Below are 101,187 nucleotides of genomic sequence, written 5' to 3' on the forward strand. Positions count from 1 at the left end.
CAGAACTCCTACTTACCCGATAGGTTTAATTCACCACACGCAGCGGGGACAGCGCGTTGGACCAGGCGACCACCTGGTCCAGCGTGGTGCCCAAGGCGTCGAACTGATGCGGGCCCGGGCGCAGCGTCGTGAAGTTCTCGAAGTCCGTGGAGAACGACAGCGCGACCTGCGAGCGGACCGTCGCGAGCTGCAGCTCGGCGGCGACCAGCCGCAGGTGCTCGACCGCGCGGGCGGCACCCACCACGCCGTAGCCGACGAACCCGGCGGCCTTGTTGTTCCACTCGGCGTAGAGGTAGTCGATCGCGTTCTTCAGCACGCCGGTGGTCGAGTGGTTGTACTCCGGTGTCACGAACACGAACCCGTCGAAGCCGCCGACGACGCCCGCCCACGCCCGCGTGTGCTCGTTGGCGTAGCTGCCCCCGGAGGCGGGCACGGGCTCGTCGAGGTGCGGCAGCGGGTGGTCGGCGAGGTCGACGATCGCGAACTCCGCGTCGCCCCGCTTGACCGCCTCGTCGTACACCCAGTCGGCCACGACCCGCCCGAACCGGCCCGGCCGCACGCTGCCCACGATGATGGCAATCCTGGTCACGTCGCATACTCCTTCACTCATGCGGTTGTCCGAACGGTGTGAGCGGCCCGGAGGCTGTCTTGATTCCCGATCGGAAAAGGGCACTATGGAGTGCGTCGGGCACCTCCGGGTGCGTCTTGGAACGGAGCAGCGATGACGACCCAGAGCCTCGAGCCGGCCTCGTCCACATGCCGGGACGACGATCTGCGTGCGGTGCTGCGCGGCCTGCTGAGCACCATCGGCGACAAGTGGACGCTCGCCGTCGTCGCCGCGCTCGTCGACGAGCGGCGGCGGTTCACCGACCTCCAGCGGCGGGTCGACGGCATCTCGCACCGGCTGCTCACCAAGACGCTGCGCGACCTCGAGCGCGACGGCCTGGTGACCCGCAGCGTGCACGCCGAGGTGCCGCCGCGGGTGGAGTACGCGCTGACGCCGCTCGGGCGCACGCTGCTCGGCCCGGTGGAGGGCCTGGCCCGCTGGGTCGAGGAGCACGGGCGTGCGGTGCTGGCCAACCGGACCCGGCCGTAACGTGGTGCGCGTGACCGAGACTTTCGAGTTCGCCTACATCGACGTGTTCGCCGCGACGCCGCTGACCGGGGCGCCGCTCACGCTGGTGCCCGACGCCGACGGCCTGACCGACGCGCAGATGCGCGCCGTCGCGCGCGAGTTCAACCAGTCCGAGACGACGTTCGTGCTGCGCTCACCGCGCCCGGACGCGACGTGGCGGCTGCGCTCGTTCACGCCCACCGGCGAGGAGGTCTTCGGCGCCGGGCACAACGCGCTGGGCGCCTGGCTGTGGCTGGCCGCTTCCGGGCGGCTCGGCCTCGACGGCGGCGAGGGCGCCTTCACGCAGCTCATCGGCGAGGACATTCTGCCGGTACACGTCCGCCTCCCCGACCCCGCCGCGCCCGTCGTCACGATGGACCAGTCCGCGCCCGTCTTCGGCGCCGAGGCCGCCGACCGGGCCGGGCTCGCCGCCGCGCTCGGGCTGGCCGAGGACGACCTGGTGCCCGACCGGCCCGCCCGCGTGGTGTCCACCGGCGCCGGCCACCTGCTCGTCCCGATCCGCGACCGCGCCGCCGTCGACCGGGCCGCGCCGGACACCGCCCGGCTCATCGCGGCGCTGCGCGACGTCGGCGAGGGCTGCTACCTGTACACGCACGACACCGTCGACCCCGCCGCCACCGCCTACGCGCGCTTCTTCAACCCGGCGATGGGCATCCCCGAGGACCCGGCCACCGGCACCGCGGCCGGCCCCCTCGCCGCCGTGCTGACCGCCGGGGACGGCACCGTCGTCGTCGAACAGGGGCACGCGATGGGCCGGCCGAGCACGATCACGGTGACCGTGTCCGGGCCGCGGGTGCGCATCAGCGGGTCCGGCCTCGTCGTCGCCCAGGGCACCATGATGCTGCCGGCCGCCGGGTAGGCGGCGGCGCTCAGGGCTGCGGGTGACCGGCCACCAGGGTCGCCGAGCCGTCAGCGGGCGTGCGGGAGTTCGCCGGGCCGGTCACGTTGCGGACCGTGCGCTGCACCTGGTCGAGGGTCGGGTTGGCGCGCACGTCGCGCAGGCCCTCGACCAGCTGCACGTACTTCTCGCGGCCCGCACGGGTGCCGAGGACATAGCCGACCGCCACACCGGCGGCCACAGGGATCCATCGCATCATGCGAATCGGCTACCCGCGAACGGTCACCCGGAAACGCCCGGGTGCTTGCGGTCCTCACCCGACTCGGCGCCCGCGACGACGGTGGCCAGCGCGGCGCCGTCCTGCACCGGGGGCACTCCGGCGGCGTCGGACAGGCCGGGCTCGGCCGCCGCGTCCAGGGGCGCGGGGCCGACGGCGGCGGCGAGCAGGGCCGAGTTCGGGATGTTGAGCGGGCCGTCCGCGGTTTCCAGCACGGTGTACAGCAGGCCGGCCGAGACGATCACGCCCACGTGCGGGCCGTTGATGGCGCCGGACATGACCCGCACCTGCTGGCCGGGCACGTAGGGGCGGGCGAAGAGCAGGACCAGGCCGGCGAAGAGGTTGCCCAGCACCGGCTGGGCGGCCAGGCCCACGACGATGCCGGTGATCGCGCCGCCGACGAGGACCTGGCGCAGCTGGACGCCGAGCAGGTCGCAGACGGCGAGCGCGGCGATGAGGTACCCGCCGAGGAGCACGAACAGCCGAAGCGGCGTCCCGGCCGCGTCACCCGCCCGGGCCACGGCGATGCGCCGCACCTCGCGCGCGGCCGTGCGGCTGGCCGCCACGCCGAAGATCGCGGTCATCAGCGCGCAGCCGTAGGCGATGAGCCGGACCCGCAGCGACTCGGCGTGCACACCGCCGATGTCGTGGCCGGCGACCAGGGCGATGAATGCGATGGCGCCGAAGACGACGGTCTTGCGGAAGTCGGGCCGCACGCGCAGCTCCATGACCCGCAGCGCGCCGAGGGAGGGTGCGTGGTGTGCCGTCGCAGCATCGTCGCCGTTGCGTCGTCCGCGCAGCCAGACCATGCCCTGAACCTCCTCCGCCGAATGAGCACCGACGGCGACGATACCTCGCGGAGGCATCGGTGATCATGGCGGCCGCGGCCGGCACCGGCGTGGCCGGTGACACAGATCACGGGTGGGTCAGGCGGCGAGAACGGCGTCGGCGGCCTTGCGGTCGCGGCCGACGCGCACGAGCGCCGCCGTCAGCTCGGGCAGCCGTCGCCGCTCGGCGAGCCGGGCGATGGCCTCGGGCGTCGAGGGCAGGTGCAGCCGTTCCGCGCCGGCGGTGACCCTCCGGTCGACGAACGGCGCGACGTCGGCCCAGACCGCCTGTACCTCGCGCACGAAGATGTCGGCGCCGGTGGGGCCGATCCCGGGGAAGTCGGTGAGCCGGTCCCGCACGCCGGCCGCGCCGGCGCCGGCGTCCGCGTGCAGGCGGCGCAGGTCCCCGCCCCAGCGGCTCAGGCACAGCTCCGCGCCGTCGGCCAGGATCGTCGCGGTCCGCTCGTCGTAGCGGCGGTAGTGCCCGCGGCCGAGCGCGTCGACCCGGTCCTGCCAGGTCGCCTGCAGCATGGCGCGAGGCGTGCGGTAGCCGGTGGCGAACAGCTCGCGCGCGGCGCCGATCCCGACGACGGACGTGATGGGCGCGCTGAGCAGCGTCGAGAGCACGAGCAGCTGGTACAGCGGCGCCGGCTTGTCGGCGAGCCGGATGCCGGCTTCCTCGGCGAAGGTGCGGCCCTGCTGCTCGAGCAGGACCGCGACCGTGTGCCGGTCCCTCGTACTCATGTTCAACAAGTACCCATTTTCAAACGGCACCGTGCACGTCGTCGAAGACGGGCCGGCTGGAGCGGATGCGGGGCAGGCGGGTGAAGTTGTGCCGCGGCGGCGGGCACGTGGTCGCCCACTCCAGCGAGTTGGTGTACCCCCAGGGGTCGTTGCCCTCGACGCGACGGCCGAAGCGGTAGGAGGACCACAGGTTGTACAGCAGCGGCACCATCGCGACGCCGAGGATGAGCGATCCGATGCTCGAGATGGTGTTGTACACCGTGAAGCCGTCGGTCGGCAGGTAGTCCGCATAGCGGCGCGGCATGCCCTTCGTGCCGAGCCAGTGCTGGACGAGGAACGTGGTGTGGAAGCCCACGAACGTGAGCCAGAAGTGCAGCTTGCCCAGGCGCTCGTCGAGCATCCGGCCGGTGATCTTCGGGAACCAGAAGTAGAGCCCGGCGAACGCGGCGAACACGATCGTGCCGAACAGGACGTAGTGCATGTGCGCGACGACGAAGTACGTGTCGCTGACGTGGAAGTCCATCGGCGGCGAGGCGAGCAGCACGCCCGACAGGCCACCGAACAGGAACGTGACGAGGAAGCCGATCGACCACAGCATCGGCGTCGGGAACGTCAGCTGGCCGCGCCACATCGTGCCGATCCAGTTGAAGAACTTGATGCCGGTTGGCACGGCGATGAGGTACGACAGGAACGAAAAGAAGGGCAGCAGCACGTTGCCGGTGACGAACATGTGGTGCGCCCACACGCTCATGGACAACACGGCGATGGCGATGGTGGCGCCGACGAGGCCCTTGTAGCCAAAGACCGGGCGGCGGGAGAAGACCGGCAGGATCTCGGTGACGATGCCGAAGAACGGCAGCGCCACGATGTACACCTCGGGATGGCCGAAGAACCAGAACAGGTGCTGCCACAGCAGCGCCCCGCCGTAGTCCGCGTCGAAGACGTGCGCGCCGAGCTTGCGGTCGGCCTCCAGCACCAGCAGCGCCGCGGTGAGCACCGGGAACGCCAGGAGCACCATCAGCGCGGTGACGAAGGTGTTCCAGGTCAGGATCGGCATCCGGAACATCGTCATCCCGGGCGCGCGCAGCGTGATCACCGTCGTGATCATGTTGACGGCGCCGATCACGGTGCCGGCGCCGGAGACGGCCAGGCCCATGATCCACAGGTCGGCGCCCACGCCCGGCGAGTTGATCTGGGCGTTGAGCGGCGCATACGCGAACCAGCCGAAGTCGGCCGCGCCGCCCGGGCTCGCGAAGCCTCCGATGGTGACGAGGCCGCCGGTGAGGTACAGCCAGTAGGCCAGCGCATTCAGCCGCGGGAACGCGACGTCGGCGGCGCCGATCTGCAGCGGCACCAGGTAGTTGCCGAAGCCGAAGACCAGCGGCGTGGCGAACAGCAGCAGCATGATCGTGCCGTGCATGGTGAACAGCTGGTTGTATTGCTCGGTGGAGAGGAACTGCAGCCCGGGCCGGGCGAGCTCCGCGCGCATCAGCAGCGCCATGAGGCCGCCGGCGATGAAGAAGCCGAAGGACGTCACCAGGTACAGCACGCCGATCTGCTTGGCGTCGGTGGTGCCCAGCAGGCTCACGATCCGGCTGCCGGGCGGGGTGCGCCGCAGCGGCCCGGCCAGCTGCGGAGTGTGGACCGTGTCTACGTCCGCGTCCGCGCGCGCCCGTGTCATCGGGACTCCGGCGTTCCGGCGTAGAACTCGAAGAGCAGCCCGGCCGTGGTGAACAGCGCAGCGATGGTGGCGACGACGAGCAGCCACCACTGCCCCACCGCGATGCCGACAGCGCCGACGGCGACCGATACCGCGATGCCGACCGGCCAGTACCCGCCCGGCGCGAAGAACCCCACCGTCCCGGCGCCGTCGGCGACCTGCGCGTCGGGCCGGTCCTCGGGCCGCGGCGGCATTCGGCGCGCGACCAGCCAGCAGTAACCCGCGCACAGCAGGCTCATCACGCCCGACAGCCCGAGCGTCAGCGTGCCCGAATACTCCGGATGCGCGGCCGCCCCGGCGCCGGTCCACCAAAAGTAGACGCCCGTCGCGGACAGCAGGAACAGCGATATGACTCCGAATACCTTGGCCTCGGTCCGCACCTCCCACCTCCCTGGCGGCCATTAACCCGCCCGGAGCCCCTCAAACAACCTGGCCGCGGATGGCACGCGACCTCTTCGGCTACGAGCAGCGGCACGCTCAGCGACAGGGGCCAAACGCTCAGGGGATGAGTGCCACCTTGCCGCCCGGGTGACCGCCGCGGACGAGGTCGATCGCGGCGAGGGCCTGTGCGAGCGGGAAGGTGCGGGTGACCGGCACGACGAGCCGGCCGTCCGCCGCCAGCTCGAGCAGGTGAGCGCGGACGCCGTCGCGGTACGCGGCGCTGGCCGGCATGTTGCCGCCGATCGCGGTGATGCCGGCCGCCCGCGAGCGGTCGGAGGCGACGATCGTGACGGCGCGGGAGGCGTCGGGGAGCAGCTCGCGCACGGAGTCGACGGCCTCGGCGGTGCCGACAGTGTCGATGACCGCGGCGACGCCCTCGGGCGCCGCGGCGCGGACCCGGTCGAGCAGCCCGGGGCCGTAGGCGATCGGCTCGGCGCCGAAGCGGCGCAGGACGTCGAAGTTGTGCTCGCTCGCCGTGCCCACGACGACGGCGCCGAGCTCGCGGGCCTGCTGCAGCACGCTGACGCCGACGGCGCCGGACGCGCCGTGCACGAGCACCGTCTCGCCCTTCGCCACCCCGGTCACGTGCAGGGCCTCGGCGGCGGTGGTGCCGGCCAGCAGGAGATTTGCCGCGGCGGGGTAGTCCAGCGCGGCGGGCTTGGCGAAGACGTCCTTCGCCGGCACGGTGACCGCGGAGGCGTATCCGCCGCTGATGCGGAACGCCACGACCGGGTCGCCGGCCGCGCCACCGCCGGAGGCGATCTCGGTGCCCGGTCCGATCGCGCTGAGCACGCCGGCGACCTCATAGCCGATCGGCAGCGGCAGCTCGCGGTCGGTGCCGCGCGAGGCGGCGATGTGCTTGTAGTCGGCCGGGTTGACGCCGGCGGCCCGCACGTCGATCGTCACCTCGCCCGGGCCGGGCGGCGGGACGTCGGTGTTGACGAGGGTGAGGACCTCGGGGCCGCCGAAGCGCGGCGCAATCCATCGCACTGCCATGTCAGGGACCTCCTCGAGGCGCGGCTGACCAGAGCGGACGAAACGGTCGATACGCCCCTCATGCTACCCGCGGCCGCAGCCGGCGACGGCACCCGGCGCGGGCCGGGAGCCGTCGCCCAAGCTGGACCGGAACGATCGGTCAACCGGCAGCGGGAGTAAGGGTGGTGGTGGGGGTGGAAGTGGGGTCCGGGTCCTCGGACGCGGGGGCCGGGGCGTGGTCGTCGAGCATGGTGCGCTCGTCGAACGGTGCGTTGCCGGCCAGGACCTCCGCGCAACGCTCGCGGTCGAACCCGCCGGTCCACTTGCCGACCAGGACGGTGGCGACGGCGTTGCCGGCGAAGTTCGTCAGCGCCCGCGCCTCCGACATGAACCGGTCGATGCCGACGATCAGGCCGACGCCGTCGACGAGCTCGGGCCGGTGCGCCTGCAGGCCGCCGGCGAGGGTGGACAGGCCGGCGCCGGTGACGCCGGCCGCGCCCTTCGAGGCGATGATCATGAAGAGCAGCAGCGAGACCTGCTGGCCCACGCTCAGCGGGTTGCCCAGCGCGTCGGCGATGAACAGCGACGCCATCGTGAGGTAGATCGCGGTGCCGTCGAGGTTGAACGAGTACCCGGTCGGCACGGTCAGGCCCACCACCGTGCGCGAGACGCCCAGGTGCTCCATCTTGGCGACCAGGCGCGGCAGGGCCGACTCCGATGACGAGGTGCCCAGGATGAGCAGGAACTCTCTCGCGAGGTACCGCAGCAGCAACAGGATGTTGACCCCGGCAACCGTGCGCAGCAGCGCGCCGAGCACGACGAACACGAAGATCGCGCACGTCAGGTAGAAGCCGAGCATGATCTGCAGCAGGCTCTCGATCGCCTTCCAGCCGCCGGCGCCGACGACCGCGGCGATGGCGCCGAACGCGCCGATCGGCGCCAGCCACATGATCATCGCGAGGATGCGGAACACGAGCCGCTGCAGGTGCTCCACGCCGGTCAGGATCGCCCGGCCGGAGGGGCCGATCGCGTGCAGGGCGAAGCCGACGAGCAGCGCGACCAGCAGGGTCTGCAGCACGGCGCCGGCGGTCAGCGACGAGAACAGGCTGGTCGGGATGACGCCGAGCAGGAAGTCGACGGTCGAGGCGGGCGCGTTCGCGGCCTGCTTCGCGCCGGCGGCCTTGGCGGCGGCGGTGAGGTGCAGCCCGGCGCCGGGGTGCAGCAGGTTGCCGATGACGAGGCCGATCGCCAGCGCCACGGTCGACATGACCAGGAAGTAGCCCAGCGCCAGGCCGCCGACCCGCCCGACGCTGGCGGCCCGGCGCACCGAGCCGACGCCGAGCACGATCGTGCAGAAGATGATCGGGCTGATCATCATCTTGATCAGGTTGACGAAGCCGGTGCCCAGCGGCTTGGCCTCCAGCGCCGCCTTCGGGGCGAGCAGCCCGAAGACCGCGCCGGCGATCACCGCCAGGACGACGGCGAGGTACAGGTAGGTGGTGCGGTCGCGCCGACGCGGCGGCGCTGGGGTGGGGGTGGCGGCGGTTGACATGGCCAGAGCATGGGAGCCGGAGTGACCCCGGTCACTATTGCGTTCATTGCGTACACGTGACGGCCGCAACGCCGGCGTGTCAGCATCCCCTATGTCCCGCTCGCCGATGCGCTCGCTCGTGCCGCGGCGCTGGAGCCTGGCCACCCGGCTGCTCGCGCTGCAGCTCACGATCATCACCGTGGTCGTCTCCGGCAGCCTGCTCGGCGCGTACGTGCAGGCCGACCACGCCACCCTCGACGCCGCCCGGCAGAAGGTGCTCGGCGTCGCGTGGAGCGTGGCCGACTCCCCCGCCGTGCGGGCCGGGCTCGCCGCGCCCGACCCGACCGCGGTGCTGCTGCCGGTCGCCGACGCGGTCGCCCACGACACCGCCACCGACTTCGTGGTCGTGATGACGCGCGACGGCATCCGGTACACGCACCCGGACCGCCGCCAGATCGGCGGGCACTTCCTGGGCACCATCGACCAGGCGCAGCGGGGCCGGGCGCTCACGGAGACGTTCACCGGCACGCTCGGCCCGTCGATGCGGGCCGTGGTGCCGGTCCTCGACGGCGGCCGGGTCGTCGGCCTCGTCTCCGTCGGCATCAAGCTGCAGTCGGTGGCCCGCACCCTGCGCGGCCAGCTGCCGACCCTGCTCGTCACGGGCGCGCTCGCGCTGCTGGTCGCCGCGGCCGGCTCGTGGCTGGTGAGCCGCTGGCTGCGGCGGGAGACGCACGACCTCGGCCCGGCGGAGCTGGCCCGGCTGTTCGAGTTCTACGACGCGGTCCTGCACGCCGTGCGCGAGGGCCTGCTGCTGCTCGACCGGGAGGGCCGGCTGCTGCTGGCCAACGACGAGGCGAACCGCCTGCTCGACCTCGACGACGCGGCACTGGGCCGCCCGGTCGGCGCGGCCGGGCTGCCCACCGCGCTCGGGCAGGCGCTGGCCACGGGGCAGCCCCGCACGGACGAGATCCACCTCGCCGGCGACCGCGTCCTCGTCATCAACCAGGCACCCGCCGGCGCCCGACCGGACGGCGCCCCGCTCGGCACGGTGGTGACCCTGCGCGACCACACCGACCTGCAGGCCCTCGCCGGCGAGCTGGACTCGGTGCGCGGCTTCGCCGAGTCGCTGCGCGCGCAGGCGCACGAGGCCGCGAACCGGCTGCACACCGTGCTGTCGCTCATCGAGCTCGGCCGGCCCGAGCAGGCCCTCGACTTCGCCGCGCAGGAGCTGGCGGTGGCGCAGGGGCTCACCGACCGCGTCGTCGGCGCCGTGCGCGAGCCGGTGCTGGCCGCGCTGCTGCTGGGCAAGGCGAGCGAGGCGAGCGAGCGGGGCGTGGACCTCGCCGTGTCGCCCGACGCCGACGTACCGGAGGCGCTGCTGCCCGCCCGGGATCTCGTCACCATCGTCGGCAACCTGCTGGACAACGCCATCGACGCCGCGCTGGCCGCGCCTCCGCCGCGCCGCGTGGAGTTCGCCGCCGCGATGCGCGGCGACGAGCTGGTACTGCGGGTCGCTGACTCCGGCCCGGGCCTCGACCCGGCCGACGTGGCGCGCGCCTTCGAGCGCGGCTGGTCGACGAAGCCGGCCGCCGGCCCGGCCGGGCGCGGCCTGGGCCTGGCCCTCGTCGGTCAGGCGGTGCGCCGCCACGGCGGTGACATCGACATCGAGGGCTCGGCGTTCACCGTCCGGGTGCGCCGCACCGCCGCGATCGGCGCGGTCACATGATCGAGGTCCTGGTGGTCACATGATCGAGGTCCTGGTGGTGGAGGACGAGCCGATCGCCGCCGACGCGCATGAGCTGTACGTGCGGCGGGTGCCCGGCTTCGCGGTCGCCGGCCGCGCGCTGAGCGCCGCCGAGGCGCTGCGGTCCCTGGAGCGCACCCGGGTCGACCTGGTGCTGCTGGACATGAACCTGCCGGACATGCACGGCCTCGAAGTGGTGCGCAAGATGCGCGCCGCCGGGCACCCCGCCGACGTCATGGCCGTCACCTCCGCCCGCGACCTGGAGATCGTCCGGGCGGCGGTGTCGCAGGGCATCGTGCACTACCTGCTCAAGCCGTTCGCGTTCGCGGCGCTGCGGGACAAGCTGGAGCGCTACCGGGAGTACCGCGAGCAGGCCGCGGCCGTCGACGCGGTCGCCGGCCAGCAGGAGGTGGACGGCCTGCTCGCGACGCTGCGCGGGCCGGACCCGGCCCGCCTGCCGAAGGGCATGAGCCCGGAGTCGCTGACCGCGGTCGCGGGCCTGGTGCGCGGCGCCGCCGGCACGGGCATGTCGGCCGGCGAGGTCGCGCAGGCGCTGCAGGCGTCGCGGATCACGGCGCGCCGCTACCTCGAGCACCTGGCCGAGGCCGGCGCCGTGGTCCGTCACCTGCGCTATCGCGGCGCCGGGCGGCCCGAGGTGGAGTACCGCTGGATCCCCGGGCGGGCGGGCACCTAGAGCTTGCCGGCCCAGAAGCGGTCGAGCTGGTCGCAGATGAACTCCGGGCGCTCCTGGAACACCCAGTGGCCGCACTCCTCGATGACGCCGCCGTGCGCCTCCGTGGCGATCGCGCGGGCGCTGTCGATGCAGTGCGTGCCGAACGACGCTCGACCGCCCCACGCCATCATCGGCGCCTCGAGCTTCCTGCGCGTCAGGCGGCGGGTCTGCTCGGCCATCTGCGGGATGTACCCGTACAGGTTCAGGCTGCCCCGCAGGTTGCCCGGCTGGCGCATCTGCGCGACGTAGGCCTGCACCTCGGCCTCCGGCACCGCGTCGGGGTTGTAGGCGAAGTCGCGGAAGAAGTGCCGCAGGTACTGCTCCTCCTTGCCCTCGATCAGCATCCGCGTGATGTCCATGTTCATGTGCATGCCGAGGTGCCAGTAGGGCACGCGCGGGTCGACGTAGCCGGGGTAGTCCAGGCCGAAGAACGGCGTCTCGATCGTGGCGAGGGACAGCACCCGCTCCCCCGCCAGGTAGGCCAGCGCGACGGCCGGCGGCCCGCCGAGGTCGTGGCTGACGATGTGGAAGCGCTCCACCCCCTCGGCGTCGAGCACTCCCAGCAGATCGGCGGCGATCGTCTCCGGCTCGTAGCCGGCGAACGGCTTGTCGCTGTCGGCGCAGCCGCGCAGGTCCGGCGCGACGAAGCGGTACCGGTCGCCCATACGCTCGATCAGGCGCAGGTACTGCCGGTGCGACTCCGGCCAGCCGTGCAGCCCCAGCACGACCGGTCCGTGCCCACCGGTCACGTAGTGCAGCCTGATCCCGTTGGTTTCGGCGCGATGATGCTGTACGTCCATTCGTGCGCTGTACCCCGTCGTGCAGCGTCAAACAGCCCCGGCGGCGTGGCCCTGCGTCCCCACCTGCGGGGCCGCCCCTCGCCAAGATCAACCCGCCGCGCGAGCCCGAGCAGGAGCGGCGGCTTCCGCCGCCTCCTGGAAGTCGACGATGGCCCCGCCGTAGTCCCTCGCCCAGTTCGTCAGGACCTCGATGGGCTCGACGAGGGTCCGGCCGAGGTCGGTGAGGCTGTACTCGACCCGCCGTGGCGCTTCGGCACGGCGTTCGACCAGACCGTACTGCTGGAGCCGGCGCAGCGTCTGGGTGAGGACCTTGCGCGAGATGCCGCCGATGAGGTCGACGAGCTCACCGTGCCTGCGAGGTTGATGGCTGAGCCCGAAGAGCACGAGCACGGCCCATTTGTCGGAGATGATCTCGACCGCCAGGCGCGTGGGGCAGTCGGCGAGGAAGGCTGGTCCAGCCCCGTTCTGCATGAAAGTCGAAGGTACCAGGAGGTAACTCACGGCTCCGTAACGTCTTCCGCGAGCAACGAAACCAGCACCAGATGCGGAGGAGCCAACATGCCACGAGTGGTCGTGTTCGACGAGTTCGGCGGGCCGGATGTCATGCACGTCGTCGAGGAGCCGGTCGTCGAGCCGGCAGCCGGCGAGGTACGGGTCAGGATCGAAGCGTTCGCCGTCAACCCGCTCGACCAGATGATGCGTTCCGGCACCTCGCCCGCAACCGTCCCCTTGCCACACGCTCGCCTCGGCGTCGAAGGAACCGGCGTCGTCGACGCGCTGGGCCCCGAGGTCATTGGGCTGGAGATCGGCGATCCGGTCATCCTCACGGCCATTCCGGACGCGAGCGTCAGGGGCAGCTACGCCGAGTACACCACGATCCCCGCGAGCCGGGTCGTCGCCCGGCCGGCGGGGCTCGCAATCACGGAGGCGGCGGCGATCTGGGTCGCGTACTCCACCGCCTACGGCGCGCTCGTCGAGAAGGCGAGGATGCGGCCCGGCGACCACGTCCTCATCACTGCCGCGTCCGGCAGCGTCGGCCGGGCGGCGATCCAGATCGCCAATCAGATCGGCGCCGTGCCCATCGCCATCACTCGGCACACTGCGAAGAAGGACGACCTGCTCGCCGCCGGCGCCACCGCGGTCATCGCCACCGATCACGAGGACGTCGTCGAAGCCGTCCGCCACCACACCGGCGGGACCGGCGCCGACATCGTCCTCGACGTTGTCATGGGCCCCGGCCAGCAGGATCTCCTCAAGGCGGCCCGCCCGGGCGGAACACTGGTCGCCGCGGGCTTCCTGGACCCTCGGCCCACGTCGTTCCCGCGAAGCGCGCCGCTCACGATCTTCAGCTACCGGAGCTTCGAGCACACGCTCGACGCCGTCGTGGTGAGGCGCATGGCGGCCTTCCTGAACGCTGGTGTACGCCTCGGTGCACTGCGGCCCGCCATCGACAAGGTGTTCGCCCTCGACGACGTCGTCGAGGCACACGGCCACCTCGAGAAGGGGCTCCACGCCGGGAGGAAGATCGTCGTCACGGTCTAGGAACGGTGCGCCTGCCGCTAACAGGTCCGTGCCCATCAGTCGGGCCTATGCGTCAAGGGTTGCGGCAGAAGTAGCCGCGTCGTCTGCGGATCGGTGACCCGTAGTCGCGGTCGCGTCACCCCCAAAACCCTGCGCCGCGCGACCGTGCGCGCCACTACGCTGGCAGGCCGGCCTCGTACGCACGGCGCTCCGGCCGCGCCGTCGCACGGGAAACGCACCATCTCGGGAAGGCGAGTCCATCACATGAGCACTGACGTCATCGTGCTGAACGGCGGATCGAGCTCCGGAAAGTCGGGCATCGTCCGCTGTCTCAAGGCAATCCTCCCGCAGCCGTGGATCAACATGGGCGTCGACGACCTGATCGAGCGGCTGCCGCCCGCGCTGCTCGACTCCGGCGCAGGCATCTCGTTCGGGCAGGGCGGCGAGGTCGTCCTCGGCGACGACTGGCGCGCGATCGAGACAGCCTGGACCAAGGGCGTTGCCGCCATGGCCCGAGCGGGCGCACGGATCATCATCGACGACAACTTCCTTGACGGCCGGGTCAGTCAGGAGCGCCTCCGCGGCCACCTCGAAGGCCTGCAGGTGCTGTGGGTCGGCGTGCGGTGCTCGCCGGAGGCCGCCGAGGCCCGGGAGTTCGCCCGGGGCAACCGGGCACCCGGGATGGCTGCGCTGCAGGCCGAGACGGTTCACAAGGGCGTCGTGTACGACCTGGAGGTCGACACCACCAACACCGAGTCACTCGACTGCGCCCGCGCCATCGCCCAACACGTGAGCGGACGCCAATCGGGCTCGCCAGAGTAGGGTGGGTCGCCCAGTTGGAGCGGCGGCTCATCGCCGACCGCATCACGGAGAATCGTCTTCGGGCCGGTGCGGATGCCCTTGGCCGCAGCGACCGCCAGGCGGCGGCCGGTGACGCATGAGCCGGCTGCGCGCCGCACGGATCGTCAGGCGCGGGTGCTGGCCCTGCGTACCACGGACCACGACGCGGCACCGGAGTCGGGCGGTTGCCCAAGCGCGGCTCGTGCGCATGTCGCGCCTTGTTCGCGCAGCGACTGCGCCACCGTGGTCAGCCCGAGCCGCGCCGCCACCGCTGCGTCGTCCCATCCGGTCACCGCCACGTCGTGCGGCACGGCAAGGCGGGCGGCACGCACCGCCCGTACGACACCGGCGGCCTGCTCGTCGCTCATCGCGGCGATCGCATCGGGCGGCTCGGTCGAGGACAGCAGCGTGGCCGCGATCCGCTCGGCCTCCGTCGCATCGTTGTGCGCGCACACCGCGACGACCACGTCGTGCCACGCAACGCCGGTCGCCTCGGCCGCCTGCCGGTAGCCCTCCAGTCGCTCCCGCGTCACCGGGAACAGCACGCCCGAGGTGTCCGGGCCGCCGGTGATGGCGCTGATCCGGGCCCGCGACAGCGGGAAGCTGACCACGGCCGGACGTTTGGCACCCGCGAAGGCGACGGCTCCGATCGCGCGCGCCGCCGCCCGGTTGTCGATGCTCACCAGCTCCAGGCCGTCGACCGCTGGACCACCGTGCACCACCGCGGGACGGCGCATCGCCCGCACGGCCCCCAGGATCGGGTCGTCGTCCGACGTTGTCCACACGATGAACCCGTCGACGGCTGCGGCCCGGATCCGCTCGGTGTCGTCGGCGGCGCCGGTGATCGGCAGGATCGTCATGCCGTAGCCGCGGTCGGCGCAGACGTCGGCGATGCCGGCGAGGAAGGACGCGGCCTGCGGGTCCTCGAACGCGTAGGTCAGGTGCTCGCCGAGCACGACGCCGAGCGTGCGGGTGGTGCCGCGGCGCAGCGACCGGGCGCTCGGGTCGGGTCCGGAGTAGCCGAGTTCGGCCGCCGCCGCGAGCACCTTGGACCTGGCGTCGTCAGAGACCCGTCCCGGCCGGTTGTAGGTGTAGGAGGCGGTCATTACCGACACGCCCGCCAGCTCCGCGACCTGCGCGAGCGTCACCCGCTTCGCGGCGACCGGCGATTCCATGGGTTCCAGCCTACCGGCTCGATGTGTATCGTTACACCGATGGCACCGGCACCCCGCGCAACGATCGCATCGGCCTTCATGGCCTTCGCTGCCTTTGGCTCCTTCTGGGGCGTTTGGGGCGCATCGGTACCGCGCGTGCAGTACCAGACAGGCATCAATGAAACTCGGCTCGGCGTCGCGCTGCTGTTCGTCGGTGCCGGCGCGCTCCCGGCGATGCTGCTGGCGGGCCGGGCGTTGGATCGGTGGGGGTTGTCGGTCGCGGCGCTCGTCATCGGCGCGCTCGGCTGCGCGGGTGCCGGGCTGGCGGTGACCGCGGTCAACCTGCCGAGCCTGTGCGCCGGGCTCGCGCTCGTCGGCGCCACCAGCGGCGCGGCCGATGTGGCCATCAACGCGGTCGCCGGACGCGCCGAGGCGCTCGCCGGCCGGCCCGTCATCACCCGCGCGCACGGTGTCTTCTCCAGCGCGGTCGTCCTCGCCAGTCTGGCGACCGGGCTGGCGTCCGCCGCGTCTTTGCCGCTCGCTGTCCCGTTCGCCGCTGTCGCCGCGTTGTCGCTGATCGCGGGCGCCGCGATGCTCCGGACACTGCCTGCCCGCCACACGGTGCCGAATCCGCAGACGCACTTCAACAATGCACCGGAGCGCCGGCCACCGAGCGCCCCGTTGTTGCTCATCGGGGTGCTCGGCGCGCTGGCATTCGCCAGCGAGAACGCGCACCAGAGCTGGAGTGCGGTCTTCGCGCAGCACGAACTGCACGCGGGTGGCGGGTTGAGCGCCGTCGCACCCGCCGTGTTCGCGGCAACGGTCGCCGTCACGCGCTTCTCCGCCGGCGGCCTCAAGCCGGCCCACGCGCGGACCGTGCTGCTGGCCGGCGCGGCCGGGGCCGCGGCCGGCGCGGTCATCGTCGCCACCGCACCGACGCTGGCCATCGCGGCAGTGGGCCTGGCGGTCGCCGCCGCCGGGACCGCTGTGCTGTTCCCGACCCTCATCGGCATCGCGCAGCGCAACGTCGACGAGTCCCGCCGGGGTCGCGCGACGTCGCTGGTCACGACCGTGTCGTACCTCGGGTTTCTCCTCGGCCCGGTCTACGTCGGGCTGTGGGCCGACGGCGCCGGGCTGCGCGGGGCGATGGTCGCCGTGGGCGGTCTCGCCGCCTGGTTGTTCGTCCTCACGCCGGTGCTGCGAGCGCAATGACCGTGCGGTACGTGCCGCCGGGACCCTGACCGATCACGGTCCTGTGAGGCAGCTCACACAACTCCGGCTACGGAGAGTGGCAGACTCTATACGAAAGTACTGCTGGTCTCGCTTGCCCTGCGGGGACACGGGACGACGATCAGAAGGCGCCGGCAGGGTAGAGCATGAGCTGCTCAGGGACGCCAGGCGCCTCAGAAGACGGGATCTTCGCGCGGTGATCGGTGCAGACTCTTCCTGGCTGGTCGATCAGGGCCTTTTTGACAAACATCACCAGACCGGGCATCCGGTAAGCTCACGGCCTGTAGTCGATCTGCTTGGCCGCGCAGACGAGCTGGAGTTGATCGACTCGTTGCTCGCCGGGCGCGGCCACGTCGGCCCAGGCCTACTTTTGCGCGGCGACCCCGGGGTAGGTAAGAGCGCGCTGCTGGATGTAGCCGCGGCGCGGGCGGAGGCGGCCGGGATGCGGGTGCTGCGCGCCTCCGGAGTGGAGTTCGAGACCGATATCAGCTTCTCTGCGTTGCACCAGCTGATCTACCCGCTGAGCGACGGTGTCGATCGGCTCGCCGGCCATCATCGCGACGTCCTTCACCAGGTCCTCGGTCTCGCGGCGGGATCGTCGCAGGATCCGCTGGCCATCTCGACGGCCGTGCACGCCTTACTGCGCGAAGCGGCCGCCGAGCGCCCGCTACTGGTGCTGATCGACGACGTGCCGTGGATCGACCGCACCAGCGCCACGGTCCTGGGGTTCAGCGTCCGCCGCATCGGCGATGATCCGATCAAGTTTCTCGCCGCCGCACGCACCGATGCCGAGTGCATTTTCGACCAGGTCGGGCTGCCTGAGCGGGAGATCGGGCCGCTGGCGGAGCAGCAGGCGGCCATGTTGTTGGACGCGCAGTATCCGGAGCTAGCGCCTCTGGTACGCCGTCGATTGCTGGCCGAGGCGGCCGGCCTCCCGCTTGCGTTGCGGGAACTGCCCGCATCGCTGACCGACCGGCTGCGCCGCGGCCAAGACCCGCTACCTGCGTTGCTGCCCCTGAACAGACGGCTGACGGCAATCTTTGCCGCCGAGATGCGGGCACTGCCCGCACCGACCCGAAAGCTCCTGCTACTGGCCGCGCTGGAAGCCGACGTCAGCCTGGCCACCATCCGAACCGCCTTACAAGGCCGCATGGACGTCGACGACCTCGCGCCGGCGCATCGGGCGGGCCTGCTCCGCGTGGATATGGACGCCGGCGTCATGTCGTTTCGCTATCCGCTGATCCGCTCGGCGATTGTGCAACTGTCGTCGCAGCGTGAGCGCCGAGCGGCGCACCGGGCCCTAGCCGCGGCCTTGGCCGACGACCCGTCTCGTCGGGCGTGGCATCTGGCGGCGGCCGCGACCGGACCGGACGAGGTCGTGGCCCGCGCGCTGGACGAGGCTGCCCTGGCCGCTTGGCAGAGCGGCGCCCTGTCCAGCGCGGCGACTCGATCGTTGGACGATGCGACCGTTTCCGACCGGAGGCACGGTGCGTCCGCCGCGGTGGCCGCGCTGATACGCGCCGGTGAACTCAGCCCGCATCCGGCCGATCGGTGCCGCCGGCTGGTCGAGGCCGCTTTCCTCGCCAACATGACCGGTCAATTCGACCAGGTGCCCCGGTTGTTGGCAGACGCCGGGCAGGCACCGGACACGCCGACCGGGCTGGCCTTCGCCGTCACGGCCTACCTCCTTACGGCTGTTGAGGGCGATGTTGATGCTGCTCACCGGCTGCTGGCCCGGGCGCTCGATGATGTCGGCGACGCCCCCAGAGCCAACGACTGGGACTCGAACGGGATCCTGTTCACGCTGCTGCTCGTCGGCATCTACGGCGCCCGACCCGAGCCGTGGGAACTGCTCAACTCCGCGCTGGCACGGTTCGCCCCGCAGACCGTAACCCCGTTTCGGCTGTGCTACGACGCGTTCGTGGACCCCGCCCGGACCGCCGACACGGTCCGGGAGGGACTCGCCCACGCCTTCGCGGCTCTGCCCGCCGACGCGGCGCCCTGGCAGGTCATGCCTCTGGCCTACGCGGCCGTCGGGGTGGATGCCCTGTCCGACTACCGGTACCTGGTCCGGCGCATGGTCGAACAGGAACGCGACGGCGGTGCGATTACCATGGTCATTGCCGGGTTGCTGCTGCTCTGCATCGACTCGTATCACCACGGGCAGTGGGACGAGGCCGAGGACCTGGCGCGGGAGGGGCTGGACCTGGCAGCGGCTCATGGCTACCACCTTCTTGAGGGTCAGCATCGAGTTCACTTGGCATACATCGCAGCCGGCCGCGGGAACGTGGGACTCGCCCAGACCCTCGACGAGATCACGACTTGGGCGGCGCCGCGCCGCGTTGGGATGACGCAAGCGTCCGCCGGGCACACCCGCACCCTCATGGCGTTGGGCCAGGGTGACTACGAAGGGGCTCACGCGCATGCGTCGCGGGTCAACCCGGCCGGCGGGCCCAACTCCGGCGTCCCCGGCCGCTGGACACTGCTGGATCTGGTTGAGGCGGCCGTCCGCACCGGGCGGATGGACGAGGCCCGGGCGCACGTTGCCGCCTCCCAACAGGCCGGCATTGACCGCATCTCCACCCGCACAGCGTTGATCACCGCCGGGGCCGCGGCCCTGGCCGCCGACGACGACCAGGCCGGCCCGCTGTTCGAGGCCGCACTGTCCCTGCCCGAGGCCGACCGGTGGCCCTTCGAACAGGCCCGCATCCAACTCGCCTACGGACAACGGCTACGCCGCACCCGGGACACCACCCGCGCCCGCCTGCACCTACGCGCCGCCCTGGGCACCCTCGACCGACTGGGTGCCCGGCCCTGGGCAACGCGGGCCAACAACGAACTGCGCGCCACCGGGATCGCCACCATCACCGGACCGAACACCAGCGCCGCACTCACCGCGCAGGAACGACAGATCGCCACGTTGGCCGCCACCGGCCTGACCAACAAACAAATCGGCCAACAGATGCACCTGTCCCACCGCACCGTCGGCGCTCACCTGCACCGGATCTTCCCGAAGCTCGGCATCACCTCACGCGCCGCCCTACGCGACGCGCTGGAGACGATCACTCCAGGCTCGACGTCCTGAACGCCTGCCATACCTGCCGCGATCAGCTCGCACAGGCCGCCCGGCGGCGTCACCGACCCGATCACGGTGACCCGAGAGATGGACGAGGCACTCGACCGGGTCCGTCACGGGCGGCCCGGCTCCACGCGGTGCTCGACTGCGGATCTCGGCCCGTTTCACGGCGACAACCGGCCGGCCCGGCGACCTCCGGGCACAGCCGGTTCGCCCGTAGCTATTCGATGTCCGAGAACAGCCCCGTGATCGTCACCTGCGTCGCCGTGAGCCCGCCGAAGACGGCACCGGCAACGGGCGTCGCGACTGCGGCGGAGGCGTCCTCGTAACTGTCGAAGTACAGGTCGAGCGTCCGGTACGCGGGGGTGGCGGAGCCGTCCTCCTTCGGCCACACCTTGGCCGATTCAACCCGCCGCAGCTTCGGGAACGTATCCGCGGCCTGCCGCACGTCAGCGTAGGCCTTCTCGAACTCGTCCGGGTTCGCGGGATTGCCGATGATCAACGTGATCTTGGTGGGCATGGCTCGTCTCCTTGCATGATTTCAGGGTGATGACGCAAGCGGGGAACCGCGCTGCGCCCGGTGTGGAGGAATCGGACAGTCTTGTCAATCTCGCCGTCAGCGGCCGTATGCCTCCAGCAGGCGCAGCCAAACCTCGCTGACGGTCGGGAACGCAGGAACGGCGTGCCACAAGCGATCCAGCGGGACCTCGCCGACGACCGCGATCGTCGCGGCGTGCAGCAGTTCCGCGACGTCCGGGCCGACCAACGTGAAGCCGACGATCACCTTGCGGTCCTCGTCGACGACCATCCGGGCGTGCCCCTGGTATCCCTCGGCGTGCAGGGCGGATCCCGCGACGGCGGCCAGGTCGTAGTCGACGACCCGGATCCGCAGCCCGGTGGCCTCGGCGGCGGCTGCGGTCAGCCCCACCGACGCGACCTCGGGGTCGGTGAAGACGACCTGCGGCACGGCACGCTCGTCGGCCGCGGCGACGTGCCTGCCCCACCGGCCGTCCTCGACCGCTTCGCCCTTGGCGCGCGCCACGATGACGTCGCCCACCGCGCGAGCCTGGTACTTGCCCTGGTGGGTCAGCAGCACGCGATGGTTGACGTCACCGGCGGCGTACAGCCACCCGTCGCCGACCAGCGCCCCGTCCTCACCGACGACGCGCAACGTGTCGTCGACCGTGAGCCAGGCACCGGGCTTCAGGCCGATCCTGTCGAGGCCGATGTCCTGCGTGTTCGGCGTACGGCCGATCGCGACCAGGAGTTCGTCGGCTTCGACCTGCTCCCCGTCGGTGAGCATGACGCGCACCGTGCCGTCGTCGTCCCGGTTCACCGACGCGGCCTCGGCACCGAGGCGGACCGACACGCCGGCTTCCTGCAACGACTTCGTGACCCGCTCGCCGGCGAACGGCTCCGCCAGTGGGAGCATTCCGTCGCGCGCGAGCACCGTCACCACGGATCCGAGGCTTGCGAACGCGGTCGCCATCTCCGAGGCCACCACGCCACCACCGATGACGGCGAGCCGACCGGGAACCTTGCTCGCAGCAGCCGCCTCCCGGCTGGTCCACGGTGCCGCCTCGCGCAGACCGGTGACGTCCGGGATCAGTGCGCTGCTTCCGGTCGCGACGACGACCGCATGCCGGGCGGTGAGCGAGGTCGTGGCGCCGTCCTCGCCGGTCACCTCGACGACCCGGTCGGCGCTGATCCGCCCCTGGCCCCGGTACAGCGCGATCCCGGCCGAGTCGAGCCAGGACACCTGCCCGTCGTCCGTCCAGTTCGAGGCGAAGGCGTCGCGGCGGCGCAGCACGGCGGCCGCGTCCAGGGCGCCCGTCACCGCCTCACGAGCGCCGGGCATCTGGCGAGCCGCCCGGAGCGCGGTCGCGCTGCGCAGCAACGCCTTGGTCGGCATGCAGGCCCAGTAGGAGCACTCACCACCGACCAGCTCCCGCTCGACGATGGCGGCGGTCAGGCCGCCCTGCACGACCCGGTCGGCGATGTTCTCCCCGACCGGCCCCGCGCCGATGACGACGACGTCGTACGTGGTGTCCTGCATGTCAGCGTCCCTTCGCCGCGCGGCCGAGACGGATGGCGGCGATGAGGAAGAAGATGGCGCCGGGGATGGCGTAGCCGACCGCGTTGGTCAGCGCTGGGTTGTCCGCGGACGCAGCCGCGATGAACGACCCCCCGGCGAGTACGGAGATGCCGCCGCTGATGATCATCGGCCACTGGCCGCCCATCTTGCGGCGGGTGACACCCACGATCAGCTGGATCAGCCCGGCCACGATCGCCCAGGCACCCCACACACGCAGGACCTCCGGGATGCCGGACGCGCCGGCGAAGGCCAGGCCGACCGCGGCGAGCAGGCTGATCGCGACGTTCACGTAGAGCAGGGTGGGCGATCCGGTGGCCCGCGACGCGCGGGCATCGATGATGGCGGCGGCCACGTCGAACAGCGGGTAGAGCACGAGCAGCGTGGCGGTGAGCGGATTGAGGTCTTTGGCGAGCGGAATCATCACGAGGGCCCAGACGATCGCGAACGCGAAGCGGACGAAGTACAACCGCCGCAGGGCGGACGCCGTCGTCGAGAAGCCGGGTGCAGCAACGGTGGTCATGGAGATCCTTTCGGTGGCTACTGACGGAAACTGCGGCCCGCGGTGCCGCGTTCGGGTAACTCCACTCCAGCAGAACGAACGTTCTGTCTCGACCGACGATGCCAGCCCAGGTTCGCGCTGTCAAGACGGAACGTTCTATCTCACGCGATGCGCGCATGGAGCCCACCATGGCGCGAGCAACTTGCTCAGGCTGGTCGCGCTGACTCGGTCACCCGTCTCTTTTCGGGATCGCCATCGTCACGTCGAGCAGCCCGTCATCAGTCCGGGCGTGGCCGCCGGCTCGACCGTTGCCGGTCGAGACAGCAGTGGCGGTGTACAGATCGTCGGCCATGCCGGCTCCTCGAGCCGCTCGAGGACACGGGCGGTGACCTGGTCAGCCGTGCCCGTACCGTCAACGCTGACCAGGATGCCCCGCTCGGCGTAGCCCTCCACGACCGGCCGGGTCACCTCGTGGTAGAGCTTCAGGCGCCGGCGGATTACCGACTCGGTGTCGTCGGGGCGGTGCTCGGCGGCGGCCCGGGCGAGCATCCGGCGTACCGCTTCCTCGTCATCGACGCGCAGGTGCAGCGCGACGTGCGGGGTCATGCCGATCCCGGCCGCGGTGCGGTGCACGGCGCGCGCCTGTGCCCGCGTGCGCGGGTAACCGTCCAGTACGTACCCGACGCCGGCGGCCTTCGCGTGGGCCATCGCCTCGCCCACCATGTCCCGCACGATCCGGTCCGGCACCAGCGCCCCCGCGTCCATGCTGGCGCGCGCGGCCCGCCCGAGCGGCGTGCCCTGCCGGACGTGGCCGCGCAGCAGGTCGCCGGTGGCGATGTGCGGTACGCCGAAACGCGCGGCGATCCGGGCGGCCTGGGTGCCCTTCCCGGCCCCAGGTGGAGCGATCAACACCAGCCGCATGGTCGGTCCCCCTCCTCAGTGACGCGCACCGGATGCGGTGCCTCTTGAAGCCTGCTGCGGCCCGCGCCACCCCACATAGGTCAGATGACTGCTTCGACGCGGATCACACCCGCGGCGCCCGGCACCCCGCGACGCCGGCCGGTAAATCGCCGCCACCCCTGCGGCGGAGGGCCACAACCGGAGGCAAGACCGAACGTTCTGTCGCTACCATGGGTCCATGGCGCGCAGTGAAACCGACACCCGGCCATCTGAGGCACGACTCCGGCTGCTTACCACGGCGACCCGGATCTTCTACGCGGAGGGAATCCACTCGGTCCCCGTCGATCGGATCATCGCCGAGGCGAAAGTCACCCGGGCCACGTTCTATCGGCACTTCCCCGGCAAGGAAGATCTCATCCTCGCCTATCTGCAGGGGGCCGACCAAGCAATCCGCAGCCAGGTGGACACGGCCATCGCAGCCCTACCGGCGAGTGACGCCGTCCGGGCCGTTGCAGCGTCGATCGCTCAGGGCATCCGGTCCGCCGGCTTTCGCGGATGCGCCTTCCTGAACGCTGCAGCCGAGTATCCCGATCCCGACCACCCCGTGCACCAAGCCGTCCTCGCCCATCGGCAATGGTTCCTCGACACGATCAACACCCTGATGGCGCATATCGAGGAAACCGAGGCCGAGCCGGCCGCGCATCACTTCGTCATGCTTCGCGACGGCGCCATGGCGGCCGGCTGCCTCTTCGACCCGGTACTGATCGGCAAGACCTTCCTCCGCGGTGTCGACGGACTCGTCCAGATTCATGCCACACGCCAGCCATCCTGATTCGTGGCGACGTCAGCGGACGCACCATGCTGCGCGCATCACGGCGATCCTCTTCGACTACCTACGGTTCGGCGCGCCCAACGCAGGCTGAGTCGACGCACACCGTAGGACGAGGTGAGCATCCGTTCGTCGGCTCGCTCAGCCCCTGATCGGATGTCCGCTTCTCGCCGAAGCCGCATAACCCCTGTCCGTGCTGGGCAACTTGGTCAGTAGGTCGTCGGTGGAGAGCACCCTCTCGGCGTACAGGGGGCCGGTGAGTTCGGTTGCGGCGTGTTGCAGCTGCATGGTGAAGGCGGCCGTAGCGTCCTTGACGAGTGTTACCGAGTAGCCGAGTTCCATGGCGTACCGGCCGGTGCCTTCGACGCAGCCGGGAGCGGTCATGCCGGCCAGGATGACGTTGTCGATGCCGTGTTGGCGCAACTGCTGGTCGAGATCGGTGTGGGCGAAACCGTTCATACCCCAGTGTTCGCTGCTGACGACGTCGCCGTCGCGGGGGCCGAACTCGGGATGCCAGTCGCCGCCGATGGCGCCGATCTCGAACAGGCGGGCGTCGCGCAGGTTGGCGTGGGCGCGCTGAATCCTGGTCCAGCCGTCGAGGTCGCCGGGACGCCACCGTCGGTGCGGGGCGACGAAGACTTGGATGCCCGCAGCCCTTACACCGGCCAGCAGGGTCTGCAGATGGTGGTGCAGTCCGATCGTCTCGGCCACATCTTTGATCCGGGGCCAGATCTTGCCGTCCTCGCCGAGGAAGTCGTTGTACGGGTCGACCAGCACCAGTCCGGTGCTGTCCGCTGGATAGTCCGTCATGTCCATGCACTTCACTCTGTCCAGGACAGACACGATCCGACAGTGGCACAGATGCCTACGACCGAAGGTTCCGTGCCATCATGAGGCCGTGGCTTTCCACCGTGTCGCGGCATACATCCCGGTCGGCGCGGCCGCGCTTGGTCTCGGCATGGCCAGCGCCGCCTTCCGGCCACGGCCGGGCGGTCCGCGGTTCGACTTCGCCGTCTGCGCCGATCGCCGCGGGCCGGTGACCACCGATCTGGGCGTGCCGGTCGTGGCGGATCACGACATCGCGCTGCTGACGCGAGCCGATCTCGTGCTGGTGTTGCCAGGAGCACAAGACACCGACGAGCCGGCACCCGGTGTGCTGGCCGCCCTGCGCCGCGCCCAGGCAAGAGGCGCCACCGTGGCAGCGCACTGCCTCGGCGTGTTCACGGTGGCGGCGACCGGCTTGCTCGACGGCTACGCAGCCACCACACACTGGCAGCATGCCGACGAGCTCGCCACTCGGTATCCCAGGATCGCCGTTCACGCCGAGCACCTTTACATCGACCAGGACAAGATTGTCACCGGCGCCGGCGCGGCAGCCGGGATGGACATGTACCTGCACCTGATACGCCGCGACCACGGCGCCGCGCACGCCAACGCGATCGCCCGGCTTTTGGTGGTACCGCCACACCGCGACGGCGGCCAGCAGCAGTACGTCGATGCGCCGGTTGCCACCGGGGAGGATGCCGAACGGCTCGCCGCCGTCCTCACGTGGGCACGCGCACACCTCCACGAGAGCCCGGCCATCGACACGCTGGCCACACGTGCATTGATGAGCCGCCGCTCGTTTATCCGCCACTTCAAGGCCGCCACCGGCGCCACCCCGCACGCCTGGCTCCGCGCGCAACGACTCAACCTGGCCGAAGAACTGCTGGAGACCACCAACCTGACCACGCAACAGATCGCCCAGCGGACGGGATACAGCAGCGCAGCAGCTCTGCGCCAACAGTTCACCCAACGCCGCGGTGTTGCGCCTCGCGACTATCGCCGCGCCTTCACCCACGCCTGAACCGCCACCCAAGCGTGAAGATCCCCCGGGCCGCGCCGCGGGGCCCGTGGGTCAGCGGCGACCGTGGTGGTGGTGGTGCGTGTAGCGGTCAGGTCGCCGGCGTCGGCCGCGTTGCGGTCGGACCGAGCCGCACGGGGCGTGCGTGCACCGGGACCCGGATGATTTGGTACGGCGGGACACGGTCGTCGACGCCGTTGTTGAACAGCGGCGTGCGGGGAAGCTGGTTGACGCTCACGTACAGGTAGCCGTCCGCGGCGAGCGACAGCGTGTCCGGCCACAGCAGGGCGGGCGCGTGCAGGATCGTGGTCCAGGTGCCGTCGGCGGCCAGTTTCAGCACCGCGCTGTGCTCGTACGCGGTGGCATAGACCGCACCATCCGTGTCTGACTCAAGACCGTCGGACGAACCCTTGTCGCCGTGGTCGACCACCCGAGCGGCGACCTCGGCCTCGGGAAGTTCCCGGTCACGCAGGGCCGCGGTGTCGATGCTGTACAGGCGCCGGCTCGACAGCGGGCAGAAATACAGTCGCTCGCCGTCGGCGCTCAACGCGATACCGTCCGCGCCGACGGCGTATCCCTCGCGGACGACCCCCTGCACCACGGCCCGGAAGCCGTCCTCCGCATGGGTACTTCGGTGTCCACGCAGCCGCGACCAGCTCTCGCCGGAGGCCAGGTCCACGACGACCAGGGCGCCCTCGGGCTGCGAATCGGTGAGGTACGCGTACCCCGCCTCGCCCCGCGAGAGGTCGAAGCGAACGTCGTTGAGGTACGCCGTCGGTGTCATGGCCTCGGCAGAGGGATGGACGACCCGTACCACCTGCCCGGTTTCGAGGTCGACCTGGACCAGCTTCGGCCCGGCCTCGACGGACGGCGCGAACGCCAGGCTGCCGGTGTCGAGCAGCCACAAGGAACCGGCCGGATCAACGATCACGCTCTGCACCGACACCAGCGTGTCGGCGGCCCGCTGCGGGCTCCACCGGTTGATCTCCACGTCCGGGAATGCGACCAGCTTGCCGTCGACGACCTCAGCGACCGTGTAGGGCACGTCGTCGCCCCACCGCGGAATCGAGACGAACACCCGCCCGGAGTCGGCGACCGTGACGCCCGTCGGCATCAGATCGGGGATCTCGGCGACGACCTCGTACTCCCGGGCGACCCAAGCACCGAGCGGACCAGCAACCATAGCGGCCGCCTACCCCCGTCCCGCTGCACAAACCGGGGTTCGTTCCCACGCCCGCGGGCACGTTACCGGCCATCGTCGGCTTCGACAGGGACGGAGTTGCCGGATGAGGGTAGTGAGCCTGGACCGGTTCGGCGGCCCGAGGTGCTGCAACTCGGCGAGGTGCCGGCACCGCGACCGATCAACACCGAGGTGCTGGTGCGGGTCCACGCGGCCGGCATCAACCCGGCGAATCTCAGGCAGAGGGGACGGGCCGGGGGGTCCACCCCCCGACGATGCGACTACGGCCGGAGGCGGCGCGAATTCCGCGCCGCCGGCGGCCGTCAGAGGCTACTTTCCGTGCGGGTCGGCCGCGTTGAGGGTGGCGACGACCTGGTCGTAGTCGCCGCGCGCCTCCCCGTAGCGGAGGAACTTCACCCGCTCGACCTGAATCTCCTTCGCGTCGGGCTGCGACTCGAGCAGCTCGACGACCTCGGTCACGAACGCGTCGAGTGGCATCGCGAACTCGCTGCTCTCCTGACCGGGCAGCAGCGAGGTACGAACGGATGGGGGCTCCAGCTCCACAACCTTCACGGTTGTGTCGGCCAGCTGCAGCCGGATCGACTCGCTGAGCATGTGGATCGCGGCCTTCGACGCGTTGTAGCTCGGGGTGATCTTGAGTGGTGTGAACGCGAGGCCCGAGGAGACCGTCATGATCGTGGCGTCCGGCTGCCCCCGCAGGTGCTCGATGAACGCGGCGATGAGACGGATCGGGCCGAGCACGTTGGTCGTGATGACCGACTCGGCCGACGCGAGGAACGACTCGGGCTGGTGCCAGTCCTCGATGCGCATGATGCCGGCCATCGTGACGAGGACGTTGAGGTCCGGGTACTTCGCCAGCACCTCCTTCGCGGCGGCGTCGATGCTCGCGGGATCCGCCGTGTCGATCTGGACGGTGTCGATGGCGGGGTGCTCCGTGGCGATCTGCTCGAGCAGGTCGGCGCGCCGGCCGCCGACGATGACCTTGTTGCCCTTGGCCTGCAGTTCGAGGGCGAGGGCGAGGCCGATACCGCTCGTGGAGCCCGGGATGAAGATGGTGTTTCCGGAGATGTTCACGCTCTGAGCCTGGCCGGCCTTCCGGGGCGGATGAAGAGACCGGTTACCGGGGGATCGGCAATCCCTGGTTCGCCCTCGCCGCCGGCGGATACTGGGATCATGGACCGTGCAGCACTGGCCGAATTCCTGCGCCGCCGCCGGGAGGCGCTGCAGCCCGGGGACGTCGGGCTGGCGGCGGGTGCGCGCCGGCGTGCACCGGGCCTGCGGCGGGAGGAGGTGGCGGCCCTCGCCGCCATGTCGACCGACTACTACACCCGGCTCGAGCAACAGCGCGGCCCGCAGCCGAGTCCGCAGATGCTTGCGTCGGTCGCCCGGGCGCTGCGGCTCACGACCGGCGAACGCGATTACCTGTTCCGGGTGGCGGGGCACAACGCCCCGGTCTCCGTGTCCACGGCGACGCACGTCGCCCCGGCGCTGCTGCGCGTGCTGGACCGGCTCGACGACACCCCGGCGCTGATCCTGTCCAACGTCGGCGAGATTCTCGTGCAGAACCGGATGGCCGAAGCCCTGTTCGGCGACAATTCGGGCCACACGGGGCTCGCCCGCAGCGAGATCTACCGGTGGTTCACGGACCCCACGCAGCGGCGGCACTACCCCGAGGAGGACCGCGACCGGCAGAGCCGCGGCCAGGTCGCCAACCTGCGCGCCGCGTACGGGTCGATGGGCCCGCAGTCCCGCGCGGGCGAGATCGTCCGGGCGCTGCAGAAGGCGAGCCCGGAGTTCGCCGAGCTGTGGGAACGCCACGAGGTCGCCCAGCGCTATGCCGACCACAAGACGCTCATCCATCCCGAACTCGGCCCGATCGAGCTGGACTGCCAGGTGCTGTTCACCGAGGACCAGTCCCAGCACTTGCTCGTGCTCACCGCGCCACCGCGCAGCGAGGGCTACGAGAAGCTGCAGCTGCTCGCCGTGCTGGGGCACGAGCGGTTCCCGGCCGACGCGACGCCCAGTTAGCTCCTGCTCCGCAAACCCAGAGCGTGAACTGAGGAGCCAGGCCACGTTACGAGATCCAGTTGCGGGCGCTGTACCGACCGTGACCCGGATGCGCAGCCCGCCCGGCAGTCCCCGCTTCGCCGATGCGAGCAATTGTCCAGCGTCAGGCAGCCCGCGGGCGGTCGATGTCGGTCGGTAGCGTGACGAACAGTGACGTCCCGCGACCTGCCGGACTTGAGAGCTGCAGGTGTCCGCCGAGAGCCTCGACGCGGTCGGTGAGACCGATGAGCCCTGAGCCGCGTGCCGGGTCGGCTCCCCCGACACCGTTGTCGCAGATCGTGAGCGCGAGGGACTCCCGCTGGCTTGGGCCGTTGGCGGTGACGTCGACGTCGACGTTCACCGCGGAGGCGTGGGCGTGCTTGGCAGCATTCGTCAGCGCTTCGCACACCACGTAGTACGCGGCCACCTCGACGCAGCTGGGCAGCCGCAGTTTCGGGCCTGGGTTGATGGTGACCGGGACGGGGCTGCGGCGGGCGAGCGTCTTCAGCGCGGGCATGAGGCCACTCTGGGAGAGGATGGCCGGGTGGAGGCCCCGCGAGATCCCCTGCAGGTCCGTGAACGCCTTTCCCAGACCTTCGGTCGTCCGGCAGAGCCGCGCCTTGAGCTCCTCGAGCTCGCACGGCACCAACTCCTCGGCCGCGCGGAGTTCGAGGCCGAGTGACACGAGGCGACCGTGATCGGTGCGGCGACCGACGAGTGGAACCCCAATTTTCGCGCCGCATCGGCGAGAGCGCCGCGGCGGCCGTCGTAGCTGTCCACGCGGGCCGGGCGGGAGGTGCACAGCACCTGCTGCGTGACGCCGCCATCGACGGCAAACACTCGCCCCAGCAGCGGCTCAATGCCGGGTTTGTTGTAGTCGGCGATGACGCTGACCGTGCCACGTACCTCGTGGCGCACCAGCCTCGCGGCGTCGGCCGCCAGCAGCGACGCTGTTTCGGCGGCGACCGCGGCGACGACGTCGGCCTGGGGCGCGCCGTGGGCGACGAGCTCCGCCACCCGCCGTAGGCTGGCCTGTGTCGTCGCGAGCTCGCGCAGGGATCTGCCCGTGGCCTCGCGCTCGGTCGCGACCCTCAGCAGTATCTCCAGCCGGGGCAGCACCCGTTCACGCACCCGCCGCAGCACCGGCTCGGGCAGGTCGGCGGGGACCAGAAGCGCACCGGTCCGGGAGCCGTACCGCAGTGGCAGTGCCGCTCGCCGCTCGGGGTCCGGGACGCTGTCGAGTTCGATCGCCGCGAACGGCAGCCGCAGCGTCTGGGCAAGGCGGCGCGAAGCCTCCGGCAGTACCGGGCGCAGATCGTCCGCGGACAGCATGAGGCGGGCCAGCCGGGCGAAGAGATCGGCCTCCTGACGGCGCTCGACCGACTCGACCGCTCGAGCGCGGGCCAGCTGAGCCATCAGGGCGGCCAGCACTGCCACCACGAGGAACGCCGCGAGTCCCACCCACTCCCGCGTCTCTTCCAGGTCGAACTTCCGAACAGGCGGGACATAGAAGATGTTGAACGCAGCGGCGCTCACGACAGCCATCGCCACCGCCAGCCGCAGGCCCCAGACCATGGAGATCGCCAACACGCCGAGCAGGAAGATCTCCACCAGGGCGTGCCGCGAGGTCGTGCGGCCGAGCAGATAGACCAGCAGCGTCTCGACCACGAGCAGCAGCGCGCCGACAACGAGCCCCAGCGCAAGAGGCGGCGGGGTCGGCCGCACCAGCCGAGCCGCCAGGCGTGTCAGCATCACCGAACCTCTTTCCACCTCATGCGCCTCTGGCGGCACTGTCACGATCAGTTCGCGGTGCGCTTCAAGCGATGTGACTACGTTGCCCCACCCAGCGACCATCCCGCCTTCGCAATCCGGACGTCCGCGATGAGGCCGTTGTACCTGCCCCGATCACCACATCCATCACTGCAATGACGCTATGCCGCTCACCGACCGCGATCGGGTGAGGCATCGGGTGACAACCGACCGGTCGACCCCGACGCTCAAACCGGCGAACTTTCTATGACGTCATCCCGCCGAGCACCAACTCGGACAGCGGCAGACCGGTCGGCCCGAACGTCGTGTACCTCATGCCAACATCGCCGCCACGTGCTCGGCCAGCTCGTCAGCGGGGACATCGCGCAGGTGCCGGTCGACCGCCCAACGGTGGCCGGACGGGTCGAGGAACTGCGCGGTTCGGTCGCCCCAGAACGCATCGTGCGGTGGCTCGAACGCGGTGGCCCCGGCGGCGATTGCGCGTTCATAGGCGGCATCGACGTCGGGCACCGGCAGGTGGAACGCGGCAGGGCTGCCCCCCAGCGTCACCGGCGTGCGCAGGCGGCGGTCCGGAAATTCGCCCGCGACGGCCAGCACGGTGTCACCTATGCGGAGCTCGACCGTGAGCGGGCGGCCGTCGGGTAGCGGAACGCGGCTCGTTTCCCGAGCGCCGAGCACCTCGGCGTACCACGCGGCTGCAGCGTCGGGATCGTCCACCACGAGATGGACGGCAATCTGTGTCATGGTCCGACCATACAGTCTGTCTGGTCGATCAGTCCAGACGCTTTGTACGGTGCCTTGTGACGCGTAAAGCCCGACGCGATGGCCCCCAGCGGAGCGGTGCTCCATGAGGGTCCGGGCCTCCTTGCCGACCGCGAGGTCCGGCTACCGACTTCACTACGCCAGCGCGGGCTTGAGCTCCTCCAGCTGGCGTACCGCATCCTTGATGTCGTCGCCGAGCGGCTGGACGAGCACGTGATCCGCGCCGGCATCGCGGTGCGCCCGAACCCGGCGGGCGACCGTGGCCGCGTCGCCCCACGCGACAATGGTGTCCACGAGCCGGTCGCTGCCGGTGCCGGCGACGTCCTCGTCGGAGAAGCCGAGGTGCTTGAGGTTGTTCACGTAGTTCGGCAGCTCGAGGTACCGCCGGGTGTGCCTGCGGGCGATGTCCCGGGCCGTGGCCGGGTCGGTCTCCACGACGACCGCCTGCTCGGGGATGAGCAGCCGGTCCGGGCCGAGCACCGCCCGGGCCTGCGCGGTGTGCTCCGGCGGCACGAAGTACGTGTGGGCGCCGTCGGTGCGGTCCCGGGCCAGCTCCAGCATCCGCGGCCGCAGCGCCGCCAGCACTCGCGGCACGGTCACCTCGCCCATGCCGTCGAGGTACTCGCGCATCCGCTCCAGCGGGCGCTCGTACCGCTGGCCGGTCTGGTCGATCGCGGAAGCGTGGCTCACGCCGAGGCCGAACACGAACCGCCCCGGCCACGCCTCGCCGAGCGCCTCGGCCGCAGCTCGGGCGGTCGCCGGGTGACGGGCCCAGATGTTCGCGATGCCGGCGCCGGCCACGATCCGCGATGTGGCGCACAACCACACCGCCTCCTGCGCGAAGATGTCGTTGCGGCCGACCACCTCACCCTCGAATACCGAGCCGTACCCGAGCTCCTCGATCCACGCGACCGCCGCACGCTGCGCGTCGACCGGCTCGCGCTGCAGCGCGGCGAGGTACACACCCACCGGCCCGAGGTTCGTGGTTCCTGCGGCGTTGGCGGCGCTCTTCGCGGCGTTGTTCATGGCCGGCCCTCCAGGTGTCACGCTCCACGGTGCATCGTCTGGGACGCTCTGCCCGAACCGGCCGGGTTTAGAGGCGCGCGCCGGAATTCGCTCGTGACCTGTGCTGGGCCGAAGTACGCGGTGTCGAGGAGGCAGGCCAGGCGCGTGATCTGGGCCTTGATCACGCTACCGGGATCGCGGGCTCGTCGATCACGCTTGCGTCGCCGCCGCGGATGGGGCCCACGCTCCACGCGTTCAGCTCGTGCGGGGTGCCGAGCCTGATCTCGCTCACCTCGTCGAGCCGGGCGAACTGCGCCGGGGTCAGTGTCACGTCCAGCGCGCCCAGGTAGTCGTCGAGCTGCGCGACGCTGCGCGGGCCGATGATCGGCACGTACGCCGTGGCCGCCCGCGCGCCCTGCTGCCGCATCCAGGCGATGGCGACATGGGAGGCCGGCACGCCGAGCTCGGCCGCGACGTCGAGGACGGCGTCGACGATCGCGGTCTTCTGCGCGGTGTCCTCGAAGAACCCGACGGCCTTGAGGTCGCTGATCCGGCCGGTGGCGCCCTGGCGGTACTTGCCGGTCAGCAGACCTCCGCCGAGCGGGCTCCACAGCGCCGCGCCCAGGCCGAGCGCCTGCGCCATTGGCAGCAGCTCCCGCTCGGCGGTGCGGTCGACCAGGCTGTACTCGACCTGGATACCGGCGACCGGGGACCAGCCGCGCAGCTCGGCGATGGCGGCGGCGCGCGACACCCGCCAGGCCGGGAAGTTCGACAGCCCGAAATAGCGGATCTTCCCGGCGCTGACCAGGTGGTCCAGGCCGCGCAGGATCTCCTCCGTCGGGGTCAGGCCGTCAGGGGCATGCACCCAGTACATGTCCAGGTGATCGGTGTTCAGGCGGCGCAGGCTGGCCTCGAGGGCCTGGACCATGTACCGGCGGCTGTTGCCGGTGTTGGAGACGGTCTGCGGTCCGACGCCGTTCATGCTGTACTTGCCCGTCAGCACGAAGTGGTCCCGGTCGGCGCCCAGGAACTCGCCGAGCAGCCGCTCGGATTCGCCGGCCTGGTAGTTCTCGGCGGTGTCGATGAGCGTGCCCCCGGCTTCGGCGAACCGGTCGAAGATCTTGCGGGCCTCGGCGGGCTGAGCACCAGGGCCCCAGCCGCCTCCGGCGCGCCAGCCGGTGCCGAAATTGGCGGTGCCGAGGCCGTACTCGGACACGCGCAGGCCATTGTTGCGCCCGAAGGTGGTGTATCGCATGGGTGGACATCTCCCTAAGACGAGTAAGACGAGTAGCTTGCGTTTGAAGTGCGTCGGGTCAGCTGGGGACCGTCACGACGATCTTGCCGACCTGGGATCCTGACTCGAGGCGTCGGTGGGCCTCGACGATGTCCTCCAGCGGGAAGGTGGAATCGATGACCGGCCGCAGAGCCTTGCGGGCGACACCGTCGAGAACCCAGTCAACGGCGACCTTGCGGCGTTCGAGGTCAGTGGTGAGGTCAAAGACTTTGTAGCCGCGGATGGTCAGGCTCTTGCTGATCAACTCCAGCGCGGGAACGGTCGCGGCCCCGGTGCTCAACGCCCCGTAGACGATCACAGTCCCGCCGGGCGCGGCGGCGCCGACCAGACGCGCCAGAGCCGGTCCTCCCACCGGATCGAAGATCACACGCGCGCCCTGCCCGTCGGTGAGTTCGTTCACCCGGGTGACAACGTCTTCCTCGGTCGTGGCGATGACCGCCTCGGCGCCGGCGTCCAGGAGCCGCTGACGCTTGGCGCTGGTGCGGGTCAGGGCCACCGGCCGGGCCCCCACGCTGCGGGCGATCTGGATCGCGGCCAGCCCGACGCTGCTTGAGGCGGCCGGGATGAGTACCGTGTCACCGGCCTGCAGGGTCGCGGTCTCGATGAGGGCGCCGTAGGCGGTCAGGTACTGCCCCCACAGGGCCGCGGCTTGTTCCCAGGACAGTGTGCCGGGGTGTTTGACCACCGCGGTGGCGGGCGCGATGGCCAGCTCGCCGTGGATGGGATAGTCGGTGGCCCTGAAGCTGGGGATCATGCTGACGGCATCGCCGGCGGTGAAACCTTCGACGTCCGGGCCGATGGCGTCGACATCACCGGAGGCCTCCCATCCGATACCGGAGGGGAGCTCCACGGGGTTGCCGCTGCGGAGCATGGCATCCGATCGGTTCACTCCGAGAGCCCGGGTGCGGACGCGGATCTCGCCCTTGCCGGGTTCGCGGACCTCGACGTCGTCCAGGGTCAGGACCTCGGGGCCGCCGGTGGCGTGAAAGCGGACGATCTTGCTCATGAGAGTGGTCTTGCCTTTCAAGTCTGGACCTGATCCGGTCGTTTTCGGTCAGCGTGGGGCGAGCGCCTACACACCCGCCTCGGCCTCGGCGAGGCCGACGCGCGGCACGACGAGCAGCATCACGGCGGTCGCCGCGGTCATCCCGCCGGTGACCACCAGCGCCATGGCGACGCTGCCGCCGCCGAGCACGCCGACCATGGGGGCGCCCAGCGCACCCCCGCCGAACTGGACGGCGCCGAGCAGCGCCGCAGCGGTCCCGGCCGCCTCGCCGTGCCGGGTCATTGCCAGGGCCGGGGCGTTGGGGAAGGCGAGCCCGATCGCGGCGAGCACAAGGAACAGCGACACCAGCAGTGTGGCCAGGCCACCGAGGCCGGTCACGGCGAAGAACAGCAGGATGAACCCGGCGGTGGTACCGACGATCAGGGCGGCGCGCAGGATCTGCAGCGGCGTGTACCGGCGCAGCAATAACACGTTGAACTGGATGGCGCCGATGAGTCCGGCCACACTGGCCGCAAAAACAAGGCCGAACTCCTGCGCGTCGAGACCGTACTGCTGTTGCAGGACGAAGGACGAGCCCGCCACGTAGGCGAACTGGGCGGCGGCGAACAGCCCGACGACGAGTACCAGAGCGACGAAGGCACGGTCGCGGAACAGCCGGCCGTACACGCGCACAGTCGCCGCCGCACCGCCTCGGTGGCGGCGGTGCGGCGCCAGGGTCTCCGGAAGGCCGAAGAGCGCAACTGCGATCAGCAGCACGCCCAGCGCCGCCAGCGTCACGAACACGCCCCGCCAGTCGGTCCAGCGCAGCACCGCACTGCCCAGGGTCGGTGCGAGGATCGGTGCCGCGCCAGTGACGAGCATCAGTCGCGAGAAGATGCGGGCGAAGGCGGATCCGCTGAACAGGTCCCGCACGACTGCGGTGGCGACCACCGTGGCGGCCGCCACGCCGACCCCCTGCAGCACGCGCAGCACGTCGAGCACGGCGATGGTGGGCGCGAACACGCACAGCATCGACGCGGCCACGTGCAGGACCAGCCCGGCCAGCAGCGGGAGGCGGCGGCCGGCCGCATCGGACAGCGGCCCGACGAACAGCTGCCCGACGGCCAATCCGAGCAGCGTTCCGGTGAGCGTGAGCTGCACCGCCGTCGGGGTGGTCGCGAGTGCGGCCGTCACGGCGGGCAGCGCGGGCAGGTACATGTCGACGGTCAACGGGCCGATCGCGATGAAGGCACCGAGCACGAGCACCAGCCGCGCCCGCTGGCGGCCGGTCATCAGGTCACCCGGCAGCACCGGTTCAGCGCCGTCGGTGGTCACGATGGCGGCACTCATGAGTCCTCCCGCCAGACGAGTTCGAACTCCGTATCCATGCGCTGTACGGCGATGTCGTGCACCCAGCGCGCCACCGCGCCGCCGATAATGGTTCTGACCTTTGTCATGGCGTTTCCTCTGTTGCTTGACGGATGCTCCGCGGCAACCACCGAGGAGAAGGCAGCCCTCGTCAAGGGTGGTGAGCCAGCTGCTGCTCGATGTCCTGAACAAGCCGTTGAGCTTCGGTCGGCCCGGGCCCGGATGGCCAGTAGACGACCGGTCGACAAAAAGCTAGCCGACCGGTCGTCTATCGTCAAAGCCCTGGAACGGACAAGTGACGCACGGGACAAGATCCTCAAGGCGGCCGCCGGCCTGCTGGAGCAGCGAGGATATTCCGCACCGGGCCCGGCGGAGGTCTGCACTGTGGCGGGCGTGCCGAAGGGCAGCTCCTACTACTCAAACCGTGCCGTCTCCAGAGACGTAATGCGGCGTAGCGGGATTGTGGCCGCGAGTGCGACCGTAAGCGCGGTGGCGAGTCCGGCGCCGAGCGTCCACCAGTAGCCGGAGCCTGGCGGTTCCCACGGCATGTGGTTGACCCGGAGCACGTCGGCCGCGACGGCGAGGCCGAACAGGACACTCGTGGCGGCGATGCCGATGAGTGGTGCGGCGATCTCGACGATCAGGACCCGGGACAGGTCGCGGGAGCGCATCCCGGCGAGTCGCAGCAGCGCGAACGGTCGTTTGCGTTCGACGAGTCCGCCGGCGACGGACACCGCCAGGCTGAACCCGGCGATCACCAACGTGACGAGCAGGACGGTGTTGCCGATGCGGGTCATCAGGTCCAACTGATGGTTGTTCTGTCCCTTGAGTTCGCCGAGCGTCCACGGCAGTTTCGGTGCGTCGTCGTTGGTCGCGGCCTCGATCGCGGTCCGCACCGATTCGATAACACTGGTGCGGGCGTCCGTGGTCACCAGCAGCCCGAGCATCGGCAGCGAGTCGGTGGCGGCGGCGGTGTCGACGCGGACGTCGCCGACGTCGCCGCCGCCGAGGCCGCGGGCGTCGACCGACACGGTGGCGGCCGGGTCCGGACAGTCGGCCAGGGCGGCAGCGCGGAGGTTGGCGCAGCGGGTGACGACGCGGACTGGGTCGTTGTCGCGCGCCACCGAGCCGGCATTGGTGCGCAGGTCGACGACGGCGGTGACACCCGGAATTGTGTGCAACTGCGCGACGAGGGCGTTGGTCCGGTCCGCAGACAGCGGCACAGCGTTGTGGTCGGCGAAGTCTGTGCCGACCGTGCCGGGCGGAAGCATGATCCGGCCCGGGTCCGGCAGGCCCGCGAGGGTCGACGCCGACAGCGCGCTGATCACGGTTACCAGGAAGACTGTCAGAACGAGGCCGCTGATCGAACGGAAGCTCGCGGACGGGTCCGCGGTCAGGCGATGCCCGGCGAGCGTCGTCGCGGCTCGGCGGCTGGTCCATATCAGCACCTTGCCGACGCCCGTGGTCAGCCAAGGCCCGATGATGACGATACCCAGGATGAGCAGTGCCGTGACGGCAGCGAGAAGCCATAGGGCGCCGTCGCCCTGGGTATTGGTCAGCATCGGCAGGGTGGTCACGAAACCGAAGGCCCCGACGGCGAGTGGGCCGACTCGCCACCAGGCGGCCGGCTTCCTGCTGGCTTTACGGGTCACACCCAGCGGAGACATCTGTACCGCGCGGAGCGACACCAGCGCGGCGACCGCCGAGAGTGCGGGCACGCCGAGACCCACCAGAGCCGCGGAAGACCAGGTGAGGCGCAGGTCGGAGGGGAAGAACGGCGACCCGTCGAGGTCGATACGCGCCGCGTAGGGCCGGGCGATGACGAATACGGCGAAGCCGAGCGCGCTGCCGCACAGCGCGGACACCGCGGCCTCGATCGCGGCGATCGTCCGGACCTGTCGCGGCAAGGCGCCGACCAGGCGCATCGCCGCCAGTCGCTCTTCGCGGCGGGCCGCGGCGAGGCGGGTGGCGGTGCCGATGAGGACGAGGATCGGCACGAGCAGCGCCGCTGCGCCGATGCCGATGACGACCCGGCCGAACCGGGTCGGTGCCGCGTTGCGGGGCTCGCCTTCAATACTGCGGACCTGAATGACACCCGGTTGCCCGGTGAGTTGGGCGGGGTCGTATCCGACGAAAACCACCAGCGAATCGGGTCCCTGCAGCGCGGCACCACCGACCGTGGCGACGACCCGGCCCGGGAACCGGTCGGCGAGTTGGGCGGCCGGAACGTCGACCATCAGGCGTTGCAGCGCGGGCGAGACGGCCAGCTCACCCGGGCCGGGCAGCCGGCTGATGCCCGGTGGAACAGGGCTGTGCGGGCCGAGCGGGGCGACATCGACGCGCAACAGGTCGCGGCCGGCGAAGCCGTCGTCGCGCATCCGCCACAACAGCGGGTCCGTGCGGCTCTCGTCCTGCGCCGGCCGGACGTTGTGCACGGATGTGTCGGTCCACCCGGCACGTGCCTCATGGGCCTTGAACGCGGGTAACGCGACCGCGGCGAGCAGCAGCAGGACCACGCCGAGGCCCACGCCGGCCGCGGTCACCACGAGGCGGACGAACTGCTCGCGTCCGCCCGCGAACGCCAGCAGGATCGCGAGGCGGATCATCGCCCACCCATCCCGTCAGGATCGACGGACGCAACGGTGGCATAGTCGGTGACTTCGCCGTCCCTGACCAGGACCTCGCGATCCGCGCAGGCCGCGACGCGGGCGTCGTGCGTCACCAGCACCACGGTCGCATCCTGTTCCCTGGCCGCGGTCAGCAGCAGATCCATCACGTTCTCCCCGGCGAGGGAGTCCAGCGATCCGGTTGGCTCGTCGGCGAACACCACCTTCGGCTGGTTGACCAGCGCACGCGCCACCGCCACCCGCTGCGCCTGTCCGCCGGACAGTTCGCCCGGGCGACGCCGGTGCAGACCGCTCAGATCCAGCCGGTCGAGCAGCGCTGTCGCCGCGGCTCGTGCCATCCGCCGCGAGGTGTGGCCGAGCAGCAGCGGCAACATCACGTTCTCCAGGACCGGCAGTTCCGGAACGAGTTGGCCGAACTGGAACACGAACCCGAACCGGTCCCGGCGAACCAGTGTCCGCTCGTTCTCGGACATCGTGTTGAGGGAGTGCCCGTCGAAGATGATCTCACCGGTGTCGGGGCTCAGGATGCCGGCCAGGCAGTGCAGCAGCGTCGACTTACCCGAACCGCTCGGGCCCATGATCGCCAGCACCTCCCCGGCGGCCACGCTCAGGTCGGCGTCGCGCAGAGCCGGGGTGGAGCCGAATGACTTCGTGACCGCGTGCGCGGCCAGGATCGGCGCGCTCATCGGACGAACTCCTTCTTGAGCTGGTCGAGTCGGGCCGAGGTCAGCTCGATCCAGCGCAGGTCCGCGTCGAGATGGAACAGGCCGTAGTCGGCCAGCAGTGCCTTGCTCAGCCGATCCGACTTTCGCAACGCGGTCAGCTCACGCATCCGCGCGAGGTGCGCCTTGCGCTGGGCGTCGAGATATGCCTTCACCGGCCGATCCGACATCAGCGCGAGGACGACCTTGACGAACAGCACTGCCTGAAGGTGCGGTTCGGGCTGCTCCGGCGAACCGAGCCACTGCTCCAGCCGCGCCACACCTGTCGGCGTGATGACGTAGCGCTTGCGCTCCGGCCCGTCGCCGGGTGCGGCGCCCTCGATCTCGATCTGCCCGTCCCGTTCCAGCCGCGACAGGGTTCCGTAGACCTGTCCGATCGGCAACGCACGGCCGCCACCGAACATCGAGTCGTACTCGCGCTTGAGTTCGTATCCGTGGCTTGGCTCTGGTTCGAGCAGCCCGAGCAGCGTCGTAGGTACGTTCACGCGGCGACTATAACCTGAGGGAGCACACTGAGGTAATACCTTAGGTAGTATTCGCACATTCCGTAACGCCGCCGGGAAACACCGCATCGTCGTCGAGGGTGAGCATCATGCCGGCCACGTCCAGGGGTACAGCAGGCCGGCTTTGACTCCTTGACACCGATTCGCCGATCAGCGCATCGTTGGGAAGCCATCGAAGTCTATGAAAGTCCGTCCTTTCGGAGGCACCGCCATGTCTCTTCTCCGTCGCACCCGAACCAGCCTGCGCAGCGCCGGGCTCGATCTCGCGTCACCCGCTCAGCACCGAGCGCCCAGGCGGCCGAGGCGCATCGTGGGCGCCGCCATCGCCGCATGCGCCGTGACCTTCGCCTTCGTCGTGGCCGCGGCGCCGAGCGCGCAGGCCGCCAGCACGGTCCGGCTCACGCCGGCCGCCGACACCATCGCGCCGACGGTCCCGGGCGCCTTCGGCGGCTCAATCAACTGCGCCTTGGTGCTGACGCTGCACTGGACCGCCTCCACCGACAACGTGGGGGTCATCGGCTACGACGTCTACCGGTCGGTCAACAACGCTCCGTTCACCTTCGTCAGAACGACCTCGACCACCTCGTTCACGGAGTCGCTCCTCGGTGTCGTGAAGTACCAGGTCCGTGCCCGAGACGCGGCCGGCAACGTCTCCGGCTTCACTGCCGTGGCCAATATCGTGCCGCCGCCCTGCCCGGCGCCGCAGGACAGACAGCCGCCCACGACACCGGGCGCGATCACCCTCTCGATCACCTGCGCATTGGTGGTAACGCTGAACTGGGGCGCCTCCACCGACAACGTGAGGGTCATCGGCTACGACGTCTACCGGTCGATCAACAATGGTCCGTTCACGTCAGTCGCGACGACCCCGACGACCTCGTTCACGGATTCGCTCCTCGGCATCGCGAAGTACCAGGTCCGAGCCCGGGATACCTCCGGCAACGTCTCCGCCTTCACTGCTGCCGTGCTTGCCGTGCCGCCGCCCTGCCCAGCACCGTGACCGGCCAGACCGTGACGGCCCGCCGCATCGAACACGGCCGGCTCGCGGCGACGCCCGAACCTGCACCTCAGGGGACGTGGCGGGTGCTCTCCCGAAGCCGGACGGTGCAGCGGATGCGCCTGACCCGCGGCGTGAGGCCGCACTCCGGGGCGAGCACCAGCCCCATCGCCTCCATCCCCAGGGTCTCCAGCGGGATGTGTACCGTCGTCACCGCCGGCGAGATGTCGCGGAGCGGCAGGATGTCGTCGAACCCGGCGATCGAGATCTCCTCCGGCACCGACAGCCCGAGCTGCCGCAGCGCGGCCATGGCGCCCACCGCCATCACGTCGTTCGCCGCGAACAGGCACGTCGCCTTGACGCCGGAGTTGCGCCAGTGCATCGCGGCGGCGAACCCACCCTCGCGCGTGAAGTCGGCGTGCAGCACGTGCCTGGGCTCCAGCCGCAGTCCCCGGTCGGCCAGCCCCTGGCGAAACCCGGAGACCCGATCGCGGGAGGTCCGCAGTGACGCCGGGCCGGCGAGGACCACGAACGAGCGGTGCCCCAGATCGAACAGGCTGTGGGCAAGGTCGCGGGCGCCCGTGCTGTTCTCCACCAGCACCGTGTCGACCCCCGGCAGCTGCTGGCTGATCATCGCCACCCGGCCGCCGCCGGCGGTGAACGAGGCGATCTCCCGCCGCAGCCGCGCCTCCGACGCCTGATCGGCACTGCGGCTGCCGGCGAGGATGACCGCTCGACAGCGCAGCTGCCGCAGCGACGCCAGGTATTTCGCCTCCCGCTCCGGTCGGCGCCGGGTGTCGGCCAGCGTGACGATCATGTCCTGCTCGTCGGCCACCCCCGTGACCCCGGCGGCGATCGAGGAGAAGTACGGGTCGTTGATGTCGTGGACGATCAGGCCGACGACGTTGGTGTGGCCACGCCCCGCCGCCTGCGCCGCGGCGTTGGGCAAGTAGGACAGTCCTCGGAGCAGCTCCGGTGCGGGACGCCCTGGTCCGCCGGTGAAGTCACGCGAGGTCGTCGCGACCGACGCGCCGGCCATCCTCGCCATCTCGGCCAACGTCGCGGGGCTCACCAGTTCCACATGGCCTCCCGTACCGTCCGGTTGCTAACACTGCGCCATCGGTCCGCCGCGCGCAATACCGCGCGAGTGAGCTGCGCGCCGGCGGCCGGTTGAGCACATGTGTGTCGCGCTACAGCCAGCCGGGCAGCGGACGAAGCTCGGAGAACCGCCGCGACTGAGCGACGGCGCGCTCGATGTCCTCCTCGACCCCGGCGATGCTGTTGCGCGGCCCGGATTCGTCGTCGTGGCGGCGGCGGGCCCCGGGCGGTACGAGCCGGACCGGCTGGTCGGCCAGCCACTCGACGACGCCGACGAACGGCCGGGTGTCCTCGATCGGGCAGGCCAGTGAGGCGCGCGGGTCGCGTATCGCCCGGAGCAGGTCCTCGAGCAGGTCGACGCGGGCGTGCCGCTCGGTGACCGCGGGCCGGCCGGCCAGCGCGATCTCCAGCACGTCGGTCTCGTACCACCACCGCGCGCTCCCCCGCTCGCCGGTGACCAGCACGTACGGCGGACGCGGGCGCTCGGCGCACAGGGTGACCGCGATCGTGATCGGGGGTCGGCCCGGGGCAGCCAGGCGCAGGCAGCCGGTGTCCTCGACCTCGATCGGCCGGGTCCGGTACAGCTCGGCCTCGGCCCGCGGACGATCGGCCGCGCCGACGCCGGCCAGCGTCAGGCAGTTCATCACGGCGTGCGCGAACGGGTTGGACAGGGCGCCGTCGTTGACCGCGGCGCCGTCGAGCCGACGGCGCCCGGCCCAGGGGGCCCGCGCATAGTAGGCGTCGGCGCGGGCCCAGCAGCCGGTCGCGCCGATGTGCGTGACCTCGCCCAGCTCGCCGCCGTCCATCAGCTCCCGCAGCCGGGCGAGCGCCGCCGAGCCGAGGCTCTGGAAGCCCACCTGACAGAGCCGGCCGGCCGCAGTCGCGGCGGCGGTCATGGCGTCCAGATCGGCGAGCTCGACCGCCGGCGGCTTCTCCACCAGCACGTGCGCGCCGGCGGCGAGCGCGGCGCAGACCATGTCACGATGCCGGTGCGGCGGCGTGGCGACCACGACGACGTCGGGCGCCGCCTTCAGCAGGGTCTCGTAGTCCTCGAAGAAGGTGCCGCCCAGCCCGGCGACGCGCTGGAGCAGGCCGGGCCCGGGCGGGCGCAGATCGGTGCAACCGGCGAAGCGCAGCCCTCCCGCGCCGACGAGGCGCTCGATGTTGTCGAAGTGCACCGCCCCGTAGCCGCCGGTGCCCACCAGCGCGACCCGCGGCGGGCTCACCGCGGTGCCCGCCGGCGGCCGCTGCGCCTCGATGCGGGCCGACGAACCATCACGTCCTCGATCCTCCAGTCACCGTGATTCGGGGCGGCAAGCGCTTTCCTACGACGGTGATCACCGTAGTACGCCTCGGCCGCCCCGTCGACAAGGAACCGCGGCGCTGCGCCCCGGCGAGGGCAACGTGCTCGCGCGACCCCGGGCCGCCCGATCCACTACGAGGGCGACGGCGACTGCCGCTACGTCGACGTGTACAGCCGGATGTACGCCTCGCCGGTGGGGGTGGAACCGTAGCGTTGCTTCTGGTTTAATTTCGTTTGATTCTGGCGTCCAGTGTTGGTCTCAAGACGCGGAGGTGCACCCCCGGCTTCGCGTGTTCGCTCTCGAGCTTGATCGGCAACACGCCGTTCACCAGGGAATATCTGGTCGCGTCGGCGTGGCCTCCGGGTCGCGGGGCGCCGTCGATTCTGGTTGGAGCTCGTTGACATTTGGTCGACCACGACACCACCGGTCGCCGCGGACTTCGCCCGCGCCGGCCGGTCGGATTGGTCGTGCGGGATAACGTCGGTACCGTGAGATCCTCGTCCGCCGCGCAGGTCTCAGGAGCCACGAGTCCGATGAGCACACCGCCCATGACCGGTGCGGGCCCTTACCGCCCCACCATGGCCGACGTCGCCCGGCTGGCCGGGGTCAGTCTCAAGACCGTGTCGCGGGTGGTCAACCAGGTGCCGACGGTCGACCCCGCGCTGGCCGAGCGGGTGCTGGCCGCGGTCTCGGAGCTGGGGTTCCGGCGCAACGACATGGCGCGCAGCCTCCGCTCGCGCAGCACGTCGGGCACGATCGGGCTGGTCATCGACGAAGATCTGGCCAACCCGTTCTACTCCAGCCTGGCGGCCGGGGCCGCGCAGGGCGCGCTCGATCACGACGCCATGCTCATCACGGCCAGCTCGGCAGAGGACAGCGAGCGGGAACGCGGCCTGGTGCTGGAGATGTGCGAGCGGCGGGTCGCCGGGCTGCTCGTGGTGCCGGCCGGGGGCGACCAGTCCCACCTGCGTGCCGAGATGGAGGTGGGCACGCCGGTGGTCTTCCTCGACCGCCCGCCCACCAACGTGCGGGCCGACGCCGTGCTCATCGACAACGAACAGGGCGCCCGCAGCGCCATCGAGTATCTGGTGGCCCGGGGCCACGAGCGCATCGGGGTGCTGGCGGACCGGCTGACGATCTACACGATGCGCGAGCGGCTGGCGGCCGCCGAGGCCGCGATGGAGGACGCGGGGGTGCCGTACCGGGCGGACCTGATCCGGGACGGACTGCACTCGGTCCCGGACACGCAGGCGGCGGTGGAACGGATGCTGGAGTCGCCGGATCCGCCCACCGCCCTGTTCACGCTCACCAACCGACTCACCCTCGGCGCGCTCGGCGTGCTGGGCCGGCAGCGAAGCGACGTGGCGATCGTGGGCTTCGACGACTTCGAGGCCGCCGCGCTGGTGCCGCACCCGCTGACGGTCGTGTCCACCGACGCCCGCGAGATGGGCCGCGTCGGCGCAGAGCTGCTGTTCCAGCGGATCGCCGGGAACCGCTCACGGCCCCGGACGATCGTCATCCCGACCACGCTGGTGGAGCGCAGCAAGGGCTGACCGGCGCCGGCCGGGGTCACGCCCCTCGGCAACCACGCGAGACAACGTGCGACCGCAGTGGCCGGTCCCGTTACCCACGCCCACGGGTGGATGAGCGCCCACTGAGGCCCTTCCACCGCGGGAAATCACACCATCACCGGCCGCGATCGGTCCGCCGGGCCGGGCCCGGCCGGCTCGAAGTCGCGCAGGCATCGAAGTTGTTGCGGGCCGATGTCTGGACAACGTTGTCCCGGGCGGGTTACGGTTCCCCCGCGCTAAGCCCCCAGTAGGGCCGGAAGGGCAACTTTGATGGACTTAACGGACAACTCGCGCCTGTGGACCGATGGAAATGTCCTTTATGCAGGCAACATTGCGGTGACGACCTTGACGGACGGCGTGCTGCTGCATGCCGATCCGCAGGTCGAGGCAACCGTGGTGCGGATCGTCGGCACCGAATCCGGGACAACGTTGGTACGACTCGACGTCCCGCTCGGCGAAGGGGTCGGCTACTGGCACCCCGCGGCCGGCTGGGAGCGCCCGCTGCCGGCGGACTGGGAGGGCGACTGGCGGCGGGTCGGGCTCGTCGACTCGGCCGTCGCGGGCTGCCTGTATGACGGCGCGGGCCGGTCGCTGCTCGCCTTCGCCAGCGACCGCGGCGACGCGACGGCCCTGATCCGGTTCGGCGTCTCGGAGGACACGGCCCGCTTCGGCGTGTGGCTCGCGATGCCGATGCGAGCCGGCGAGGAGTGCCGGCTACGCCTCGAAGCGCCGGGACGCCCCGTCGACGACGCCCTGCGGGCCTTGGCCCGGTGGATGCCGGGCACCGGCGACGCCCTGCGCACACCCGAGGCCGGCCGCACCCCGGCGTACTCGACCTGGTACTCGATGCACCGCGACGTCAGCGCCGCCGCCGTGGAGGCCGAAGCCGCGATCGCGGCCGAACTGGGATGCGGGCTGCTGCTGCTCGACGACGGCTGGCAGGCGCACGCCGACAACCGCAAATACTCCGGCTGCGGCGACTGGACGCCCGATCCGGCAAAGTTCCCGGACTTCGCGGCGCACGTACGCCGGGTGCAGGAGATGGGGCTTTCCTACGTCGCCTGGATCGCGCCACTGCTGCTCGGCGAGCGCAGCCTCGCCCACGGCGCGCTCGACGGCCTCGCCCCGCACCGGGTGCCCCGCCTGGCGTGCCAGGTGCTGGATCCCCGGCAGGACAAGGTGCGCGCCTTCGTCGTCGAGCGCTGTGCCGAGCTCGTGGAGCGCTACGGGCTCGACGGCCTGAAGCTCGACTTCCTGGAGACCGCCATGGTCTACGCGACCGGCGGCGGCGACCGTGCCGCCGACGTGAGCCAGGCGATGCGCGCGCTGCTCGACGAGCTGCACACCCGGCTGCGCTCGCTGCGCGGTGAGGAACTGCTCATCGAACTGCGCCAGCCCTACGCCGGGCCGGGCATGCGCCGCTTCGGCAACCTGCTGCGGGCCAGCGACTGCCCGGCGGACGCGACCGCCAACCGGGTGCGCACGCTGGACATCGCCCGGCTCGCCCCGGGCGCGGCGGTGCACTGCGACATGCTCATGTGGGACCCGCGCGCCAGTGTCGAGGCGGCCGCCCGGCAGCTGCACTCGGCCCTCTATTCGGTGCCGCAGGTCTCGGTGCGCCTCGCGCAGCTGTCCGCCGAGCATCGCGCGATGACGGCCTGGTGGCTGAGGTTCTGGCAGCGGTACCGCGACGTGCTGATCGACGGCGAGCGCCGCACCGGCCGGCCGGACGAGCGCGACGCCACCATCACCGCCTGGAACGGCGACCGGGCCGTCATCACGGTCTTCGGCGAGCACCGGGTGGTGCCGCTCGAGCCCGGCCGGTTCACCGACGTCGCCCTGATCAACTCGACCACCGCCGAGCACCTCGTACTCGACCTCGCCGAAAGCGCCCGGCTCCGCCTGGCGGTCACCGACGCCTGCGGCCGGCCGGCCGGCACCCACATCCGGGAGCTCGGCCCCGGTCTGCACCGCCTGCCGGTACCGCCGGCCGGGCTGTGCCGGCTCTCCCCCGCCTGACCTACCCCGCCTGACCCACCCCGCCCGACCAACCGCCCGCATGGCAACTCCGCACCGACGGTCCTCGCGACACACCCTCGGAGGTTTGTTCATGTTCGACACCCCAGCTCCCAGCACCACCAGCCCGGGCACCGAAGCCCGGGGCATCACCCGGCGCCGCGCCCTCGCCTATGGTGCCGCCGGCACGGCCGGCGCGGCGCTGGCCGGCGTCTTGAGCACGGGCCAGTCCGCGCAGGCGGCCACCGCGCCGTCGATCGACCTCCGCTTCGACGACCCGACCGCGCTGTTCCCCATCGGCGGCTCCGGCCGGGCCACCCCCGGCCTGCTCGTCACGGTCACCGCCCCGGACGCGCTGAGCGGCACGGTGGCCTGGACGGTCAACGCCCGCAGCACGCAGACGGTCCGCACCGCAAGCGCGAGCTTCACCGCCGCGGCGGGCACGCCGCAGACCACCACCATCGCGCTCGGCGCGCTGGACCCCGACTACTACCGGGTCTCGGTCACCGTCACCGACGCGACCGGCGCGCAGCTGCTTGCGCGGACGCTGGGGCTGGGCGTGTTGCGCCCGACCGTGTCCGGGGTGCGCCCCGGCTCGGCGTTCGGCCTGGGCATCCGCTCGGAGGGCGACCCGGCCGTCACCAAGCGGATCGCGCAGCTGATGGGGGTCAAGTGGACCCGGGGCCTCGCCTCGGTGCAGCCGGACACGGTCAGCCCGGCGCCGAACACGTTCTGGGGCCAAGCCGACATCGACAAGGCTCGGGCCGAGGTGGCGGAGTGGCTGAACTACGGCATCTCCCCGATGGGCGGCATCAACTACAACATGTCCTGGAACGTGCAGCCGGCCGCGAACGGCCAGCCGCTGCCGACATACCGCAACCGGCCCAAGGACATGGTGGCGCACGCCGACATGGTGTACCACGCCATCGCGCCGCTGCAGGACCTGGTGAAGAACTGGGAGCTGTGGAACGAGCCGTGGGTGCACGGCCGCTACTGGTCCACCGGTGACTCGCAGGACTACCGCAACATGAGCAAGCTGATCTGGAACCGGGTCAAGCCCGACTTCCCCGACGTCAACCTGATCGGCGGCGGCTCGGTCAGCTACAACCGCGACGCGGTGTACGCCAAGGGCTCCACCGACACCGGGTACATCGACGGCTCGGTGAACCACGCCTACGGATACCCCGACGCCACCCAGTACGCGATGGCCAAGACACAGGTCAAGATGGACACGCGCTGGTCCCGGTCGGGCGGGCGGGGCGGGCAGTGGCAGACCGAGTGCGGCACCTCGGTCGTCAACTCGTTCCCCAGCCTGCCGGTCGAGCAGGCCATCTACGGCGTGGCCCGCACCCTGGCCCCGACCTACCTGCTGCACATGCTCGCCGGGGCCGAGGAGGACTCGCCGATCCGGATCTTCTGGTTCTCGCTGTGCTACGACAAGCCCTACTCCGGCCAGGAGTTCAACATCTACGACAGCAGCACGAAGACGCCGCTGCCGGCGGTGGTCGCCTACACCACGATGACCAGCATCCTGGAGGACGCGACCCTGCAGACCGAGCTGTACCCGGACGCCAAGTCCACCTGGGGCTTCCTGTTCCGCACCGAGGACGGCAAGGGCCGGGCGGCGATCTACGCCGACCAGATCTACAAGGGCAGCGACGAGTCGCCCGCCGCCGGCTACCACGGCACCCTGCACCTGCGCGACGCCCACGGTGTCAGGGTCTACGACTACCTCGGCCGGCAACTGGCCGACGGGTCGGCGAACCTGGTGGAGCTGCCACTGAACCCGTGGGAGGTGCTCTACTTCGACACCGACCGCAGCGCCGAGGAACTGCGCGACGTGCTGACCAGCGGGGCCTCCTTCGAGTACGACACGCCGCTGCTGGTCACCCCGCTGGCGCTGGTCAAGCCGCTGGGCGCGGGCAGCGAGCTGCAGGTGCGGGTGGAGAACGTGTCGCCCGGTGTGGTCAAGGCGATCCTGCGGGTCGCCGCGCCGCCGGGATGGACGCTGGAGCGCACCAACGTCCCGCTGCACGAACTGGCGCCGGGCGAGCAGCGCGTGGTCAGCTTCCCGATCACCGGCTACCAGGTGAGCCCCGACAACGAGTACCGCGTCGACTGGACGATCAAGCTGCCCGGGCGCGACGACGTCACGCCGAGCGGGTCGCAGACCGTGCGGGTCACCTACCTGCCCTTCCGGTCGATGACCGTGGGCGGTGGCGCGCAGCAGTGGAGCGACGTCATCCCGGTGACGCTGACCAGCGTGAGCGCGACCGGCGACACCAGGAAGTACGCGATGCGCGGCGCATGGGACGACGACTTCGTGTACTTCCGCGCCGAGATCCAGGACACCATCGCGTCCTTCAACGTGGCGTTCGCGGCCAACCCGTACCTGTTCCCGTTCCAGGCCGACAGCATCCAGCTCGGCTTCGACACCGGCAACAAGCCGGACGACCTGCTGGCCGGCGACCGGCACTACGAGAAGTGCCTGGTCTCGCTCTCCCACCTCTACGTGGCCACGCTGGCCAGCGCCACCCCCGACCACGCCAGCGCGAACGCCTTCGCCCAGCTGCACCGCCAGTGCGCGCCCGGCACCAACTACCAGACCTACTACCCCACCAACGCCGCCCTGCCGACCCCGCTGGGCCCGATGGACGCCGCGGCCACCGGCGGGCGCGAGGGCCGGATCCTCATCACCCGCGACGCCGTCGCCAAGATAACCGTCTACGAGGTGGCCATCGCCTGGAACCAGCTGCCCGAGCTCAAGGCGACCCTGCCGGGCGCGGCGGGCGGCCACGCCACGATGGCGTTCGCGTTCGCCGTCGCCGACGCGGGAACCGGCGGGCACGGCATGACCTACTCCACCGCGCAGTTCGAGGCGCCCCAGTCGTCCTGCTACAACTTCGCGGCGTTCTGGGGCACCGGTGCGCAGTTCAGCGGCGGCCGCGTCGATACCCGCTGGGGCCTCGGCCGCTGAACCGGCCACCCCCCGATCCGCCCGGCCGCGGGCTGAGCGACCCGCGGCCGGGCCCCCAAACGTCAACCTTGACCCGAACAAAGAAGGAACACAGCCGTGACCAGCGTCGACGGTAGCCCCTCCATGCCCCCGTGGGCGGACTCGCCAGCCATCCGCATCACCGGCGTGCGGGCGGTGCTGACCGCCCCGGCCGGTACCACGCTCGTGGTGGTCCGCGTGGACACCAGCGAACCGGGCCTGTACGGCCTGGGCTGCGCGACGTTCACCCAGCGCGCGGCGGCCGTGGCCACCGCGGTCAATGAGTACCTGGCGCCCCAGCTGATCGGCCGGGACCCGGCCGACATCACCGACATCGCCGGCACGCTGCACGTCAGCAGCTACTGGCGGTCCGGGCCCGTGCTCAACAACGCACTGTCCGGAGTGGACATGGCGCTGTGGGACATCAAGGGCAAGCAGGCCGGGCTGCCGGTGTGGCAGCTGCTCGGCGGGCGCTGCCGCACCGCCGTGCCGCTGTACGGCCACGCCTCCGGCCGGGACGCGCAGGAGGTCGCCGAGGAAGTCAGGCAGATGATGACCGAGGGCTACCGGTACGTGCGGTGCCAGGTCGCCGTGCCGGGAGCCGGGACCTACGGTGCGCCCAGCGCCGCGGCGCCGGCCGGTAGCCGCCCGCCGCTGACCGCGAACGCGTGGGATCCGTCGGCGTATCGGCGCACCGTCGTCTCGCTCCTGGCGCATCTGCGCACCGAGCTGGGCGAGGAGATCGAGCTCATCCACGACGTGCACGAGCGGGTCCACCCGACCGACGCCGTCGGGCTGGCCAAGGACCTCGAACCGTTCCACCTGTTCTACCTCGAGGACCCGGTCGCCCCGGAGGACATCGACTGGCTGCGCCGGCTGCGCGGCCAGTGCAGCACGCCGATCGCCATCGGCGAGCTGTTCACCAACCCCGCCGAGTACCGCCCGCTGCTCGCCGACGGGCTGTGCGACTTCATCCGCGTGCACGTCTCGGCGATCGGCGGCATCACGCCGGCCTGGCGGCTGGCCAACGCCTGCGAGGTGTACGGGATCCGCACCGCCTGGCACGGGCCGGGCGACGTCTCCCCCATCGGGCACGCGGCGAACCTCGCCCTGGACCTCGCGAGCCCCAACTTCGGCATCCAGGAGCAGCACCTGTTCGCGCCCCAACTGCGCGAGGTGTTCCCCGGCTGCCCCGAGATCCGCGACGGCCACCTGTGGCCGAGCGACCGGCCCGGCCTCGGCATCGACTTCGACGAGGACCTGGCGATGCGATTCCCACCCCAGCGCCTCGGCCACGCCTGGGCACCGCCCCGCCGGGCCGACGGTGCCCTGCAACGCCCATAACCCGTACCGACACCCCATCCCAGAAGGAGCAACACCGTGGACACCCCAACCAGCCCGCGGCCCGCTGCGGTGCGCCGGCGCACCCCAGCGGTACCGCTGATCGCCGCCGTCGCGGCCGGCGCCTGCCTCGTCACCGGCCTGACCGCCTGCACCAGCGGCTCGGACTCCGGTTCCGCCGAGAAGGTCACCCTGACCATCGGCCAGTGGACCAACCCGGGGGCGATCGAGTTCACCAAGCAGCTCAACGCCGCGTTCGAGAAGGCGCACCCCGGCGTGACGGTCAAGCTGCAGCAGGCGCCGACGGCCAACCAGGCGTGGCAGCAGCTGACCAGCAGCATGCTGCAGTCCAAGTCGGTGGACGTGCTGGCCCAGTTCGCCCCGACCCAGCAGGGCTTCGCGCCGCCCTACACCAACCTGAAGCCGGGCGGATCCGCGGCGCTGGTCGCCGCGGGTCAGCTGGTCGACCTCAAGGACCAGCCGTTCATGAAGAACTACGACCTGACCACACAGCAGGCCGCCATCGGGTACAACGACGGGATCTACGGCGTGATGGCCGCGGAGTACGTTTCCGCCGGCTCCGTCTGGTACAAGAAGGACCTGCTCGCCAAGTACAACATGCAGGTACCGACGACGTACCAGGAGTTCCTCGACGACTGCGCGGCGCTGAAGGCCAAGGGGATCACCCCGATCTTCGCCGCCGGCAAGGACGGCATGCACGCCGGCGTCTGGCACGGCATCATGAACCAGACGCTGATGGCGGGCCACCCCGGCACGGACTCGGTGAAGGTGTCCACCGACCGGGCCACGGCGTTCTGGCAGAAGACACAGTCCTGGGCCGACCCGGTCTACAAGAGCATCTCCGAGCAGTACCAGAAGGCGATGCCGTACCTCGAGCCGGCCGCGGCGGGCGTCGCGCAGCAGACCGCTCCGGGCGCGTGGGCCAGCAAGCCGGACGACTTCCCGTTCCTGTTGGACGGCTCGTGGGACGGCGCGACGATCCAGCAGGCCAACCCGAAGCTGAACCTGGGCTTCTTCATGCTGCCCGGCACCAACGACCCCGCCGCCAACCGGGTGGCCATCAAGCCCGACCTGACCTGGGTGGTGCCGGCCAGCGCGCCGCACAAGGACCTGGCGATGCAGTGGCTGGAGTTCTTCTCCCAGCCGGAGAACTACAAGAAGTGGCTGGAGGCGACCGGCTCGATCTCCACCCAGCCGGCGCTGCAGAACACCGGACTGTCCTGGATGGACTGGCTGAACGCGCACATGGGCGACTCGTTCGTGGCGCTGACCAGCCCGTGGGTGCCCGCCGGTGCCTCTACCGACGCGGGCGGTCCCGACCTGTACAAGATGGCGCCGATCGGCGGCGACAGCGTCGACACGATCCTCGCCCGCTCCGCCGGCGCCTACCAGAAGGCCCTCGGGTAGTCCCTACGTCACGGTAGAAGGGAGAGCGGCGTGTCACGCTGTTTGTTCGGGACTCCACGGACCCGGCGGTTCATTCCCTGGGCGAGCATCGCGATACCCGGGCTCGGATGGCTGGTGTTTGGGCTGTACCCGTCGCTGGCGACGATCGGGTACTCGTTCACGCAATACTCCGGCCTGCCGGGGACGCCGCTCAACTTCTGCGGCCTGTGCAACTACTCCAGCGCGTTCACCGCTCTCTCCTCGGAGGTGTGGGGCGCGGTGCGCGTCACGCTCATCTACGTGGTCGGCGTGGCGGTCGTGCAGAACGCGATCGGCATCGGGCTGGCCCTGCTGCTCAACCGGCGGGGCCGGTCCTACGCCGTGTACCGCGCCCTCATCTTCATGCCGCAGATCTTCTCGGTCGCAGTCGTCGGGGCGATCTTCTCGCTGATCTTCGACCCGTTCTCCGGCCCGATCGAGAAGATCCTGCAGGACGGCTTCGGGGTCACCAGCACCTTCCTCGGCTCCAACCAGCTGGCACTACCCCTCGTGATGCTGGTCAACGTCTGGATGTTCTCCGGGTTCTCGATGCTCATCTACATCGCCGGGCTGCGCAACATCCCGTCGGACGTGTACGAGGCGGCGTCGATGGACGGCGCGGGACGCTGGCGCATGTTCCGCAGCGTGACCTTCCCGCTGCTCGCGCCCGCCTTCACGGTGAACATGTTCCTGGCCGTGGCGGGCGCGCTCGGCGAGTACGCGCTGATCCTGGTGCTCACCGGCGGCAACTTCGGCACCCGGACGCTGGGCATCTACATGTTCAACTCGGCGTTCCTCAGCGGCACCAGCCAGCTCGGGTTCGGCTCGATGCTGGCGATGCTGCAGTTCTTCCTCACCCTGTTCATCGGTGGTGGCGTGCTGTGGACCCTGCGGCGGCGGGAGGTGGCGCTGTGACGACCTCGACGGCGCTACCGGAGCGCACCCGGGTCCAGGCCGCGCCGCCGCCCCGTAGCCGGCGCGGCGTCGGGCGGCTGCTGCGCGGCGCGCGCACGAACGTGGTGTGCTTCCTCATCTCGGTACTGCTGTTCGCGTTGCCGCTGTTCTACCTGCTGCTGCAGGCGTTCAAGACCTACCCGGACTTCCTGCAGCACCCGACCGGCCTGCCGCAGGAGTGGACGCTGCAGAACTTCACCGATGCGTGGGAGCAGGGCGGCTTCAGCCGCCAGATGATCAACAGCCTGGTCTACTCGGTGATCCCGACCGTGATCACCCTCGTGCTCGGGGTCTTCCTCGCCTTCCCCATCTCCCGCGGGTACTTCAAGCACTCGAACGCGCTGTACACGTTCTTCATCTTCTCCGGCTTCCTGCCCGGCGGCCTGATCCCGCTGTTCATCGAGGCCCGCTCGCTGCACCTGTACAACAGCATGCCCGGCTACCTCGTGCTGACCAGCCTGTCCGGTGCCGGGTTCTTCTTCTTCGTCGGCTACATCAAGGGAATCCCCCGTGAGATCGACGAAGCGGCCGTGCTGGACGGGTGCGGCTACATCCGGTTCATCCTGACCTTCATCATCCCGCTGATGAAGCCGGCGCTGGCCACCTTCGCCATCTTCGGCTTCGTCGCCTCCTGGAACAGCCTCATCCTGCCGCTGGTCATGCTCTCCGACGACGCGCTGTGGCCGGTCACCCGCGGCCTCTACTCGTTCTTCGGCGAGCACACCCAGAACTGGCCGATGGTGTCCGCGGCCACCTTCATCGTGGCGGCGCCGATCCTGGTGCTGTTCATCCTGCTGCAGCGCTACCTCGTCGAGGGCGTCGCGGGCGGGGCCGGCCTGGGCAGCCAGGGCATCGCGCCGGCACAGACGGCGGTCGGCGAGCGGTCCGGCGGAACCGAATGAGCGGCCCGGCCCGGCTCGACCGGCACACCCGGTGGGAGCCGGGCCGGGCGAGCGTCACGTTCCGGCTGCGCGATCCGCTCGACCATCCCGAGTTCGCGTGGCCGCGGACGCTGCTGCACTGGCCGGTGCGCTGGCCCGAGCCGGCGTTGCCGGCCCGGCGGCTGCGCCTGGTCGACGCTGCGGGCACCCCGGTGCCGTTCCAGCTGTCCGAGGTGCGCGCCGACGACCAGGGACGGCTACGCAGCGCCGTGGTCGGCTTCCTCGCCGGGCTGGCGCCCGGCCAGTCCCACGAGTTCACGCTGTGCGCCGATGAGTCGATCCCACTGGCGGGCGTGGCCCGCCCGGTGACGGCCGTGCACGGCGAGGACGGCATCGTGGTGGACGCCGGAGCGATCCGGGTCCGGCTGCCCACATCCCAACGGCCCGCCGCCGGACCCGTGCCGGGCCCGATCCTCGCGCTGGACCGTGGGCGCGGCTGGGTGGGCCGGTCCGGGCTGGTCGGTGCCCGGGCCCGGGTGGAGCGGATCGACGTGTGCGAGGTGCAGGCCGGGCCGCTGGTCGTCGCGTACGACATCGGGTACCGGTTCGCCGGCGGCGGCCGGTACACCGCAACGGTGCGCTGCGTGCAGGGATACGACTTCATCGAGCTGACCGAACGGATGCACGACATCGACGGCCCCTCCCCCGAATGGGAGCTGCGCTGGGACGGGTTCTCCCCCACGCACCGGTTCTCCTCGACCTGGCCGTACTCGCAGGATGCCACCGACCACCTCGACCCCGGCTCGCCGGAGACCTACCGGTGGCCGGGCATCACCGAGCCGCTGCTGGTCGCCGACAGCGGCGAGGATCCGGCCTTCTCCGGACCGGGCCGGCCCGAGGATCCGCGGCAGGAGATGGCCTTCACCGTCGGACCGTACGCGCCCGCGTACGCCTGGGACATCCGTCCACATGCGACGTTCTGGGACGTGCGCGCCGGCGACGCCGCCGGAGTGTTCGTCCGCGACCCGACCTGGTGGGACGACCACCGCTACGCCTCCTGGGCCTCGGCCCGGGACCTGCAGATCCGCTTCCGGTACCGCGACGGGGTGCTGCACTGGCGGTGGCCGCTGCGCACCGGCACCCGGCGCACCGGGATCGCCTTCTACGACCACGAACGCGACCGGGAGGTACTACGGTCGCAGCACGAGAACGCGCACGCATTGTCGGCGCGCTACGGCATCGACGCCGAGGCGGCCCGCCGAGCCGCCTGCTACCAGTCCACCCACGTGCGGCAGCTGTACCACTGGCACAGCACCCTGGACCTCGACCGGGTCAAGGACTGGGTGCTCACCTACGGCGGGCGGCGCCCGGGCCGGCTGTGCGCCACCGGCGAGATCCGCACCGGGCGGGAACTGCTCACCGCGCTGTTCGCCGGGGCCGAGGGCCCGCGGCTGATCGCCCACGGCGTGAACGAGGTCGCCGGCTACCTCAACATCGGCCAGCGGCCGCTCTACGACCGGCTGCTGGACGGCTACGACCGGCTGCGCGGCGAGCTGCGGCCGCAGGAGGCCGCCCGGGTCGACGCACTGCTGCTGCTGACCGCCTACGTCAGCGCCGGCGAGGAGATCGGGCCGATGCGGCGGATGTTCGGCGGCCATCCCAACTTCATGTCCGACGGCAAGGCGGCGCTGGCCTGCCTGGCCTGGCTCTACCCCGAGCACCCCGCGGCCGGCGACTGGCTCGAGCAGTTCGAGACGTTCCTGCGGCTGGCCGGGGTGTACAACACCCGGCCGGCACTGCCCGACCGGCAGGCCCGGCCCGGCCGGTGGACCGAGAGCCTCGCGACGTACGTGTGGGCGTTCCTGCGCCCGGCCACCCTCGGCAACGCGCTGGGCATCCGCGCCGACGGCCACAACCGGCTGTGCACACCGCAGTTCGCGGCCCTGGGCGAGTGGCTGGTCGACGCGCTGACCGCCCCGGTCATGACCGCCGCCGCCCCGGACACGGACACGTCGGCAACCGCGCCCGGCGCGCTGCGCATGCACCCGCCGCAGGGCGCGCACGCGAGCTGGCCGCGCCGGCCGCCCATCGAGATGCGGCTGCTCGGCGAGCAGCTGCGCCGCTACCGCCCGCTCGTCGCCGAACACCTGCTGTGGGGCTGCGACGCCGCGGGACACCGGCTGGACCAGCCGCGCGGCGCCGCCGACCCGTGGCGGACGCTGCATCCCCAGCCCGGGGACCGGGGCACCAACCCGCGCCTGGGCAGCACCAAGTACACCGGGTACGGGATAACGCTGCGTGCCGGCGTCGGCGAGCCCACCGAGGTGTCGGTACACCTGCAGCAGACCGACCGCGGGCCCAACTACCGGTGGGGCATCGCGGACGACAACGGCAGCGGGCACCTGTACTACTACGCCGGCGGGCGCGCCTACAGCGGGCACGGCCCGGAGGACGCCGGGGACCGGCGCGCGCCGGACGCCACCTTCGTCAGCTCCTACGGCATCTGGCGCGGCGGCGCGATCCGGTCGCTCGGCCCCAACACGCTGGACCGCCCGCACTACGACCTGGACACTGCGCAGTACGCCGAGATCACCCCCGCCCCGGACAGCCCGGTGTACGGCCACTATCTCGGCCGCAGCGTCATCCTCGTCGGCCGCGACTACCTCGTCGTCTACGACGCGGTCGCGGCCACCCAGCGGATGGTCTGGACGTGGGCCACGCTGACCCGGCCCACCGGCGGCGACGCCAACAGCGTCGACCACCTCACCGACCGGATGCCCTTCATCCACGTGGTGCGCGGCGTGCGCACCGACGGCGCGGACGGCGGCGAGTTCCGCACCCCGGTCTCCCGCGGGGTACGCCTGGAAAGCCCGCCCGACGCCACCACCGGCAGCACGCTGGCCATCGTCAGTCACCGCGACGACCTCACGATCGACCCCCAGCACCGCACGCCCTGGGGCGCCCGGATCACCACCCCGGACGGCGTGGACTACGTGTTCCGTCACGAGCGGGCCGCCCATCACGAACCGGAGGAGCTCGACGTCACGCACGACGCCACCGGCCTGCGCTTCCGGGGCACGGCAGGGGTGATCCGCCTGCGGCGCGACGGCGAGCGGCGGCTGGTGCTCTTCCATGGCACCGCGATCGGCACCGGCGACGTGGTGCTCACCACCGACGACCAGGACCTGGGCGTCAGCCTGCGCTACCGGACGGACGCACACGAGTGCCACGGCAGCTACCGCGCCCCGGCCGACACCGCGCTGACCCTGCGCTTGCCGGCCGGCCGGCACGGCGCCGCCTTCCACGTCGACGGCGCGCCCGTGCGGCCGGTGCGCGAGACCTCCGACGAGGTGACCGTGGCGCTGCCGGCAGGGCGGCACCAGTGGGAGCTGACCACGCATGCGCCCCGGCCGCCGGCCGCCGAGGTGCGCCGCACCGTGAACGCCGTCGGCGCCGCCGAGGTGCATTTCGCGCCGGTGCCGGCGGCCGAGGAGTACCTGGTGCAGCTCAGCGAGGACGGCGGCGACACGTGGCGCACCGCCGCGACCGCCCGGACCAGCCCGTGCCGGCTGACCGGCCTGGCCGACGGCCGCAAGCTGCACGTGCGGGTCGTCGCCGCGAACTCCCGGCACCAGGCCCCGCCCGGCGCGGACTACCCGTTGTACGTCACCGACGCCCCGCCCGCCCCGCCGGACGGGCTGACCCCGCGGCCGGGCCCGGGCGGGGTCGAGCTGAGCTGGGGCGAGGTGCTCGGCGCGAGCGGCTACCGGGTGCTGCGCCGCAGCCGCGGTGAGGCCGGGTACCGCGAGATCTTCGCCGGTCTCGCGTTCTCGTACGTCGACCGTACGGCGGCCAACGGCGACGAGTACGCGGTGGCCGCGGAGAACGGCAACGGCGTCGGCCCGCCGAGTACACCGGTGCCGGCCGATCCTGGTAGCTGGCGGCACTGGCGCCCGCCGGTCCCGCTGACCTTCCGCCGGACACACACGTACCACGAGCCGCCCTACCTGCCCGCGGGGGCGGCTCCGCAGGAGTACGACGGGCAGGCAATGCCGTCCGACCGGCCGGCCGACGCCGGTCCGTAACCGCAGGGGGTTCCTACCATGTCCGAGCGGGTCCTGATCACCGGCGCCGCCGGGCGTATCGGCACGGTGCTGCGGCCCGGACTCGCCCGCCCGGGCCGGGTGCTGCGACTGCTGGACGTCGCACCGCAGCCGGCGGCGGCCCCGGGCGAACGCGTGGAGATCGACATGGCGTCCTTCACCGACCCGGACGCGATCCGCGCCGCCTGCGAGGGCGTCGACGCGGTGGTCCACCTCGGTGGGTGCGCCGGCGAGGCGCCCTGGGAGACGATCCGTGCCGTGAACATCGACGGCACGCAACAGGTGCTGGCGGCGGCGGTCGAGGCCGGGGTACGGCGGGTGGTCCTGGCCGGAAGCATCCACGCCGCCGGGTTCCGCACCCGCGACGAGGCGGTGCACGGCCCGCTGCCGGCGGACAGCTCGGCCCGTCCGGACACCTTCTACGGGGTGAGCAAGGCCGCGGTCGAGGCGCTGGGCAGCCTCTACCACTCGCGGTTCGGCATCGACGTGACGTGCCTGCGCATCGGCGCGTTCCGGCCGCTTCCGACGGTCCCCGAGGACCTGGCCAGGTGGCTCTCACCCGGGGACGCGGTGCGGCTGGTCGAGGCGTGCCTGCGGGTCGAGCCGGCCGGATTTCGCATCCTGTGGGGCATCTCGGCCAACACCCGCCGCTGGTGGTCGCTGGCCGAGGCGGAGGCGATCGGGTACCTCCCGCGCGACGACGCCGAACGGTACGCCGCCCAGGCCCTGGCCGGCGGCGACGCCGACCCCGCCGCGCCCCGCAACCATCTGGCCGGCGGCGGGTTCTGCACCATGCCGCTCGGCTGACCGGGCGGGGCCGTTACTATCCCGCGGCGGACACGCCCTGCGCGGCCGGCCGGGCGGCGCCTACCCCGGCGAGCCACCGCGCGCACAGCCGCGTCCACTGCCCGGCCGAATCGTCGTCCTCGGCCAGCCCGAGCCCGTGCCGGCCGTGCGGGAAGACGTGCAGCTCGTGCGGCACGTCGTGCGCCGCCAGCGCGCGGGCCAGCCGGTAGCTGTGCTCGACCGGGACGACCGCGTCGTCCGAGCTGTGCCAGACGAAGAACGGCGGGGCTTGCGGCGTCACCAGCTCCTCCAGCGACGCCTCCCGGCGCCGCGCCGCCGTCGCGTCCGCGCCGAGCAGGGTCTCCCGCGAGCCGGCGTGGTGCTCGGGGAGCATTGAGACGACGGGATAGCACAGCACCGCGAGGTCCGGCCGCTCGTCCGGCCGCACATCCGGCGCCAGGGCCGCGTGCCCGGCGAGGTGGCCGCCGGCCGAGAAGCCGATCACGCCGATCCGCCGCACGCCGCGCCGCCGCAGCCGGGCGATCTCCGCCCGCACCGCCAGCAGCGGCCCGGGGTGCCGCGTCGCCACCGGGTACCGCAGCACGCCGGCCTCGAGGCCCAGCGATCCGAGCCACTCGGCCACGGGTTCGGCCTCGTGCGCGGCGTGCGTCTCGTACCCGCCGCCGGGCAGGACGATCATGTGAATCGGCATGGCCCGAGCCTTCGCGTCAGTCGGTTGCGGTGATCCGGTCGAGCAGTTCCAGCAGATGGTGGTACGTGTGGCCGGTGGCCCGGGTCATCCCGATCTCGCAGGTGCGGTTGACCGAGGCGTGGGCGGCGCATCCGTCGCGGGCGACGGCCTCCGCCTCGCCGCGGGTGGCGGAGGCGGTGAGCTCCGGGTGGAGCAGGCCGCGGTCCCCGGCGAAGGCGCAGCACTGCCAGTCGTCCGGGACGACGACCCGCTCGGCCACCGCGCCGGCGATGCGGGCGATCGCGGCGTCGAGGCCGAGACGGGTGGAGGAGCAGGTGGGGTGCAGCGCCAGCGACGGCAGGCGCCGGCCGGCGGGCAGCCGCGGCAGCACGTGCTCGGCCACGAACGCCACGGCGTCGACGACCTCGACGGCCGGGGCGACCTCGGCGAGGAGGCGGTGCAGGCCCTCCGTGCAGGAGGCGGCGTCGGTGACGACCGGGAGCCGGCCGTTGTCCGTCGCGGCGGCGAGGACGTCGCGGACGCGGCGCCGCATGATCTCGTACCCGTCAGGCAGGCCCTTGGACGACCACGGGGTGCCGCAGCACAGCTCGCCCACCCCCTCGGGGACGTGCAGCCGGACGCCGGCCCGGCCGGCGAGCCTGCGCACCGCGGCCATGACGCCGTCGCCGCCGCGGGCCGGGGCGAACATGGTGTTGAGGCATGAGGGCAGGTAGACGGCACCGGCGGCCGGATCGGGTGCGCCGCGGCGCCGGATGCCGCCGCGGGGCAGGTCACGGCTCCAGGCCGGCACGACGTCGGGGTTGCCGATCCGGCGAGCGGCCCGGGTCGTGCCCTCCACGACGGCGGGCGGCGCCGCGGCCGCGAGGTCCAGGGCGAGGTTCATGGCCCGCGTCGCCGTGTCCCAGTGCTTCGCGGCCGTGCTCCAGGTCTGCCGGGCGGCGCGGCCGTTGTGCCCGGCGCGCAGCCGCTTGGTGAGGTCGCCGGTGTTGATGAGCACGGGGCAGGCGGTGGCGCACATGCCGTCGACGGCGCAGGTGTCGACGGCGTCGTAGCGGTACTCCCGCCCCAGCTGCCGGGCCAGCGCGGTGTCGCCGGCGGCCACGGCGGCGGTGATCTCCCGGCGCAGGACGATGCGCTGCCGCGGGGTGGTGGTGAGGTCGCGGCTGGGGCACACCGGCTCGCAGTACCCGCACTCGACGCACCGGTCGACCTCGGGCTCGACGGTGACGACCGGCTTGAGGTGGCGCAGATGGGCCTGCGGATCGTCGGTGAGCAGCACCCCGGGGTTCAGGGTGCCGGCGGGGTCGCAGTGCCGCTTGACCTCGAGCATGACGTCGAAGAGCTCGTCACCGTACTGCCGACGGACGAACGGGGCCATGACCCGGCCGGTGCCGTGCTCGGCCTTGAGCGTGCCGCCACGGGCCAGGACGGCGTCGATCATCTCCTCGGTGAAGTCCGCGTAGCGTTGCACGTCGTCACCGGCGCCGAACCTCTCGTTGAGCATGAAGTGCAGGTTGCCGTCCTTGGCGTGGCCGAAGATGACGCTGTGCTCGTACTGGTGCCGGTCGAACAGGCCGGCGAGGTCGTCGCAGAGGTCGGCGAGGACGGGCACCGGGACGGCCACGTCCTCCAGCAGCGCGACGGTGCCGGACGGCCTGGCCCCGGCGACGGCGGCGTACAGCCCCTTGCGGACGTGCCACAGCCCGGCGCGCCCGGCCGCGTCCCGGCTCAGCCGGGCCGGGACGGCGAGGTTCCAGCCGGCGAAGAGTTGCCGTGCCCGGCGTTCGCGCTCGGTGAGCCGCTCGGCGTCCGGCTCCTGCCACTCGACCAGCAGCGCCGCGTGACGGTCGACGGCGAAATCGACGGCCGGGGCGTCCTGCGCCCGGGCGACCCGCAGGGACTCGGCGTCGAGCAGTTCGACGGCCGCGGGTGCGGCCGCCACCAGCTCCGGCATGACCGCCATCGCCTCGCGCAGCGTGGGAAAGACCACCAGCCCGGTCGAGACCGTGGGATGGACCGGGACGGTCCGCAGGACGGCCTCGGCGACGAAGCCGAGGGTGCCCTCGCTGCCGATGACGAGGTGGGCGAGGATCTGCGCGGGCGAGGTGTGGTCGAGGAAGCTGTTGAGGCCGTAGCCCATGGTGTTCTTCATCGCGAACTGCGCCGTGATGCGCCGAACCGAGTCCGGGTTGCCGCGGACGCGGTCGCGCAGCCGCTCGAGGGCGCCGGTCAAGGCCGGCTCGTTGGCCCGCAGCCGCGCGTCGGCGTCGGGCGCGGCGGTGTCGACGACGGTGCCGCTGGGCAGCACGAGCGTCATCGACTCCAGGGTCTGGTAGGTGTTGGCGTGGGTGCCGCAGGTCATGCCGCTGGAGTTGTTGGCGATGACGCCGCCGATCGTGCACGCCGACTCGCTGGCCGGGTCCGGGCCGAGCCTGCGGCCGTACGGCGCGAGGCGGGCGTTGACCTGGCGCAGCACCGCGCCGGGCTGCACCCGGACCCGGGCGCCGCCGTCGAGGACCTCAACCGTGCGGAAGTGCCGGCGGACGTCGACGAGCAGGTGCTCGGTGCCGGCCTGCCCGCTGAGGCTGGTGCCGCCGGAGCGGAACGTGACACCGAGGTCCAGCCCAGCGGCGGCGCGCATGAGGGCCGCCACCTGCCCGGCGTCGCGTGGTACGAGCACCGCCTGCGGCGTGAGCAGGTAGTGCGAGGCGTCATGGGCCATGCCGAGCCGGTCGCTGGCGCGGGCCCGGGTCGCGCCGGGTGCGGCCCGCTCCAGCGCGCTCAGCATTTCGTCGTCGACGGGGGCGAGCCGGCGCGGCCCGGCGGGGTTCCCGGTGCTCATCGGCCGGCTCACCCGCCGAACACCGCGGCCGGCGTTCCCGCCACGCCCAACCCGTTGACCGCGAACACCGATCCCGCGGGGTCGTCGTCGGGCAGGTCCAGCCCCTCGCGGGCCGACGTGATGTACAGAACGTCGAGGGCGGGGCCGCCGAACGTGCACGAGGAGGGCTGGTGCACGGGCATGAGCAGCTCGCCGAGCAGGTCCCCGTCGGGTGAGATGCGCACCATCCGATCGCCGCCCCACATCGCCACCCAGAGACAGCCGGTGGCGTCGACGGTGAGCCCGTCCGGCATGCCCGTGTCATCGGGGAACCGGGCGAACGTGCGCCGGCGGCCGATCGTGGCGCGCTCCAGGTCGGCGTCGAAGGCCGAGATCTCGCCCGCCATGGTGTCGGCGAGGTAGAAGGTGCGCCCGTCGGGACTCCAGTCGAGCCCGTTGGGCAGCGTCAGTCCCTCCAGGACCACGCGGGTCGTCCAGTCGGGCATGAGCACGTGCAGGGCGCCCCGGCCCGGCTGGAAATCCATCGTGGTGCTGCCGGCCCAGAGCCGCCCGTGCCGGTCGCACTTCGCGTCGTTCATGCGCTCCCCCTCGGGTAGGACCGCGCACCGGACGGTCATGCCGGCCTCGACGCTGGCGAAGCCCTCGGCCACCGCGGCGACGAAGCCCCCGCCGCGGCGGGGCACCGCCGCGCCGACGTGCGTCGGAAGGGCCAGCGTGCTGGTCTGTCCGGTCATCGGGTCGCTGGTGTGGATGTGCCCGGCCGGGATGTCGACCCAATGCAGGCGGCCGTTGCGCGCATCCCATACCGGTCCCTCGCCGACCCGGGCCCGGCCGGCGACCGCGACCTCGGGCGTCATCGCCTGCGTCATTCGGGCAGCACCACCGCGGCGTTGGCGAGCAGTCCGCCGTCGACGGGCAGCGCGACTCCGGTGATGAAGCTGGCGCGGTCGCCGGCGAGGAAGGCGATCGCCTCGGCGACCTCTTCCGGCCGCGCCACCCGGCCCAGTGGGTGGCTGCGCCCCCAGGCTTCGACGAGGGCCTGGGTGCCTGCGTCGGTGCCGTCGGAGAACATGCGCGCCGACGAGCGCAGCATCGGCGTGTCCACCGACGCGGGGCAGACCGTGTTGGCCCTGATCCCGTTCTTCGCCTCGTCGACGGCGATCGAGCGGGCGAACGCGTTGAGCGCCCCCTTGCTGGTGGTGTACGCGGCGACCGCGCTCTGGGTGATGAATGACTGCACGGAGGAGACGAGCACGATCGAGCCCGCCCCGCGGGCGCGCAGGTGCGGCAGCGCACGCTTGACCGCGTGGAACGCGCCGGTCACGTTGACGGCGAGCACCTCGTTCCACTCCTCGGCCGTGGTGTCCGCCGCCGTGCCGTAGCGCTGGATCCCGGCCGCCGCGACCACGATGTCGAGTCCGCCGTGGGTGGCGGCGACGCGATCCATGAGCCGGGCCGTGGCCGCCTCGTCGGTCACGGAGAGCTCGGCGTACTCGACGCCGGGAAGCTCGGGCTCAGCGCCGGCCGCCGGTGGCAGGCCGGCGGCGACGACGGTCGCGCCGCGCGCCGAAAGCACCTGGGCGGCCGCGCGGCCGATGCCGCTCAGTCCGCCCGTGACGATGGCGACCTTGCCGTCGAACTCCACAATGGACTCCTTTGATGCCGTCCGCGGCCCCACAGCGCACGGCGCGGAGGTCAGCCGCGCTGGGAACGATCGCCGCAGCTGTCGTGCCACGAGGGGCCTTGATCGGCTGCGCGGATCAGAGTCTAGGCAACGTTGTCTCCGGCCGCTAGTAGTGTGTGGCGCTGACGGCAACGTCCACGCGTGGACGTCCATTTCATGTGGCCGGTCAACGAGCTCGCCGGCCGGTTGAGGAGAGGATTCCGTGACGGCACAGTGGATCCGTTGGCCCGCCAACGTCGTGGCCCGGTTCGGCGGCGAGCCTGTTGCGTTCGGAGGCGACTACAACCCCGAGCAATGGGATGAAAGCGTGTGGCCGCAGGACGTGCGTCTGATGCGCGAGGCCGGTGTCAACCTTGTCACGGTCGGGGTCTTCTCCTGGTCGGTGCTGCAGCCGGCGCCCGGCCGCTGGAACTTCGGTTGGCTGGATCGGGTGCTCGAACTGCTGCATACAGGCGGCATCGCGGTCGATCTCGCCACCGCCACCGCGTCGCCGCCGCCCTGGCTCACCACCCGCTTTCCCGAGGTGCTGCCGGTCGATCGGCACGGCCGGGTGATGGCGCAGGGCGGCCGCCAGGCCTGGTCGCCGTCGTCGCCGGTCTATCGCGAACACTCGCTCGCGCTGGTGGAGAAGATGGCCGAGCGCTACGGCAAGCACCCGGCCCTTGCCCTGTGGCACGTCTCCAACGAGCTCGGTGGGCACAACTCCCGGTGTTACGGCGACGCGACCGCCGCGGCGTTCCGGGCGTGGCTCAGGAACCGGTACGCGGACTCGCTCGATGAGCTGAACGCCGCCTGGAGCACCGCCACCTGGAGCCAGGCCTACTCGGCGTGGGAGGAGATCCAGCCGCCGCGGCTGACCTTCACCGACTCGAACCCGACCCAGGTGCTGGACTTCGACCGGTTCAGCTCCGACCAGCTGCGCGAGCAGCTGCGAGCGGAGATCGCCGTGCTGCGGCGGGTCACCCCGGACGTGCCGGTCACGACGAACCTGGTGCTGTTCGACGCGGGCAAGAACATGGACTACAGCTCGTGGACCGGCGACCTGGACCTCGTCGCGAGCGACCACTACCTGAGGTCGACACCCGACGCCCACGCCGAGCTGTCGTTCTCGGCCGACCGGGCGCGGGGCCTGTCGGCGGGCAGGCCGTGGCTGCTCATGGAGACGGCCGTCGGGGCCACGAGCTGGCGCCCGGTCAATCCCGCGAAGCGCCCCGGGCAGTTGCGGCGGGACGTGTTCTCGTACGTCGCGCGCGGAGCCGACGGGATCTGCTTCTTCCAGTGGCGCGCCGCCCTGGCCGGGGCCGAACGGTTCCACTCCGCGATGCTCCCGCACGCCGGGTCCGACAGCCGGAAGTTCCGGGAGGTCGCGGCGCTCGGCGCGCAGCTGGCGTCCTGCGCCGAGGTGCTCGGCAGCCGGGTGGTCGCGGACTGCGCGCTGCTGTTCTCGGAGGAGTCGTGGTGGGCCGCCGAGCGGGAGGGGCATCCGCACAACGGCCTGTCGTACACGGACTCCGCGCTGCGCTGGTATACCAGCCTCCGGGACGCGGGCATCACCGTCGACATCGTGCCGCCGTCGGCCGACCTGTCCGGGTACCGGCTGGTCGTCGCGCCCATGCTGTACCTGGTCTCGGACCGCGACCGGGCCGCGATCGCGGAGGCCGCGCACGCCGGCGCGACCGTGGTGCTCACCTACTTCTCGGGCATCGTCGACCCGCTCGACCGGGTGCGGCCCGGCGGTTACCCCGGGGCGTTCCGGGAGCTGCTGGGCGTGCGGGTGGAGGAGTTCGCGCCGTTGCCGGAGGCGGAGTCCGTGGCCGTCGACGGGGTCACCGGAGCGACGGTCGTCTCGGACTGGCACGAGGAGATCGACGTCACGGACGCAGTGGCCGAGGCCTGGTACGCCGGCGGCGACTTTGCGGGCGCGCCGGCGGTCACCCGCGCCACCCGGGGCGCCGGAGAGGCCTGGTACGTGGGGGTGGAACTGGACACCGACGCCCGGGCCCGCCTGGTGGCGGCGATCGCCGAGCGCTCGGCGGTGGCGATGACAACGTCGGACACGGGCCTCGAGGTCGTGATCCGCCGGTCGGCCGAGCACGACTACGCCTTCCTGATCAACCACGGCGACGCGGCGACGAGCGCTGCGATGTCCGGCACCGACCTGCTCGACGGTTCCGTCCACAAGGGAGAGACCATGGTGCCCGCGGGCGGGGTGCGGGTCGTCAGGATCGCCTGAGCCGTCGGCCACCGGCCGTGCCGCCGCCGGAGTCTTCGCCGGCGGCGGCAGGCCGGTGGCCGGCCCGTCAGAGGGCGAGGCCGTTCAGGACGCCCTGCAGGTAGCCGATCGCGTGCGCCCGGCCCCGGCTGCAGTACGCCTCGGACGATATGTCGCCCCAGGTGTCCACGTCGCCGATCATCGCTGGGACGTGGTCGTCGATGAGGAACCCGTCGAATCCACGGTCGTGCAGCCGACGTATCACCCGCGCCGGGTTGAGGTTGCCCTCGCCGAGGAAGCACTCGGTGAAGCGGGGCACGGTACCACGGACGTCCCGGAAGTGGACATAGAGGATGGCCGGTCCCAGCAGGTCGATGACCTCGTTGACGCTGCGCTCGCCGTCCATTTCCGATATCGTCCCGAGGCACAGGTTCAGCCCCCACGACGGGCTGCCGCCGGCCTGCTTGAGCGCCTGCCCGATGGCGGCCGGGGACGTGAAGATCCGGGCTATGCCGCCCAGCGGCTCGTCGACGGGAGGGTCGTCGGGGTGCAGGGCCAGCCGGACCCCGACCTCCTCGGCCACCGGCAGCACCGCGTCGAGAAAGTACTGGTGATTGGCCCACATCTGCTCGGCCGTGATCGGCTCGCCGACGGGCCGGTCCGGGGTGAGCCGGTACCCGGCGAGCGCGTTGCCGGCGGGCGCGTCGGCCAGGTCGAACGCGGTGACCTTGGCGCCGCCGCGTCCCCGTGCTGCCATGTCGGTGCGCCAGACGTACGTGCCGAGGAAGTTGTAGCCCAGCAGGTCGATGCCGACCGCGGCGAGGTTGCGGATGGTCTTCAGGTAGTTCTCGATCTGCTCGTCCCGGCCGGGCAGCCCGCGCTGAATCTTCCAGAAGTGGGCGAGCGGAACATTCTCCAGGCCGTCGATCGCCAGGCCGTCGGCGTCGCATCGCGCCCGCATTGCCCGCAACTCGGGCAGACCCCAGTAGCCATCGACGCCGGGCAGCAGATCGGGGGTGTGCAGCTGGACGCTGCTCAGCCCGAGCTGGTGGGCGAACGTCGCAATGTCTGAATCATACTTATCGATGTGCCCGAGGCTGATGCGGATGGTCATCCTGCCCGAATCCGTTCGTTGGTAGCGGTTGTCAACCGGCGAGGAGCCCGCCGTCGAGGACAAGTTCGGTGCCGGTGACGAACGCGGCATCGTCGGAGGCGAGGTAGAGGGCGGCCGCCGCGACTTCTCCCGGCGTGCCGAGCCGGCCCATCGGCTGCCGGGCGACGAGCTGGTCGCGGGCGCGGGCCGGATCGCCGGCCGCCGCGAGCAGCCGCCCGACCCACGGTGAGTCGACCGTCCCGGGGCATATGCTGTTGCACCGGACTCCCGTCCCCGCGTATTGCACCGCGACCTGGCGGGTGAAGGCGATGACCGCGCCCTTGCTCGCGCAGTAGGCGGCGCGGTCGGGCAACCCGACGAGGCCGGCCACGGACGCGGTGTTGACGATGACACCGTACCGCTGGGCGAGCATGTGCGGCAGCGCGAACTTGGTGCCGAGGAACACGCCGCGGCAGTTGACCGCGAAGGTGCGATCCCAGTCCTCGACGGTGCACGACACCGGGTCCGTGGTCGAGGACGCCCCCGCGTTGTTGCACAGGACGTGCAACGCGCCGGTCTCGGCCACCGCCCGGGAGACCGCAGCCGCGACCGGGTCGGGATCGGTCACGTCGACCGCGAGCGGGACGGTGCCGTGCGGCACGCCCGCGGGGTCGAGGTCCGCCGCATACACCGTCGCCCCTTCCTCGAGGAAGCGGCGAGCCATCTCGTGGCCGATCCCGGAGCCCGCGCCGGTCACCAGGACGGTCTTTCCATCGAATCTCATCAAATGCCGGTTTTCCTTCCAAAGCCGCACGACAGCGCCGGGCCGTGGCGCGTCGGCCACGGCCCGGCGGCCGGCGTCGGGGTCAGTCGGTGAAGTAGTCCGGATACTTGTCGCGCAGCGACGGGGCAAGCTCCATGGCGCGCCTGGCGTGCCGGCTGATCAGCGCCCGACCGGCCGTAACGTCGGCCTTCTCCAGGACGTCCACAATGGAGCGGTGTTCATCGATCAGCACCCGCACGCCGGCCTTGTCCGGCAGGGTGAGCCGCCGGAGCCGGTCAAGCTGTAGCTTCGTGCGCTGCACGACCTGCCAGGCACCGGGATAGCCGCTGAGCGCGAAGATCCCGGCGTGCAGCGCCTCATCGGCGACGAAGAAGGCGTTGTAGTCCTCGGCACGGTAGCAGCGTTCCTGCCGCTCCAGCAGTTCGCGCAGCCCGCTGACGTCCGGCGCGAGACCCGTGCAGGCGGCCTCGAACGCCGAGACCTCCAGGCTCTCGCGGACGAATCGCGCCTCTTCCACCTCGCGCAGGCTGATCAGCCCGACCCGGGTGCCGACCTGCGGTACCACGCGCACGAGCCCCGCGTCGGCCAGCCGGGCGATCGCCTCGCGCACCGGCGTGCGACTGACGTGCAGCCGCTCGGCGAGCTCGGTCTCGGACAGCGACGCGCCCGGGGCGAGCCGGAGCTCACGGATCGCGGAAACCAACTCGTCGTAGACGCGATCGGAGGTCCGGGCCGACGCACGCTCACGGACTACCGGCGACAGCGCCGGGCCGGTCGGGGCGTGGGCGGGTGTCGGTTCGGGGACGAGCGCTGGTCGGGGACTCATGAAATTGATCGTTGCATGCCAGTGTACTTGTATGCAAGTATCCGGACGTTAACGTGATCGACGTAGATGGGAAACAACACGTGCCCGCCGGCCCGCACAACCGTTCGGCGCCGGCTCCGATCCTCGAAACCACCTGACACCCGGGGACGTTCACCGCAACGCCGCCCGGACCCTCAGCAGATCCCACGCCTCGCGGGAAGCCGTGCCTCAGGCAGCACGCGCATCCGGCGCGATCAGCCGTGCACGCGTGCGGGCCGTCCCATTCGGACACCCTGGACGGCCCGGCGTGACGGTCCGCACTGTCCACACAGGACCACATAGGAATCGAGAGACACATGGTGAAGCGAACGGCGAGACTCATCGCGGCCGCGGTCGCCGCCGCGGCCGGCATTGCCCTGGCTGGATGCGGCGGCGGCGGCGACGCCGGGACGCAGGCCGGCGGACCGGTGGACGTCACCTTCTGGGGCTGGGCCGCCGGCTACGACAAGTCCGTCGCGCTGTGGAACGAGTCCCACCCCGACATCCACGTGAAGTACGAGGCCCTGCCCAGCGGCGGGCAGACCGGCTACGACAAGATGCTCACGGCCGCGAAGGCGGGCACGGCCCCGTGCCTGGCCCAGGTCGGCTACGAGACGTTCTCGACCTTCCTCGCCGCCGGCGTACTACAGGATGTCAGCCAGTACGTCAAAGCGCAGCGGGCCGAGTTCCCCGACTGGGTGTGGAACAACGTCGGCGTCGGCGGCGCCGCGTACGGCGTGCCCGTCGACACCGCGCCGATGGCCATGTTCTACCGGGCCGACCTGTTCAAGAACGCGAACATCGCGATCCCGAAGACCTGGGCGGAGTTCGCCACCGCCGCCGCTGCGGTGAAGGCCGCCAACCCGCAGGCCCGCATCATGAACCTGCCCACCGACCCCTACCTGTACTCCGGTTTCGCCTGGCAGCACGGCGCCAGCTGGTTCGGGGTCAAGGGCGACTCGTGGACCGTCTCCATCGACAGCGCGGCCAACGCCGAGGTCGGCCAGTACTGGCAGGGGCTCTTCACCCAGGGTCTCGTCACCTCCTACCCGGCCTTCGACGCGGCGCTCTACTCCGCGTGGAACAAGGGCGAGGTCTGGTCCGAGGTCGGTCCGGTCTGGTCGGCCTCGCTCATCCGCGACAACGCCGGCGACTCGGCGGGCAAGTGGGCCGTCGCACCCATGCCCCGCTGGGGCACCACCGACGCCGTCGGCAACTCGGGCGGGTCGTCAACGGCCGTCATGAAGGGCTGCAAGTACCCGAAGCAGGCCACCGAGTTCGCCCTGTGGATGTCGACCAACGACCAGTCCGTGTCCAACCTGATCGCCTCCGCGGCCATCCTTCCGGCCTCGAAGTCCGGCCTTGCCAACGCGGCGCTCGACAAGCCGGAGAGCTACTACGGCGGCCAGCCCATCTACCAGCTGTTCCGGGACGAGTCCGCCAAGGTGAACGCCCACTGGCAGTGGGGCCCGGTCATGAGCGCCACGGCCGCATCGCTCGGCGACGGTCTCGGCAAGGTGCCCACCAAGGGCGGCACCTACCAGGACGCCCTGAGCGGGACGCAGAAGGCCACGCTCTCCGCGCTACAGGCGCAAGGGTTCTCCGTCAGTAAGTAGCGCCTCGCGGGGGGCGCCGCCCCGAGCGTCCCCCGCGACCCGCACCTCCGGTCCTTCACAGATAGGCTGACCGTGTCCCACGTGACGATTCGACGGCGCGGCCGCGCGCGCGAGCTGCGGCGAGCCGCGCCGTTCGTCCTGCCGTTCCTGGTCCTCTTCGTCGTGGTGTACCTGATTCCCGCCGGGTATTCCGTAGTGCAGAGCTTCTTCGCGGTGAAACGCTCGGGCCTCGGCCTGGGCGGCGCCGAGACCGTCTTCGCGGGCCTCGACAACTACACGCGGGTGTTCCACGACGGGGAGTTCCTCGGCTCCCTGGGCCGAGTGGCCTTCATCGGCCTCATCCAGGTGCCCGTGATGCTCGGCATCGCGCTCATCCTGGCCCTGCTCATCGACTCGTCGGTGTCCACAGGGCGCAAGTTCTTCCGGGTCGCCTACTTCCTGCCGTACGGGCTGCCCGGCGTGATCGCCGCCCTGGTGTGGTCGTTCCTGTACGCCCCCACGCTGAGCCCGGTCACCCGGCTGTTCGCCTCGATGGGAATCCACGTCAGCTTCGTCACCGACGGCGCCCTGCCGTTCTCGATCGCAAATATCCTGACCTGGGCCTGGACCGGATACAACACGATCCTGATCTTCTCCGCACTACAGGCCATCCCCGAGGAGACGATGGAGGCCGCCGCGCTCGACGGCTGCTCCGGCTGGAAGGCCGCGCTGCTGATCAAGGTCCCGCTGATCCGGCCGGCCCTGCTGCTGACGCTGGTCTTCTCCATCATCGGCACGGCCCAGCTCTACAACGAGCCGGTGACCATGAAGGCCGTGGCACCGAACCTGCCGTCCACCTACACCCCGATCATGGCCGCACTGCGGTCCTTGTCGTCCAACGACTTCAACTACGCGGCCGCGCAGTCCGTGGTGCTCGGCGCCGTGATCTGCGTGCTGTCCGTGCTCGTCTTCCGCGCATCGGCCCGGAGCGTCGAATCATGACCACCACCCTGCAGACCCCAGCACCCACCGAGCCCGTGGTCACCGCAACAAGGCGGCGACGGCCCCGGACGAGTCCGCTCACGACGGTCAACCCCGCCACGCGCCTGCTGGTGCTGCTGGTCATGTCCCTCTTCGCCGTCTACTTCCTGGTCCCCGTGTGGTGGCTGGTCGTCTCGGCCACCAAGGGCCAGGGCGAGCTCTTCTCCGGCAACGGCTTCTGGTTCGGCGACCACTTCGCGCTGGTGGACAACGTCCAGACGCTGTTTCGGGCCCAGGGCGGCATCTACTCGCGCTGGCTGCTCAACTCCTTGCTGTACGCCGTCGGTGGTGGCATCGTCTCCACGCTCCTGGCGTCCATGTGCGGGTACGCGCTGGCCAAGTTCTCGTTCCCGGGGCGCGAGGCGGTCTTCGGCACCGTGCTCGCCGCGGTGCTGCTGCCCGCGCCCGTCCTCGCCATCCCGCTCTATCTCGTATTCAGCTACACCGGAACCGTCAACACCTTCTGGGCCGTCTTCATCCCCAGCATCGTCAGTCCCTTCGGCGTGTACCTCAGCCGGATCTACGCCGCATCGTCGGTACCCGACCAGCTGATCGAGGCCGGCCGCCTCGACGGCGCCGGCGAGTTTCGCATCTTCACGATCGGCGTGCGGCTGATGGCACCGGCAATGGTCACCATCTTCCTGTTCCAGTTCGTCGCGATCTGGACCAACTTCCTGCTGCCCTCGCTCATGCTGGCCGACACCTCGCTCCAACCGGTGACGGTGGGGCTCGTCAGCTGGCGCGAACTGCAGGGCTATCCGATCAGCTACACCACCGTCGTCACCGGCGCGCTCGTCTCGGTGATTCCGGTTGTCGCCATGTTCCTGTCGCTGCAGTCGTTCTGGAGTAAGGGACTGGCAACGGGGGCGGTCAAGTAGCACACCCCCCGCACACGCGCACACCCCAAAGAGAAGGATGAACCATGAACATCCTGAGAGGGATGGTGTCGTCCCTGTGTGCCGCCGCGCTCGTACTCGCGGCACCGACCTGCGTCGCGTTCGCATCACCCGCAACAGACCCCCTGCCCGCCAACCTCCTCGCGGCCGACATGGACACCGAGTTCAACGGCCCGACCAGCCCGCTGTCGATCGCCAGCGCGACCAGCGGAGCCGCGCAGCAGATCGTCAGCGTCGCCGGCAACAGCGCCCTCGAGCTGCGGGACTCAGCCCTGGCGGCGGCGAACCCCAGCTACTTCTACCGCCGCTTCTCCACCGGCGCCCTCATCGAGGCCGTCAACGCCGTGTACAAGCAGCCCGTCGGCAGCCCCGCCAGGCAGTTCAGCCTGTCGTTCGACCTCAAGCGCAGTGCGGCAAGCGACCAGCCCGTCGCGAAGGACATCTTCGCGCAGATCGCGTTCGGCAACTACGACAACAAACTGGTGCCCCGGTTCCCGGTACCGCCGCAGCTGACCCTCACCACCACCGCGGCGTACAAGAACACCTCCGGTGCCCTGTCCCGGGTCAGCGACGCCGACATCCCGCAGTACAAGTTCACCGTCGTGCCCAACGGGGGGCAGCGTCTCGTCACCACGGTCGAGCTCGGCTGGCAGGTCCGGGTCAACACCACCGGCACCGACGAGGCGATCGTGGTGGACAACCCCTCGGTCGTCGAACTGCCCGATCCGGTCATCGACAATCAGCCGCCGACCGCACCGACCGGGTTGACCAAGGGGCAGGTGTCCGAGACCAGCGCCTCCTTGACGTGGACGCCATCCACCGACAACTTCGGCGTGACGGGATACGACGTCTACCGTGACGGCTATCTGGTCACGTCCACCACGGGAGGCACCACGCTGGCCGTCGCCGGCAACCTCGTGCCGTCCACGACCTATCAGTTCACGGTGCGGGCCAAGGACGCCAGCGGAAATGTCAGCGCGCCCAGCTCCCCGCTGGCCATGACCACCAGCCCGCACGTACCCACCGCACCAGCGCCGTTCCCCGGTGACGAGCAGAGCCGGTCGCAGTGGCTGTGGGACAAGACGAAGGCGATGCTGGAGGAGGAAGGAGCGATCAACACCGCGTCGTATGTGGCGCAGCTCGGGGACCACGAGAACGTGGCCACGAACCTCGGCAAGCTTGACAGGCTGTACCAGCTCTACGACGCCGAGCAGTACAAGACCCTGTCGAAGATGTACGGGTATCTCATGGTCGGCGACCAGTACAGCCCGGCCATGCTCACCCACGTACGGAGCTACTTCGCCCAGTACGCCTACGGGCCGCTCGCGCAGACCGAGAACCTGCGGATGAGCAACTACGTCACCGGGTACCTCGTCGGCCAGTACCTCCCCGACGTGTCCGACCTCAAGGGCAACTCCGGCAACCAGCTGAGGTCCATCAACAAGGCCGCCATCCTCGCGATGATCGACGCCGGGGTGCACCGTGGCTGGGCGGAGTACGAGAGCAGCGAGTACACCTTCATGACGTACTTCGGGCTCAATGCCATCTACCAGTGGGCCGACGACCCCGAGCTGGTGCAGAAGGCCAAGATGGCCATGGACGTCATGTGGTTCGAGTGGGCCAACGACTGGATCGACGGCTACCGGGTCTCCACGGAGAGCCGGGCCAAGGGAGACTCAACCCTCGCCGACGATCCGACCTGGCGCGGCGCCAACCATGCGATCCTCGCCTGGACGTACTTCGGTGCCGACCGGGCGCAGCAGGGCGTCGGTGAGTCGGACAACCTGGCGCCGTCGGCCTACCGCCCGGACCTGGAGTACACCGGCCTGGTGGCCTGGTCGGGGACGAAGTACACGCCGCCGCCGCTCGCCGTGCAGCTCGGCCAGAAGACCGACAAGTCCTACACCTCGTACAAGGCGAACCTGCAGAACTCGAGCGGTCGCGCCATGGACATCTACCGGACGACCTACGTCCGCCCCACCTGGGGGCTGGGCACCGAGGTCCAGTACCGCAGGGTCGACAACTGGCTCGAAGACATGCCGATGGTGCTGCGCTGGCAGTCCGGCGCCCCGCAATCGGTGTTCCGCGTGTCGGTCGACGTGGGCAACGCCCCGATCGGGACCTACGACGATCCGGCCCAGCACCGGGTGATGCAGGACGGTCCCGCGGCCGTGGGCGTCTTCAAGTCGGCGGGGGACCCGACCGAGAACTACCTCAACGCGATGTTCCCCGACACCGGCTCGATCGTCGAGCGTCGGGACGTCGACGGATGGTCGATCGTCAACACCGGAACGTCCTACTTCGCCTTCAGGATGGCGCAGCCCGGGACGTGGTACCACCAGACGCCGAGCGACCCGTCGAACAAGGTGAAGACGACGGCGCAGAACCACCCGACCGCGAGCCTCACCTACAGCTACAACATCCTGCGCAGCCAGGCCGACCGCAACGGCTGGGTGCTGGACACCGCGGACAAGTCCGAGTACGCCGACCTCGACGCGTTCGCGACCGCCGTCACCACCAGGACGAGCCTGGACACCAGCCACGTCGGCGACGAAAATCCGCGCCTGGTGTACCACAGCATCCACGGCGACACGCTCGACATCACCTACGACAGCCCGGCCCAGGCCCCGGGCGCCACGCACCTGGTCAACGGCACCCCGATCAACTACGACTCGTTCAAGCTGTTCGACACCCCGTGGCTGCAGCAGGACAAGCTGGGCGCCAACTTCACCGCGTCGGTAGGCGGCGAAGGAGTCGTCTACGACTTCGACCGGTGGACGGTGACCCCGGTCGTGAAGGACGAGGTGCCCCCGACGACCACCCTGACCTGGTCGCCAGAGCAGCCGAACGGCAAGGACGGCTGGTACACGACGGCCCCGTCCTTCACGCTCGACGCCAGGGACGACTTCGCCGTGGCCGGCACGCAGTACCGGATCGACGGCGGCGACTGGACGCCCTACCCGGGCTCTCCGGTCACGGTCGACCTCCAGGGGACCCATCGGGTCGAGTTCAGCTCGACCGACAGGGCCGGCAACGTCGAGGCGACGACGTCGGCCACGGTCAAGGTCGACATGGTCGCGCCGGCGGTGACGTTCTCCGCCACCATCGGCGAGGTGTACTTCGGCTCGGTCCCGCCCGCCCCGGCGTGCACCGCGACCGACCTCACCTCCGGCCCGGCGGGCTGCGCCGTGTCCGGCTACGGCACCGCCGTCGGCCCGCACACGCTGTCCGCAACGGCGACCGACGCCGCGGGCAACGTGGCCACCGCCCAGCAGACGTACACGGTTCTGCCGTGGAAGGTGAAGGGCTTCTACCGCCCGGTCGACATGGGCGGCGTGGTCAACACGGTCAAGGGCGGCAGCACGGTACCGATGAAGTTCCAGGTGTACTCCGGCACCACCGAGCTGACCGACCCGGCCGTGGTCACGATGAGCGCCCAGCAGGTCACCTGCGACGACGGCGCGCCGACGGCCGAGATCGAGACGCTCGCCACCGGTGACACGACGCTGAAGTACGCCGACGGCCAGTTCCAGTACAACTGGAAGACCCCGGCCACCCCCGGCGTCTGCTACACGGTGACCGCCAGATCTCAGGACGGGTCGAGCACCACCGCCCTGTTCAAGCTCCGGTGACACCGCACTGATACACGGCGAGGGGCTGCTTCCCGCAGCCCCTCCCTTCACGGTAGTCGTCGCCTCAGCCGGATCTCCGGGAGCCGGTACGCCGCCTCGGTGCGGGTGGCACCGTCCGGCTGCCAGCCCAGCCGCGCGTAGAACGCCATGGCGGCTGTGTTGTCGGCGAACACCCACAGGGTCGCCTGCGCATACCCGCGCGCGACCAGGGCCTCGCCTGCCGCGGTCAGCAATGTCCGGCCCAGACCGAGGCCCTGGCTGTCCGGGTCGACGTAGAGGCTGTACACATGCCCGCATCCCGGGTCGTCCGGGTCGGTGCCGAACCGGACCATGCCCAGCACACCGCGCCCGGCCGCCTCGGCCACGAGCAGGTGATCGAGCGCCACCCGGCGCCACAGCTCCCGTGCGGTGTCCAGCGTGTACAGGTCGCGAACGTCGGGCGGCAGCAGCCCCGCGTACGAGTTGTGCCAGCACGCGAGGAAGACGCGCGTCACCGCGTCGAGGTCACCCGTGCCGGCCGGGCGCAGGCTCGCGGCCGTCACTGCGACACCGCGGTGCGAGCGGCCACGTGGCACGCGACCGCGTGCCTCGGGCGCAGCTCGAGCAGGGGCGGATCGGTCTGCCGGCAGACGTCCTCGGCGCGCGGGCAACGCGGATGGAACGGGCACCCCGCGGGCGGGTTGGCCGGGTCGGGCACCTCGCCGATCACGGTGGCCTGGATCGGCTGGGCCAGCTCCGGGTTGGGTACCGGCACGGCGGCGCACAACGCCGATGTATACGGGTGCTCCGGCGAGTCGAGCACCGGCTTCCAGTCGCCGAGTTCCACGACCCGCCCCAGGTACATCACCGCGACCCGGTCGCTGATGTGGCGCACCATCGCCACGTCGTGGCTGATGAACACGTAGCTGAGCCCCAGCTCGTCGCGCAGGTTGACGAGCAGGTTCATGATCTCGGCGCGGACCGACACGTCCAGCGCGGAGACCGGCTCGTCCAGCAGGAGTACCGACGGTTCCACGGCAAGCGCTCGGGCGATGCCGACGCGCTGGCGCTGACCGCCGGACAACTCGTGCGGGTACCGGTCGGCGAGCTGCGCGCCCAACCCGACCAGCTCCAGCAGCTCGGCGACCCGGCGCTCGCGGCCGCGCGCGTCGCCGCCCAGCCGGTGTACGGCGAGCACCTCGCGGAGGGTACTGCCGACTCGCTGGCGAGGGTTGAGCGACGAGTACGGGTCCTGGAACAGCATCTGGATGCGCCGCCGCTGCGCGCGCAGTGCCCGGCCGCGCAGCCCGGTGAGGTCGACGCCGTCGAGCTCCACGCGGCCCGAGGTGGGATCCTCCAGCCGGACCAGCAGCTTTGCCAGGGTGGACTTGCCGCAGCCGGACTCGCCGACGATGCCGAGCGTCTCCCCGTCACCCAGCTCCAACGAGACGTCGTTGAGAGCGTGGACCACGCCGTCCCCGCCGCGTACCGGGTACTGCTTGGTCAGGTTGGTCGCGCGCAGCATCATGACCTCCACTCGGCCGGCGGCACCCAGCATGCGACCCGGCTCGCAGTGTCCGCACCGGAGACGGTTCGCGGCTCGAGCGGTGGGCGGGTGGCGCAGATGTCGCGGGCCTGCGCGCACCGTGGCCGGAACGGGCAGCCGGCGATCTCGCCCGGGGCGGGCGGCCGTCGCGGGATCTGGGCCAGCGGTGGCCTGGTGTCGTCGGTCGGGTCCGGCAGCGCCGCGAGCAGGCGCGCCGTGTACGGATGTTGCGGCGCGGCGAACACCTGCCGTACCGGCGCGTCTTCGACCACGTGCCCGGCGTACATGACCGCCACCCGGTCCACCAGCCGGGCCACCACACCCAGGTCGTGGGTCACCCAGATGGTCGTCATCCCCAGCTCGCGGCGCAACTCGTCGACCAGCGCGAGAATCTGCTGCTGGATGGTCACGTCGAGCGCGGTCGTCGGCTCGTCCGCGATGAGCAGCCGGGGGCGCATGGCGAGGGCGCAGGCGATCATCACGCGCTGGCGCATGCCGCCGGAGAACTCGTGCGGGTAGGCCCGGGCGGTGCGCTTCGGGTCGGGAATCCCGACCCGGGCGAGCAGTTCCAGCATCCGCCGGGTAGCCTCCGCCTTGGCTACCCCGTGCGCGGTCATCGCCTCGACCACCTGGTCGCCGACGCGCATCAGTGGGTTGAGCGACGTCATCGGATCCTGGTAGACCATCGCGACCTCGCTGCCCCGGATGGCACGCATGCCCCGTTCGGGCAGCCCGGTCAGTTCGCGTCCGGCCAGCCGGACCGTGCCGCCCGTGACCCGCAGCGGCGGGGACAGCAGACCCATCACCGCCAACATGCTCAGCGACTTGCCCGAGCCGCTCTCCCCCACGACAGCTATCGTCTGGCCGGCAGGTATGGAGAGGTCGACGCCGTGCACGATCTCGCGCGAGCCGGCTGATACCCGCAGGCCGTCCAGCTCGAGCAGGTCGGTCATTGCCGGGCTCCGGACAGGCGCAGCGCGGCCGGTGGCGCGGCCAGCGGTTGCGGCAGGCGCAGCGGGCCGGCGCCGGGCACGATCGCACCGAGGATGCGCCCGCCCTCCGCGCCGGTGCAGGAGGGGGCGTTGCCGGGCAGGCCGTGTGCGGTCTGCCAGCCGATCAGGGCGAACGCGATCGCCTCCTTGGTCTCGGTCGGCGCACCGAACTCGGCGCTCGTGGTCAGCCGCACACCGACAAGCCGCTCGGCCAGCATCGCCATGAGCGTCGGGTTGGCGCAGCCTCCGCCGGATGCCACCAGCGTGTCGACACCGTACCGGCGTACCTCGGCGGCCACCGTCTCCGCGGTCAGTGCGGTCACCGTCGCAGCGACGTCCACATCGGATATTCCCGGGTGGTCGCCGAGCATCTTGTCCAGGTACTCGGCGTGGAACAGTTCCTTGCCGGTGGTCTTCGGGGCGGCCAGCGCGTAGTACGGCTCGGCGAGCAGGCGGCCCAGCAGCGCGGGGTGCACGGTGCCGGCGGCGGCCAGGGCGCCGTCCATGTCGAAGCGCAGCCGGCCGCCGGTCGCCCGGATCGCGGCCGCGTCGATCAGCGCGTTCGCGGGGCCGGTGTCGTAGGCGATCGGGGCACCCGCGGCCGGCCGCAGCACGGTCATGTTCGCGATACCACCCAGGTTCAGCGCCGCCGGCCGGCCGGGCAGGTCCGCCAGGAGCATGGTGTCCATCAGCGCCACGAGCGGCGCTCCCTGCCCGCCCGCGGCGATGTCGCGGATGCGCACGTCGGCGACGACCGGCACGCCGGTGCGCTCGGCGATCCACGCCGGCTGACCGAACTGCAGCGTGCCCAGTACCCGGCGGCCCTCGGTCCAGTGGTACACAGTCTGCCCGTGCGAGCAGATCAGGTCCGCTCCGCCGGCCCTGTCGATCGCGTCGGCCGCGGCGCGTGCGAACGCCTCGCCGATCAGCGTGTCCAGCGCGCACGCCTCGGCGAGCGTGAGGGACTCCGGCGGCAGCGCGCTCATGAGCCGGTCCCGCAGCTCATCGGGGTACGGGGTGCTCGCGGCATGCAGGACTGTCCCGTGCAGCACGCCGTCGTGAGCGGCGAAGTCGACCACGGCGACGTCGATGCCGTCGTGCGAGGTTCCGGAGATCATGCCCAACACCTTCATGCCGACGCCTCCAGAACCTCGCGCAGCCGGCCGTCGTGCGCGGCCAGCCTCCGGACGGCATCATCCACTGTGGACTGCCGATCGATTATCACAATGGCGGTCTTCACGTCGAGGTCGGCCGCGTCCAGCGCCGCTTCGGCGGCGGCCCGGGAAGCGCCGGTGATCCGCTCGATCATGCCTACCGCCCGGTCACGCAGCTTCGCGTTCGTCACCCGCAGGTCGACCATCAGGTTGCCGTAGGTCTTGCCCAGCCGGACCATGGCAATGGTGCTGATCATGTTGAGCACCAGCTTCTGCGCGGTGCCGGCCTTCAAACGGGTGGAGCCCGCCACCAGCTCGGGCCCGACGAGTACCTCGATCGGAAACTCCGACTCGGCCGACAACGCGGCGTCCTGGTTGCAGGACAGGCCCACCGTCAACGCGCCCCGCTGCCGGGCCGCGCGCACCGCCGCGAGCACAAAAGGCGTGCGCCCGCTCGCCGCGATGCCGATCACCGCGTCGACCCCCGTGACGCCATGCTCGACGACGAAGGCCGCACCCGCTTCGGTGTCGTCCTCGGCGCCCTCGACGGCCGAGTGCAGCGCCCCGTCGCCGCCGGCGAGCACCGCCTGCACGAGCCCGGGTGGGGTGTTGAAGGTCGGCGGGCACTCGGCGGCGTCGAGCACCCCGATTCGGCCGGCGCTGCCCGCGCCCACGTAGAGCAGCCGGCCGCCGCCGGCCAGCCGGGCGATCACGCCCTCGATGGCCGGCACGATCTGCGGCAGCGCCGCGCGTACCGCACCGGGCACGGTGTCGTCCGCGTTGTTCATCAGTCCGGCCAGCTCGGCCACCGAGGCGGTGTCGATGGCGGCGTACCTGTTGTCGACCTGTTCGGTGAGCAACTGGTCGAAAGCCTCGGTCATCTAACGGTTTCCGTTTCTCGGGTCGAACGCGTCGCGCAGGCCGTCGCCGAGCAGGTTGAGCCCGACCACGAAGATGACGATCACCGCGCCGGGCGCGGCGAGCGTCCACCACGCGGTGCCGGCGAGCACCTTGGCGTCGAAGACCATCGAGCCCAGCGACGGGGTGGGTGGTGGACTGCCCAGACCGAGGAAGCTCAGTGACGCCTCGGTCAGCACCGCCCACGACAGCGACAGTGTGACCTGCACGGTGACGATGGCGGAGATGTTGGGCAACAGGTGCCGCAGCAGGATGCGACCGGTGGGCATGCCCAGCACCCGGGCGGCCTTGATGAAGTCGGTCTCCCGCAGCGACAGCACCGGTCCGCGCGTCACCCGGACGAAGATCGGCACATACACGATCGCGATGGCAACGGCGATGGTGAACCAGTTGCGGGTGAAGGTGGTGGCCAGGGTCAGGGCGAGCAGCAGCGGCGGGAAGGCGAACAGCACGTTGGTGACGGCGAGCACCGGTCCGCGCACCCGCTCGCCGAAGAAACCGGCGCAGACGCCCGCGGCGGTGCCGACGAGCGCGGAGAGGGCGACCGCGACGAGCGCCACGCGAAGCGAGTTGCCCACCCCGGCCAGGCAGCGGGAGAAGATGTCCCGGCCGAACTGGTCGGTGCCGAACCAGTAACCGCTCGAGGGCCCCTGGAGCCGGTCCAACGGATGCTGGGCGATCGGATCGTACGGCGTGAGGCCGAGCAGTCCGCAGGCGGCGGCGATCAGGATGAGCACGACGAGGACGGTCCCGATCACGCCGGTCGGGCTGTGCAGCAACCGGCGCCAGGCTGCGGTGCGTCCCTCGGCCGGCGGTGCGACGACGGCGGCGACGGTGGCGGTCACGACGCACGCACCCTCGGGTCGAGGACCCGGTACAGCAGGTCGGTGAGCAGGTTGACCAGCACGAACGTGGCGGCGATGACGAGCACGGTGCTCTGCACCACGGCGTACTCCTTCTGCTGCATGCCTACCAGCACCTGGCGGCCGATGCCGGGTACCGAGAAGATCTGCTCGACCACGACCGCGCCTCCGAGCAGGTATCCGAACTGGATACCGGTCATGGTCACGATCGGGTTCAACGCGTTGTGCAGCACGTGCCGTACCCGCAGCCGCAATGGTGCGACGCCCTTGCCGCGGGCGGTGCGCACGAAGTCCTGGGTCTGCACCTCCAGCAGGGCCGACCGGGCCGTGCGCATGATCGGTGCGGCCAGCCCGAAACCGAGCACCAGCGCGGGGAACAGCATCTGCTGCAGGTTGAGGCCGGGATCCTCGAAGAGGTGCGCGAAGCCTTGGGCGTTCGGGTTGTAGTGCGCGTACTTGGAGACCAGGGTCAGCAGGGTCGCGCCGATGAGGAAGTTGGGTACCGACAGCGCCAACAGGCCGACGAGCTGGCCGAATCCGTCGCGTACCGCGTTGGGGCGGGACGCGGACAGCAGCGCCAGCGGCACGCCGATCACGAGTCCGATGATCGTGGCGAGGACCGCGAGCTCGATCGTCACCGGCAACGCGCTGCCGGTCATCGCCAGCACCGAGTCACCGGCCCGCCGCGAGTACCCGAGGTTGCCGGTGAACAGGTTGCCCAGCCAGCTGAAGAACTGCACCACCAACGGCTTGTCCAGCCCGTAGTAGGCGCGCAGCGAGGCCTGCTGCTCGGGGGTCAGCGCCGCCGCCTCGGTACCGAGGGTCGCTGTGATCTGGTCGCCCGGTATGGCCCGCAGCGTGACGAAGACGAGTACCGCCACCCCGAAGAGGGTGAGTACCGTCTCCACCAGGCGGCGCGCCAGCGGGTGGCGTGCGATGGTCCGCACCACGCTTCTCCTTCGTCTCCCGCGTGGTCTCCTGATCGGCGATCCGGCCGGGCGGTCACCGCCCGGCCGGTCCGGATGTCAGTTGACCGAGGTCTGGCGCAGGAACTGCAGGGAGCCGTTCGCCATCGGCTTGAAGCCCTGCACGCCCTGGGTCGTGGCCGTGAAGATGTAGCTGGAGAACAGCCACACCCACACCGCGTTGTCCTCCAGCTGGTTGGAGACCTGGGCGTAGATCGCCTTGCGCTGGGCGGGGTCGGTCGTCGCCTTGCCCTGCGCGAAGAGCTCGTCGAGCTTCGGCGAGGAGTACCCGGCCACCTTGTTGAGGTTCCCGGTGCTGGTGAAGTAGCGCCCGTACATGCCGTCGGGGTCCGGGCGGCCGCCGTTGAGGGCGACCGCGGCGTCGAACGTGCCGGCGACCCAGCGGTCGACGTAGGCACCCGACTCCAGCGTCTCGAGCTGGAGGGTGATGCCGGCCTCCTTGAGCTGCGCCTGCAAGTTCTGCGCCTCGTTGACCGACGTCGCGTACTCGCCCGTGGACACGATCGTCTTGATCGTCACGCCGTTCGACAGACCGGCGTCAGAGAGCAGCGACTTCGCCTTTGCCACGTCCCGCTTCGGGCACGGCCGCGCGTCCGGGTCGGACTTGTACGCCGGAGAGGTGATCGGGCCGACGACGGCACCGGCGCCGAGGGCGGCGGTGTCGAGCACCTGCTGGCGGTCGATCGCGCACTGGATGGCCAGCCGGACGTTGAGGTTGTCCAGCGGCTTGTTGCGGGCGTTGAGCTGAAGCACGTGGTAGGACAGGTCCGGCGTCTTGGTGACGGTGATGCCGCCGCCCTCCGCCGACTTGGCGACCAGCGGGTCGTTGAGGACCGCGAACTGCACGTTGCCCGACTGCAGTGCGGACACCATCGAGGTCTCGTCCGGAATGATGCGGAACTCCAGCCCGGCCAGCTTCGGCTTGCCGCCCCAGTAGTCGGCGTTGGACTTCAGCGTGATCGACTGGTTGGCGGTGCGGCTGGCGAACGTGAAGGCGCCGGTGCCGTTCGGCTTCTGCGCCACGGTCTGCGAGGTGTCGTCCTTGGACAGCATCGCCAGGTTGACCGTGGCGAGGCCGGCGAGCAGGCCGGCATCGGGGCCGGACAGATGCAGCACGACGGTGTTCGGGTCCGGCGCGTCGACCGACTGGACGGTCGCCAGGGTCGACGCGGCGACCGCGGCCGTGGCCTTGTCACGCAGCCGGTCCAGCGAGGACTTCACGTCCGCCGAACTGAACGGCTTGCCGTCCTGGAACTTCACACCTTGGCGGAGGGTGAAGGTGAGCGTCTTGTTGTCGTCGGCGTACTGCCACTTCTCGGCGAGCCCGGGCACGACGCCGAGGTCGGCGTCGAGCTGGGTCAGCGTGCCGTAGATCTGCTCGAGCAGGCGCACCGCCTGGAACTGCGTCGCCTTCCAGGGGTCGAGCGTGTTCGGGTCGGCGGTATAGCCGACGACCAGCGTGCCGCCGTCCTTGCCGGACGTGGAACTGTCCTTGGAACCGCTCGAGCACGCCGTAACGAGCAGGCTGGCGGCCAGTACGACCGCCAGGCACCTGCTCGCCGGTGAGCCCAGCGTGGTGCGGAGCCTCACGATCCCCTACCTCCGGTTCTGCGCGGCGTAGCCACGACTGCGACCCTGCGCCGTCGGTCCACTCCGCCGACATGACGGTGCGGTGGCGCTCTGGCGACGAGTATCAGAACGGTGAGCAGGACATGTCAACAGTTGACATGAAATCGAAGCCGAGTGACAGTAATTTACGTGCCTGCTACGGTGCGTTCGTGATCGAGCTGGAGGACCTTCTCGCCAACGGCGTGACGGCGACACCACGCCCTTGGTTCAGCGGTGCCGTCGGGCTGGTCCGGTGGCGCGGTGAGACCCGAGCACTGGCCGCAGTCGGGCAGACCGCTCGCTACGCCGACCTGGACGGCACGCCGGCCCCGGAGCACCTGTGCCGGCCGGTCACCGAGTCCACCCTGTTCGATCTGGCGTCCATCACCAAGCTCTTCGTGACCACCACGCTGCTGACCCTCGTCGAGGAGGGGCGGCTCGACCTCGACGAGCCGATCGCCACCTGGCTGCCGAGCTTCCGCGGCTCCGATCGCACGGGCGTCACCTTGCGCAGACTGCTCACCCACACCTCGGGCCTGCCCGCCCTGCTGTCGCTGTGGACCGACTGGCCCGACCGCGAGGCGCGCGCCGCCGCGGTGTTGAACGCGCCGCTGGTCAACCCGCCGGGCACGACCTTCGAGTACTCCTGTGTCGGGTACCTCGTCGCGGGCCTGCTCGCCACCCAGGTGACCGGGCGCCCCCTGCCGGAACTGGTACGCGACCGCGTCTGCGGACCGCTGGGCCTCGTCGACACCGGATACCTGCCGAGCCCGTCCCAGGTCGAACGCACTGCCGCCACCGAGTACCAGCCGTACGTCGGACGCGGCATGGTGCGCGGCAGCGTGCACGACGAGAACTCCTGGTCGCTCGGGGGCACCGGCGGCAACGCCGGCATCTTCGGTACCGCGGCCGAACTGGCCCGCTTCGGCGAGATGCTGCGCGGACACGGTGCGGTCGACGGGGTACGCGTGCTGTCCGAGGACACGGTCGCCGAAATGACGCGCGACCAGTTGCCGGCGTCGATCGAGCCCGGCTTCCGGCACGGCCTCGGCGTGCGCATCGCCGACCCGCAGTCCATGGGCGTGCTGGCCGGCTCCGGCGACGCCGGCGGCTCGGCCGCGTTCGGGCACACCGGCTTCACCGGCACGTCGCTGGTCGTCGACAGCAGGCGTGAGCTCGTGGTCGTCGTTCTCACGAATCGCGTGCACCCGAGCCGCGATTGGTCGGACGTCAGGGGTGTACGGTGCGGTGTCGCGGCGCTCGCCGCGTCGATCGCCGAGGACCCGAACCAGTCGAAGGTGAACCTCCCATGACCCCCGACGCGGACATCCTGGTGCGCATCCGCGGCGCGCTGCCGTCACTGCGCCCCGCCGAGCGGCGGGTGGCTGATGTCATCCTGGTCGATCCGGCGGCCGCGACGGAGCTGTCCATCAGCGCATTGGCCCGCCAGGGCACCACTTCGGAGAGCACGGTCATGCGCCTGTGCCGGGCACTGGGGCTGGAGCGCTTCCCGGAACTGCGGCTCGCGCTCGCCCGGGCGGCGATCCGCGAGGAGGCGCGGTACGGGCCGGAAAGCCAGCTCAGCAGCGACATAGGCCGCAGCGACAGCATCGAGGACATCGTCCGCAAGATCGGCTTCAGCGACGCCCGGGCCATCGAGGAAACCACATCCACGCTGGACATCGATGCGCTGAGCCGGGCGGTCGACGCCGTGGCCCGCGCGCGCCGGGTCGACCTCTACGGCATCGGGGCAAGCGGCTTCGTATGCCAGGACCTGCACCAGAAGCTGCACCGCATCGGCCTGTTCGCGTCCGCATGGCCCGACCCGCACGCCGCACTCACCTCGGCCGCGCTGCTGACCTCCGACGACGTGGCCGTGGGCATCTCGCACACCGGCACCACCATAGACACCGTCGAACCGCTGCGGGTGGCCGCCGAACGTGGCGCCACCACCATCGCCATCACCAACTTCGGCTCGTCCACCATTGCCGAGCACGCCGACCTGGTGCTGACCACCGCGGCGCGCGAGACCACGTTCCGGTCCGGCGCGACGGCCAGCCGGATCGCTCAGCTCGCCGTCGTCGACTGCCTGTTCGTCGCGGTCGCGCAACGCTCGTACGACAAGACCATGCAGGCCCTGGGGAACACATACGCGGCCGTACGCGACCGCCGGTATCCGTCCCGGTAACCCTGTTTGCGTGAGCGGCCATCGACCTGGGCCGCTCTGAGCAGTCGCCGGCCGGTCAGCCGGCGACTCCTCGGGCGTAGCTCACCAGGCGGGGCGCCCGCGGCCCGTCACGCGCTCGGCGGCCGTCACGCCGCGGCGCAGCACCCGGCTGGCGCGGGTGGAGCCGTGGCGGGCCTCGATCCGGTCGCTGATCTTCCTCGCCCCGGCGACGGCCAGCGGCACGGCGATCGCGGCGACCGCCAATCGGACAATCCTCTTCAGGAGCATGGTCGCTCTCCCGTCCACGTCCGTAGTTGCTGTCACCCTTCCTGTACCCGCTTGGCCGCCGAGCCAAGCCGCGCGATCAGCAGCCACGGCTCGTCACTCGAGGTGATGCCGCGGTACTTCGTCATCTGCCGCATGCCCATCCGACTCGGGCGAACCTTCACCAGTGCGCTATGGGGCGTCGCACTCTTCCACACGGCCGCTAAGCGATCGAAAAGAGACGATCAACGGGGTCCACGACGGTGTGCAACGCCCAACGTCATCAGGGTGCATGCCGACGCTGCGGCGACGGCTAACCGCACTGTGAGCGGATCGACGGGTGGGTCAGCACGGGTGATGCGGGAGGGGTGGGAAGGTGTTCGAATGAGTTGAGGTCGTCGCGCGAGGGGAACGGCCGCTCATGCAGACACGTCTGCTTGCCCTGCTGGCGCGCCCGGCGCCGCCGCTGGCGATCGGGGTCGTGGTGGCTGCCGCAATCGTCGCGCTGGAGACGCTGGTGCTCTTCCCGCTCGACAGCGTCACCTACGAGTGGACGAGCGGCATGGTGTACCTCATCGGCGTCCTGGCCGTGTCCACCATATGGGGCGCCTGGCTCGGCGTCGCCATGGCGTTGGCGAGCGTCGCCGCGTTCAGCTACTTCCACAGCCTGCGGTTCAGTGCCCGGACGCTGTCCGGTGCCGATCTGCGGCAGGTCGCGATCTTCCTCACCGCAGCGGTGGTCGTCAGCGGGCTGGCCAACGTCGCCCGCGTTCACGCCCTCGAGGGAACGCGGCGCCGCGAGGAGGCCGACCTCGCCGCCGATCTCGCCCGCCTGGTGCTACGCGCCAGCGACCTGCACTCGGTGCTCCGACCGGCCGCCCAGCAGGTCGCCGCGGCGCTCGACCTGCCGGCCGCCAGGATCGTCCTCGGCGATGCCGAGCCGGACGAGCGCTGGACTCGGTTCCCGCTGCAGGGCGGCATGCTGCTGGTCCCCGCCGGACTGCCCGGGCCTGTACTGCAGCGCATCCGGCAGCGGATCGTGCCCGCCCTCGACTCGGTGCTGCTCGCCGCCCTGGACCGCGAGGCGATCAGCAACTCGCTGCGCGCCAGCCGTGAGGAGGCCACCTCGCTCGCCGCCGTGCAGGCCGGGTTGCGGCGGGTGGCGACGCTCGTCGCGCGGGGCGCCGAGCCGACCGACGTGTTCGACGCGGTCACCGAGGAACTCAGCCAGATCCTCGGCCGGGGCTTCCCCGTGATACTCCTCCGTTACGACCCGGGCGGCACGGCCGCCCGGGTCACCGGACGTAGCGCACCCACCGACATCGACCGCGTGCCGGTCGAAGACGAGAGCCTCGTGGCCACGGTGCTTCGCACCGGCCGGGCCGCGCGGATGAGCAGCTACGTGCACGCGACCGGGGCCAACGCGGCGATCGCTCGCAGCGTCGGCGCCCGCTCCGGGGTCGGCGTGCCGGTCCTGGTCGAGGACCGCATCTGGGGCGTGGCCATCGTCGTGTCCACCGGACCGGACGAGCCGCCGCCCGACGCGGAGCGCCGCATGGCCGACTTCACCGAGCTCGTCGCCACAGCGATCGCCAACGCGGAGAGCCGCGCACAGCTCATCGCCTCTCGCGCCCGGATCGTCGCCGCCATGGACGATGCCCGCAGGCGCCTGGAGCGCGACCTGCACGACGGCGCCCAGCAGCGGCTCGTGTCGCTCGGCCTGGAGCTGCGGGTCGCGCAGGCCGAGTTGCCACCGGGGACCGACGACGTCCGGCAGCAGCTCGGGCACGCGGTCGACGGGCTGACCGCGGTCTCGCACGACCTGCAGGAGATCTCCCGGGGCATCCACCCGGCGATCGTGTCGCAGGGCGGGCTCGGCCCGGCAGTACGCGCCCTGGCCCGGCGCAGCGGCCTGCCCGTCGACCTGCGCCTCGACGTCGACCAGCGGCTGCCGGAGCGGATCGAAGTCGCCGCGTACTACATCATCTCCGAAGCGCTGACCAACGCCGCCAAACACGCACACGCGAACTCGGTGCGCGTACACGTCGAGGCCGACAAGGCCGGCCTGAGGCTCACGGTGCACGACAACGGCGTCGGCGGGGCCTACCGCGAGGGCGGCTCCGGCCTGCTCGGCCTGCAGGACCGGGTCGAGGCCCTCGATGGCACCTTCAGAGTGCTGAGCCCGCTGGGCCGGGGCACCACCCTGAACGCCGAAATCCCGTACGACACCGACCCGCCCGCGAACGTCGCTACATGAAGTTCCGGGTGTGCAGGGCCGACAGCTCGGCGGCCTCGTCGGCCGGGAAGCCGAGCCGCTCCAGCCGCCGCCGGCGCCCGTCGTCCATCGCCTGTCGCAGCGCCTGAACCCGGCGGTGGCCGGACGCGATCGAGGCCGGGTCCCAGCCGCCGGCGGCGAGCACGAGCAGCGCGTCGGAGACGTCATCGTTGAGGCCGGCGGTGTCCAGCAGCGCGTCATGGCGGCGCTCCACCGCCGCGCGCAGCCGGTCGCGCAGCCGGTCGCGCAGCCGGTCGCGCAGCCCCGGGTCGACGCGGGACTGCTCGGCCAGGTGGGCCACGCCGAAGAGCACGTGCCGGCGCTCGTCCTGCATCGCCAGCCAGGCGACCCGGCGGGTCACCGGGTCCGGGGCGTGCGCGACGAGGAAGGCCAGCAGGTCCACGAAGGTGCCCTCGCCCAGCACCGAGAGCAGGAACGAGGTGAGCGAGAAGTCGGACTCCTGCACCAGCGTCCACAGCGACGCGCGGCCGCCGGCGGAGGAGCTGCCCAGGGTCGGCGAGCGCAGCAGCGCCCGGCGGGTGAAGACCTCCATGTGCCGCGCCTCGTCGGCCACCTGTACCGCCAGCAGCTGGACGACCTCGCGGAAGTGCGGGTGGATCCGGCCCAGGAAGCGCGCCGGGACGAGCAGGGCCGCCTGCTCGTTCTCGACCAGGTACGTCATGACCTGCACCACGGCGGCCTCGATGTCGTCGGGCAGGTCCACGGGGGCGTGCCAGTCGACCGCGGTGTCCGGGCTCCACTGCCGGTTCGCCGCGTGGGCGTAGAGCCGGGGGGCCACCGCCGCCCAGACCAGGTCCCGCTCCTCCAGGTCGAAGTGGACCTCGGGCCCGCCCTCCTCGACGAGCGAGCCGCGCGCGGCCAGCCCCCAGCCGGACGCCGGCCGGGGGTCGACCGACCCGGGGCCGGGGCTTCCGGCCCGGACCGCGCCGAGCCACCGCTGGTCGTCGCGGTCGCCGCGGACGATCACCGGCGTCGGGCCGGACCACTCGACCCGGTGGCCGTTCGCCCGGCACCAGGCCGGCAGGTGCACGCGCAGCTGCGGGTGACGGCCGTCGACGGCGAGCCGGGCGCCCGGCCGCAGCGGCACCAGCGCGCGGCGCAGCAGGACGTGGGCGCCCTCGTCGAAGCCGAGCCCGGCCAGGTCGACGCTGGCGGCCGGGGTCAAGGCCGGTAGTCCTCGGCGATGATCCGGCCGCCCGCGTCGTAGAGGGCGTCGGCCGCCCCGGTCAGCGCCGCGAAGCCGTCGGTGCGGCCCGGCAGCCAGGCGGTCAGGCCCTCCAGGTCCAGCAAGGGGCGGGCCTGCGGGTCCCCGTACGACATGCTGCACAGCAGCTCGCCGAGGTCGGTGACGAGGCCCGGGTCGGCGCCGCCGCCCGCCGCCATCACGCAGTGGTCGAAGGGCGCGGTCTGGGCCAGCACCCGAGTCGCTCCCGCCGGGATCGTGCCCTCCTTGGCGAAGGCCAGGTGACTGGCGTCGAGCAGGCACGCGGCGTCCACCTCCCCGCCGAGCAGGGCCCGCACCGCGTCGCGTTCGCCGCCCACGTGGTCGCCGTGCAGGCCAACGCCCACGTCGAAGCGGCGCGCCCGGACCGCCACCCCCAGGTCCCGCAGGTGGGCCAGCGGGATGAGGGTGGCCTGCGGCGAGTCCACCGCCCCGGTGCCCACCACGCGCCCGGCCAGCTGCTCGACGGTGGCGACGTCGGAGTCGGCGCGGACCACCACCACCGAGGTCAGGTCGCGGTCGGTGTCCCGCATGACCAGCGGCCGCACCGACCGCCCGGCGGCGCGGGCCAGCCGCTCGGCCCGGACCCAGGCCAGCGGCGAGTTCCACGCCACGTCGATCCGGCCGGCGACGAGGTCCTCGACCTGGCGCTCGTAGTGCGCGTAGAGGACAAAGTCGAACGGCAGGGCGCGCTCGGTCAGCCACCGGCGGAAGCCGGTCCAGATGGTGACGACCTTCGGGTCGTAGGCGACCGCTGCGAGCAGCAGCGGCGCGCTCACGCCGGCGCTCCGTCGAACAACGGCAGGCCGCAGGCGAGCCGGGCGACGAAGTCGGCGAGCGCGTCGCTCGTCGGAGCCATCACCCGAGCGGCGCGCGAGTCGCGGAACCGGCGCTCCAGCGTCAGCTCGCGGCGGAAGGCGGCACCACCGCAGATCCGCAGGGCGGCGTCGGACACCGAGGCGGCCGCCTCGCCGCAGATCGCCTTGACCCCGAGCACCTGTGCGGTCGCGTCGGGCGCGTCGGTCTCCACCGCGGTCAGCGTCTGGGCGAGCGTGGCGCGGGCGGCCTCGAACTGCAGGCGCATCCGGCCCAGCTCCAGCCGGCTCACCGGCTGGTCGGCCAGGGACTGGCCCAGGTGCGCGAGCCGGGTGGCGACCAGGTGCCCGGCGGCCTCGTCCACGGCGGACCCCATGAGCCCGACGCTGAACGCGGCGCTCAGCACCAGGAACCAGGGCAGCGCCACGCCGAGCGCCGCGTCCAAGCCGGTGCCGTCGGCGCCGAGCATCGCGTCGGCCGTGACCGGCACGCCGTCCGCGACGACCGGGCGGGAGTCGTTGCCGCGCAGGCCCAGCCCGTCGAAGCCGGCCGCCGAGACCGTCAGGCCCTCGGCGTCGGACGGCACCAGCCAGAGGGTCATCGGACCGTCGGCAGCCATCGCCCGGCTGGACCACACGTAGCTGCGGGCGTGGCCGGCCGAGGTGACCCAGCTCTTGCGGGCCGAGAGCCGCACGCGCGAGCCGTCCGCGGTCGCGGTGCCGAGCGGGGCCCAGAAGTGGCTGCGGGAGCCGGCCTCGGAGAAGGCGAGCGTGCTCAGGTGGCGGCCGTCGGCGATCTCGCGGCGGACCTGCTTCGGGCCGTACGCCTCGATCAGGGTGACCGCGGCATAGTGCATCAGCACCACCATGGCCGTCGATCCGCAGCTCGACGACAGGCGCTGCACCACGTCTGCGGCGTCGCGCAGGCCGCCGCCGGCGCCGCCCACCTCAGTCGCGCTGGCCAGCCCCAGCACCCCGGCCTCGCCGAGGGCCTGCACGGCCTCGGCCGGAAACCGCCCGGCGCGGTCCACCTCCGCCGCGGCGGGCGCCACGACGCCGTCGATCACCCGGTCCAGGGCGGCCGAAATCTGCTTGTCCACTGTGCTCCAGAGGTTGGTCGGTCGGATTGGCCGCTCAGGCGCCGTAGTCCTGCAGCGGCGACGGAGAGTGCTCGGCGGAGTCGAACATGATCCGCCGCCAGTCGCCGCCGTACGGGAAGATGCCGGCGCTGGTGCGGTAACGCTTACGGGCCACGAGCTTGGCCCCGTTGATGTGGTCGCCGACGGTGCCCATCCGGTAGAGGTCCTCGAGCCGGGCGAACGCGGTCACGCTGACCACCCGTCTCGCCGGCACCTCCATGAAGGTGGACACGAACAGCAGCGACTCGCCGAGCGCCCGGCTGATCCGGCGGCTGAGCACGAGGTGGACGAGCCGCATGTAGAGCAGGCGGGCGAGCGTGTCGCAGTCGAACCGGGTGACGACCAGGACGCCGCCGTCCGGGTCGAAGCGGACCCGGTCGGCGGCGCTGGTCACCAGAGGGTCAGGGCCACTGCCAGACACACCATCACTCCCCCCGAGACGACCCTGGACAGGCGGATGAACAGCAGTTCCCCGCCGATGTTGTGCACGGTCATCAGGTGGTCCAGGTAGGTACCGATGACCAGCTGGCCCACCGACACGATGACCATGACGGCCAGGAACCACAGGGCGCCTCCGGGATCGAGCAGGACGAGCGTGGCGAGCGCGGCCCACACGAGGGACGTGGTCTTGCGGGTGGTGAACAGCAGCGCGAGGTCGAACGACCACACGACGCCCCGCCAGCCGGGCGAGACGTTGCGCGCGTGCCGCTGCGGCACCTGGCGCATCGCGTGGGGCGTGCGGTTGACGATGTCGAGTACGCCGAGCACGACCAGCACCGCGGCCCAGGCGATGATCCGCGCGAGGTGTGGAACCGTGGCCTCCAGCAGCCGGCCGACGCCGTACGCGATCATCACGAGCAGGGAACCGCCGGCCAGGTAGCCCGCGAGGTACCCGAACATGAAGTTGTGCGCTTCTTCAGGCGACCGCCTGAGCATCGGCGCCACCACGCCGACCATCGAGCGGCCTCAAGGGCTCCAGTACTGCATGACGAACCCGAGCAACGCGGTCGCCAGCAGAATCTCCCGGATCACGCCTTCCGGCCCAGCGGCAGCGGCACCGGGTCGAGTACCGGCTCGGGCGCGGGGCCGAAGACCTCGTCGAACCAGCGGGTGAGCGCGCTGTAGGACGTGAACGCCACGCCGCCGATGATGACGCCGTCGGCGCCCACGGCCACGGCGGCCGGGCTGCTGGTGATGCCGAACACCGACGTGGCCATCTCGCCCTGGACGTCGACCACCACGGGCAGCGCGTCGAGGCGGTGCTTGGTGACGAAGTCGGCGCCGTTCGCGTCGCCCGCCGTGGTGACCAGCACACCCATGAGGTTGACCGGGTAGTCGGTGAAGAACTCTGGTGCCGCCGGGGCGAGGACGCTGCAGGCCCGGCAGCTCGTGCTGAAGATGACGACGACGCCGGGGCCCTTGCGGAAGGTGCCCGGCAGGCCCGCCACCAGCTCGCCGCTGCGAGTCTCCTCGAGCGGGTGCACGGGACCGTCGCCGACGCTGCCGCTGCCGGTGTCGGCGTGGTCTCCGGTGCGGTTGGCCAGTTCGCCCATCATCGCGAACAGCGAGACCACCGCGATGGTGAGCAGGACCAGCATCACGACGATCAGGGTGGTGACGATCACGAGGTCCTCCGGATCGCGGTGACCGAGTTGAAGAACAGCGGGATGTACCTGCGGTTGCGCCAGCACAGGCCGCCGATGACGACGTTCAGGCCCAGCAGCAGGGCAACGGTGCGGTAGTCCTCGAGCGGGCGCGCGAACGCGAGCCCGGCCCACGCCATCAGCGCGAGACCGGCCAGGATGTTCGCGCCCCCGAACGAGCCGCCCGACGTGGTGCCGAAGCACCCGCACGGCTTGCGCGTGCGCCGGGTCTTGCCGACGACGCCGATGGCGGCGAAGCTCAGGCCGAGCAGGGCCGCAACGGCCTGCACCACCGCGAACCGACCGGCGAACGGCACCAGGAGCGCCAGCGCCAGTTCGACGACGGCCACGACGCGCACGAAGGATGCCGGGACGGCCTCGCGCCCGGTCAGCTCGGCCAGCGCCGCCCCGAGGGGGGCCGGCACGGTGAGCTTTCCAACGCCCGCCCGCAGCAGCATCGCGGAGATCGCGGCGGTGAAGGCGACCATAATGGCGGTCATGAATGCATGACGCCGATCAGGACGGCACGATCGCGATGTTACGGACGGCGGCGGGCGTGGTATTGCGGATGTGAACGACATCCTCCTCGCCGTGCACGGCCACCGGGCGGTTGGAGATGCGAATCTTGCCCACGGTCGAGAACTCGATGCCATCCTCGATCTTGATGCTGCCCATCCGCGTGTGCACGGCGAACAGGTCGCTGGGCCTGCCGTTGGCGATCGCTGTGCAGATGCCGACGTTGGTGCCCTCTTCGTTCTCGAAGATCACCGCGTAGCCGCGGTCGGTCGGGGTGTGCTTAGCCATTGATCCATTCCTCCGATCGAGCCTCAGCCGCACTTGATGGCGGAGTACGTGTTGCCGTTCGCCTCGCAGCACTGGCAGAACTGCGCGCCGCTGTAGCAGCCCCAGATGTAGTTCTTGTGGGCCACGCAGTAGCTGTAGCTGCCCGGGCAGTAGGCCAGGTTGCAGCAGAAGTACGGGCAGAGAGCACTGGCCGGCGCTTCCGATGCGACCAGCGCCGAGGCGGCCGCGAGGCCGCCGACGCCGATGCGCGCGAACATGCGCCTCGACAGTGTCTTTTTGATCAGGGTGCCCGTGGACGCCATGACATACACCTCCGGTGTTTTCCGGTCTGGCGGATGACGAGGGATTGCGCGTCAGGTCGACGCAGGGCCGCGTGGGACGTGCGTGGTATCGGGCAACATGAGGCCGGCAGACACCATTGCGCACTTCACCCCCGCGCGGCGAATGGCCCGTTGCAAACGGGCATCGATGATGATGTTCGTCAATCGAATAATTCATGAGCCTATGGGATCGACGAATACGAGTCAACGCTTTGATCATTATCAATTACGCATTGATCTTCGACCGGAAGAGCGCTCTCTCGCACCGGGCTCAGCGGGCGAGCCGGCCGCCCTCGACGGCGAGGACGGTGCCGTGGAAATAGGCGGCCGCGGCCGAGCAGAGGAAGACCAGCGCGCCGGCGCTACACGCCGTCGGGCTTGTTCGTGGGCCGTGAGCCTGGCCCGGCGCCGGGCGCCGATGGTGGCCGCCGCCACCTCGCCGGCGTGACGACGGGCCCGCGGTTCAGGCCCGCAGGGCGAACGACTCCATTTCGGCCAGCAGTGCGAGCAGGTCGGGCCGGGAGAGGTACCGCGTGTCGGCCGAGACGGTCAGGCGTACAAGATCCGGCACGTCCTCCACCACGAGCATCAGCTTCGGGCCCAGAAACTTGAGCGCTTCCTCGGCGAGGACCCGGGTCTCGCCGAGCGCCTCCTCGGGGTCGCCGCCGGGCGCCGACGGGCGCGGCGTGCGCCGGTCGTTGTAGATGCAGGTCAGGTCGAGGTCCTCGCCGCGCTCGCGGCCGACCCGTGCGGTGAGCTCGGCCCGCGCGCGCGGGTCGTAGTAGGCGTGCTTGGACGCGCTCATCGACGCCGCGCGGGCGCGGGCGATCGCCTCCGCCGGCTCGACCCCGGCCACGTCGAGCACGCACAGGCCGTCCTGGGTCACGGGGCTCACCACGTCGCGCAGGCCCGGCCGGAAGCGGTTGCCGATGATGCCGATGCCGACGAACGGGCCGGTGCCGGGCTGCACCCGCTCCAAGCCGGCCGCGAGCGCGGCGAGCAGCACCCACGCCGGGTCGGCGCCGAGCCGGGCCGACACCGCCGCGGAGGCCAGGTGCATCGCCCGCGACTGCCAACGGATCCGGCAGTACACCGGGTCGCCGCGGTCGACCGGCCCGCGGAACATGCTCGCCGGGATGGCGCGCAGGTGCGACTCCCAGTAGCGCATCGCCGCCGCCGTCTGCCGCAGCAGCGCCGGCTCCTGCTGCATCCGGGCCAGGTCGAGCGGCTGCGGCGCCTCGTACGGCCCGGCGGGCTCGCCGGTGACGGGGTCGCGCCCCGCCAGCTCGCGCATCATCACCGCGATCCCGCCGAGGTCGGCGGCGATGTGGCAGATCATCACGACGACATGGGTGACGGCCCCGGCGCGGCACACCACGCCCATGCGCAGCGGCCACTCGTGCTCGTAGTCGAACGTGCGCTCGCGCCACCCCGCGGCGAGCGCCTCGGCGACGGCGGCCGGGTCCGCGCCGTCGTCCGCGTCGAGCACCTCGAGCACGGCCTCTCCGGCGCCGGCCACCTCCTGGGTCACGGTGCCGTCGGCGGCGAGGCGCAGCCGGGTGCGCATCGCCGCGTAGCGGCTCATGAAGAAGCGCAGCTCGGCAGCGAAGTCCTCGACGGTGCGGCCGTCGTCGACGGGGACGACCCCGCCCATGCTCATCGACGAGCCGGTCTCCACCATCGACGCCCAGACCTGCTGCTGGCCCCAGGCAAGCGGGCCGGTGCCGGCGCCCGGGCCCGCGAACGGGACGATGATCCGCTGCCCCAACCTCAAACCCTGCTCCCGCCTCACGACCCGGACCGGCATTAGCTCCGGTGGATGCTTGCACATGCCGGTGCCGCTGGGATCCGCCATTCGGGCGGCGACCCTTCCTTCAAATGCCACTTGCACCAAACCCCGAAATAAGGCCCAGGGACGCATCCAGCGGCGCGGTCCACGAACTGCGGCCGGTCTCCAACGCCACCACAAACGCGTACTGCCAGCCCGGCTCAGTGCGTCGTTTCATCCTTCGTAGCGATCGACCGGCCCGAACAGCCGCACCGCGCAGCCGTTCGCTGCTCGCGCGACCTTACACTGGTCGATGCGTGAGCAGACGGGGGTCGACGATGGCGGACCAGATCAGGGACGCGCTCATTGATGCGGCGGCGGCCGGCGACGAGCGGCGCCTCGCGGAGCTGTGCGCGGCGCACCGCGACGAGATCCGGCGGGACTTCCCGTCGTGGACGCGCGTGCCGGAGACGGTGCGTGCCGACCCGGCGGCCGTGCAGCGCTACGGCGGCGGCCTCGTCGCGGTGGCCCAGTGCTTCGCCGCGCGGCTCGGGGACCCCAGCCTGCTCGACCGGCTACGCGGCCCCGACGAGTCGAATCCCGTCATCGCGTGGCAGCGCTCGCTGGGCCAGGCCCGGGCGTTGATGGGCGAGGCCCGCTTCGGCGTGGCCCGCACACTGCTGGCCGGTGCCCTCGCGGGGGCGGACGGGCTGCAGGGGTCCGCGGTGGCGAGCCTCCTGCCGATCACGCACGGCATGCTCGGGGAGTGCTGCTTGCAGCTCGGGGAGGCGGGCGCGGCGATCGAGCCGACCGTCGCCGCCCTGCGACTGTGCGAGGCGCACGGCGACATCGAGGGCGTCCTGGCCTATCTCGGGAACCTTTTCGAGATCCAGCGGTACCTCGGGCAGCCCGGCCACGCCGCCACGACCGCCGAGCGGTATGCCGCCGCGCTCGAGTCCGCCGGCCACGTCGGTCACGCCGTCGGGTGGCGGCGCCGGGCCGCACGCGTGCGCGCCGGCGAGCCGCCGAACCGGGTCGTGGCCGTCGTCGACGGCGAGCGGCACGAGCTCGCCGACCTCGGCGCCGTGTCCGGCGACCGGCGGGTCGAGTTCGTCTTCGAGCGCAACCGGCTCACCTTGGAACCGGCGCGGCGGCGCGCCGGCGACGGGGAGCGGCTCGGTGGCGAGGGCCGGCACGCCGAGGCCCTCGACGCGTTCCGGGAGGCGGCCCGGCTCGACCCGTTCGATCCGCACTCGCGCTACCTGGCGGGCCTGGCGCTGCTGCAGCTGGGCCGCCACGGGGAGGCGGTCGCCGAGTACGAGGCGACGGAGCGGCTGGCGCCGGGCTGGTTCAACTGCCGCGCCGACCTGTGGCTGGCCCGCGAGCTGGCGAGCGGCGCGATGACGGCGGAGCTGTACCGGATGGTGTACCTGCTGGAGGACGCGCCGGCGCCGCCGCAGGAGAAGGTCCGCCTCGCCGACGCGGCCCTGCGCACGGCCCCGGGCCTGGCGCCGCTGCACCTGTTCCGCGGGCACGCCCTGCGCGCGCTGGGCGCGCCGGCCGAGGCCGCCTCGGCGTACCGCAACGGCCTGACCTACGCGGCCGAGCCCGACTTCCGCAGCCGCCTGCTCTCGGCCCTGGGCATGACGACCGAGTCGGCCCCGGAGCGCACGGCCGCGCTGGGGGAGGCGGCGGCACTGCCGGGCGGCAACCTCATCGCGGCCGCGATGGCCACGGTCGCGTTGCGCACCTCATGACCGCCGGCCGGCGGCGACCTGGGCCTCGTCGTCGGGGTATGGCAGTTCGGGATCATTCACCACAATGCCGAGCCGCCGGCCCAGGTGATCGCGATCGTCGCGGATGACCGCCTCACGCCGCAGCCTCGTCACCCGATCGACGATCTCCTCCGGCGGCCCGTCCATGAGCCGCTCGACCCCGGCGCGCACATCCGGCGCCGACAGGCCGTTCTCGACCCAGAGCACGACCGGAACGCCGACGGCGATCGCCGCGAAGTGCTCGCTGCGACCTGGATCGGTGTTCGGCGGGCCGGAGAGCATCACGGCGGTGACCGGCGGACTCAGGCGCAGACGCGCCTGAAGCATCCTGAGGTTCTCCCCCTCGCCGGCGCGCGCCCAGGTCAACCGATGGTGGCCGGCCTCGATGGCGGCCCGCCAGCGCTCGCGGAGCCGACGAGCGTAGAGAGCCCGATCGCGAACGACGTCCAGACTGCGGACGACGACGTCGTACTCCACGCACAACGGGAGGTCCTCGCCCCGTGTTCGCCACCACTGCACCGGCAGGTCTATGAGCGACCTTGGCAGGACGAACTCTACGGTCGGCACCTCACGCAACATGGACCAAGCCCTCTCGGCGGCGTCGACGGCCGCGGCCACCGCTCCCTCCATGCTTTCGCGGTCGCCGAGGTGGTCGTCGAGCCGCATCAGCGCCGACTCGAACGCCGCCCACGAACGCATCAGATACAGGCCGGACGGATTCTCCTGGATCTTGACGATCAGCCGCGGGGCGGCGAGTAGCGGGGATTGGCGGGCGGGCCCGGGGCGGGCCAGGCCGAGACGGCGGCCGATCCTGTCGCGCATCGCGGCGAAGGGCTCGATCCCGCCGCCGATCGACGGGTGGCGGTCCAGGTAGGTGGTGAGGGCGGCGTACGTGTCCCACTCGCCGCTCGCCGTCACCCCGGAACGCAAGGCCTCGGCGACGCCGCCGCGGAAGTTGACCCGTGCGCCGTTGTTGCTCGGCAGACGCTCGAGCAGGCCGGCGGCGAGCACCTCGGCCGCCGGGGCAGGGTCGGTGTCGCGCAGGACCTGGGCCTGCAGCAGCTGGATCAGGGGCAGGGTCAGCACGGGCGCGCCGGCCAGGACGGCGGCGAGGCGCTGGGCCCGCTCGCTCGCCCGCGCCTGGAAGGCCGCCACCCGGTCGGCGGGCGGGATGCCGGCGTTGGCCCGGGGCGCGGGTGCGGCGGCCGGCGGCCTCGCCCAGACGCCCTCGACCCACTCGCCGTGCCCGGCGACGGAGCGCGCCCAGCGGCCCAGGGCCTCGGGCCGAAGCGGCACGACCGGCACCGCGACGCCGCCGTCGGCGCGGTCGTCCGACCACCAGGCGGTGCGCAGTGCGGCGGCCCGGTTCGGTGCGGCGGGGCGGTCCGTGCGCAGCGCCACGACGGGGCGGCCGACGGCGGTGTACCCCCACTGCGGCTCCGGCAGCAGATGGACGATCGTGGTCGGCGCGGCGCGGGCCCAGCCGTCGACAGCGCGCCAGACGGTGTCGCGGTACCAGTGATCGGTGACGCCGTCGGTGAGCACCAGCACGACCCGTCGCCCGTCGGGATCGGCGAGGCGCCCGGGCTCGTTGACGGCGGCGTCCAGCGGCCACCGCTCGACGAGGCGGAACAGGCCGAGGCGGCGCAGCGTCGCCTCGAGGCGGGCGATCTCGTCGCGCCAGACGGGCATGACCGGCGAGTCGTCCACCACGAGGGCCAGGTCGAGGCCGGGCTCGGGGCGCGGGCGGGTCACGATCGTGAGCCGGCCGGCGTCGGCGGTGGCCTCAACGGTCGCGTCGATGTCGACGGCGGGGCGGCCCGGCCGGCGGACGCGCCGCAGGGGTGCGATCGCCCGCGCCACCGCGAGGGCGCGGCTCGACGCCGACGGCGCGCGCGGTCCGGCGGCCGTGGCCACGTGCACGACGGCGACCGGCTCGAGCGCGGCGCCGATCGCGTCGGCGGACGCGATCGAGGCGGCCGGCGGCGACGGCGCGAACGCGCTCGCGGCCACGGCGGAGGCGGGCTGCGGCGCGGCCGTGCGCGCCGCGGGATCGGCCGCGGCAA

At 71.4% G+C, this 101,187-nt stretch carries 88 protein-coding genes; 30 read left to right on the top strand and 58 right to left on the bottom strand.

The genetic code is table 11. The annotated features are described in order from the left end of the window. Positions 1 to 25 precede the first annotated feature (25 nt). Positions 26 to 589, bottom strand: a complete 564-nt coding sequence (locus tag ABD901_RS29545; protein ID WP_345131435.1) for an NADPH-dependent FMN reductase — start codon at positions 587 to 589, stop codon at positions 26 to 28. A gap of 132 nt (positions 590 to 721) precedes the next feature. On the opposite strand from ABD901_RS29545, the gene ABD901_RS29550 reads away from it, so the two are divergent. Both ABD901_RS29550 and ABD901_RS29555 read left to right on the top strand, forming a co-directional pair. Beyond that, positions 722 to 1,096, top strand: coding sequence for a winged helix-turn-helix transcriptional regulator (locus ABD901_RS29550; protein ID WP_345131438.1), 375 nt, complete (start codon positions 722 to 724; stop codon positions 1,094 to 1,096). 10 nt (positions 1,097 to 1,106) lie between these two features. Beyond that, positions 1,107 to 1,994: a PhzF family phenazine biosynthesis protein gene (locus tag ABD901_RS29555; RefSeq protein ID WP_345131440.1), complete on the top strand. Its 888-nt coding sequence runs from the start codon at positions 1,107 to 1,109 to the stop codon at positions 1,992 to 1,994. A 10-nt stretch (positions 1,995 to 2,004) separates the two neighbouring features. Here ABD901_RS29555 and ABD901_RS29560 read toward each other — a convergent pair whose 3' ends face one another. The 7 genes from ABD901_RS29560 to ABD901_RS29590 all read right to left on the bottom strand — a co-directional run bounded on the left by ABD901_RS29560 (position 2,005) and on the right by ABD901_RS29590 (position 8,509). Then, the gene (locus ABD901_RS29560) at positions 2,005 to 2,232 is read right to left on the bottom strand and encodes a hypothetical protein (RefSeq protein WP_345131442.1); all 228 of its coding nucleotides are present in this window, start codon (positions 2,230 to 2,232) and stop codon (positions 2,005 to 2,007) included. 23 nt (positions 2,233 to 2,255) lie between these two features. Further along, the gene (locus ABD901_RS29565; RefSeq protein ID WP_345131443.1) at positions 2,256 to 3,059 is read right to left on the bottom strand and encodes a mechanosensitive ion channel family protein; all 804 of its coding nucleotides are present in this window, start codon (positions 3,057 to 3,059) and stop codon (positions 2,256 to 2,258) included. Between the two features lie 117 nt (positions 3,060 to 3,176). Beyond that, complete coding sequence (locus ABD901_RS29570; RefSeq protein ID WP_345131445.1) at positions 3,177 to 3,821, bottom strand: HhH-GDP family DNA glycosylase; 645 nt, start codon at positions 3,819 to 3,821, stop codon at positions 3,177 to 3,179. A 19-nt stretch (positions 3,822 to 3,840) separates the two neighbouring features. Continuing rightward, positions 3,841 to 5,502 carry an aa3-type cytochrome oxidase subunit I gene (gene ctaD, locus ABD901_RS29575; RefSeq protein WP_345131447.1) on the bottom strand — a complete coding sequence of 554 codons (1,662 nt, stop codon included), beginning with the start codon at positions 5,500 to 5,502 and terminating at the stop codon, positions 3,841 to 3,843. Beyond that, complete coding sequence (locus ABD901_RS29580; RefSeq protein WP_345131449.1) at positions 5,499 to 5,921, bottom strand: cytochrome c oxidase subunit 4; 423 nt, start codon at positions 5,919 to 5,921, stop codon at positions 5,499 to 5,501. The genes ctaD and ABD901_RS29580 overlap by 4 nt, the downstream gene beginning before the upstream one ends. 118 nt (positions 5,922 to 6,039) lie before the next feature. Then, positions 6,040 to 6,978: a quinone oxidoreductase family protein gene (locus ABD901_RS29585; protein WP_345131450.1), complete on the bottom strand. Its 939-nt coding sequence runs from the start codon at positions 6,976 to 6,978 to the stop codon at positions 6,040 to 6,042. Between the two features lie 139 nt (positions 6,979 to 7,117). Beyond that, on the bottom strand, positions 7,118 to 8,509 hold the full coding sequence (locus tag ABD901_RS29590) for a cation:dicarboxylate symporter family transporter (protein WP_345131452.1): 1,392 nt from the start codon (positions 8,507 to 8,509) through the stop codon (positions 7,118 to 7,120). 91 nt (positions 8,510 to 8,600) lie between these two features. Here ABD901_RS29590 and ABD901_RS29595 point away from each other — a divergent pair, with 91 nt between their 5' ends. Both ABD901_RS29595 and ABD901_RS29600 read left to right on the top strand, forming a co-directional pair. Next, positions 8,601 to 10,214, top strand: a complete 1,614-nt coding sequence (locus ABD901_RS29595) for an ATP-binding protein (protein ID WP_345131454.1) — start codon at positions 8,601 to 8,603, stop codon at positions 10,212 to 10,214. A gap of 19 nt (positions 10,215 to 10,233) precedes the next feature. Next, complete coding sequence (locus ABD901_RS29600) at positions 10,234 to 10,926, top strand: response regulator (protein WP_345131456.1); 693 nt, start codon at positions 10,234 to 10,236, stop codon at positions 10,924 to 10,926. Here the strand turns inward: ABD901_RS29600 and ABD901_RS29605 are convergent. Both ABD901_RS29605 and ABD901_RS29610 read right to left on the bottom strand, forming a co-directional pair. Beyond that, on the bottom strand, positions 10,923 to 11,765 hold the full coding sequence (locus tag ABD901_RS29605; protein ID WP_345131458.1) for an alpha/beta fold hydrolase: 843 nt from the start codon (positions 11,763 to 11,765) through the stop codon (positions 10,923 to 10,925). The two genes, ABD901_RS29600 and ABD901_RS29605, sit on opposite strands and share 4 nt — an antisense overlap. Positions 11,766 to 11,852: 87 nt before the next feature. Then, positions 11,853 to 12,236: a winged helix-turn-helix transcriptional regulator gene (locus tag ABD901_RS29610; RefSeq protein ID WP_345131460.1), complete on the bottom strand. Its 384-nt coding sequence runs from the start codon at positions 12,234 to 12,236 to the stop codon at positions 11,853 to 11,855. Positions 12,237 to 12,323: 87 nt separating this feature from the next. On the opposite strand from ABD901_RS29610, the gene ABD901_RS29615 reads away from it, so the two are divergent. Next, the gene (locus tag ABD901_RS29615) at positions 12,324 to 13,307 is read left to right on the top strand and encodes a zinc-dependent alcohol dehydrogenase family protein (RefSeq protein WP_345131462.1); all 984 of its coding nucleotides are present in this window, start codon (positions 12,324 to 12,326) and stop codon (positions 13,305 to 13,307) included. A 243-nt stretch (positions 13,308 to 13,550) separates the two neighbouring features. Beyond that, on the top strand, positions 13,551 to 14,108 hold the full coding sequence (gene cpt / locus ABD901_RS29620) for a chloramphenicol phosphotransferase CPT (RefSeq protein WP_345131464.1): 558 nt from the start codon (positions 13,551 to 13,553) through the stop codon (positions 14,106 to 14,108). Positions 14,109 to 14,251: 143 nt separating this feature from the next. On the opposite strand, the gene ABD901_RS29625 is transcribed toward cpt, so the two are convergent. Continuing rightward, positions 14,252 to 15,301 carry a LacI family DNA-binding transcriptional regulator gene (locus tag ABD901_RS29625; protein WP_345131465.1) on the bottom strand — a complete coding sequence of 350 codons (1,050 nt, stop codon included), beginning with the start codon at positions 15,299 to 15,301 and terminating at the stop codon, positions 14,252 to 14,254. A 78-nt stretch (positions 15,302 to 15,379) separates the two neighbouring features. Here ABD901_RS29625 and ABD901_RS29630 point away from each other — a divergent pair, with 78 nt between their 5' ends. Both ABD901_RS29630 and ABD901_RS29635 read left to right on the top strand, forming a co-directional pair. Beyond that, positions 15,380 to 16,492, top strand: coding sequence for an MFS transporter (locus ABD901_RS29630; protein ID WP_345131610.1), 1,113 nt, complete (start codon positions 15,380 to 15,382; stop codon positions 16,490 to 16,492). A gap of 214 nt (positions 16,493 to 16,706) precedes the next feature. Then, positions 16,707 to 19,595 carry an AAA family ATPase gene (locus tag ABD901_RS29635; protein ID WP_345131467.1) on the top strand — a complete coding sequence of 963 codons (2,889 nt, stop codon included), beginning with the start codon at positions 16,707 to 16,709 and terminating at the stop codon, positions 19,593 to 19,595. Between the two features lie 211 nt (positions 19,596 to 19,806). On the opposite strand, the gene ABD901_RS29640 is transcribed toward ABD901_RS29635, so the two are convergent. From ABD901_RS29640 to ABD901_RS29655, 4 genes are all read right to left on the bottom strand, one after another. Then, the gene (locus ABD901_RS29640) at positions 19,807 to 20,106 is read right to left on the bottom strand and encodes an EthD domain-containing protein (RefSeq protein ID WP_345131470.1); all 300 of its coding nucleotides are present in this window, start codon (positions 20,104 to 20,106) and stop codon (positions 19,807 to 19,809) included. 96 nt (positions 20,107 to 20,202) lie between these two features. Beyond that, a complete protein-coding gene (locus ABD901_RS29645) occupies positions 20,203 to 21,642 on the bottom strand; it encodes a dihydrolipoyl dehydrogenase family protein (RefSeq protein ID WP_345131472.1) in 1,440 nt (479 codons plus the stop codon). Position 21,643: 1 nt separating this feature from the next. After that, positions 21,644 to 22,201: a hypothetical protein gene (locus tag ABD901_RS29650; protein ID WP_345131474.1), complete on the bottom strand. Its 558-nt coding sequence runs from the start codon at positions 22,199 to 22,201 to the stop codon at positions 21,644 to 21,646. Positions 22,202 to 22,438: 237 nt separating this feature from the next. Beyond that, positions 22,439 to 23,101 (bottom strand): adenylate kinase, encoded by a 663-nt coding sequence (locus ABD901_RS29655; protein ID WP_345131475.1) that lies wholly within the window; start codon positions 23,099 to 23,101, stop codon positions 22,439 to 22,441. A 217-nt stretch (positions 23,102 to 23,318) separates the two neighbouring features. Here ABD901_RS29655 and ABD901_RS29660 point away from each other — a divergent pair, with 217 nt between their 5' ends. Further along, complete coding sequence (locus tag ABD901_RS29660) at positions 23,319 to 23,912, top strand: TetR/AcrR family transcriptional regulator (protein ID WP_345131477.1); 594 nt, start codon at positions 23,319 to 23,321, stop codon at positions 23,910 to 23,912. Between the two features lie 138 nt (positions 23,913 to 24,050). On the opposite strand, the gene ABD901_RS29665 is transcribed toward ABD901_RS29660, so the two are convergent. Then, the gene (locus ABD901_RS29665; protein ID WP_345131479.1) at positions 24,051 to 24,725 is read right to left on the bottom strand and encodes a cysteine hydrolase family protein; all 675 of its coding nucleotides are present in this window, start codon (positions 24,723 to 24,725) and stop codon (positions 24,051 to 24,053) included. A gap of 142 nt (positions 24,726 to 24,867) precedes the next feature. Between ABD901_RS29665 and ABD901_RS29670 the strand changes: the two genes are divergently transcribed. Next, entirely contained in the window at positions 24,868 to 25,755 is an 888-nt protein-coding gene (locus tag ABD901_RS29670) for a GlxA family transcriptional regulator (protein WP_345131482.1), read from the top strand. An 88-nt stretch (positions 25,756 to 25,843) separates the two neighbouring features. Here the strand turns inward: ABD901_RS29670 and ABD901_RS29675 are convergent, their stop codons facing one another. Both ABD901_RS29675 and ABD901_RS29680 read right to left on the bottom strand, forming a co-directional pair. Continuing rightward, a complete protein-coding gene (locus ABD901_RS29675; protein WP_345131483.1) occupies positions 25,844 to 26,935 on the bottom strand; it encodes an L-dopachrome tautomerase-related protein in 1,092 nt (363 codons plus the stop codon). A gap of 327 nt (positions 26,936 to 27,262) precedes the next feature. Then, positions 27,263 to 28,027, bottom strand: a complete 765-nt coding sequence (locus tag ABD901_RS29680; protein WP_345131485.1) for an SDR family oxidoreductase — start codon at positions 28,025 to 28,027, stop codon at positions 27,263 to 27,265. A gap of 99 nt (positions 28,028 to 28,126) precedes the next feature. Here ABD901_RS29680 and ABD901_RS29685 point away from each other — a divergent pair, with 99 nt between their 5' ends. After that, the gene (locus ABD901_RS29685) at positions 28,127 to 28,981 is read left to right on the top strand and encodes a helix-turn-helix transcriptional regulator (protein ID WP_345131487.1); all 855 of its coding nucleotides are present in this window, start codon (positions 28,127 to 28,129) and stop codon (positions 28,979 to 28,981) included. Positions 28,982 to 29,123: 142 nt separating this feature from the next. Here ABD901_RS29685 and ABD901_RS29690 read toward each other — a convergent pair whose 3' ends face one another. The 11 genes from ABD901_RS29690 to ABD901_RS29740 form a co-directional block, all read right to left on the bottom strand. Beyond that, positions 29,124 to 29,516 (bottom strand): sensor histidine kinase, encoded by a 393-nt coding sequence (locus ABD901_RS29690; protein ID WP_345131488.1) that lies wholly within the window; start codon positions 29,514 to 29,516, stop codon positions 29,124 to 29,126. Further along, positions 29,504 to 30,853: a DUF4118 domain-containing protein gene (locus ABD901_RS29695; RefSeq protein WP_345131490.1), complete on the bottom strand. Its 1,350-nt coding sequence runs from the start codon at positions 30,851 to 30,853 to the stop codon at positions 29,504 to 29,506. The genes ABD901_RS29690 and ABD901_RS29695 overlap by 13 nt, the downstream gene beginning before the upstream one ends. 228 nt (positions 30,854 to 31,081) lie before the next feature. Beyond that, positions 31,082 to 31,489, bottom strand: a complete 408-nt coding sequence (locus ABD901_RS29700) for a VOC family protein (RefSeq protein ID WP_345131492.1) — start codon at positions 31,487 to 31,489, stop codon at positions 31,082 to 31,084. A 177-nt stretch (positions 31,490 to 31,666) separates the two neighbouring features. After that, positions 31,667 to 32,557 (bottom strand): TIGR03620 family F420-dependent LLM class oxidoreductase, encoded by an 891-nt coding sequence (locus tag ABD901_RS29705; RefSeq protein WP_345131494.1) that lies wholly within the window; start codon positions 32,555 to 32,557, stop codon positions 31,667 to 31,669. A gap of 160 nt (positions 32,558 to 32,717) precedes the next feature. Then, positions 32,718 to 33,791 (bottom strand): aldo/keto reductase, encoded by a 1,074-nt coding sequence (locus ABD901_RS29710; RefSeq protein WP_345131496.1) that lies wholly within the window; start codon positions 33,789 to 33,791, stop codon positions 32,718 to 32,720. A gap of 58 nt (positions 33,792 to 33,849) precedes the next feature. Continuing rightward, positions 33,850 to 34,836 (bottom strand): zinc-dependent alcohol dehydrogenase family protein, encoded by a 987-nt coding sequence (locus ABD901_RS29715; RefSeq protein ID WP_345131498.1) that lies wholly within the window; start codon positions 34,834 to 34,836, stop codon positions 33,850 to 33,852. Positions 34,837 to 34,902: 66 nt separating this feature from the next. Continuing rightward, positions 34,903 to 36,165 (bottom strand): Bcr/CflA family efflux MFS transporter, encoded by a 1,263-nt coding sequence (locus tag ABD901_RS29720; protein ID WP_345131500.1) that lies wholly within the window; start codon positions 36,163 to 36,165, stop codon positions 34,903 to 34,905. 431 nt (positions 36,166 to 36,596) lie between these two features. Continuing rightward, positions 36,597 to 38,789, bottom strand: a complete 2,193-nt coding sequence (locus ABD901_RS29725) for an FtsX-like permease family protein (RefSeq protein ID WP_345131502.1) — start codon at positions 38,787 to 38,789, stop codon at positions 36,597 to 36,599. Further along, on the bottom strand, positions 38,786 to 39,496 hold the full coding sequence (locus ABD901_RS29730; RefSeq protein ID WP_345131504.1) for an ABC transporter ATP-binding protein: 711 nt from the start codon (positions 39,494 to 39,496) through the stop codon (positions 38,786 to 38,788). Before ABD901_RS29730 ends, ABD901_RS29725 begins: the two co-directional genes overlap by 4 nt. Next, positions 39,493 to 40,017 carry a helix-turn-helix transcriptional regulator gene (locus ABD901_RS29735; RefSeq protein ID WP_345131506.1) on the bottom strand — a complete coding sequence of 175 codons (525 nt, stop codon included), beginning with the start codon at positions 40,015 to 40,017 and terminating at the stop codon, positions 39,493 to 39,495. Before ABD901_RS29735 ends, ABD901_RS29730 begins: the two co-directional genes overlap by 4 nt. 294 nt (positions 40,018 to 40,311) lie before the next feature. After that, positions 40,312 to 40,494, bottom strand: coding sequence for a hypothetical protein (locus ABD901_RS29740; RefSeq protein WP_345131508.1), 183 nt, complete (start codon positions 40,492 to 40,494; stop codon positions 40,312 to 40,314). A gap of 7 nt (positions 40,495 to 40,501) precedes the next feature. On the opposite strand from ABD901_RS29740, the gene ABD901_RS29745 reads away from it, so the two are divergent. Further along, a complete protein-coding gene (locus ABD901_RS29745; RefSeq protein ID WP_345131509.1) occupies positions 40,502 to 41,035 on the top strand; it encodes a fibronectin type III domain-containing protein in 534 nt (177 codons plus the stop codon). Positions 41,036 to 41,102: 67 nt separating this feature from the next. On the opposite strand, the gene ABD901_RS29750 is transcribed toward ABD901_RS29745, so the two are convergent. After that, positions 41,103 to 42,113, bottom strand: a complete 1,011-nt coding sequence (locus ABD901_RS29750) for a LacI family DNA-binding transcriptional regulator (protein WP_345131511.1) — start codon at positions 42,111 to 42,113, stop codon at positions 41,103 to 41,105. A gap of 109 nt (positions 42,114 to 42,222) precedes the next feature. After that, complete coding sequence (locus tag ABD901_RS29755) at positions 42,223 to 43,356, bottom strand: Gfo/Idh/MocA family protein (protein WP_345131514.1); 1,134 nt, start codon at positions 43,354 to 43,356, stop codon at positions 42,223 to 42,225. A 611-nt stretch (positions 43,357 to 43,967) separates the two neighbouring features. On the opposite strand from ABD901_RS29755, the gene ABD901_RS29760 reads away from it, so the two are divergent. The 9 genes from ABD901_RS29760 (at position 43,968) to ABD901_RS29800 (ending at position 59,548) form a co-directional block, all read left to right on the top strand. After that, positions 43,968 to 44,987 (top strand): LacI family DNA-binding transcriptional regulator, encoded by a 1,020-nt coding sequence (locus ABD901_RS29760; RefSeq protein ID WP_345131516.1) that lies wholly within the window; start codon positions 43,968 to 43,970, stop codon positions 44,985 to 44,987. A gap of 354 nt (positions 44,988 to 45,341) precedes the next feature. Beyond that, a complete protein-coding gene (locus ABD901_RS29765) occupies positions 45,342 to 47,024 on the top strand; it encodes an alpha-galactosidase (protein ID WP_345131517.1) in 1,683 nt (560 codons plus the stop codon). A 91-nt stretch (positions 47,025 to 47,115) separates the two neighbouring features. Continuing rightward, complete coding sequence (locus ABD901_RS29770) at positions 47,116 to 49,998, top strand: DOMON domain-containing protein (protein WP_345131519.1); 2,883 nt, start codon at positions 47,116 to 47,118, stop codon at positions 49,996 to 49,998. Positions 49,999 to 50,094: 96 nt separating this feature from the next. Beyond that, on the top strand, positions 50,095 to 51,360 hold the full coding sequence (locus ABD901_RS29775; protein ID WP_345131521.1) for an enolase C-terminal domain-like protein: 1,266 nt from the start codon (positions 50,095 to 50,097) through the stop codon (positions 51,358 to 51,360). A 36-nt stretch (positions 51,361 to 51,396) separates the two neighbouring features. Then, complete coding sequence (locus ABD901_RS29780; RefSeq protein ID WP_345131523.1) at positions 51,397 to 52,785, top strand: ABC transporter substrate-binding protein; 1,389 nt, start codon at positions 51,397 to 51,399, stop codon at positions 52,783 to 52,785. Between the two features lie 114 nt (positions 52,786 to 52,899). After that, on the top strand, positions 52,900 to 53,718 hold the full coding sequence (locus ABD901_RS29785; RefSeq protein ID WP_345131525.1) for a carbohydrate ABC transporter permease: 819 nt from the start codon (positions 52,900 to 52,902) through the stop codon (positions 53,716 to 53,718). Beyond that, entirely contained in the window at positions 53,715 to 54,659 is a 945-nt protein-coding gene (locus ABD901_RS29790; RefSeq protein ID WP_345131527.1) for a carbohydrate ABC transporter permease, read from the top strand. Before ABD901_RS29785 ends, ABD901_RS29790 begins: the two co-directional genes overlap by 4 nt. After that, positions 54,656 to 58,723 carry a hypothetical protein gene (locus tag ABD901_RS29795; RefSeq protein ID WP_345131529.1) on the top strand — a complete coding sequence of 1,356 codons (4,068 nt, stop codon included), beginning with the start codon at positions 54,656 to 54,658 and terminating at the stop codon, positions 58,721 to 58,723. The genes ABD901_RS29790 and ABD901_RS29795 overlap by 4 nt, the downstream gene beginning before the upstream one ends. A gap of 18 nt (positions 58,724 to 58,741) precedes the next feature. After that, positions 58,742 to 59,548, top strand: a complete 807-nt coding sequence (locus ABD901_RS29800) for an NAD-dependent epimerase/dehydratase family protein (RefSeq protein ID WP_345131531.1) — start codon at positions 58,742 to 58,744, stop codon at positions 59,546 to 59,548. 16 nt (positions 59,549 to 59,564) lie between these two features. Here ABD901_RS29800 and ABD901_RS29805 read toward each other — a convergent pair whose 3' ends face one another. Genes ABD901_RS29805 through ABD901_RS29820 form a run of 4 tightly spaced genes read right to left on the bottom strand, consistent with a single transcriptional unit; the run spans position 59,565 to position 64,726 of the window. Then, positions 59,565 to 60,239 carry an alpha/beta hydrolase gene (locus ABD901_RS29805; protein ID WP_345131533.1) on the bottom strand — a complete coding sequence of 225 codons (675 nt, stop codon included), beginning with the start codon at positions 60,237 to 60,239 and terminating at the stop codon, positions 59,565 to 59,567. 16 nt (positions 60,240 to 60,255) lie between these two features. After that, positions 60,256 to 63,081 carry an FAD-binding and (Fe-S)-binding domain-containing protein gene (locus tag ABD901_RS29810; RefSeq protein WP_345131535.1) on the bottom strand — a complete coding sequence of 942 codons (2,826 nt, stop codon included), beginning with the start codon at positions 63,079 to 63,081 and terminating at the stop codon, positions 60,256 to 60,258. Positions 63,082 to 63,089: 8 nt separating this feature from the next. Next, positions 63,090 to 63,950: an SMP-30/gluconolactonase/LRE family protein gene (locus ABD901_RS29815; RefSeq protein ID WP_345131536.1), complete on the bottom strand. Its 861-nt coding sequence runs from the start codon at positions 63,948 to 63,950 to the stop codon at positions 63,090 to 63,092. Beyond that, positions 63,947 to 64,726 (bottom strand): SDR family oxidoreductase, encoded by a 780-nt coding sequence (locus tag ABD901_RS29820; RefSeq protein ID WP_345131538.1) that lies wholly within the window; start codon positions 64,724 to 64,726, stop codon positions 63,947 to 63,949. Before ABD901_RS29820 ends, ABD901_RS29815 begins: the two co-directional genes overlap by 4 nt. Positions 64,727 to 64,967: 241 nt before the next feature. Here ABD901_RS29820 and ABD901_RS29825 point away from each other — a divergent pair, with 241 nt between their 5' ends. Then, on the top strand, positions 64,968 to 66,998 hold the full coding sequence (locus ABD901_RS29825; protein ID WP_345131540.1) for a beta-galactosidase: 2,031 nt from the start codon (positions 64,968 to 64,970) through the stop codon (positions 66,996 to 66,998). 67 nt (positions 66,999 to 67,065) lie between these two features. Here ABD901_RS29825 and ABD901_RS29830 read toward each other — a convergent pair whose 3' ends face one another. From ABD901_RS29830 to ABD901_RS29840, 3 genes are all read right to left on the bottom strand, one after another. Continuing rightward, on the bottom strand, positions 67,066 to 68,091 hold the full coding sequence (locus ABD901_RS29830; protein WP_345131542.1) for a mannonate dehydratase: 1,026 nt from the start codon (positions 68,089 to 68,091) through the stop codon (positions 67,066 to 67,068). Positions 68,092 to 68,122: 31 nt separating this feature from the next. Next, positions 68,123 to 68,854: an SDR family NAD(P)-dependent oxidoreductase gene (locus ABD901_RS29835; RefSeq protein WP_345131544.1), complete on the bottom strand. Its 732-nt coding sequence runs from the start codon at positions 68,852 to 68,854 to the stop codon at positions 68,123 to 68,125. Positions 68,855 to 68,936: 82 nt separating this feature from the next. Then, positions 68,937 to 69,680, bottom strand: coding sequence for a GntR family transcriptional regulator (locus ABD901_RS29840; protein WP_345131546.1), 744 nt, complete (start codon positions 69,678 to 69,680; stop codon positions 68,937 to 68,939). 335 nt (positions 69,681 to 70,015) lie between these two features. On the opposite strand from ABD901_RS29840, the gene ABD901_RS29845 reads away from it, so the two are divergent. From ABD901_RS29845 to ABD901_RS29860, 4 genes are all read left to right on the top strand, one after another. Next, on the top strand, positions 70,016 to 71,314 hold the full coding sequence (locus tag ABD901_RS29845) for an extracellular solute-binding protein (RefSeq protein ID WP_345131548.1): 1,299 nt from the start codon (positions 70,016 to 70,018) through the stop codon (positions 71,312 to 71,314). An 81-nt stretch (positions 71,315 to 71,395) separates the two neighbouring features. Beyond that, on the top strand, positions 71,396 to 72,295 hold the full coding sequence (locus ABD901_RS29850; RefSeq protein ID WP_345131552.1) for a carbohydrate ABC transporter permease: 900 nt from the start codon (positions 71,396 to 71,398) through the stop codon (positions 72,293 to 72,295). After that, on the top strand, positions 72,292 to 73,212 hold the full coding sequence (locus ABD901_RS29855) for a carbohydrate ABC transporter permease (RefSeq protein WP_345131554.1): 921 nt from the start codon (positions 72,292 to 72,294) through the stop codon (positions 73,210 to 73,212). Before ABD901_RS29850 ends, ABD901_RS29855 begins: the two co-directional genes overlap by 4 nt. Positions 73,213 to 73,256: 44 nt before the next feature. Further along, entirely contained in the window at positions 73,257 to 76,862 is a 3,606-nt protein-coding gene (locus ABD901_RS29860) for a PxKF domain-containing protein (protein WP_345131556.1), read from the top strand. 47 nt (positions 76,863 to 76,909) lie between these two features. Here ABD901_RS29860 and ABD901_RS29865 read toward each other — a convergent pair whose 3' ends face one another. The 8 genes from ABD901_RS29865 to ABD901_RS29900 form a co-directional block, all read right to left on the bottom strand. Next, positions 76,910 to 77,404 (bottom strand): GNAT family N-acetyltransferase, encoded by a 495-nt coding sequence (locus ABD901_RS29865; protein WP_345131558.1) that lies wholly within the window; start codon positions 77,402 to 77,404, stop codon positions 76,910 to 76,912. Continuing rightward, positions 77,401 to 78,369 (bottom strand): ABC transporter ATP-binding protein, encoded by a 969-nt coding sequence (locus ABD901_RS29870; RefSeq protein ID WP_345131560.1) that lies wholly within the window; start codon positions 78,367 to 78,369, stop codon positions 77,401 to 77,403. Before ABD901_RS29870 ends, ABD901_RS29865 begins: the two co-directional genes overlap by 4 nt. After that, the gene (locus ABD901_RS29875; RefSeq protein WP_345131562.1) at positions 78,366 to 79,340 is read right to left on the bottom strand and encodes an ABC transporter ATP-binding protein; all 975 of its coding nucleotides are present in this window, start codon (positions 79,338 to 79,340) and stop codon (positions 78,366 to 78,368) included. Before ABD901_RS29875 ends, ABD901_RS29870 begins: the two co-directional genes overlap by 4 nt. Then, entirely contained in the window at positions 79,337 to 80,497 is a 1,161-nt protein-coding gene (locus ABD901_RS29880; RefSeq protein ID WP_345131567.1) for an anhydro-N-acetylmuramic acid kinase, read from the bottom strand. The genes ABD901_RS29875 and ABD901_RS29880 overlap by 4 nt, the downstream gene beginning before the upstream one ends. An 11-nt stretch (positions 80,498 to 80,508) precedes the next feature. Beyond that, positions 80,509 to 81,414 carry an N-acetylmuramic acid 6-phosphate etherase gene (gene murQ / locus ABD901_RS29885; RefSeq protein ID WP_345131569.1) on the bottom strand — a complete coding sequence of 302 codons (906 nt, stop codon included), beginning with the start codon at positions 81,412 to 81,414 and terminating at the stop codon, positions 80,509 to 80,511. Then, positions 81,415 to 82,296, bottom strand: a complete 882-nt coding sequence (locus ABD901_RS29890) for an ABC transporter permease (protein WP_345131571.1) — start codon at positions 82,294 to 82,296, stop codon at positions 81,415 to 81,417. Next, positions 82,293 to 83,261: an ABC transporter permease gene (locus tag ABD901_RS29895; RefSeq protein WP_345131573.1), complete on the bottom strand. Its 969-nt coding sequence runs from the start codon at positions 83,259 to 83,261 to the stop codon at positions 82,293 to 82,295. The genes ABD901_RS29890 and ABD901_RS29895 overlap by 4 nt, the downstream gene beginning before the upstream one ends. Before the next feature lie 78 nt (positions 83,262 to 83,339). Further along, on the bottom strand, positions 83,340 to 84,890 hold the full coding sequence (locus tag ABD901_RS29900; RefSeq protein WP_345131575.1) for an ABC transporter substrate-binding protein: 1,551 nt from the start codon (positions 84,888 to 84,890) through the stop codon (positions 83,340 to 83,342). Between the two features lie 188 nt (positions 84,891 to 85,078). On the opposite strand from ABD901_RS29900, the gene ABD901_RS29905 reads away from it, so the two are divergent. After that, positions 85,079 to 86,221: a serine hydrolase domain-containing protein gene (locus ABD901_RS29905; protein ID WP_345131577.1), complete on the top strand. Its 1,143-nt coding sequence runs from the start codon at positions 85,079 to 85,081 to the stop codon at positions 86,219 to 86,221. Continuing rightward, positions 86,218 to 87,096 carry a MurR/RpiR family transcriptional regulator gene (locus ABD901_RS29910; protein WP_345131578.1) on the top strand — a complete coding sequence of 293 codons (879 nt, stop codon included), beginning with the start codon at positions 86,218 to 86,220 and terminating at the stop codon, positions 87,094 to 87,096. The genes ABD901_RS29905 and ABD901_RS29910 overlap by 4 nt, the downstream gene beginning before the upstream one ends. A gap of 81 nt (positions 87,097 to 87,177) precedes the next feature. Here the strand turns inward: ABD901_RS29910 and ABD901_RS29915 are convergent, their stop codons facing one another. Further along, the gene (locus tag ABD901_RS29915; RefSeq protein WP_345131580.1) at positions 87,178 to 87,363 is read right to left on the bottom strand and encodes a hypothetical protein; all 186 of its coding nucleotides are present in this window, start codon (positions 87,361 to 87,363) and stop codon (positions 87,178 to 87,180) included. Positions 87,364 to 87,760: 397 nt separating this feature from the next. Here ABD901_RS29915 and ABD901_RS29920 point away from each other — a divergent pair, with 397 nt between their 5' ends. Then, the gene (locus ABD901_RS29920) at positions 87,761 to 89,596 is read left to right on the top strand and encodes a sensor histidine kinase (RefSeq protein WP_345131582.1); all 1,836 of its coding nucleotides are present in this window, start codon (positions 87,761 to 87,763) and stop codon (positions 89,594 to 89,596) included. On the opposite strand, the gene ABD901_RS29925 is transcribed toward ABD901_RS29920, so the two are convergent. From ABD901_RS29925 to ABD901_RS29970, 10 genes are all read right to left on the bottom strand, one after another. Further along, positions 89,589 to 90,800 carry a ferritin-like domain-containing protein gene (locus ABD901_RS29925; RefSeq protein WP_345131584.1) on the bottom strand — a complete coding sequence of 404 codons (1,212 nt, stop codon included), beginning with the start codon at positions 90,798 to 90,800 and terminating at the stop codon, positions 89,589 to 89,591. The genes ABD901_RS29920 and ABD901_RS29925 overlap by 8 nt on opposite strands. Then, a complete protein-coding gene (locus ABD901_RS29930; RefSeq protein ID WP_345131586.1) occupies positions 90,797 to 91,636 on the bottom strand; it encodes a phosphate/phosphite/phosphonate ABC transporter substrate-binding protein in 840 nt (279 codons plus the stop codon). Before ABD901_RS29930 ends, ABD901_RS29925 begins: the two co-directional genes overlap by 4 nt. After that, positions 91,633 to 92,772, bottom strand: a complete 1,140-nt coding sequence (locus ABD901_RS29935) for an acyl-CoA dehydrogenase family protein (RefSeq protein ID WP_345131587.1) — start codon at positions 92,770 to 92,772, stop codon at positions 91,633 to 91,635. The genes ABD901_RS29930 and ABD901_RS29935 overlap by 4 nt, the downstream gene beginning before the upstream one ends. A 34-nt stretch (positions 92,773 to 92,806) precedes the next feature. Then, entirely contained in the window at positions 92,807 to 93,205 is a 399-nt protein-coding gene (locus tag ABD901_RS29940) for a hypothetical protein (protein ID WP_345131589.1), read from the bottom strand. Continuing rightward, positions 93,202 to 93,747 carry a hypothetical protein gene (locus ABD901_RS29945; RefSeq protein ID WP_345131591.1) on the bottom strand — a complete coding sequence of 182 codons (546 nt, stop codon included), beginning with the start codon at positions 93,745 to 93,747 and terminating at the stop codon, positions 93,202 to 93,204. The genes ABD901_RS29940 and ABD901_RS29945 overlap by 4 nt, the downstream gene beginning before the upstream one ends. Positions 93,748 to 93,839: 92 nt before the next feature. Next, complete coding sequence (locus ABD901_RS29950) at positions 93,840 to 94,436, bottom strand: thioredoxin domain-containing protein (RefSeq protein WP_345131593.1); 597 nt, start codon at positions 94,434 to 94,436, stop codon at positions 93,840 to 93,842. Continuing rightward, positions 94,433 to 94,954 (bottom strand): MauE/DoxX family redox-associated membrane protein, encoded by a 522-nt coding sequence (locus ABD901_RS29955; protein ID WP_345131595.1) that lies wholly within the window; start codon positions 94,952 to 94,954, stop codon positions 94,433 to 94,435. Before ABD901_RS29955 ends, ABD901_RS29950 begins: the two co-directional genes overlap by 4 nt. Positions 94,955 to 94,970: 16 nt before the next feature. After that, a complete protein-coding gene (locus ABD901_RS29960) occupies positions 94,971 to 95,222 on the bottom strand; it encodes a hypothetical protein (RefSeq protein ID WP_345131597.1) in 252 nt (83 codons plus the stop codon). Between the two features lie 59 nt (positions 95,223 to 95,281). After that, positions 95,282 to 95,560, bottom strand: a complete 279-nt coding sequence (locus ABD901_RS29965) for a hypothetical protein (protein WP_345131598.1) — start codon at positions 95,558 to 95,560, stop codon at positions 95,282 to 95,284. 481 nt (positions 95,561 to 96,041) lie between these two features. Further along, positions 96,042 to 97,346, bottom strand: coding sequence for a condensation domain-containing protein (locus ABD901_RS29970; protein ID WP_345131600.1), 1,305 nt, complete (start codon positions 97,344 to 97,346; stop codon positions 96,042 to 96,044). 317 nt (positions 97,347 to 97,663) lie between these two features. On the opposite strand from ABD901_RS29970, the gene ABD901_RS29975 reads away from it, so the two are divergent. After that, a complete protein-coding gene (locus ABD901_RS29975; protein ID WP_345131602.1) occupies positions 97,664 to 99,103 on the top strand; it encodes a tetratricopeptide repeat protein in 1,440 nt (479 codons plus the stop codon). Here ABD901_RS29975 and ABD901_RS29980 read toward each other — a convergent pair. Beyond that, on the bottom strand, positions 99,098 to 101,187 hold a 2,090-nt coding region (locus tag ABD901_RS29980), incomplete at its 5' end, for an SAV_2336 N-terminal domain-related protein (protein ID WP_345131604.1). The genes ABD901_RS29975 and ABD901_RS29980 overlap by 6 nt on opposite strands.

The sequence above is a fragment of the Dactylosporangium darangshiense genome, from assembly GCF_039537565.1.
GTDB lineage: Bacteria > Actinomycetota > Actinomycetes > Mycobacteriales > Micromonosporaceae > Dactylosporangium > Dactylosporangium darangshiense.

What these genes read in the sequence shown, in the direction of transcription:
- ABD901_RS29570 (WP_345131445.1), bottom strand. Translation starts at nt 3,821, where the DNA reads ATGAGTACGAGGGACCGGCACACGGTCGCGGTCCTGCTCGAGCAGCAG.
- ABD901_RS29675 (WP_345131483.1), bottom strand. Translation starts at nt 26,935, where the DNA reads ATGGTTGCTGGTCCGCTCGGTGCTTGGGTCGCCCGGGAGTACGAGGTC.
- ABD901_RS29715 (WP_345131498.1), bottom strand. Translation starts at nt 34,836, where the DNA reads ATGAGCAAGATCGTCCGCTTTCACGCCACCGGCGGCCCCGAGGTCCTG.
- ABD901_RS29720 (WP_345131500.1), bottom strand. Translation starts at nt 36,165, where the DNA reads ATGAGTGCCGCCATCGTGACCACCGACGGCGCTGAACCGGTGCTGCCG.
- ABD901_RS29915 (WP_345131580.1), bottom strand. Translation starts at nt 87,363, where the DNA reads ATGCTCCTGAAGAGGATTGTCCGATTGGCGGTCGCCGCGATCGCCGTG.
- ABD901_RS29845 (WP_345131548.1), top strand. Translation starts at nt 70,016, where the DNA reads ATGGTGAAGCGAACGGCGAGACTCATCGCGGCCGCGGTCGCCGCCGCG.
- ABD901_RS29840 (WP_345131546.1), bottom strand. Translation starts at nt 69,680, where the DNA reads ATGAGTCCCCGACCAGCGCTCGTCCCCGAACCGACACCCGCCCACGCC.
- ABD901_RS29550 (WP_345131438.1), top strand. Translation starts at nt 722, where the DNA reads ATGACGACCCAGAGCCTCGAGCCGGCCTCGTCCACATGCCGGGACGAC.
- ABD901_RS29655 (WP_345131475.1), bottom strand. Translation starts at nt 23,101, where the DNA reads ATGCGGCTGGTGTTGATCGCTCCACCTGGGGCCGGGAAGGGCACCCAG.
- ABD901_RS29955 (WP_345131595.1), bottom strand. Translation starts at nt 94,954, where the DNA reads ATGACCGCCATTATGGTCGCCTTCACCGCCGCGATCTCCGCGATGCTG.
- ABD901_RS29625 (WP_345131465.1), bottom strand. Translation starts at nt 15,301, where the DNA reads ATGGAATCGCCGGTCGCCGCGAAGCGGGTGACGCTCGCGCAGGTCGCG.
- ABD901_RS29610 (WP_345131460.1), bottom strand. Translation starts at nt 12,236, where the DNA reads ATGCAGAACGGGGCTGGACCAGCCTTCCTCGCCGACTGCCCCACGCGC.
- ABD901_RS29770 (WP_345131519.1), top strand. Translation starts at nt 47,116, where the DNA reads ATGTTCGACACCCCAGCTCCCAGCACCACCAGCCCGGGCACCGAAGCC.
- ABD901_RS29590 (WP_345131452.1), bottom strand. Translation starts at nt 8,509, where the DNA reads ATGTCAACCGCCGCCACCCCCACCCCAGCGCCGCCGCGTCGGCGCGAC.
- ABD901_RS29870 (WP_345131560.1), bottom strand. Translation starts at nt 78,369, where the DNA reads ATGATGCTGCGCGCGACCAACCTGACCAAGCAGTACCCGGTACGCGGC.
- ABD901_RS29805 (WP_345131533.1), bottom strand. Translation starts at nt 60,239, where the DNA reads ATGCCGATTCACATGATCGTCCTGCCCGGCGGCGGGTACGAGACGCAC.
- ABD901_RS29595 (WP_345131454.1), top strand. Translation starts at nt 8,601, where the DNA reads ATGTCCCGCTCGCCGATGCGCTCGCTCGTGCCGCGGCGCTGGAGCCTG.
- ABD901_RS29965 (WP_345131598.1), bottom strand. Translation starts at nt 95,560, where the DNA reads ATGGCGTCCACGGGCACCCTGATCAAAAAGACACTGTCGAGGCGCATG.
- ABD901_RS29860 (WP_345131556.1), top strand. Translation starts at nt 73,257, where the DNA reads ATGAACATCCTGAGAGGGATGGTGTCGTCCCTGTGTGCCGCCGCGCTC.
- ctaD (WP_345131447.1), bottom strand. Translation starts at nt 5,502, where the DNA reads ATGACACGGGCGCGCGCGGACGCGGACGTAGACACGGTCCACACTCCG.
- ABD901_RS29710 (WP_345131496.1), bottom strand. Translation starts at nt 33,791, where the DNA reads ATGCGATACACCACCTTCGGGCGCAACAATGGCCTGCGCGTGTCCGAG.
- ABD901_RS29815 (WP_345131536.1), bottom strand. Translation starts at nt 63,950, where the DNA reads ATGACGCAGGCGATGACGCCCGAGGTCGCGGTCGCCGGCCGGGCCCGG.
- ABD901_RS29565 (WP_345131443.1), bottom strand. Translation starts at nt 3,059, where the DNA reads ATGGTCTGGCTGCGCGGACGACGCAACGGCGACGATGCTGCGACGGCA.
- ABD901_RS29660 (WP_345131477.1), top strand. Translation starts at nt 23,319, where the DNA reads ATGGCGCGCAGTGAAACCGACACCCGGCCATCTGAGGCACGACTCCGG.
- ABD901_RS29640 (WP_345131470.1), bottom strand. Translation starts at nt 20,106, where the DNA reads ATGCCCACCAAGATCACGTTGATCATCGGCAATCCCGCGAACCCGGAC.
- ABD901_RS29945 (WP_345131591.1), bottom strand. Translation starts at nt 93,747, where the DNA reads ATGCTCAGGCGGTCGCCTGAAGAAGCGCACAACTTCATGTTCGGGTAC.
- ABD901_RS29650 (WP_345131474.1), bottom strand. Translation starts at nt 22,201, where the DNA reads ATGACCACCGTTGCTGCACCCGGCTTCTCGACGACGGCGTCCGCCCTG.
- ABD901_RS29600 (WP_345131456.1), top strand. Translation starts at nt 10,234, where the DNA reads ATGATCGAGGTCCTGGTGGTGGAGGACGAGCCGATCGCCGCCGACGCG.
- ABD901_RS29910 (WP_345131578.1), top strand. Translation starts at nt 86,218, where the DNA reads ATGACCCCCGACGCGGACATCCTGGTGCGCATCCGCGGCGCGCTGCCG.
- ABD901_RS29605 (WP_345131458.1), bottom strand. Translation starts at nt 11,765, where the DNA reads ATGGACGTACAGCATCATCGCGCCGAAACCAACGGGATCAGGCTGCAC.
- ABD901_RS29875 (WP_345131562.1), bottom strand. Translation starts at nt 79,340, where the DNA reads ATGACCGACCTGCTCGAGCTGGACGGCCTGCGGGTATCAGCCGGCTCG.
- cpt (WP_345131464.1), top strand. Translation starts at nt 13,551, where the DNA reads ATGAGCACTGACGTCATCGTGCTGAACGGCGGATCGAGCTCCGGAAAG.
- ABD901_RS29705 (WP_345131494.1), bottom strand. Translation starts at nt 32,557, where the DNA reads ATGAACAACGCCGCGAAGAGCGCCGCCAACGCCGCAGGAACCACGAAC.
- ABD901_RS29630 (WP_345131610.1), top strand. Translation starts at nt 15,380, where the DNA reads ATGGCCTTCGCTGCCTTTGGCTCCTTCTGGGGCGTTTGGGGCGCATCG.
- ABD901_RS29835 (WP_345131544.1), bottom strand. Translation starts at nt 68,854, where the DNA reads ATGAGATTCGATGGAAAGACCGTCCTGGTGACCGGCGCGGGCTCCGGG.
- ABD901_RS29695 (WP_345131490.1), bottom strand. Translation starts at nt 30,853, where the DNA reads ATGGTCGCTGGGTGGGGCAACGTAGTCACATCGCTTGAAGCGCACCGC.
- ABD901_RS29685 (WP_345131487.1), top strand. Translation starts at nt 28,127, where the DNA reads ATGGACCGTGCAGCACTGGCCGAATTCCTGCGCCGCCGCCGGGAGGCG.
- ABD901_RS29810 (WP_345131535.1), bottom strand. Translation starts at nt 63,081, where the DNA reads ATGAGCACCGGGAACCCCGCCGGGCCGCGCCGGCTCGCCCCCGTCGAC.
- ABD901_RS29725 (WP_345131502.1), bottom strand. Translation starts at nt 38,789, where the DNA reads ATGATCCGCCTCGCGATCCTGCTGGCGTTCGCGGGCGGACGCGAGCAG.
- ABD901_RS29800 (WP_345131531.1), top strand. Translation starts at nt 58,742, where the DNA reads ATGTCCGAGCGGGTCCTGATCACCGGCGCCGCCGGGCGTATCGGCACG.
- ABD901_RS29690 (WP_345131488.1), bottom strand. Translation starts at nt 29,516, where the DNA reads ATGCCCGCGCTGAAGACGCTCGCCCGCCGCAGCCCCGTCCCGGTCACC.
- ABD901_RS29665 (WP_345131479.1), bottom strand. Translation starts at nt 24,725, where the DNA reads ATGGACATGACGGACTATCCAGCGGACAGCACCGGACTGGTGCTGGTC.
- ABD901_RS29795 (WP_345131529.1), top strand. Translation starts at nt 54,656, where the DNA reads ATGAGCGGCCCGGCCCGGCTCGACCGGCACACCCGGTGGGAGCCGGGC.
- ABD901_RS29615 (WP_345131462.1), top strand. Translation starts at nt 12,324, where the DNA reads ATGCCACGAGTGGTCGTGTTCGACGAGTTCGGCGGGCCGGATGTCATG.
- ABD901_RS29920 (WP_345131582.1), top strand. Translation starts at nt 87,761, where the DNA reads ATGCAGACACGTCTGCTTGCCCTGCTGGCGCGCCCGGCGCCGCCGCTG.
- ABD901_RS29645 (WP_345131472.1), bottom strand. Translation starts at nt 21,642, where the DNA reads ATGCAGGACACCACGTACGACGTCGTCGTCATCGGCGCGGGGCCGGTC.
- ABD901_RS29585 (WP_345131450.1), bottom strand. Translation starts at nt 6,978, where the DNA reads ATGGCAGTGCGATGGATTGCGCCGCGCTTCGGCGGCCCCGAGGTCCTC.
- murQ (WP_345131569.1), bottom strand. Translation starts at nt 81,414, where the DNA reads ATGACCGAGGCTTTCGACCAGTTGCTCACCGAACAGGTCGACAACAGG.
- ABD901_RS29560 (WP_345131442.1), bottom strand. Translation starts at nt 2,232, where the DNA reads ATGATGCGATGGATCCCTGTGGCCGCCGGTGTGGCGGTCGGCTATGTC.
- ABD901_RS29830 (WP_345131542.1), bottom strand. Translation starts at nt 68,091, where the DNA reads ATGACCATCCGCATCAGCCTCGGGCACATCGATAAGTATGATTCAGAC.
- ABD901_RS29670 (WP_345131482.1), top strand. Translation starts at nt 24,868, where the DNA reads ATGGCCAGCGCCGCCTTCCGGCCACGGCCGGGCGGTCCGCGGTTCGAC.
- ABD901_RS29730 (WP_345131504.1), bottom strand. Translation starts at nt 39,496, where the DNA reads ATGAGCGCGCCGATCCTGGCCGCGCACGCGGTCACGAAGTCATTCGGC.
- ABD901_RS29760 (WP_345131516.1), top strand. Translation starts at nt 43,968, where the DNA reads ATGAGCACACCGCCCATGACCGGTGCGGGCCCTTACCGCCCCACCATG.
- ABD901_RS29880 (WP_345131567.1), bottom strand. Translation starts at nt 80,497, where the DNA reads ATGATCTCCGGAACCTCGCACGACGGCATCGACGTCGCCGTGGTCGAC.
- ABD901_RS29855 (WP_345131554.1), top strand. Translation starts at nt 72,292, where the DNA reads ATGACCACCACCCTGCAGACCCCAGCACCCACCGAGCCCGTGGTCACC.